This window comes from Rhizobacter fulvus, from assembly GCF_964020785.1.
This window is the reverse complement of the sequence record NZ_OZ224516.1, coordinates 4,897,294-5,011,745: the sequence shown is the minus strand read 5'-3', so window position 1 is coordinate 5,011,745 and position 114,452 is coordinate 4,897,294. Positions and strand designations below refer to the sequence as shown.

Below are 114,452 nucleotides of genomic sequence, written 5' to 3'. Positions count from 1 at the left end.
CGCACCGCGATGGCGATCGGCGCCGACCGCGCGATCCTGGTCGAGACCAGCGACGAACTGCAGCCGCTCACCGTCGCCAAGCTGCTCAAGGCGCTCGTGGACAAGGAACAGCCGGGCCTCGTGATCCTCGGCAAGCAGGCGATCGACGACGACTGCAACCAGACCGGACAGATGCTCGCGGCGCTCGCCGACCTGCCGCAGGCCACGTTCGCCTCCAAGGTCGAGCTGACGACGGACTCCGTCAGCGTCACCCGCGAGGTGGACGGTGGTGCCGAAACCCTCAAGCTGAACCTGCCGGCGATCATCACGACCGACCTGCGCCTGAACGAGCCGCGCTACGTCACGCTGCCCAACATCATGAAGGCGAAGAAGAAGACGCTCGAGGTGCTCAAGCCGTCCGACCTGGGCGTCGAGATGAAGGCGCACCTGAAGACCCTCAAGGTCAGCGAGCCGCCCAAGCGCAGCGCCGGCATCAAGGTGCCCGACGTGGCCACGCTGGTCTCCAAACTGAAGAACGACGCGAAGGTGATCTGAAATGGCTGCCCTGGTTATTGCTGAACACGACAACGCCACCGTCAAGGGGGCGACCCTCAATACCGTGACCGCTGCCATGCAGTGCGGCGGTGATGTCCACGTGCTGATCGCCGGCGCCAACGCCGCCGCCGCGGCGCAGGCCGCGAGCCAGATCGCCGGCGTGGCCAAGGTGCTGCACGCCGACGCCGCGTATTTCGAGCATGGTCTGGCCGAGAACATCGCCGCGCAAGTGCTTTCGCTCGCGAAGGACTACAGCCACATCCTGTTCCCGGCGACCGCCGCCGGCAAGAACGTGGCGCCGCGTGTGGCGGCCAAGCTCGATGTCGGTCAGATCTCCGACATCACCAAGGTCGATGCGGCCGACACTTTCGAGCGCCCGATCTATGCCGGCAACGCGATCGCGACCGTGCAGAGCCTGGACGCGATCAAGGTGATCACCGTGCGCACCACGGGCTTCGATCCGGCCGCGGCGACCGGCGGCAGCGCCGCGGTCGAAACGCTCACGGCCACGGCCGATGCAGGCAAGTCGAGTTTTGTCGGCAGCGAGATCGCGAAGAACGACCGCCCCGAACTGACCGCCGCGAAGATCATCGTCTCGGGCGGCCGGGCGATGGGCAGCAGCGAGAAGTTCAACGAGGTGCTCACGCCGCTCGCGGACAAGCTCGGTGCCGCGCTCGGCGCGAGCCGGGCGGCGGTCGACGCGGGCTATGCGCCCAACGACTGGCAGGTCGGTCAGACCGGCAAGATCGTCGCGCCACAGCTCTACATCGCCGCCGGCATCAGCGGCGCGATCCAGCACCTGGCGGGGATGAAGGACAGCAAGGTCATCGTCGCGATCAACAAGGATCCGGAAGCGCCGATCTTCTCGGTCGCCGACTACGGTCTCGAGGCCGATCTGTTCACCGCTGTGCCCGAGCTCGTGAAGGCCCTCGGCTGATCGGCGTTCAGCCGGCAACGCAGACCCCAGGCGCGCAACGCGAGTTGACGCGCCTTTTCTATTCCTGGAGACAAGACCATGACCTACCGCGCCCCCGTCAACGACATGCTGTTCTGCATGAAGGAACTGGCCAACCTCGAAGCCGTCGCGGCGCTGCCGGGTTTCGAGGAGGCCGGCCTGGAGACCGCGCAGGCCGTGCTCGAGGAGTGCGCGAAGTTCAATGAAGGCGTGGTCGCGCCGCTGAACTGGGACGGCGACAAGAACCCGTCGTCGTGGAAGGACGGCGTCGTCACGACGACACCCGGCTTCAAGCAGGCCTTCCGCCAGTTCGGCGAAGGCGGCTGGCAAGGGCTGCAGCACCCGAGCGACTTCGGCGGCCAGAACCTGCCGAAGACGATCGGTGCCGCCTGCATCGAGATGCTCAACAGCGCGAACCTGAGCTTCGCCCTGTGCCCGCTGCTGACCGACGGCGCGATCGAGGCGCTGCTGACCGCCGGCTCGCCCGAGCAGCAGGCGCTGTACCTGCCGAAGATGATCTCCGGCGAGTGGACCGGCACGATGAACCTGACCGAGCCGCAGGCCGGGTCCGACCTGGCGCTCGTGCGCACCCGCGCCGAGCCGCAACCCGACGGCACGTTCAAGCTCTTCGGCACGAAGATCTTCATCACCTACGGCGAGCACGACATGGCGTCGAACATCGTGCACCTGGTGCTCGCGCGCGTGAGCGGCGCGCCCGAGGGCGTGAAGGGCATCAGCCTGTTCATCGTGCCGAAGTTCATGGTCAACGCCGATGGCTCGCTCGGTGCGCGCAACGACGCGCACTGCGTCAGCATCGAGCACAAGCTCGGGATCAAGGCGAGCCCGACCGCGGTGCTGCAGTTCGGCGACCATGGCGGTGCGGTCGGCCAGCTGATCGGCGAGGAGAACCGTGGCCTCGAGTACATGTTCATCATGATGAACGCGGCGCGCTACGCGGTCGGCATGCAGGGCATCGCGGTGGCCGAGCGTGCGTACCAGAAGGCTGCGACATTCGCGAAGGAGCGCATCCAGTCGCGCCCGGTCGACGGCTCGCTGCCGGGCAGCGGCCCGATCATCCATCACCCGGACGTCAAGCGCATGCTGATGACGATGCGCGCCTACACCGAAGGCTGCCGTGCGATGGCGATCACCGCCGCCGCGGCGTTCGACGCCTCGCACCACCACCCGGATGGCGAGGTGCGCAAGCAGAACCAGGCCTTCTACGAATTCATGGTGCCGCTCGTGAAGGGCTACAGCACCGAGATGAGCGTCGAGGTCGCGAGCCTGGGCGTGCAGGTGCACGGCGGCATGGGCTTCATCGAGGAAACCGGCGCGGCGCAGTACTTGCGCGATTCGCGCATCCTGCCGATCTACGAAGGCACGACCGCGATCCAGGCGAACGACCTGGTCGGCCGCAAGACCGCGCGCGACGGCGGCCGCACGCCGAAGGCGATCGCGGCGCAGATTGCCGCGACCGAGGCCGAGCTCGCCAAGCACGCCAGCACCGCGGCGAGGTCGATGCTGAAGCGGCTCACGGCCGCGCGCATCGCTTTCGAGCAGGTCGTCGACTTCGTCGCCGGCAACACCAAGGCCAGCCCGAACGCGGTGTTCGCCGGGTCGGTGCCTTACCTGATGCTCGCCGGCAACGTGGTCGCGGGCTGGCAGATGGCGCGCGCGCTGCTCGTCGCCGAAGACCAACTGGCGAAGGGCGAGGGCGATGCCGCGTTCCTGAAGGCCAAGGTCGCGACCGCGCATTTCTACGCCGAACACCTGCTGAACAAGGTGCCGGGCGTGCGCGACTCGATCGTCGAGGGCGGAGACAGCGTCACTGCGCTCGCGCTCGACTCGTTCTGACCCTCGCCACCGACTTCTTCCACCGAGACCAGCCCATGCCCCTGCCCGGAGTCCTCGCCACCCTGCCGCTGCCGATCATCGGCGCGCCGCTGTTCATCATCAGCAACCCGAAGCTCGTGATCGAGCAGTGCAAGGCCGGCGTCGTCGGCTCGATGCCGGCGCTCAACGCGCGCCCGGCCGAACAGCTCGACGACTGGCTCGCCGAGATCACCGAGACGCTGGCCGCATACAACAAGGCGAATCCGGACAAGCCGGCCGCGCCGTTCGCGATCAACCAGATCGTCCACAAAAGCAACGACCGCCTCGATCACGACATGGCGGTCTGCGCCAAGTACAAGGTGCCGATCATCATCACCTCGCTGGGCGCGCGCACCGATGTCAACGACGCGGTCCACGCCTGGGGCGGCGTCGTGATGCACGACATCATCAACAACTTCTTTGCGAAGAAGGCGATCGAGAAGGGCGCCGACGGCCTGATCGCGGTCGCTGCCGGCGCTGGCGGCCATGCTGGGGTGAAGAGCCCGTTCGCCCTGATCCAGGAGATCCGCGAGTGGTTCGACGGCCCGGTGGCGCTGAGCGGCTCGATCGCCAGCGGCGGCGCGGTGCTCGCGGCCCAGGCGATGGGCGCCGACTTCGCGTACATCGGCTCGGCCTTCGTCGCGACCGAGGAAGCGCGTGCGGTCGAGGGCTACAAGCAGATGATCGTGGACAGCAGCAGCGATGACATCGTCTACAGCAACCTGTTCACCGGCGTGCACGGCAACTACCTGAAGGGCTCGATCAAGGCGGCTGGGCTGGACCCGGACAACCTGCCCGAGAGCGACCCGACCAAGATGAACTTCGGAGGCACCGGCGCGAAGGCCTGGAAGGACGTGTGGGGCTGCGGCCAGGGCATCGGTGCGATCAAGAGCGTGCAGCCGGCCGCCGAGCTGATCGGTCGCCTGCGGCGCGAGTACCAATCCGCCCGCCAGCGCGTCGCGCTGGCATGAGGGGCAGCGGCGCGGTGGTAAAGTGCTGCGCTTGAACGTTACAGATCCTTCCCGTCCCCTCGGTGCTTTCTGACCGAGGCGGGTCGCTTCTCCGCAAAGTGGTCTAGCCGCGTCGCGGAAGGTTTTTCAACCCACACTCAGCGCCGGAAACCGGTGCGAAAGGTGAGCGAAATGATGCAGGAATCCCGGTCGAACTCGTACCTGTTCGGCGGCAATGCTCCGTATGTCGAAGAGATGTACGAGGCCTACCTCGACAACCCGGGTTCCGTGCCCGAGAACTGGCGCAAGTACTTCGACGCGTTGCAGCACGTGCCGGCGGTCGACGGCACCAACGCCCGCGACGTGGCCCACGCGCCCGTCATCGAATCCTTCTCACAACGCGCCAAGGCCGGCACCTTCGGCAGCAAGGCCAGCAGCACGGACCTGGCGATTGCGCGCAAGCAGGTCCACGTCCAGTCGCTGATCGCGGCGTACCGCTTCCTCGGTTCGCGCTGGGCCGATCTGGACCCGCTGAAGCGCCAGGAGCGCCCGAAGATCCCCGAGCTCGAGCCGGCGTTCTACGACCTGAGCGAGTCCGACATGGACATCGCGTTCAGCGCCACCAACACCTTCTTCTCGACCGCCGAGAACATGACGCTGCGCGAGATCGTGCAGGCGCTGCGCGAGACCTATTGCGGCTCGATCGGCGCCGAGTACATGCACGTCACCGAGCCGACCGAGAAGCGCTGGTGGCAGGAGCGGCTCGAGTCGATCCGCAGCAAGCCGAACTACAACGCCGAGCAGAAGAAGCACATCCTCGACCGCCTGACCGCGGCCGAAGGTCTCGAGCGCTACCTGCACACCAAGTACGTCGGCCAGAAGCGCTTCTCGCTCGAAGGCGGCGAGAGCTTCATCGTCTCGATGGACGAGCTGGTGCAGCGCGCCGGCGCAAAAGGCGTGCAGGAGATCGTGATCGGCATGGCCCACCGCGGCCGCCTGAACGTACTCGTCAACACCCTCGGCAAGATGCCGAAGGACCTGTTCGCCGAGTTCGACCACACCGCGCCCGAGAACCTCCCGTCCGGCGACGTGAAGTACCACCAGGGCTTTTCGTCCGACATCACCACCGCCGGCGGCCCGGTCCACCTGAGCCTGGCGTTCAACCCGTCGCACCTCGAGATCGTCAACCCGGTCGTCGAAGGCTCGGTCAAGGCCCGCCTCGACCGCCGCGGCGACACCGAGGGCGATTCGGTGCTGCCGATCATCGTCCACGGCGACGCGGCCTTCGCCGGCCAGGGCGTCGTGATGGAGACGCTGGCGCTGGCGCAGACGCGCGGCTACTACACCGGCGGCACGGTCCACATCGTCATCAACAACCAGATCGGCTTCACGACCAGCGACCCGCGCGATTCGCGCTCGACGCTGTACTGCACCGACGTGGTCAAGATGATCGAAGCCCCGGTGCTGCACGTGAACGGCGACGATCCCGAAGCGGTCGTGCTGTGCACGCAACTCGCGCTCGACTACCGCCAGGAGTTCAACAAGGACGTCGTCGTCGACATCGTCTGCTTCCGCAAGCTCGGCCACAACGAGCAGGACACGCCGGCGCTGACCCAGCCGCTGATGTACAAGAAGATCGCCCAGCACCCCGGCACGCGCAAGCTGTACGGCGAGAAGCTGGTGGTCCAGGGTGTATTGCCGGCCGATGGGCCCGATTCGATGGTCAAGGCACTGCGTGCCGCGATGGACGCCGGCAAGAACACGTATGACCCGGTGCTCACGAACTACAAGAGCAAGTACGCGGTCGACTGGGCGCCGTTCCTCGGCAAGAAGTGGACCGACGCGGCCGACACCGCGCTGCCCCTGTCCGAGGTCAAGCGCCTGGCCGAGCGCATCACGACCGTCCCGGCCAACTTCAAGGTCCACACGCTGGTCGAGAAGGTGCTGGCCGACCGGGCCGCGATGGGCCGCGGCGAGATCAACGTCGACTGGGGCATGGGCGAGCACCTGGCGTTCGCGTCGCTGGTCGCGAGCGGCTACGCGGTGCGCCTGTCGGGTGAAGACTCGGGTCGCGGCACGTTCACGCACCGCCACGCGGTGCTGCACGACCAGAACCGCGAGAAGTGGGACGTCGGCACCTACAAGCCGCTCGAGCACGTGGCCGATGGCCAGGCGCCGTTCGTCGTGATCGACTCGCTGCTGTCCGAGGAAGCGGTGCTCGGTTTCGAATACGGCTACGCCTCGGCCGAGCCGAACACGCTGGTGATCTGGGAAGCGCAGTTCGGCGACTTCGTCAACGGCGCGCAGGTCGTGATCGACCAGTTCATTGCCTCCGGGGAGGTCAAGTGGGGCCGCGCCAACGGCATCACGCTGATGCTGCCGCACGGCTATGAAGGGCAGGGCCCGGAGCACTCGTCGGCGCGCGTCGAGCGCTTCATGCAGCTGGCCGCCGACAACAACATGCAGATCGTGCAGCCGACGTCGGCAAGCCAGATCTTCCATGTGCTGCGTCGCCAGATGGTGCGCATGTTCCGCAAGCCGCTTATCATCATGACGCCCAAGTCGCTGCTGCGCGCGAAGGACGCGACGTCGCCGCTCGCCGAGTTCACCAAGGGCGAGTTCAAGACCGTGATCGGCGAGGTCAGCGCCGAGGTCGATGCGCAGAAGGTCAAGCGCGTGATCTGCTGCTCCGGCAAGGTCTACTACGACCTCGTCAAGGCCCGCGCCGAGCGCAAGAACGGCGACGTGGCGCTGGTGCGCGTCGAGCAGCTGTACCCGTTCCCGCACAAGGCGTTCGCGGCCGAGATGAAGAAGTACCCGAACGCGACCGAGGTCGTGTGGTGCCAGGACGAGCCGCAGAACCAGGGCGCGTGGTTCTTCGTCCAGCACTACATCCACGAGAACATGGTCGACGGGCAGAAGCTCGGCTACGCGGGACGTCCCGCCTCGGCGTCCCCCGCCGTCGGCTATGCGCACCTCCACCAGGAACAGCAGAAGGCGCTGCTCGAGCAGGCCTACGGCAAGCTCAAGGGCTTCGTGCTGACCAAGTGATGCTGCGCTGAACCCCGCGCTCCCCAGAACATCGAGAAGAAATTCAAATGGCAATCGTTGAAGTCAAGTGTCCGCAGCTGTCCGAATCCGTCGCCGAGGCGACGCTGCTGCAGTGGAAGAAGCGCCCCGGTGAACGGGTCGAAATGGACGAGATCCTGGTCGAGATCGAGACCGACAAGGTCGTTCTCGAAGTGCCGGCGCCGGCTGCCGGCGTGATGGCGCAGCTCGTCAAGAACGACGGCGAGACCTGCATCGCCGACGAAGTGATCGCGAAGATCGATACCGAAGGTACGGAAGCGGTCAGCCCGCTCGACGTCAAGCCCGTCCCGGCGGCCGAGCCCGCCCCGGGCGCGACGCCCGGCGTCACGCCGCCGCCCGTGCTCGATTCCGCGACCAACGCAGCGCCAGCCATGCCAGCCGCCGCGAAGATCATGGCCGACAACCGCATCCCGGCCGGATCGGTGCCAGGTACCGGCAGGGATGGCCGCGTGACCAAGGGCGACGTGCTGGCCTCGATGGAGGGCGGCGCCAAGCCGGTCGCGGTCACGCCGCCGGTCGTGGCCGCGCCGTCGCCCGCGCCGAAGGCGGCGCTGCCCACCGTGGCCGCACCCCCGGCGCCCTCGCTGGGCGAGCGCCCCGAACAGCGCGTGCCGATGAGCCGCCTGCGCGCCCGCATCGCCGAGCGCCTGGTGCAGTCGCAATCGACCAACGCGATCCTGACCACGTTCAACGAAGTGAACATGGCGCCGCTGATGGAGATGCGCAAGCGCTTCCAGGAGAAGTTCGAGAAGGAGCACGGCGTCAAGATCGGCTTCATGAGCTTCTTCGTGAAGGCGGCGGTCGCAGCGCTCAAGAAGTACCCCATCATCAACGCCTCGGTCGACGGCAACGACATCGTCTACCACGGCTATTTCGACATCGGCATCGCCGTCGGTTCGCCGCGCGGCCTGGTCGTGCCGATCCTGCGCAATGCCGACCAGATGAGCTTCGCCGACATCGAGAAGAAGATCGCCGAGTTCGCGAAGAAGGCCGGCGAGGGCAAGCTCTCGCTCGACGACCTGACCGGCGGCACCTTCTCGATCAGCAACGGCGGCACCTTCGGTTCGATGCTGTCGACGCCCATCATCAACCCGCCGCAGTCGGCGATCCTCGGCGTGCACGCGACCAAGGACCGGGCGATGGTCGAGAACGGCCAGGTCGTGGTGCGCCCGATGAACTACCTCGCGATGTCGTACGACCACCGCATCATCGACGGCCGCGAAGCCGTGCTGGGCCTGGTGGCGATGAAGGAAGCGCTGGAAGATCCGGCCCGCTTGCTTTTCGACATCTGACCGGCACCTTCGAATCATGAGCAAAGCATTTGATGTGGTCGTCATCGGTGGCGGCCCGGGCGGCTACATCGCGGCCATCCGCGCCGCGCAACTCGGCTTCAACACCGCCTGCGTCGACGAGTGGAAGAACGACAAGGGCGGCCCGGCACCGGGCGGCACCTGCACCAACGTCGGCTGCATCCCGTCGAAGGCGTTGCTGCAGTCGAGCGAGCACTTCGAGCACGCCGGCCACGGTTTCAAGGACCACGGCATCGGCCTGAGCAACCTGAGCATCGACGTCGCGAAGATGCTGGGTCGCAAGGACACGGTCGTCAAGCAGAACAACGACGGCATCCTGTACCTGTTCAAGAAGAACAAGGTCACGTTCTTCCACGGCCGTGCCTCGTTCACCAAGGCGGGCGAGGGCGGCTACGAGATCGCGGTGGCCGGCGACAAGCCGGATGCGCTGACCGCCAAGCACGTGATCGTCGCGACCGGCTCGAACGCCCGCGCCTTGCCCGGCGCCGCGTTCGACGAGACCTCGATCCTGTCGAACGACGGCGCACTGCGCATTCCGGCGGTGCCCAAGACCCTGGGTGTGATCGGCTCGGGCGTGATCGGGCTGGAGATGGGCTCGGTCTGGCGCCGCCTCGGCGCCGACGTGACCGTGCTCGAGGCGCTGCCGACCTTCCTCGGTGCGGTCGACGAGCAGATTGCCAAGGAGGCGCACAAGGCGCTGACCAAGCAGGGGCTGAAGATCCAGCTCGGCGTCAAGATCAGCGAGGTCAAGTCCGCGAAGAACGGCGTGACGGTTGCCTACACCGACGCGGCCGGCAAAGAGCAGAAGCTGGAATGCGAGAAGCTGATCGTCTCGATCGGTCGCGTGCCGAACACGAACGGCCTGAACGCCGAAGCGGTCGGGCTGAAGCTCGACGAACGGGGCTTCATCGCGGTTGACGGCGACTGCAAGACCAACCTGCCCAACGTCTGGGCGATCGGCGACGTCGTGCGCGGCCCGATGCTCGCGCACAAGGCCGAGGAGGAGGGCGTCGCGGTGGCCGAGCGCATCGCCGGCCAGCACCCGCACGTCGATTTCAACACCGTGCCGTGGGTGATCTACACCTCGCCCGAGATCGCCTGGGTCGGCCAGACCGAGCAGCAGCTCAAGGCCGCCGGCCGCGCGTACAAGGCCGGCACGTTTCCGTTCATGGCCAATGGCCGCGCGCGCGCGCTCGGCGACACGACCGGCATGGTGAAGATGATCGCCGACGCCAAGACCGACGAGATCCTCGGCGTGCACATGGTCGGGCCGATGGTCTCGGAGCTGATCGCCGAGGCGGTCGTCGCGATGGAGTTCAAGGCGTCGAGCGAGGACATCGCGCGCATCTGCCACGCGCATCCCAGCCTGAGCGAATCGACCAAGGAAGCCGCGCTCGCGGTGGACAAGCGCACGCTGAACTTCTGACCGCGGCACCCGTGGGCGTCCGCGCGCTTTACCTCCAGACGCTCGCCGAGCGCGGCTACACCGCCGATCCGGCGCAGCTGCGCGCGGTCGACTCGCTCGAGCGCTGCGAGAACGAGTGGATCGCGTACAAGGCGAGGCGCCGCAACGCGTTGACCAAGCTGATCGCGCGCCCGCCGATCCCGCGCGGCGTCTACATGTACGGCGGCGTCGGGCGCGGCAAGAGCTTCCTGATGGACTGCTTCTTCAATGCCGTGCCGCTGCAGCGCAAGACCCGGCTGCACTTCCACGAATTCATGCGCGAGGTGCACCGCGAGCTGACCGAACTGCAGGGCACGGTCAACCCGCTGGCCGAGCTCGGCAAGCGCATGGCGCGGCGCTACCGGCTGATCTGCTTCGACGAGTTCCACGTCGCCGACGTGACCGACGCGATGATCCTGTACCGGCTGCTCGAGGCGCTGTTCGCCAACCGGGTCAGCATCGTCACCACGTCGAACTTCAAGCCCGACGACCTGTACCCGAACGGCCTGCACCGCGACCGCATCCTGCCGGCGATCGCGCTGCTGAACGCGCAGCTCGAGGTGGTCAACGTCGACAACGGCAACGACTATCGGCAAATCACGCTGGCGCAGGTCGGGCTCTACCAGACCCCGCTCGACGCCGCCGCCGAGGCGGCGATGACGCACGCGTTCGAACGCCTGGCCGAGGCGAAGGACGAGTCGCCGCTGCTGCACATCGAGCACCGCGAGATCCGGGCGCGGCGGCGTGCCGGCGGGGTGGTCTGGTTCGATTTCAAGGAGCTGTGCGGCGGCCCGCGTTCACAGAACGACTACCTCGAGATCGCGACCCAGTTCCATACCTTGCTGCTGTCGGGTGTGCCGGCGATGTCGCCGCGAATGGCTTCGGAGGCGCGGCGCTTCACGTGGCTGGTCGATGTGCTCTACGACCGTCGCGTCAAGCTGATCATGTCGGCCGAGACCGAGCCCGAGGGGCTTTACACCGAGGGGCCGATGGCCCACGAGTTTCCGCGCACGGTGTCACGCTTGCGCGAGATGCAGTCGGCCGAGTTTCTCGCACTCGCCCGGCGGGATGTGGATACTTCGCTGACATGAACATCCGTCCCGTCCTCGCCGTGTTGGCGCTTGCGCTGCCGGCCTGGGCGCTGGCCGCCGATGCGGAGCACGACCGGATTGCCGGCGAGCGTGCGGCCGCCAACGCGCGCCTGGCCGAGCAGGAGCGTGAGTGCGAAACCCGTTTCCTGGTCGCTCCGTGTCTCGAAGAGGCGCGCCGCGCGCACCGCGAGAAGACGGCGAGCCTGCGGCAGGCGCAGCTCCAGCTCGACGAGGCGCGCCGGCGCGAAACTGCCGCGGCGCGCCGCAAGGCCATCGCCGAACGCCTCGAAGCGCAGCAGGGTCGCGCCAGCGATGCGGCATCCGGGCCGCCGGGTGTGCGTCTGCGGCGCACGGCCGAACCGCCGCCTCCCACGTCGGCCGGCAAGACTTCAGAGCCGCGCGCGCCGATGCTGAGCGCATCGCAGGCGCGAGAAAACGCCAACAAGTTCGAAGCGCGGGCGCGGGCAGCGCGTGAACACCGCGACAGCGTCGAGCGTCGCAATGCGGAGCGGGCCGCACAGGGCAAGGCGGCTGCGCCGCTGCCGGTGCCATCGGGCGCCTCGGCGCCGCGCTGATCAGTCCAGCGCTTCGACCCGCACCAGCGCCAGCGACAGGTTGTCGCCACCGCCGCGGGCCCGTTGACGGGCCTTGCTGACCAGCATTTCGCCAGCCTCGCGCGCGGGCAGGGCCTGGACGATCGCACCGAGTTCGCGCGGCGTGAAGTAGTGCCACAGCCCGTCGCTGCAGGCGAGCAGGCTGTCGCCGATCTCGAGTTGCCCCAGGTGCTTGTGCGACAGCGGCGGGTCGGCGTTGGTGCCGAGGCAGCCCGTCAAGAGGTTGGACTGGGCATGGGCATTGGCCTCGTCCTCGGTGATCTGGCCCTCGTCGACGAGCCGCTGGACGTACGAATGGTCGATCGTGCGGCTGACGAGATCGGCGCCGCGGAAGTGGTAGACGCGCGAATCGCCGGCATGGATCACGTCGCAGTCGCGTGACGGGCTGACGATGAAGGCGGCGACCGTGCTGTGCGGCTCCTCCTCGGAGGTGATCGCGGTCAGCTTGATCATCAAGTGCGCTTCCAGCACCAGCTGTTTCAGCGCCTCCCCCGGATTGTCGCGACTCGGCGAATAGCGTTCGAACAGCTGGTTCGCGGTCAGCAGCACCTGGTCCGCCGCCTTGCGCCCGCCGCTCTTGCCGCCCATGCCGTCCGCGAGGACCGCGAGCAGGCAGCCGGGCGTGCGGTCGTGCGGGAGGATTTCGACCTGGTCCTGTTGGTAGGCGCGATCGCCCCGGTGCAACCCGGTGGTGCCTGTCAGGCGATACGCCAAGGTCGCTGTGCTCATGTAGAAAACTATAATCGGTTTGCTCGACCTCACCCTGCCGAAAAACGCACAGAAGACTCCGCGACGGCACCCCCATGGACCTGAACCTGCATTCCCCGCCGCGCCGGCTGATCGAGCTGCGGATGGAGCACGCCGACCTCGACAACCTGATCGACCAGGCGGCGCTCAGCCTGCCGGACGACGAACTCAGCCTGCGCCGCCTCAAGAAACGCCGCCTGCTGCTGCGCGACCAGATCGCGCGGCTCGAAGCGGAGATCGATCCGCCCGAGCCGGCGTGAGCGCGCTCGAGGAGGCCGTCGCCGCGGCGTTCGCCCGCGACGGTGCGCTCGCCCGGGCCGATGCGAACCACGTCGAGCGCGAGGTCCAGTTGCGCATGGCGCTCGGCGTCGCGCAGGCCATCGACACCCGCACGGCGCTGGTCGCCGAGGCGGGCACCGGCGTCGGCAAGACCTTCGCCTACCTGGTGCCCACGCTGCTCAGCGGCGCGCGGGCGCTCGTGAGCACCGCCACCAAGAGCTTGCAGGACCAGCTCTTCCTGCGTGACATCCCGCGCTTGCGCGAGGCGCTGCAGCTGCCCGTGGCGGTCGCGCTGCTGAAAGGGCGCAGCAGTTACTTGTGCCTGCACCGCTTGAACCAGGCGCGACAGGCCGAGACGCTGCCCGACCGCTGGGCCGTGCGCACGCTGGCCAAGGTCGAGCAGTGGTCGCACGTCACCGTCAGCGGCGATCTGGCGGAGCTCGACGGGCTCGACGAGCGCAGCAGCGTGATCCCGCTCGTGACTTCGACGCGCGAGAACTGCCTTGGCCAGGAGTGCCCGCAGTTTCGCCAGTGCCATGTCGTGAAGGCCCGGCGCGAGGCGATGCTCGCGGACATCGTGGTCGTCAACCACCACCTGTTCTTCGCCGACATGAGCCTGCGCGACAGCGGCGTGGCCGAGCTGCTGCCCAGCGTCGAGGTCGCGTTGTTCGACGAAGCCCATCAACTGACCGAGGCCGGCGTGCAGTTCCTCGGCACCACGCTTGGCACCGGCCAGGTGATCGACTTCGCGCGCGACGTGCTGGGCGCCGGCCTGCGGCAGGCGCGCGGGCTGCAGCCCTGGCAGGAGATCGCCGGCGCGTGCGACCGCGCGGCGCGCGATCTGCGCATCGCGGCAGCCGGGCGGCTGCGCGATCTGCGGGGCACCTTGAAGCTGCGCTGGAACGAACGCGGCGCGCAGGCCGATTTCGTCGAGGCGCTGGCCGGCGTGCGGCAGGCGTGCGATGCCGCCGGCGCAGCGCTGAAGGTCGTCGCCGACAGCTCGCCCGACTTCGTCAAGCTGGGCGAACGCGCTCAGCAGTTCGCAACCTTGGCCGAGCGCTTCGCTGCGCCGGCAGAGGACGGCCAGGTGCGCTGGATCGACGTCTCGCCGCACCAGGCGCGGCTGGTCGAGTCGCCGCTCGACATCCGCGATGCGCTGCGCGAGCAGATGGCGCTGGCGCCGAAGGCCTGGGTGTTCACGTCGGCCACGCTGGGCGACGACGATCGCCTGTCGTGGTTCACCGAGTCGGCCGGGCTCACCGAGGCGCGCACGCTGCGCCTGGGCAGCCCGTTCGACTACGCGACGCATGCGCGGCTGTACGTGCCGCGCGGGTTTCCCAAGCCGAACGAACCCGGGCATCCCGAAGCCGTCGCGGTCCTGGCGTCGCGCTGTGCGCGTGCGCTCGGCGGACGGACCTTCGTGCTGACGACGACGCTGCGCGCGCTCCAGACGATCGGGGAACGCCTCAAGGCCGAGTTCGACGCGAACGGCGATTCGCTGCAGGTGCTCGTGCAAGGCCAGGTGCCCAAGCGGCAGCTGATGCAGCAGTTCCTGGCCCAGCCGCGCTCGGTGCTGGTCGGCTCGCAAAGCTTCTGGGAAGGCATCGATGTGCCGGGCGACGCGCTGCAGTGCGTGCTGATCGACAAGCTGCCGTTCCCGCCGCCGAACGATCCGCTGGTCGAAGCGCGCGTCAAGCGGCTGGAGGGCGAGGGCCGCAATCCGTTCGCGGACTATTTCGTCGCCGAGGCGGCCGTGTCGCTGAAGCAGGGTGCCGGCCGGCTGATTCGCAGCGAGACCGACCGCGGCCTGCTGGTCGTGTGCGACCCGCGCATGGCCGGCATGAACTACGGCAAGCGCCTGCGCGAGGCCCTGCCGCCGATGTCGCTGGTGGCGAACGAGGCCGAGGCGATGGACTGGCTCGCCACGCTTGCGAGCGCGGTGCGGCCGTACTAGGCCGCTGCGCGGCTCACCAGAGCTGCCACCAGGGGCGCTTGGCCGGTGCGCCGAATCCCTCGGCCGGCACGGCGGCGCCGGGGAAGTTCTTCTGCATCACGCGGTTCGCGTCGTCGCGCAACTGCGTCAGGCCGAGCTTGTCGTAGCTCTCGGACATGATGTAGAGCGCCTCCTGCGTCGACGGCGACTGCTGGAACTCGACCACCACCTGTTGTGCCCGGTTGGCCGCCGCCACATAGGCGCCGCGCTTCAGGTAATAGCGCGCCACGTGCACCTCGTACGCCGCCAGCGAGTTGACGATGTAGTTCATGCGCACGCGCGAATCGTCGGCGTACAGCGACTGCGGGTAGAGGTCGACGAGCTGCTTGAACGACTGGTACGAATCACGCGCCGCCTGCTGATCGCGCTCGGACAGGTCCTGGCGCGCCAGGCTGCCGAGCAGCCCGAGGTTGTCGTTGAAGTTGACCAGGCCCTGCAGATAGAGCGCGTAGTCGATTGCCGCGCTGGTCGGGTGCAGCTTGATGAAGCGCTCCAGCGTCGACAGCGCCTGGGCCTTGTCGCCGCCCTTGTAGAGCATGTAGGCGCGTTCGATCTGTGCCTGCTGCGCCAGGGCCGTGCCGGAGGCGCGGCCTTCGAGGCGTTCGTACAGCTTGCCGGCGCGCTCGAAGTTGCCCTGCGAGGCCTCTTCCTTGGCCTCTGCATACAATCGTTCCGCGCTCCACTGCGATTCGGTCTCCTTGGGAGTCGATCCGCAGCCCGCGAGCAGGGCCATCGACATGGCCAGCGCGAGAGCCAGTGGCCGTCGCAGCACATTCTTTTGAATCATCGGCCTGGGGCATCCGCGACAGCGGTGCCGTCCTGTCAAAAACGAGTCGCGATTATATGGTTGAGCCCCCGGCGCCCGCGGCGAGCGACGACACCGAGTTCGAGGCGCCCTGGTCCGCGCAGCCCGAGCGCCGCGAGGCCGAGGTGCCGACCGCGTTGCATGGGCAGCGGCTGGACAAGGCCGTCGTCGCGATGGCCGGCGAGTTCTCGCGCACGCACCTGCAGGGGTTGATCGAGCAGGGCCACGTCCGCGTCGACGGCGTACCGGCACGCAGCGCCTCGCGCAAGGTGCGGGCCGGCGAGCGCGTGGTCGTCGACCTGGTGCCTACCGAGGAGAGCCGAGCGTTCCGGCCCGAGGCGCTGCCGATCGCGATCGTGTTCGAGGATGCGCACTTGCTCGTGGTCGACAAGGCGGCTGGCATGGTCGTCCATCCGGCGGCCGGCAACTGGTCCGGAACGCTGCTCAACGCCCTGTTGGCGCATCACGCTGCCGCCGCCGCGCTGCCGCGTGCCGGCATCGTTCACCGCCTCGACAAGGACACGTCGGGACTGATGGTCGTCGGCAAGACCCTGGCGGCGGTGACGGCACTCTCGCGCGCGATCGCGGCGCGCGAGGTGCGTCGCGAGTACCTCGCGATCGCGCACGGCGAGATGCGCGCCCGGCAGACCTTCACGATCGAGGCGCCGATCGGACGCGATCCGCAGTCGCGCGTGAAGATGGCCATCGTGCCGGCGGGCCGCGCGGCGCGCACCGACGTGACCGTGGTCGCGACCGGCGCGGCCTGCAGCGCGCTGCGCTGCAAGCTGCATACCGGGCGCACCCACCAGATCCGCGTCCATCTGGCGGCGCAAGGGCACCCGCTGGTGGCCGACGCGGTCTATGGCGGCCGATCGGCGCTGGGGATGACGCGCCAGGCGCTGCACGCGACGCGACTCGGCTTCGCGCATCCGATCAGCGGCGACCCGCTGGCATTCGATGCCGCGCCACCGCCCGACCTGGCGTCGGCCTGGCGCAACGTGGAAGGGGCGACTGGCTGATTCCGCTGGCGCGGTCATCCGTGGCGGTTACAATGCGTCCAGCCCTCGCCGAAGCCGACCCTCGCGGCGGCGCCTCACGGTGCCCCCGGTCCACGACGAAGCCCAGCGGCGAGAGAGTTGCGCACCGAAGGTGCCCCAAAACCGGCATGACGCGAGAAGCGTCGGCCACCTGCCAGCCGCAAGACGCGTCTGCCCGAGCCACCGGCCGGGCGTTCACCGTGAGCGCTGAGCGGCCACTGCACTGAACTGTCAGTCGATACCAGCCGGGAGCAATCCGGCCGAGGATGTGAACGAAGCCCATGAATAGCCAGGATGCCAAGCGCGTCCTCGAGACCGCCCTGATCTGCGCCAGCCAGCCGCTGCCCTTGCGCGACATGCGAGTTCTGTTTGCCGACGAGATCGGTCCCGACACGTTGCGCTCGCTGCTCGACGAGCTGACGCGCGAATGGGAGGGCCGTGGGGTCGAGCTCGTCGCGCTCGCCACCGGCTGGCGCCTGCAGAGCCGGCCGGAAATGCGCGAGTACCTGGATCGCCTGAATCCCGAGAAGCCGCCGAAGTACTCGCGTGCCGTGATGGAGACGTTGGCGATCATCGCGTACCGTCAGCCGGTGACCCGCGGCGACATCGAGGACATCCGGGGCGTCACGGTCGCCAGCCAGATCATCAAGCAGCTCGAGGACCGCGGCTGGGTCGAGGCGATCGGCTACCGCGAGTCTCCCGGCCGCCCGGCGCTGCTCGCGACGACGAAGCAGTTCCTCGACGACCTGGGCTTGGCGAGCCTCGAACAGTTGCCGGTGCTGGCGACGGGCTTGCCCGATGCCGGGTTGCTGACGCCCGCCGGACCGGAACAAGGTTCACTCCTCGAAGCCGGCGATGCCGCGCCCGAGCTCCCGCTCGATCTTCCCCTCGATCCCCCTCTCTCCGACTCTCCCGACGAGCCAGCGGCTGACGCCGCGCCCATGGAACCCCAAGCATGAACGTCCATCCTGAATCCTCGTCGCCGGTCGACGCCGACGTGCCCGCTGTCGAAGGCGGTGACGCACCGACGAAGCCGGCCCGCAAGCGTCGGGTCGCGAAGCCGGCTGCGGACGAAGCGGCGCCTGCGGTCGCGGTGACCGAGGAAGCCGCCGCCGAACCGGCGCCGAAGCCGAAGCGACGTCGCGCGGCCACGGCCCCCGTGGACGCGTCCGCCGACGCACCGGTCGCCGCGCCGGTCGGGGTTGTGCCGGCACGAGTCGACGAGCCCGCCGCAGCGCCGGTCGTCGCGGCGGCGCCTGCCGAAGCCGTTTCGACCGGCGACGCGCCGCAAGGCGCCGAGGCGACGGCCGACGGCGGCGAAGCCGCCGGCTCGGACGAGGAAGCCGGCGACGGCCCGCGCGGCCGCCGTCGTGGCCGCCGCGATCGCAAGCGCGGTGAACGGGGCGAGCCGCGCGACGGCGTCGCCGCCGAAGGCGGCACCGAAGGCGCTCCCGCCGTGCCGCCGCCCGAAGCCGGCGAACTGTTCGAGAAAGTGCTGTCCGGCGAGTTCGACGTCAGCGGCGAGCCCGATCCCGAGCCCGCCGAGGAAGAGGACCCCGCCGCGACCAAGCGCGTGCTGCTGCCGGAACCGGACGCGCCCAAGCTGCACAAGGTGCTGGCGCAGTCCGGCATCGGTTCGCGGCGCGACATGGAGGACCTGATTGCCGATGGCCACGTGATGGTCAACGGCGAGCCGGCGCATGTCGGCCAGCGCGTCTCGTTCGGCGATCGTGTGCAGGTCAACGGCAAGCCCGTGAAACTGCGCATCGTGCCGCCGCCGCCGCGGATCATCGCGTACCACAAGCCGGTCGGCGAGATCGTCACGCACGACGATCCGCAGAACCGACCGACCGTGTTCCGTCGCCTGCCGCGTCTGCAACAGGGCAAGTGGCAGTCGGTCGGCCGGCTCGACATCAACACCGAGGGCCTGCTGCTGTTCACGAACTCGGGCGAGCTCGCGAACCAGCTGATGCACCCGCGCTTCGGCGTGGAGCGCGAGTACGCGGTGCGTCTTCTGGGCACGCTGACCGAGGCGAACAAGGCGAGCCTGCTGGAAGGGGTCGACGTCGAAGGCCAGAAGGCCAGCTTCAAGTCGATCACCGAAGGCGGCGGCGACGGCGCCAACCACTGGTACCGCGTCGTCATCACCGAAGGCCGCAACCGCGAGGTGCGCAAGCTGTTCGACACGGTCGGCCTGACGGTCAGCCGGCTGATCCGCATCCGGTACGGCACCGTGGTGCTGCCGCTCGGCCTGAAGCGCGGCGTGTGGGTCGACCTCGAAGAAGGCGACGTGCGCATGATCCGGCGTCTGGCCAGCGGCGACAACGGCCAGCGCGACGCGCGCGGACCGAACCCGAACGCACGCGGCAACGAGCCGCGGCAGGGCAACAACCCGCGCGGCGAGCGCCAGGGCGGCCGCCCGAACGACCGCCAAGGTGATCGCCAAGGCGGTGACCGCCAGCGCGGCCCGCGCCGCGACAGCCCGATGCAGATGCCGGCTCAGCAATCGGCGGACAACTTCGAACGCAACCCGCGCGACGATGGCGACGAGGACCTGGACTTCGATCCGTCCTCGATCCCGAATCCGCTCGAGCAGACCTTCGACAAGCGCTTCGTCTCGAACCCGCGCAGCCCCGTGGGCGGGCGCGGCTTCCGCAACGGCGGCGGCGGTGGCTTCGGTGCCGGCGGCAGCGGCCCCGCGCCGGGGCCCAAGCGTGGCGGTGGCGGCCAGGGCGGTCCGAAGCAGCCTGATCCCTTGCAAACCTCGCTCGGCGTGTTCGGCGCCGATGCCTTCCACCGCAAGAACCGCGGTGGCGGTGGCGGCGGGGGCCAGGGCGGCGGGCGTGGCGGCAATCGCGGCGGCAGCGGTGGGGGGTTCGGCGGCGGCGGCGGTGGTGGGGGCGGCGGTGGCCGTCGCGGCGGGCGTTGAGTACCGCTGTCACGGTCCCGCCAAGGCTGCACGGTACAATCTGAGGCTTTGCCAGACTTGAATCCAGGAGAGAAAAACATGGCCATCGAACGCACTCTGTCGATCATCAAACCCGACGCCGTCGCCAAGAACGTGATCGGTCAGATCTACGCCCGCTTCGAAGGCGCCGGTCTGAAGATCGTTGCCGCCAAGATGGCGCACCTGTCGCGCGGCGAGGCCGAAGCGTTCTATGCCGTGCACAAGGCGCGGCCGTTCTTCAAGGACCTGGTCGACTTCATGATCTCCGGCCCGGTGATGATCCAGGCCCTTGAAGGCGAGGGCGCGATTCTCAAGAACCGCGACCTGATGGGCGCCACCGACCCGAAGAAGGCCGAGAAGGGCACGATCCGCGCCGATTTCGCCGACAGCATCGACGCGAACGCCGTGCACGGTTCCGACGCGGCCGAGACGGCTGCGGTCGAGATCGGGTTTTTCTTCCCGGGCATGAACGTCTACAGCCGCTGAAAAGCGCAGGCCTCGTTCGAGGCATCGCATGAACGCCGCCACCAATCTGCTCGAGTTCGATAGGGAAGGGTTGGCCGCGTTCTGCGCACAGCTCGGGGAGAAGCGCTTTCGCGCCACCCAGCTGTTCCGCTGGATCCACCAAAAGGGCGCCGCCGAGTTCGCGCAGATGTCCGATCTGGCGAAGTCGCTGCGCGACAAGCTCGCCGGTCGTGCCGTGATCGCGACGATGCCGGTGATCAGCGAGCAGGCGTCCAGCGACGGCACGGTCAAGTGGCTGTTCGACGCCGGCGCCGGCAACGCGATCGAGACGGTGTTCATTCCGGAGGACGATCGCGGCACGCTGTGCATCTCGTCACAGGCCGGCTGCGCGGTCGGTTGCCGGTTCTGCTCGACCGGCCACCAGGGCTTCAGCCGCAACCTGACGACCGGCGAGATCATCGGCCAGCTGTGGTTCGCCGAGCACCACTTGCGCAAGCGCCTGAACCTGCCCGACGGACAACGGGCGATCACCAACGTCGTGATGATGGGCATGGGCGAGCCGCTGCAGAACTACGCGGCGCTCGTGCCGGCACTGCGCATGATGCTCGACGACCACGGCTACGGCCTGTCGCGGCGCCGCGTGACGGTGTCGACGTCCGGCGTGGTGCCGATGATCGAGCGGCTGCGCGACGACCTGCCGGTGGCGCTCGCCGTCTCGCTGCACGCGCCCACCGATGCGCTGCGCGACGACCTGGTGCCGCTGAACCGCAAGTACCCGCTGGCCGAGCTGCTCGCCAGCTGCAAGCACTACCTCGACAAGGCGCCGCGCGACTTCATCACGTTCGAGTACTGCATGCTCGACGGCGTGAACGACAGCGATGCGCAGGCCCGCGAGCTGCTCGCGCTGGTCGCGCGCTCGGGCGTTGCGTGCAAGTTCAACCTGATCCCGTTCAACCCGTTCCCCGAATCGGGCCTGAAGCGCTCGCCGAACGAACGCGTCACGGCGTTCCTGCGCGTGCTGCAGGAGGGCGGCGTCGTCGCGACGGTGCGCAAGACGCGCGGCGACGACATCGACGCCGCCTGCGGTCAGCTCGCCGGCGAGGTGCAGGACCGGACGAATGCCAAAGCCCGCATGACGCGTGCGCCCATGAAGGTGCACCGCAGCGGCTCGGACGTGGCCGTGGCGATCGCCGCCGGCCGCGCCGATCCCCAGGAGACTCGCCGATGACGCTGTACTCGATCCCGGGCCGTTCGCGGCGCCGGGCGCCTACCCTCTGGCTGGCGGCGACGCTGCTCGCGCTGGCCGCCGGGTGCACGACGCAGACCACCGTGATCGGGTCGGTCGGCGACGGCAAGGACCTGGTCACCGCGTCCGACGAGACCGATGCGAGCAAGCGCGCCCGGCTGCGCATGGAACTGGCCTCCGGCTACTTCGGTCGCGGTCAGATGACGACGGCACTCGATCAGGTCAAGCTCGCGCTGCAGGCCGATCCCAACCTGTCCGAGGCCTACAGCCTGCGCGGTTTGATTTACGCGAACCTGGGCGACGACAAGCTGGCCGAAGAAAGCTTCCGCCGCGCGTTGCAGCTGAATCCGCGCGACGCCGACGCGATGCAGAACTTCGGCTACTACCTGTGCCAGAAGAAGCGCTACCCCGAGGCGAGCGCGATGTTCGACCGCGCGCTCGCCGTGCCGCAGTACCGCGACCAGTCGCGCACGCTGCTGACCAAGGGCGTGTGCGAGGCGTTCGCAGGGCAGCTGCCGGAATCGGAGGCCACGCTGACCAAGGCGTACCAGCTCGATCCGTCGAACCCGGCGACCGCGGTGAACCTGTCGGAAGTGCTGTTCCGCCGCGGCGACTACGAGCGTGCGCGCTTCTACATCCGGCGCGTCAACGCGGTGCCGGCCTTCACCGGATCGCAGACGCTGTGGCTGGCGGCGCGCATCGAGCAGCGCCTGGGGAACCGCGCCGGCGCGCAGGAGTACGGCGAGCAGCTGCGCAGTCGTTTCCCCAATTCGCGTGAAGCCAGCTCGTACGAGCGAGGCCAGTTCGATGAGTGACGCGACCGCGAATGCGACAGGCGCGGACGCCGTCCGCGCGACCACCGCCGGCGGCCTGCTGCGCCAGGCGCGCCAGGCGCAGGGCCTGCACATCGCCGCGCTCGCCGCGGCGATCAAGGTCGTGCCGCGCAAGCTCGAGCTGCTGGAGTCCGACCAGTTCGACCAACTTCCCGATGCAACCTTCACGCGCGCGCTGGCCCAAACGGTCTGCCGCACGTTGAAGATCGACCCGACGCCGATCCTGGCGCTGCTGCCACCGCCGCGCGGGCACCGGCTCGAGCAGGTGGCGGCGGGGTTGAACACGCCGTTCCACGACCGGCCCGGCCATCTGGCCCCGAAGGATTGGGCCCACGTGGCCAACCCGGTGCTCTGGATCCTCGGCGTGATCGTCGCCATGACGCTGGCGGTCTATGCGGCGCCGGCCAGCTGGCTGAGCTTCTCGAACACCGCCGCGACCCGACCGCAGCCCGCCGGCAAGGTCGAACCCGTGGGAGTGTCCACGGCGCCGGCCGTCGCGGTCGTCGCCCCACCCGTGGCCAGCGCCGCCCTGTCGGCGGAACCGGCGGCATCGGCGGCAGTGGCTGCGCCAACGGCGGCGACTGAACCGACCGTCGTGGCGCCGGCCGAGCCGGACGCCGTCGCCGTGGCGGCCGCATCCGGCGTGCTCCAGTTCCGCGCGACCGCGCAAACGTGGGTCGACGTCGTCGATGCGCGCGGTCAGTCGCTGATCTCGCGCACGCTTCAACCCGGCGAGAACGTCGGGCTCGATGGCGCGTTGCCGATGAAGGTGCGGATCGGCAACGTGGCCGGCACGCAGGTCGTGTTCCGCGGCCAGGCCTACGAACTCGCCAGCACGCGCGAAAACGTCGCGCGGTTCGAACTCAAGTGAGCGTGACCCCATGAGCGAACGGATTCCCACCCTCGACGACTTCATCGAACCCGCCGTTCCGGCCGCACACCGCTCGCGCCAGGCGCAGGTGCGCTGGGGTTCGCGGGTCGTCACGATCGGCGGCGGCGCGCCGGTGCGGGTGCAGGCGATGACCAACACCGACACGGTCGACGCGATCGGCACGGCGATCCAGGTCAAGGAACTGGCGATCGCCGGCTCGGAGATGGTGCGCATCACCGTCAACACGCCCGAGGCCGCGGCGCAGGTGCCGTACATCCGCGAGCAGCTCGACCGCATGGGGATCGATGTGCCGCTGATCGGCGATTTCCACTACAACGGCCACCGCCTGCTGACCGACTATCCGGCCTGCGCCGAGGCGTTGAGCAAGTACCGCATCAACCCCGGCAACGTCGGCAAGGGCGACAAGCACGACCGCCAGTTCGCGCAGATGATCGAGGTCGCCGCGAAATACGACAAGGCCGTGCGCATCGGCGTCAACTGGGGCAGCCTCGACCAGGAACTGCTGACCGAGTTGATGGACGCGAACGCCCAGCTTGCCGAGCCGTTCGAGCCGCAGCAGATCATGTACCGCGCGATCCTCACGTCGGCCATCCAGTCGGCACGGCGCGCCGAATCCCTGGGGCTGCGCGCCGACCAGATCATCCTGTCCTGCAAGATGAGCGGCGTTCAGGACCTAATCAGCGTCTACCGGGCGCTGGCCAAGCGCTGCGACTACGCGCTGCACCTCGGCCTGACCGAAGCCGGCATGGGCACCAAGGGGACGGTCGCGTCGACCGCGGCGCTCGGCGTGCTGCTGCAGGAGGGCATCGGCGACACGATCCGTGTGTCGCTGACGCCGCAGCCGGGCGAGGCGCGCACCCAGGAGGTCGTGGTCGCACTCGAGATCCTGCAGGCGCTCGGCCTGCGCCAGTTCAACCCGAGCGTCACCGCGTGCCCCGGCTGCGGGCGCACGACCAGCACGACGTTCCAGGAACTGGCCAAGGAAATCGACGACTACCTGCGCGCGCAGATGCCGGTCTGGAAGGCCAAGTACCCGGGCGTCGAGAAGATGAAGGTCGCGGTGATGGGCTGCATCGTCAACGGCCCCGGCGAGAGCAAGCACGCCGACATCGGCATCAGCCTGCCGGGTACCGGCGAAGCGCCGGCCGCGCCGGTCTTCATCGACGGCGAGAAGGCGCTGACCCTGCGCGGCGACAACATCGCCGCCGAGTTCCACGCGCTGGTCGAGCGCTACATCGACAAGCGCTACGGCGCGGCTGCAGCGGCGTCGCATTGACGCCCTCGGGATTCACCGCGCCGGCGCGGTGAGTCTGCCTGTCTCTTCAAGAAATCCGAACATGGCTGAATCATTGCGCGCCGTCAAAGGCATGAACGACATCCTGCCGCCCGAGTCCGCGCGCTGGGAGTGGTTCGAATCGAAAGTGCGGGCGCTGATGGCGCGCTACGGCTATGCCAACGTGCGCACGCCGATCGTCGAGCCGACCGCGCTGTTCGTGCGCGGCATCGGCGAGGTGACCGACATCGTCGAGAAGGAGATGTACTCCTTCACCGACTCGATGAACGGCGACAAGCTCACGCTGCGGCCCGAGGCCACGGCCGGGATCGTGCGGGCGATGGTCGAGCACAACGCGCTCTACAACGGGCCAATGCGGGTCTGGTCCGAGGTCTCGGTGTTCCGTCACGAGCGGCCGCAGAAGGGGCGCTACCGCCAGTTCCACCAGATCGACGTCGAGGCGCTCGGGTTCAAGGGCCCGGATGTCGACGCCGAACAGATCCTGATGTGCCGGGCGCTGCTGGTCGACCTCGGCATCCCCATGGTGAACGTCGAACTCCAGCTCAACAGCCTCGGCCAGGCCGACGAGCGTTTCGCGCACCGCGCCGCACTGGTCAAGCACTTCGAGGCGCATGCCGACATCCTCGACGAGGACGCGAAGCGCCGCCTGCACAGCAACCCGCTGCGCATCCTCGACACCAAGAACCCGGCGATGCAGGCGATGGTCGAGTCGGCTCCGCAGCTGATGGACTTCCTCGGCGAGGTCTCGCTCGCGCACCTGAACGCCGTGCGCGCCGTGCTGGATGCGGTCGGTCTCCCCTACCGGATCAACCCGCGCCTGGTGCGCGGTCTGGACTACTACAACCTGACCGTGTTCGAGTGGGTCACGGACCTGCTCGGCTCGCAGGGGACCGTCTGCGGTGGCGGTCGCTACGACGGGCTGTTCGAGCAGCTCGGGGGCAAGCCGACGCCGGCGGTCGGCTGGGGCATGGGCATCGAGCGCATGTTGCTGCTCCTCGAGGCGGTCGGCGTGGCCGTGCCGGCCGGCGCGCCCGATGTCTTCGCGGTGGTGCCTGCGGCCGAGGCGATGCCGATCGCGATGGCGCTGTGCGAGACGCTGCGCAACGCCGGGGTCAGCGTGCAGATGCATGCCGCAGGCGCCGAATCGTGGGGCAGCATGAAGAACCAGTTCAAGCGCGCCGACGCGAGCGGCGCGCGCCATGCACTGATCTTCGGTGACGACGAGCTCGCCCGCGGCGAGGTCTCGCTCAAGAACCTGCGCGACGCCCAGGCCCCGCAGCGCACGCTGGCGCTGGCTGAGGTCGCCGCGTGGGGCGCCGACCTGCGCAACGCATAATCCCGCCTTCACTGGAAAGCAACCCGTCCAATGGCTACCCATCTCGATCTCGAAGAACAAGAACAGCTCGACCAGCTGAAGGCCTTCTGGAAGCGCTACGGCACCTTGCTGACCTGGGTGCTCATCGTCGTGCTCGGCGCCTATGCGGCGTGGAACGGCTGGGGTCTCTACCAGCGCGACCAGGCCGAGAAGTCGGGCGCGATGTTCGACCAGCTCGACAAGGCCGCGCAGGCGGGCGATGTCGACCAGGCGACGCGCGTCTTCGCCGACATGCAGGCGCGCTACCCGCGCACGGCCTTCACCGAGCAGGCCGGGCTGCTGGCGGCCAAGGTGCAACTCGAGAAGGGCAAGCCCGATGCCGCGCTGGCGTCGCTGGCCTGGGTCGCCGCCAATGCCACCGAGGTCGAGTACCAGACGATCGCCAGGCTGCGCGCCGCCGGCGTGCTGCTCGACCAGAAGAAATACGACGAGGCCCTGAAGCAACTCGACAGCGCCACCTCGCCCGAGTTCGCGGCGCTGGTCAGCGACCGACGCGGCGATGTCCTGATCGCGCAGAACAAACCCGAGGAGGCCAAGGCGGCCTACGCGAAGGCCTGGCAGGCGATGGACGCGACCGTGGGCTACCGCCGCCTGATCGACGCCAAGCTGACCGCGCTCGGGGCCGCGCCAGTCGACACCGCGGCCGGCGCCGGGAGCGTCAAGTGAGCGCCGCCCGCCTGCTGATCCGTGCGTCGGCGCTCGCGCTGGTGACCTTGCTCGCGGCTTGCGCCGGCGGCGGCAAGCCCAAGCCGGAGCCCCTTGAAGCGTTGACGCCGAAGATCGCCGCGACGGTCGCCTGGACGCAGCGCGTCGATGGCGTGCAGTTCCCCTTGACCGTGGCGGCGACCAAGGGCCAGTTCACCGTCGCCGGCAACGACGGCACGGTGATGGCGCTCGACGCCGACAGCGGCCGCGAGATCTGGCGCGCCACGGCCGGCGCGAAGCTCAGCGCCGGCGTGGGCAGCGATGGGCGCTACGCCGCCGTCGTGACCCGCGACGGCGAGCTGGTCGTCTTCGACCAAGGTCAGGTCAAGTGGCGCAAGCCGATGGGCGGCCGCGTCACCACCGCGCCGCTCGTGGCCGGCGAGCGCGTTTTCGTGCTCGGTGTCGACCGCGGTGTGCAGGCCTTCGACGTGCTCGACGGCCGCAAGCTCTGGGTGCTGCAACGCCCCGGCGACCCGCTGACGCTGGCGCAGTCCGGCGTGCTGGCCACGTTCAAGGACACGCTGATCGTCGGGCAAGGCCCGCGCATGGCCGGGGTCGATCCGCTGCGCGGCACGGTGCGCTGGGACGTGGCGGTCGGCTCGCCGCGCGGCGCGAACGAGATCGAGCGCCTGGCCGACCTGGTCGGCCCACCGGTGCGCAATGGCGACATGGTCTGTGCGCGCTCGTTCCAGGCGGCGGTCGGCTGCGTGAACGCGGAGCGCGGCCTGCTCGGCTGGAGCCGCAGCGGTGGCGGCACCGATGCGATCGGCGGCGATGCGCAGTTCCTGTTCGGCGGCGACGCCTCTGACCGCCTGACCGCGTGGAAGGCGGAGAGCGGTGAAACCGCCTGGTCCAGCGACAAGCTGCTGTACCGCTCGCTGAGCGCCCCGGCGGTCTTCAACAAGTCGGTCGTGTTCGGCGACGAGGACGGCACCTTGCATTGGCTGAACCGCGAGACTGGCGAGGCGCAGCTGCGCTCGACGACCGACGGTGGCCCGATCGGCGTGCAACCCGTGGTCTCGGGCAACACGATGCTGGTCGTCACGCGCAAGGGCGGCCTATTCGCCTTCCGCCAGTAAGCGCACGACGCCGCGTCAAATGAAACCCGTCATCGCCCTGGTGGGCCGGCCCAATGTCGGCAAGTCCACCCTGTTCAACCGGATGACGAAGAGCCGCGATGCGATCGTGGCCGACTTCGCCGGCTTGACCCGTGACCGCCATTACGGCGACGGGCGCAGTGGCGAGCACGAGTTTATCGTCGTCGACACCGGCGGCTTCGAGCCCGACAGCACCACCGGCATCGTCAAGGAGATGGCCAAGCAGACGCGCCAGGCCGTCGCCGAGGCCGATGCGGTGATCTTCGTCGTCGACGTGCGCTCCGGGGTCTCGGGACAGGATCACGACATTGCGCGCTACCTGCGCACGGTCGGCAAGAAGGTGATCCTCGCGGTCAACAAGGCCGAGGGCATGCAGGAGTCGCCGCTGCTCGGCGAGTTCTACGAACTCGGCCTCGGCGAGCCGCACCCGATCTCGGCGGCGCACGGCCAGGGCATCCGCAGCCTGACCGAGGCGGCGCTGGCGCAGTTCGAGTTCGACGACGAGGACGAGGCGACGCCGGAGGACGGCGGGCCGATCCGCCTGGCGGTGGCGGGGCGGCCGAACGTCGGCAAGTCCACGCTGATCAACACCTGGCTCGGCGAGGAGCGCCTGGTCGCGTTCGACCAGCCCGGCACCACGCGCGATGCGATCACGGTGCCGTTCGAGCGCGGCGGCCAGAAATTCGAACTGATCGACACCGCCGGCCTGCGCCGTCGCGGCAAGGTGTTCGAGGCGATCGAGAAGTTCTCGGTCGTCAAGACGCTGCAGGCGATCGCGGATGCCAACGTCGTGCTGCTGTTGCTGGACGCGACGCAGGGCGTGACCGACCAGGACGCACACATTGCCGGCTACATCCTAGAGAGCGGGCGCGCGGTCGTGGTGGCCGTGAACAAGTGGGACGCGGTCGACGCCTACCAGAAGGAGACGCTGCAGCGCTCGATCGAGCAGCGCCTGGCCTTCCTGAAGTTCGCCGCGGTGCTGCACATCTCCGCGATCAAGCGGCAAGGCCTCGGTCCGGTCTGGAAGGCGATTGCCGATGCGCACGCGTCGGCGATCAAGAAGATGCCCACGCCGGTGCTCACCCGACTGCTGCAGGAGGCTGTCGAGCATCAGGCGCCGAAGCGGGCAGGGGCGTTCCGCCCGAAGCTGCGCTACGCCCACCAGGGCGGCATGAATCCGCCGCTGATCGTGATCCACGGCAACTCGCTGGACCACATCACCGAGACCTACAAGCGCTTCCTCGAAGGGCGGTTCCGCGAGCACTTCAAGCTCACCGGCACGCCGATGCGGATCGAGTTGCGGTCGTCGAAAAATCCGTTCGACAAGGACTGACGCCGGCGGCCCGGGGCAAAGCCCCCAAACTTGCTGCGCCGCGTCATCGCTGTGTTAACGTGACCGCTTCTGAAGCTTCATCACGGAGAATATCGTGAGCAACAAAGGGCAACTCCTACAAGACCCATTCCTGAACCTGCTGCGCAAGGAGCACGTTCCGGTTTCGATCTACCTCGTCAACGGGATCAAATTGCAAGGCCACATCGAGTCGTTCGATCAATACGTGGTGCTGTTGCGCAATACCGTGACGCAGATGGTCTACAAGCACGCGATCTCGACCGTCGTGCCGGGCCGCGCGGTGAACTTCCACGCCGCCGAGCCGACGGATCCGGCCGCTTGAGCGCGACAACCGCCATCCCCGCATTCCCTTGAGTTCGACCGATTCGACCGCCCCCAAGGGGTTGGACAACCCTGCACGGGCGATCCTGGTGGGCGTGGACTTCGGTCGCGGCAAGGCGTTCGACGACACCCTCGACGAACTCGCGTTGCTGGCCGAATCGGCCGGCGACATTGCGGTCGAGCGCGTGATCGCGCGCCGCAAGGCGCCGGACGCCGCGCTGTTCGTCGGCTCGGGCAAGGCCGACGAGATCAAGGCGCTGGTCCAGGCGCACCAAGCCGACGCGGTGCTGTTCGATCAGGCCTTGTCGCCCGCCCAGCAGCGCAACCTCGAGAAGCACCTCGGTGTGGCCGTGGCCGACCGCACGATGCTGATCCTCGAGATCTTCGGCGAGCGCGCGCAGAGCCACGAGGGCAAGCTGCAGGTCGAACTCGCGCGCCTGCAATATTTGTCGACGCGCCTGGTGCGCCGCTGGAGCCACCTGGAGCGCCAGAGCGGCGGCATCGGCATGCGCGGCGGCCCGGGCGAGGCGCAGATCGAGCTCGACCGGCGGATGATCGGCGAGCGCATCAAGGCGGTGAAGAAGCAGCTGGAGCGCGTCAAGAAGCAGCGGAGCACCCAGCGCCGCTCGCGCGAGCGCAACCAGACCTTCCGTGTCTCGCTGGTCGGCTACACCAATGCCGGCAAGTCGACCTTGTTCAACGTTCTCGTCAATGCCAAGGCCTATGCCGCCGACCAGTTGTTCGCGACGTTGGACACGACGACCCGGCAGCTGCACCTGGACGGCGTGTCGCGCTCGATCTCGCTCAGCGACACGGTCGGCTTCATCCGCGAGCTGCCGCACAAGTTGATCGAAGCGTTCGAGGCGACTTTGCAGGAGGCCAACGATGCCGACCTGCTGCTGCATGTGGTCGACTGCGCCAGCCCGGTGCTGGCCGAGCAGATGGCCGAGGTCGAGCGCGTGCTGGCCGAGATCGGCGCCGCCGACATCCCGCAGGTGCTGGTCTTCAACAAGCTCGACCGCCTCGAGGACACCCAGCGCCCGCGCGAATTGCGCGACGTGCTCGAGCTCGGCGCGTGCCGGCGCGTGCCCCGGGTGTTCGTCAGCTCGCGCACGGGCGAAGGCTTGCCGCTGTTGCGCCAGATCCTGACAGAAGCCATCGGCGGCACGCTCGAGGGCTTCTTGAATAGCCGCGAAGCAGCCCCAGATGACATCCGCCTGTCGCACGCGGCCGACGACGAAGGCGAACCGACCGACCCGGCGCCATCGGCCCCTCATCACACCCTTGCATGACCATGAGCGACACGACTCCCCCAGGCCGCTTCCGGCGCCTGCGCACGCACGCTGCAGGCTGGCTTCTCAACAGCGGCGGCCGCGGCGACGGTCCGCCGGATCTCGACGAGCTCTGGCGTGACTTCAACCGCAAGCTCAGCGGCCTGTTCGGCGGCAAGGGTGGCGGCAACACGCCGCGCGGCAACGGTTCGGGCGACAACAACGGCAACGGCGGCGGCCCCAACTTCCAGCCCGACATGAAGAGCGCCGGCATCGGCGTCGGCCTGGTCGCCGGCGTCGTCGCCCTGATCTGGCTCGGCAGCGGCTTCTTCATCGTGCAGGAAGGGCAGCAGGCGGTCGTCACCTCGTTCGGCAAGTACAGCCATACGGCCGACGCCGGCTTCCAGTGGCGCATGCCGTACCCCTTCCAGGCCAACGAGATCGTCAATTTCACCCAGCTGCGTTCGACGGAAGTCGGCCGCAACGCGGTGATCGCGGCCACCGGCCTGCGCGACTCGTCGATGCTGACGCAGGACGAGAACATCGTCGACATCCGCTTCACCGTGCAATACCGGTTGAAGGACGCGCGCGCTTTCCTGTTCGAGAACCGGGATCCGGAATCGGCCGTCACCCTGGCCGCCGAGTCCGCGGTGCGCGAGATCGTCGGCAAGAGCAAGATCGATTCGGTGCTGTACGAGCAACGCGACGCGATCGCGACCGAGCTTGCCAAGTCGGTGCAGGGCCAGCTCGACCGGCTGAAGGCCGGCATCGTCGTGGTCAACATCAACGTGCAGAGCGTGCAGCCGCCCGAGCAGGTGCAGGCCGCGTTCGAGGACACGCTCAAAGCCGGCCAGGACGGCGACCGCCTGAAGAAGGAAGGCCTGGCCTACGCGAGCGACGTGATTCCGAAGGCGCAGGGCACCGCCGCGCGGCTGCGCGAGGAGGCCCAGGGCTACAAGGCCAGCATGACGTCCAAGGCCGAAGGCGATGCGCAGCGCTTCGCCAGCGTGCTGACCGAGTACCAGAAGGCGCCCGCCGTGACGCGCGACCGCATGTACCTCGACACCATGCAGCAGGTCTACTCGAACGTCAGCAAGGTCATGATCGACGTGCGAAACAACTCGAACCTGCTGTACCTGCCGCTCGACAAGCTGCTGCAGCAGACGGCGGCCACGCCGACCGGTGCGGCAGCCGTGCCCGCCCCGGAAACCGCACCGCCGCCCGCCGCCGCCGATTCGCGCTCGCGTGACAACGCGCGCAGCCGCGACCGCGAGAGCCGCTGAGTCGCGAAGAAGGAGAACAAGAACATGAATCGTCTCGTCCTGATCGTCGGTGGCCTGCTGCTCGCGCTGATGCTGCTGTCGTCGACGCTGTTCGTCGTCGACCAGCGCCAGGTGGCGGTGGTCTATGCGCTCGGTGAAATCAAGGAAGTGATCCAGGAACCGGGCCTGAAGTGGAAGCTGCCGCCGCCGTTCCAGAACGTCGTCTTCCTCGACCGCCGCATCCAGACCATGGACAGCCCGGAGACCCGCCCGATCTTCACCGCCGAGAAGAAGAGTCTGGTGATCGACTGGCTGGTCAAGTGGCGCATCACCGACCCGCGCCAGTTCATCCGCAACAACGGCTCCGACATGAAGAGCCTGGAGACGCGGCTGAGCCCGATCGTGCACGCCGCCTTCAACGAGGAAGTGACCAAGCGCACCGTCGGCGAGGTGCTGTCCAGCGGGCGCGACAAGGTCATGCAGGACGTGCGCGGTCGCCTGTCCGACGAGGCCAAGTCGTTCGGCATCGAGATCCTCGATGTGCGCATCAAGCGGGTCGATTTCGTCGCCAACATCACCGATTCGATCTACAGCCGCATGGCGTCCGAGCGCAAGCAGGTCGCCAACCAGCTGCGTGCGACCGGTGGCGCCGAAGGCGAGAAGATCCGCGCCGACGCCGATCGGCAGCGCGAAGTGATCGTCGCCGAGGCCTACCGCGACGCGCAGAAGATCAAGGGCGAGGGCGATGCCAAGGCTTCCGCGATCTTCGCCGACGCATTCGGCCGCGACCCGCAATTCGCCAAGTTCTACCGCAGCCTCGAGGCCTACCGCGCGAGCTTCCGCAACAAGTCGGACGTGATGGTGGTCGACCCGAGCAGCGACTTCTTCCAGTCGATGCGCGGCAGCGCCACGGCGCCAGCGGCTGCGGCCAAGAAGTAGGCGGCCGTCATGGGGTCGCCGGGCCTGGCCGACCTGCTGTTCGGCGCGTTCGCGCTGATGCTGGTGATCGAAGGCCTGCTGCCGTTCATCAGCCCGCCACGCTGGCGTTCGGTGTTCGAGAAGGCGCTGCAGATGAGCGATGGCCAGATCCGCTTCATCGGTCTGTCGAGCATGCTCGCCGGGATCGCGATGCTCTACGTGTTCCTGACTTGAGCCGGCCCGTCCGGGCGTGGAGGGCGCCGGTACAATGCCGTTTTTAACCCCCCGGCGTTTCCACATGTCCTCTGCTTGGCTGCTGCCCGAGCACATTGCCGATGTCCTGCCCGCCCAGGCGCGGCACATCGAAGAACTCCGTCGCGGGCTGATCGACGTGGCTCGCAGCTATGGCTGCGAGCTCGTGATGCCGCCGCTGCTGGAGCACGTCGAGTCGCTGCTGTCCGGCGCGAGCCGCACGCTGGACCTGAAGACCTTCAAGCTCGTCGACCAGCTCAGTGGCCGCACGCTCGGGCTGCGCTCGGACAGCACGTTGCAGGTCGCGCGCATCGACGCGCACCTGCTGAACCGGGCCGGTGTGACGCGCCTGTGCTACTGCGGCCCGGTGCTGCATGCGTTGCCCGACGGGCTGCACGCGACCCGCGAGCCGCTCCAGTTTGGCGCCGAGATCTACGGCCATGGCGGTCTCGAGGCCGACCTCGAAGTGCAGGACCTGACGCTCGACTGCCTGCGCAGTGCCGGTTTGGCGGGTGTGATGCTCGATCTCGGCGACGCGCGCATTCTGCGCGGCTTGCTGTCCGGTGTGATGGTCGGCGCCGAGCAGCTCGGCGAGGTCTACGCGGCGCTGGCCGCGAAGGATGCCGCGGCGCTGCGCGAGTTGGCGCGCGGGTTTCCGGCCGAGGTGCGCCAGGCGCTGCAGACCCTGGTGTCGCTGTATGGCGGCACCGAGGTGCTGGACCTGGCACGCCGCATGTTGCCGACGCGCCCGCTGGTGCAGGCCGCGCTCGACGACCTGCAATGGCTCGCGCAGCGGGTCACGCAGTCGCATCCCGAAGTGACGGTGGGCTTCGACCTGGCCGACATCGGCGGCAACGGCTACTACAGCGGCGTGCGCTTCGCGGCGTACGCGGCAGGGTCGCCGGATGCGGTGGCGCGCGGCGGTCGCTACGACGAAGTCGGCGCGGCGTTCGGGCGCAACCGCGCGGCCGTCGGCTTCAGCCTCGACCTGAAGAGTCTGGCCGCGATCGCGCCTGCGCGGCCGTTGCACGCCGCGATCCGCGCGCCATGGGCCGAGGACGAGGCGCTGCGCGCCAAGGTGCGCAGCCTGCGCGAGCAGGGAGAGACCGTGTCGCGCGTGCTGCCCGGTCATGAAGACGAAGCGCAGGAGTTCGCGTGCGATCGCGAACTCGTGCTGGCCCAGGGCGAATGGGTGGTGCGCGCGCTCTGAGCGCGGCACCACACGCCCCCACAAGAATCAGTTTCCTGGACGATCCGACATGCAAGCAATGAACTCCGGTACCGGCACGAAAGCGGCTGGCCACAACGTCGTCGTCGTCGGTACCCAATGGGGCGACGAGGGCAAGGGCAAGGTCGTCGACTGGCTGACCGACCACGCGCAGGCCGTGGTGCGCTTCCAGGGCGGCCACAACGCGGGCCACACGCTCGTGATCAAGGGCATCAAGACGGCGCTGCAGCTGATTCCGTCCGGGATCATGCGCGACGGCGTGGCCTGCTACATCGGCAACGGCGTCGTCGTCGATCCGACGCACTTGCTCGGCGAGATCGAGCGGCTCGAGAAGATCGGCGTCGAGGTCCGCTCGCGGCTGTTCATCAGCGAATCGTGTCCGCTGATCCTGCCGTTCCACGTCGAGGTCGACAAGGCCCGCGAGGCACTGCGCGAGACCAGCGGTGCCGGCAAGATCGGCACCACCGGCAAGGGCATCGGCCCGGCCTACGAAGACAAGGTCGCGCGCCGCGCGCTGCGCGTGCAGGACCTGAAGCATCCCGAGCGCTTCGCGAAGAAGTTGCGCGAGCTCGTCGAACTGCACAACTACGCGCTTTCGGGCTACCTGAAGTCGAAGCCGCTCGAATTCCAGCCGATCTTCGATCACGCTATGGCGGTGGCGGAGCAGCTCAAGCCGATGATGGCCGACGTCGGCTACATCCTGCACAACGCCAACCGCAACGGCGCCAACATCCTGTTCGAGGGCGCGCAAGGCACGCTGCTCGACATCGACCACGGCACCTACCCGTACGTCACGTCGAGCAACTGCGTGGCCGGCAACGCGGCGGCCGGCGCCGGCGTCGGTCCGGACCTTCTGCACTACATCCTCGGCATCACCAAGGCCTACACCACACGGGTCGGCAGCGGCCCGTTCCCGACCGAGCTCGACATGGACGTGCCGGGCAGCGTCGGCCACCACCTGTCCACCGTCGGCCAGGAACGCGGCACCGTCACCGGCCGGCCGCGCCGCTGCGGCTGGCTCGATGCCGCGCTGCTGAAGCGCTCGGTCATCATCAACGGGATTTCGGGGCTGTGCATCACCAAGCTCGACGTACTGGACGGCCTGCCGGAGATCAAGGTCTGCGTCGGCTACGAACTGCACGGCGAGCGCATCGACATCCTGCCGCTCGACGCCGACGACATCGTCGCCTGCGTCCCGATCTACGACACCTTCGAGGGCTGGACCGAGACCACTTTCGGCATCACCGAATGGGACAAGCTGCCGGTGAACGCGCGGCGCTATCTGGAGCGCGTGCAGGGCCTGATCGGCGCGCCGATCGACATGGTCTCGACCGGCCCCGACCGCGAGCACACGATCCTGTTGCGGCATCCGTACAAGGACTGATGCACACCCCTTATGCTCCGACCGAATCAACCTCAGTCTGAAGGACCCGACGCATGCTGACCGACGACGGCAAACACCTGTACGTGAGCTGGGACGAGTACCACATGCTCATCGAGCGGCTGGCGCTGAAGATCGCCGGTTCGGGCTGGGAGTTCGACCAGATCCTGTGCCTGGCGCGCGGTGGCATGCGTCCGGGTGACGTGCTCTCGCGGGTGTTCGACAAGCCGCTGGCGATCATGTCGACCAGCTCCTACCGCGCCGAGGCCGGCACGATCCAGGGCCGCCTGGACCTGGCGAAGTACATCACGATGCCCAAGGGCGAACTCGCCGGGCGCGTGCTGCTGGTCGACGACCTGTCCGACTCCGGCGTGACGCTGCGCGCAGTGGTCGACCGGCTGCGCGGCATGCCGTCGATCAGCGAGCTGCGCTCGGCGGTGATCTGGACCAAGGGCGTGTCGAGCTACACGCCCGACTACTACGTCGAGCTGCTGCCCACCAGCCCGTGGATCCACCAGCCGTTCGAGGAGTACGACGACATGCGGCCCGACGCGCTCGCGAAGAAATTCGTCATCTGAACCACCCACTCGACGCGACAATGAAAAAGGCCACCTCGCGGCGGCCTTCATCATCTTGCGCTATCCATCTTGGTGCCCAGGAAGGGACTCGAACCCCCACGGAGTTACCCGCTAGTACCTGAAACTAGTGCGTCTACCAATTCCGCCACCTGGGCATTTCAGGAAGTCTCGGACTATATCATCAAAACAAACACATTGAAAACAACCAACCCCGTCGGCAACGAATTGATGGTCGAAGTGGAGGGCACGGTGCAAGGCCACCGTGACGGCCACGGCTTCGTCGTGCGCGACGACCGCCAGGCCGACCTCTACCTGTCGCAACAGGAAATGCGCGCGGTGCTGCACCGCGACCGCGTCAAGGCGCGCATCGTGCGCTACGACCGCAAAGGCCGCCCCGAAGGCCGCGTGCTGGAAATCCTCGAGCGCAAGAAGGCGCCCATCATCGGCCGGCTGCTGCACGAAAGCGGCGTCTGGCTCGTCGCCCCCGAAGACAAGCGCTACGGGCAGGACATCCTGATCCCGAAGAACGCGATCGCGAATGCGACCGCAGGGCAGGTGGTCGCCATCGAGCTGACCGAATCGCCGTCGATGTACTCGCAGCCCGTGGGCCGCGTGACCGAGGTGCTCGGCGAGATCGACGATCCCGGCATGGAGATCGAGATCGCGGTGCGCAAGTACGAGGTGCCGCACCAGTTCTCGCCGGCCACGCTGGCGCAGGCCGCGGGCCTGCCGGACAAGATCCGCGCGGTCGATCGCAAGGGCCGCATCGACCTGACCGACGTCGCGCTGGTCACGATCGACGGCGAGGACGCACGCGACTTCGACGACGCCGTGTACTGCGAGCCCGCCAAGATCGGCCGGGTCAAGAACAACAACGGCTGGCGCCTGATCGTCGCGATCGCCGACGTGAGCCACTACGTGAAGCCTGGCGAACCGATCGACGACGACGCCTACGAGCGCGCCACGTCGGTCTACTTCCCACGCCGCGTGATCCCGATGCTGCCGGAGAAGCTCAGCAACGGCCTGTGCTCGCTGAACCCGTACGAAGATCGCCTCGCGATGGTCTGCGACATGCTGATCACCGCCAGCGGCGAGATCCATGCGTACCAGTTCTATCCGTCGATCATCTGCTCGCACGCCCGCTTCACCTACAACGAGGTCGCCGCGATCCTTGCGAACACCCGGGGCCCCGAAGCCGCGAAGCGCAAGGAGCTGGTGCCCGACCTGCTGAACCTGCACGAGGTCTACCGTGCGCTCCTCAAGGAGCGCAACAAGCGCGGTGCGATCGATTTCGAGACCACCGAGACGCAGATCGTCTGCGACGAGAACGGCCGGATCGAGAAGATCGTCCCGCGCACCCGCACCGAAGCCCACAAGCTGATCGAAGAGGCGATGCTTGCCGCCAACGTCTGCTCGGCCGATTTCATCGAGCGCTCCAAGCATCCGTCGCTGTACCGCGTGCACGAAGGGCCGACGCCCGAGAAGAAGACGCTGCTGCAGAACTACCTGCGCGCGCTCGGCCTGGGGCTGTCCATCGGCGACGACCCCAAGCCCGGCGAGTTCCAGGCGATCGCGCACGCGACGAAGGACCGCCCCGACGCGATGCAGATCCACACGATGCTGCTGCGTTCGATGCAGCAGGCGATCTACACCGGCATCAACAGCGGCCACTTCGGTCTCGCGTACGAGGCCTACACCCACTTCACGAGCCCGATCCGGCGCTATCCCGACCTGCTGGTGCATCGCGTGATCAAGGCGCTGCTGGGCGGCAAGCGCTACCACCTCGTCACCGGCGCCAGCAACCCCGCGCCGAGCAACCGCAAGACGACCAAACCCGCGCGCCAGGCCACCGCCGAAGAAGAGAAGTGGGAAGTCGCCGGCGTGCATTGCAGCGTCAACGAGCGCCGTGCCGACGAGGCCTCGCGCGACGTCGAAGCCTGGCTGAAGTGCCGCTACATGCGCGAGCATCTCGGCGAGGAATACGGCGGCACCGTCAGCGCCGTGGCGAGCTTCGGCCTGTTCGTGCAGCTCGACGGGCTGTACGTCGAGGGCCTGGTGCACATCACCGAGCTCGGCGGCGAGTACTACCGTTTCGACGAGGTGCGCCAGGAACTGCGCGGCGAGCGCAGCGGCGTGCGTTACGTGGTCGGCTCGCGCGTGCGGGTGCAGGTCAGCCGCGTCGACCTCGACGGGCGCAAGATCGACTTCCGCATGGTCCGCGATGGCGATGACGACGCGACCCTGCTGCGCTCCAAGCGCGACAAGGCCAATGCGACGGCCGCCAGCGAGCTGGCCCACGTCAAGGAGACCGATCGCGCCGTCAAGGCGGTGACCAAGAAAAAGGCGCAGAAGGCGCGCGGCGGCCCGGCGACACATCCGGTGCGTGCGGCCAAGGCCGTGGCGCGCAAGTCGGGCGGGCGTGCCTCCGGCGGCAAGTCGTCGACGCGCCGTTGACCCCATCCGCGATCCATCCACAACCGAGAAAGACAGATGACGATTCGATTTGACGGCCGCGTGGCCATCGTGACCGGCGCCGGTGGCGGCCTGGGTCGGCAACATGCCCTGGCGCTCGCGGCGCGCGGCGCCAAGGTGGTCGTGAACGACCTGGGCGGCACGCTCGACGGCACCGGCGGCACGCCCAAGGCCGCGCAGGCGGTGGTCGACGAGATTCGCGCCGCCGGTGGCGAAGCCTTTGCCAACGGCGCGTCGGTGACCGACTTCGGCGCGGTCCAGGCCATGGTCGACGAGACGATGAAGGCCTGGGGCCGCGTCGACATCCTGGTCAACAACGCCGGCATCCTGCGCGACAAGAGCTTCACGAAGATGGCGCTCGACGATTTCCGCCTCGTCGTCGAGGTCCACCTGATGGGCGCGGTCAACTGCACCAAGGCGGTGTGGGACGTGATGCGCGCGCAGAACTACGGCCGCATCGTGATGACGACGTCGTCGAGCGGCCTGTACGGCAACTTCGGCCAGTCGAACTACGGCGCCGCGAAGATGGCGCTGGTGGGCCTGATGCAGACGCTGTCGATCGAGGGCGCGAAGAACGACATCCGCGTCAACTGCCTCGCGCCGACGGCGGCCACGCGCATGACCGAGAACCTGATGCCCGAGGCGGTGCTGAACCTGCTGAAGCCGGAAGCCGTCACGCCGGGGCTGCTCGCGCTCGTCGCCGAGGACGCGCCGACCCGCGCGATCCTGTGCGCTGGCGCGGGGTCGTTCGAGCGCGCGCACGTCACGTTGACGCAGGGCGTGTTCGTCGGCCTGCCGGACGATGCGGCCGAGCAGGTCGCGGTGCAGTTCGACGCGCTGTCCGACCGCGGCGACGAGTCGGTGCCGGCCAGCGGCAACGCGCAGGGCACGCTCGAGACCGGCAAGGCCATGCGCGCGCTCGGCTGAGCCGCGCCGAACCGGCAGGTCAGCGGGCGCCGAGGCGCTCGATCAAGGCGGTGGCGCGAAGCGCGCCCGCCGGGGCCGGCTCCGCGGCGGCACCGTGCTCCGCGACGGCCTGGCGCGCGACCGCGAACGCCGTGGCCGCTTCGGCCCCCGTCGATCGCTGCGCCCAGCGGCCGCCGATCCAGCCGGCGAGCACATCGCCGGTTCCGGCCGTGGCGAGCGCCGCATTGCCGGTCCCGTTGATGCGCGGCGTCTCGCCCGGCGCGGCGATCACGCTGCCCGAACCTTTCAGCACGACGACGCTCGCGAAGCGGCGCACGAGCTCGCGCGCGGCCTGCAGCCGGTCCGCCTGCACCTCGGCGGCCGTTGCGCCCAGCAGGCGGGCCGCCTCGAGCGGGTGCGGGGTCAGCACCGTGGCCAGGCCCCGGCTGCGCCGGGCCACGAGCAGCGCTTCGAGCGTCGCATCGTCGGCCAGGGCGTTCAATGCATCGGCGTCTAGCACGAGCCGGCGCGCGCCGCTCAGCAGGCGCGGCAGCGGGGCGCGCACCGCATCGCCGCCGCCGCAGCCGCACACGACGGTCGAGCGGGCGAGGACGTCGGCCCCGCCGGCGAGCCAGTCGCTGCGGAACATCAGCTCGGGGTGCGCGCCATCGACGCGCAGCGCGACCCCCGAGCGGTCGAGCAATTGCACGTAGACCCGTCCTGCGCCGGCCGCGTGCGCGGCACGCGCCGCGAGCAACGCCGCCCCATCCATGCCGGGTGCACCGCCGACCACCGCCACATCGCCGAAGCTGCCCTTGTGCTGGGCATGGCGTCGCGCGGCGACCGGCGTCACGCGGGACAACCACGCGTCGGGCAGGAGCGCGCCGGCGTCGACGCCGAGCGTCTCCAGCCAGACCGAGCCGGCGTGGTCGCGGCCGGCACCGGTGAATAGGCCGGGCTTGAGGGTCAGCAGCGCGAGGGTGACCGATGCCGTCACGCACGCGTCGCCCAGTGGCTGGCCGGTGCGCGGGTGCAGGCCGGACGGCAGATCGACCGCCAGGACCGGGCAGGCGAGCCGGTTCAACGCCCCGATGCCCTGGGCCACCAGCCCGCCCGGCGCGCGGTTCGCACCGACGCCCAGCAAGGCGTCGATCGCCAGCTGCGGCAGTGCGTCCGGCGTGGGCGAGGTCACGATCGGTACCCCCGCGGCGCGGGCGCGGGCGAATGCGTCCGCCGCATCGGCCGGCAGCGCGGCGGCGTCGCCGAACATTGAGACCGCGACCTGCTTGCCCCATTGCCGCAAATGGACCGCGGCCGCCAGGCCATCGCCGCCGTTGTTGCCGGGGCCGGCCGCGATCCAGATCCGCGAGGCGTGCGGCGCGAGCGCCAGCGCGAGCCGCGCGACGGCCTCACCCGCCCGCTGCATCAATGTGTGCGGTGGCAGCACTGCGCTCGCCTGTTGCTCGAGCACGCGGGTCTGCGGCGCGTCGAGCAGCGGGAGTTCGCCGGTCGGGGGCAGCACCGGGAGCATCGCGTTCAGCCTCGCAGGCGTTCGATGCCGAGCCCGTCGACATCGATCGCCGGAGCGCGTCCGGCGATCGAGTCCGCGAGCACGCGCGCCGAACCGCACGACAGCGCCCAGCCGCTCGAGCCGTGGCCCAGGTTGACCCACACGCCTTCGACGCCGCTGCGCCCGAGCACCGGCGGGCCGTCCGGCATCATGGGCCGCGCGCCTTTCCAGACCTGCGCCTGGTTCAGCTGCGTGCTGCCCGGAAACCAATCGTGCAGCACCTTGTAGAGCGTCTCGATCGCGCGCGGATCGTGGCGCTCGGCCGGGCCGCCGATCTCGGCGCTCCCCGCGACGCGAACCCGCGCCCCGAGCCGGCTGATCGCGACCTTGTAGCGTTCATCCATCAGCGCGGCGCGCGGGCCGATGTCCCCATGGGCATCGATGCGGCGCAGCGGAACGGTGAGCGAGTAGCCGTAGACCGCCTGCATCGGCAGCCGCAGGCCGAGAGGGCGCAGGAGCGGGGCCGAAGCGAGCGCCGCGCACACGGCCACCGCGTCGAAGCGCTCGGTCACCGGATCGAGCGCCATCGGCTGGGTATCTTGCGTGTCGACGGGTGCGCTCTCGGCACTTCCCGCGTGCGTGATCGCGGTCGCGGCGTCCTCCGGCGGCGCATACCGATGCACGACCTGCGGCGCCGCGCCGGCCAGGATCCGCTGGACCACGGTGTGGAAGCGAAAGCGCACGCCGATGCGTTGCGCCTCGGCACGCAGCAGCGTGGTGAACTGGCGGCAGTTGCCGACCTCGTCGTCCGGCAGGTACACGCCGCCGTGCAGCGCGGTCTCGTCGCACAGGCCCGGCTCGACGGCGCGGCACTGCGCGGCGTCGAGCATCTCGTGCCGGGTGTTGAGTTCGGTCAACGACGCCAGACCGGGCCGGACCATTGCCAGGTCCTTGGCGGTGCGCAGCAGGACCAGGTAGCCGCTGCCACGCTCGTAGTCGAGCTTCAGGTCCCGCGTGAGGCGGTGCAGCCGCTCGCGGCTGAAGAAGGCGAGGCGCTGCATCCGCAAGCGATTGGCTTGGTAAGTGCCCAGTTCGCAGGCGCGCCACCAGCGCCACATCCAGCCGATCTCGCCGAGACTCAAGCCGGCGTGCACACGCACCGGCGCATGGCGACTCAGCAGGTGGCCGAGCACCTTCCTGGGCATGCCGGGTGCGGCCCACGGCGTGACATAGCCCGGCGCCACGACGCCGGCGTTCGCGAAGCTGGTTTCCGCGGCGACGCTGCCGCGGCGCTCGAACACCGTCACCTCGTGGCCGTCGGCCGCCAGTTCGTAGGCCGTGGTCACCCCGATGACGCCGGCACCGATCACCGCGACCCTCATGCGCCGACCGCCGCGAGCACGGCCTCGATCGCGAGCGAAGCGTCGAGCACGGTGTCGTCCTTCAACGCACCGGCCCAGACCATCAGGCCGACAGGCATCTCGCCGGCGGCGTGGCACGGCAGCGAGAGCGCGCAGCCATCGAGCATGTTGACGACCGACGGGTTGCGCAGCAGCAGCATGTTGGTCGCGAAGAACGCGTCGTCGCTGGCCAGCAGCGGTGCAATCGCCGGGGCGACGATCGGCACGGTCGGGCTCAACATCGCATCGAATCCGCGCATGGTCGTCTCCATTGTCGCGATCCACGCTTGGCGCGCGTGCAGCAGGTCGATGTAGTCCGCCGCGCTCATGGCCTCGCCGCGACGGATGCGCGCCGCGACGCGCGGGTCGTACTCGGCCTGGCGCGCCGCAAGCAGATGTCGGTGCCAGGCCCAGGCCTCGGGCGGCGAAAAGCTCGGCGGCACACTGGCGAGCGCGGGCAGGGCGATCTCCTCGATCTGTACGCCGGCCGCTCGCAGCGTCGCGAGCGAGCGATCGAACGCGCGTTGCACCGTCGCGTCCAGTCCGTCGAGCATCGACGTGGTCGGCACCGCAAAGCGCAGCGACGCGCTGGGCCGACCCGACCGCGTGACGCGGCGGTCCGCCAGCACCTCGTGCAGCAGCACCGCATCGCGCACCGAGCGGGTGATCGCGCAGACAGTGTCGAGCGTCGTCGACAGCGGGATCGCGCCCTCGGTCGGCGTGAGCCGCGCGGTGTTCTTGAAGCCGACCAGGCCTTGCAGTGCCGCCGGAATGCGGATCGACCCGCCGGTGTCGGAGCCGAGGGCCGCCCACGCAGCCCCGGTGGCAACCGACACGCCGCCGCCGGAGGTCGAGCCGCCGGGAATGCGCGGTTCGTCGTCGAGCAGGCGCGTCGCCGGATTCGCCGGCGTCCCGAAATGCGGGTTGATGCCGACGCCCGAAAACGCGAACTCGGACATGTTGGTGCGGCCGATCAGCGCGGCACCGGCCGCGCGCAGGCGCGCGACGGCCGGGCAGTCGGCTGCGGCCGGCGCGGCGGAGGCAAGCACGGTCGAACCGGCGGCGGTCGTCTCGCCGCGCACATCGAACAGGTCCTTGATGCTGACCGCCAGGCCGCCGAGCGCGGGCATCGGCGCACCCGCGCGGCGGGCCGCGTCGGCGGCGTCCGCGGCCCGCCGGGCAGCGTCGAAGGACGTCGAGACGAAGGTGTGTCGGTTGGCGGCGGATTGAACCGCGTGAATGCAGGATTCCAGCAAGGTGGGCGCGTTGCCTTGCTCCAGCGAGCCGGTCAGGTCAGGGGTCATGGGAATGCTATAATCGATTGGCTTGGCTCATTCCGAGTCAAGTTAATCGCGAACCGGCTGATAAAAGGTGTTGCGACAGACTCGCCGCAGTGTTGCGGCGGGTTTGCAGCGATTCCAGCCGGATTCTAGAACCAACCTTTGGAGTCCTCATGACTGTCACCATGCGTGAAATGCTGGAAGCCGGTGTCCACTTCGGCCACCAGACCCGCTTCTGGAACCCGAAGATGGCCCCGTACATCTACGGCCATCGCAACAAGATCCACATCATCAACCTCGAGAAGACGCAGCCGCTCTTCAACGACGCGATGAAGTTCATTCGTCAGACGGCCGCCAAGCGCGGCACGATCCTGATGATCGGCACCAAGCGCCAGGCGCGCGAGGTCATCTCCGCCGAAGCCAAGCGCGCCGGCATGCCTTTCGTCGACCAGCGCTGGCTCGGCGGCATGCTGACCAACTTCAAGACCGTCAAGGGATCGCTGAAGAAGCTGAAAGACATGAAGGCGCAGGTCGAGGCCGGCACCGAGATCCGCATCAAGAAGGAAGCGCTGATGTTCCAGCGCGAGATGGTCAAGCTCGAGAAGGACATCGGCGGCATCCAGGACATGAACGCGCTGCCGGATGCGATGTTCGTGATCGACGTCGGCTACCACAAGATCGCGATCCTCGAGGCCAAGAAGCTGGGCATTCCCATCATCGGCATCGTCGACTCGAACCACTCGCCTGAAGGCATCGACTACGTGATCCCGGGCAACGACGACTCGTCGAAGGCCGTGGCGCTGTACGCGAAGGCCGTGGCCGACGCCGTCCTCGAAGGCAAGGCCAACGCGACGAACGACGTCGTGCAGGCCGCGGCCGCCGAGGGCGACGAATTCGTCGAAGTCAGCGAAGGCGCCTGATGCCCCGAGCCCGGCCGGCATTGCCGGCCCCGGGCACCACGACAGAAGGGGCCATTGGCCCCTTTCTTCCACCCGAATCCAGGAGTTAAAGAAGATGGCTGCAATCACTGCAAGCATGGTCGGCGAACTGCGCGCCAAGACCGACGCCCCGATGATGGAATGCAAGAAGGCGCTGACCGAAGCCGGCGGCGACATGGAGAAGGCCGAAGAGCTGCTGCGCGTCAAGCTCGGCAGCAAAGCCGGCAAGGCGGCCTCGCGCATCACCGCCGAGGGCGTGATCGTCGCCGCGGTGGCTGGCAACGCCGGCGCGCTGGTCGAGGTCAACTGCGAGACCGACTTCACCTCCAAGAACGACATGTTCCTCGCGATGGCCAACGCCTGCGCGAAGCTGGTCGCCGAGAACAACCCGGCCGACGTGGCCGCGCTGTCGGCGCTGCCGTACACGCAGGATGGCTACGGCCCGACGCTGGAAGACGTGCGCAAGGGCCTGATCGGCACGATCGGCGAGAACATGTCGATCCGCCGCTTCAAGCGCTACGAGGGCAGCAAGCTCGCGAGTTACCTGCACGGCACACGCATCGGCGTGATGGTCGAGTTCGAGGGCGACGAGGTCGCCGCGAAGGACGTGGCGATGCACGTGGCGGCGATGAAGCCGGTCGCGCTGCAGTCGAGCGACGTGCCCGCCAAGCTGATCGAGACCGAGCGTTCGGTCGCGACCGCCAAGGCTGCCGAGGACGCCGAGAAGGCCAAGGCCGAGGGCAAGACGCCGCAATCGGCCGAGATCGTCACCAAGCGCATCGAAGGCTCGGTCGCCAAGTTTCTGAAGGAAGTGAGCCTGTTCAACCAGGCCTTCGTCAAGAACGACAAGCAGACCGTCGAGCAGATGCTCAAGGAGAAGGCCACGACCGTGAAGGGCTTTACGCTGTACGTCGTCGGCGAAGGCATCGAGAAGAAGGTCGACGACTTCGCGGCCGAAGTCGCGGCCCAGGTGGCGGCTGCCAAGGGCGGCTGATTCGCGAGTGCGCCTGCGGGGCGCCCTGGCGGACTCTCCGGGGCGCTGATTTCGAGGTTTTAAGACTTAGACTTCGCGCCAAACCTGCGCCACGAGCGCAACCACAATATCCGGAGTCCGAACCATGGCCGCCTACAAGCGCATCCTGCTGAAACTGTCCGGCGAGGCCCTGATGGGTGACGATGCCTACGGCATCAACCGGGCCACCATCGTGCGCATGGTGCGCGAGGTGCAGGAAGTGACGCAGCTGGGGGTCGAGGTGGCGGTCGTCATCGGCGGCGGCAACATCTTCCGCGGCGTGGCCGGCGGCTCGGTCGGCATGGACCGCGCGACCGCCGACTACATGGGCATGCTGGCCACCGTGATGAACGCGCTCGCGCTGGCCGACACGATGCGCCAGGAGGGCATGACGGCGCGCGTGATGTCGGCGATCGGCATCGAGCAGGTCGTCGAGCCCTATGTGCGGCCGAAGGCGCTGCAGTACCTCGAAGAGGGCAAGGTCGTGGTCTTCGCGGCCGGCACCGGCAACCCGTTCTTCACGACCGACACCGCTGCCGCGCTGCGCGGCGCCGAGATCGGCGCGCAGATCGTGCTGAAGGCGACCAAGGTCGACGGCGTCTACACCGCCGACCCGAAGAAGGACCCCAGCGCCACCCGTTATTCCGAACTGACGTTCGACGAGGCCATCACGAAGAACCTGCAGGTGCTCGACGCCACCGCGTTCGCGCTGTGCCGCGACCAGAAGCTGCCGATCCGCGTGTTCAGCATCTTCAAGCCGGGCGCCTTGAAGCGGGTGGTGATGGGCGAGGACGAAGGCACGCTGGTTCGCGTCTGAGCCGGCGAGTGTTTGACTGTTGAAGAGAGCGTTGTCATGAGCATTGCCGACATCAAGAAGACCGCCGAGGCGAAGATGGCCAAGTCCATCGAAGCGCTGAAGGGCGAGTTGCACAAGATCCGCACCGGCCGCGCCCACCCCGGCATCCTCGACCAGGTGCAGGTCGACTACTACGGCTCGATGGTGCCGATCAGCCAGGTCGCCAACGTGAGCCTGCTCGACGCCCGCACGATCAGCGTGCAGCCCTGGGAAAAGGGCATGGGCGCGAAGATCGAGAAAGCGATTCGCGAGTCCGACCTGGGCCTGAACCCGGCGACGCAAGGCGACTTGCTGCGCGTGCCGATGCCCGCGCTCACCGAAGAGCGCCGCCGCGAGCTGACCAAGGTCGTGCGCAACGAAGGCGAGGACGCGAAGATTGCCGTGCGCAACCTGCGTCGCGACGCGAACGAACATGCCAAGAAGCTGCTGAAGGACAAGGAGATCGGCGAGGACGACGAGCGCCGCTCGCTCGACGAGCTCCAGAAGCTCACCGACCGCACCATCGCCGAGATCGACCGGCTGGTTTCTGGCAAGGAAGCCGAGATCATGGCGGTCTGATTTCCATGAGCGCCTTGCCTGCGGCAATCGACTCGCGCGGCGCCATACCGCGTCATGTCGCCATCGTGATGGATGGCAACGGCCGTTGGGCCAAGAAGCGGTTCATGCCGCGGTTCTTCGGCCACAAGGCCGGCGTCGATGCCCTGGTGCGCACGGTGCTGAGCTGCGCCGACCGCGGCGTGGAGTACGTGACCGTGTTCGCGTTCTCGTCCGAGAACTGGAAGCGCCCGACCGAGGAAGTGTCCGGCCTGATGGGCCTGGTGCTGGTGGCCGTGGCCAAGTACCTGGGCAAGCTTGCCGACAAGGGCGTCAAGATCAAGATCATCGGCGATCGCGGGCAGGTGTCCGACAAGCTGCGTCAGGCCTGGGAACAGGCCGAATCGAGCACCGCGCACAACACGCGAATCACGCTGTCCGTCGCGTTCAACTATGGCGGCCGGTGGGACATCGTTCAGGCTTGCCGCCAGGCGATCGCCGACGGCGTGCCGCCCGAGCAACTCGACGAAGCCGCGCTGAACAAGTACATGGCGCTCAGCCACGCCCCCGATCCCGACCTGTTCATCCGCACGGGCGGCGAGGTGCGCATCAGCAACTTCCTGCTCTGGCAGGCGGCGTACTCCGAGCTGTTCTTCAGCGACTGCCTGTGGCCCGAGTTCGGTGATGCCGAGCTCGATGCGGCACTGGCCGAATATGCCCGGCGCGACAGGCGCTTCGGTGGCGTGGACACCGCCCGCAGCGTCGCGGTCCAGACCTGACATGCTGAAGCAGCGGGTCATCACCGCGCTGGTGCTCGTCGCCATCCTGTTGCCGGCGTTGTTCGCGCCGATGGCGTGGCCGTTCGCGGTGCTGTCGCTGGTGCTGATCGCCGCGGCCGGTTGGGAATGGGGCCGGTTGAACGGCGCCGGCAGCGCCTCGATCGCGATGGGCGTGCTGCTTGCGGCCCTGTGTGCCGCGGCACTCTGGGCCCGCTGGGGCGCGGCGCCGCCGCAGACGGTGTGGTGGGTTGGCATGCTCGTCTGGGTGCTGGGCGGCACACTCGTGCTGCGTGGCGGCGTTGCCGGCTGGCCGCACGTGCCGATGCCGCTGCGCTGCGCGATAGGCCTCGCGTTGCTCTGGACCGCGTGGCTGGCACTCGCCGCTGCCAAGACGGTGGGCGTCAACTTCATCCTGTCGGTGTTCTGCCTCGTCTGGGCGGCCGACATCGCCGCGTACTTCGGCGGCAAGGCCTTCGGCAAGCGCAAGCTCGCGCCGGGCATCAGTCCCGGCAAGAGCTGGGCCGGGGTCTGGAGCGGCATGCTGGGCGCGCTGGTGCTCGCGGCGTTCTGGCTGTGGCTCGACAGCGCGTTCGCGATGGATTCCGCCAGCCTGTACACGCGCCTGTTCAGCCGTTTCGGCGTGATCGGCGTGGTGGGCGTCGTCGTGTTCCTGGCGGCGATGAGCGTGGTCGGTGACCTGTTCGAGTCGCTGGTCAAGCGCGCAGCCGGCGCCAAGGACAGCAGCAACCTGCTGCCCGGCCACGGCGGCGTGCTCGACCGCGTCGATGCGCTGCTGCCGGTGTTCCCGATAGCGATGGCGCTAGTCAGCGTATGACGGCTGCACTGCAACGCGTGTGTGTGCTCGGCGCGACCGGGTCGGTCGGCATGAACACGCTCGACGTGATCTCGCGCCACCCGGGGCGCTTCGAGGTGTTCGCGCTGACGGCGCACAGCCGGGTCGACGAACTCTTCGCGCAGTGCGTGAAGTGGCGTCCGCGCTTCGCCGTGCTGCCGGACGAAGCAACCGCGGCTGAACTGCGCACGCGCTTGAAGAAGGAGGGGGTCCGCACCGAGGTGCTCTCCGGTGCGCAGGCGCTGTGCGACATGGCGTCGCACCCCGAGGTCGATTCGGTGATGGCCGCGATCGTCGGCGCCGCCGGTCTCGCACCGTGCCTGGCGGCGGCCCGTGCCGGCAAGCGGCTGCTGCTGGCCAACAAGGAGGCGCTGGTCGTCGGCGGCTCGCTGTTCATGCGCGCGGTACACGAAGGTGGCGCCAGCCTGTTGCCGATCGACAGCGAGCATTCCGCGATCTTCCAATGCCTGCCGGAAGACCGCACGGGCTGGCCGAGCCGCATCGACCACATCCTGCTCACGTCCTCGGGTGGTCCGTTCCGCCGCCGCGATCCGGCGACGATGGCCAGCATCACGCCGGACGAGGCCTGCGCGCATCCCAACTTCGCGATGGGCCGCAAGATCTCGGTCGATTCGGCGACGATGATGAACAAGGCGCTGGAGGTGATCGAGGCGCGCTGGCTGTTCGAGCTGGTGCCCGAGCAGATCAAGGTCGTGATCCACCCCCAGCAGATCGTGCACTCTATGGTCGTGTGTCGCGACAACTCGGTGCTGGCGCAACTCGGCACGCCGGACATGCGCGTGCCGATCGCGTACGGCCTGTCGTTTCCCGAGCGGATCGAATCGGGCGCGAGCCAGCTCGACTTCACGACGCTGTCGGCGCTGACCTTCGAGGCGCCGGACTTCCAGCGCTACCCGGGCCTCGCACTCGCGTGGGAGACGCTGCGCAGCCCCGAAGGGAGCACCACGGTGCTGAACGCGGCCAACGAGACGGCGGTGGCGGCCTTCCTCGCCGGAACCATCCGCTTCGACCAGATTCACAGCGTCATCGCGCAGGCGCTCGATGCGATCGACCTGCGCGCCTCCGGCAGCGATTCGCTCGACGCGCTGCTCGAGATCGACCATCGCGCGCGCCGCCAGGCGGCGCAGTTCGTGAAAGGCCTCGCGCCATGATCTACGTCTTCGGTTTCATCCTCACGCTCGGCATCCTGATCGTGATCCACGAGTACGGGCACTACCGGGTCGCGGTGGCGTGCGGCGTCAAGGTGCTGCGTTTCTCGGTCGGGTTCGGTCGCGTGCTGTGGCGGCGCCAGGCCACGCCGCAAAGCACCGAGTTCGTGCTGTGCGCGCTGCCGCTCGGCGGCTACGTGAAGATGCTCGACGAGCGCGAGGCGCCGGTCGCGCCCGACCAGCTCGATGCTGCGTTCAATCGCAAGCCGCTCTGGCAGCGGACCGCGATCGTCGCGGCCGGCCCCATCGCGAACCTGCTGTTGGCGGTGTTGCTGTTCACCGCGTCCTACTGGATCGGCACCGACGAGCCGAAGGCCGTGATGGGTGCGCCGGTCGCCGGCAGCCTGGCCGATCGCGCGGGTCTGCGCGCGGGCGACTGGGCGCGTGCGACGTCGCGCGACGGCTTCGAATGGCACGACGTGCGCTCGATGATCGACCTGCGCTGGGCGGTGACGCAGGCCGCGCTGCGCGCCGAGCCGCTGCAGCTGATGGTGACCGACCGCGCCGGGCACGGCCGCCGCACGGTGGCGCTGCCGCTGGATTCGATCAACACCCAGGATGTCGATGCCAAGACGATGCAGCGCATCGGCCTCGGGGCAGCGTTCAGCGAGCCGGTGCTGGGCAAAGTAGTCGCCGGCGGCCCGGCCGACAAGGCGGGCTTGATGGCCGGCGACCGCGTGCTCAGCATCGACGATGCGCCGGTGATCGATGGCGGCTCGCTGCGTTCGATCATCATGGCCAGTGGCCGCGACGGGACGGCACGGCCGATGCACTGGAAGGTCGACCGCGCCGGCCGCACCGTCGAACTGGCGGTCACGCCGAGCGTCGTGGCCGACAACGGCAAGACGGTCGGCCGGATCGAGCTCGTGCCGGGCCAGCCGTTTGAGACCGTCACGGTGCGCTACGGCGTGTTCGAGGGCATCGCCCAGGGCGCGTCGCAGACCTGGCAGATGTCGGTGATGACCGTGAAGATGCTCGGCAAGATGGTGATCGGCCAGGCCTCGCTGAAGAACCTCAGCGGGCCGCTGACGATCGCCGATTACGCCGGCCAGTCGGTGCGCCTGGGCCTGCCGTACTACCTCGGCTTCCTCGCCGTCGTCAGCGTGGGGCTCGGCGTGCTGAACCTGCTGCCGCTGCCGGTCCTCGATGGAGGACACCTGATGTATTATCTTTTCGAGGGTGTGACGGGCAAGCCGGTCTCCGAGTTGTGGCTTGACCGGCTGCAGCGTGGAGGGGTGGCCATCATGCTCATGATGATGTCCCTGGCTCTCTACAACGACGTGGCCCGCCTCCTGGGCCTGCAATGACCGACCGCATGCGCTCCTCCTCCCGCTCGACCCCGTTTCGCCCGTCCCTCATCTGTCTCGCGCTGGCCGCTGCCCTGCAGGCCGGTTTGGCATGGGCGGTCGAACCGTTCCCGGTGAAGGACATCCGTGTCGAGGGCTTGCAGCGCAGCGATGCGGGCACGGTGTTCGCATCGCTGCCATTCCGCATCGGCGAGACCTACAGCGACGAGAAGGGCGCTGCCGCACTGCGCGCGCTGTTCGCGACCGGTCTTTACAAGGATGTGCGGATCGACATCGACGGCAATGTCGTCGTCGTGATCGTCGAAGAGCGTCCGGTCATCGCCAACATCGACTTCGTCGGCCTGAAGGAATTCGACAAGGACCAGCTCGTCAAGTCGCTGCGCGACTTCGGCATCAGCGACGGCCAGCCGTTCGACCGCGCGCTGGCCGACCGCGCCGAGCAGGAGCTCAAGCGCCAGTACCTCACCCGCAGCCTGTACGGCGCGGAGGTCGTCACCACCGTGACGCCGCAGGAGCGCAACCGCGTCAACCTGAGCTTCACGATCACCGAAGGCTCGGCTGCGAAGATCAGCGAGATCCGGATCAACGGCAACAAGGCCTTCTCCGAGAGCACGCTGACCGGCCTGTTCGACCTGAATGCCGGCAGCTGGCTGAATTTCTACACCAAGGCCGACCGGTACTCCCGCGCCAAGCTCGATGCCGACCTTGAAACCCTGCGGGCCTACTACCTGAACCGGGGCTACCTCGAGTTCAATGTCGAGTCGACCCAGGTCGCGATCTCGCCCGACAAGCAGGACATCACGGTCACGATCAACGTCAAGGAAGGCCAGCCCTACACCGTCAGCAGCGTCAAGCTCGAGGGCGACTACCTCGGCAAGGAAGACGACTTCAAGACGCTGGTGCAGATCAAGCCGGGCGAACCGTACCGCGCCGAGACCGTCACGCAGACCACCCGCGCGATGAGCGACCGCTTCGGCACCTTCGGCTACGCGTTCGCCAAGGTCGAGGCGCGCCCCGAGATCGACCGGGTCAACGGCACCGTGGCGCTCGCGATCACCGCCGACCCGGCGCGCCGCGTCTACGTGCGGCGCATCAACGTCGCCGGCAACACCAAGACGCGTGACGAAGTCGTGCGCCGCGAGTTCCGCCAGTTCGAGTCGAGCTGGTACGACGGCCGCAAGATCAAGCTCTCGCGCGACCGCGTCGACCGCCTCGGCTACTTCAGCGAGGTCAACATCGACACCAACGAGGTGCCCGGCTCCGCCGACCAGGTCGACCTGGTGATCACGATCAAGGAGAAGGCGACCGGCAACCTGCAGATCGGCGCTGGCTTCTCGTCGGCCGACAAGCTCTCGCTGTCGGGCTCGATCAAGCAGGAGAACGTGTTCGGCTCGGGCAACTACCTCGGCCTCGAACTGAACACCAGCAAGTACAGCCGCACGTTGGTGGTCAGCACGATCGACCCGTACTTCACGGTCGACGGCATCTCGCGCTACATCGATGTGTTCTACCGCACCCAGCGCCCGATCAACAGCCAGGGCGAGGAGTACAAGCTGGTCACGCCGGGGGCGTCGATCCGCTTCGGCGTGCCGTTCAGCGAGTACGACACCGTGTTCTTCGGGATCGGCTTCGAGCGCACCGAGATCAAGGGAACGAACCTGCCGGTCAACTACCGCAACTACGTGACCGAATTCGGTCCGACCAGCAACTCGGTTCCGCTGACCATCGGCTGGTCGCGCGACAGCCGCGACAGCGCACTGGTGCCGACCGCCGGCCGCCTGACCAGCCTGAACTTCGACTGGGGCATCACCGGCGAGGCCAAGTACCTGCGCACGAACGCGAAGTTCCAGCAGTACATCCCGCTGTCGAAGCGATTCACGTTCGGCTTCAACGCCGACCTGTCCTGGGGCAAGGGCCTGGGTGGCCACCCGTACCCGATCTTCAAGAACTTCTATGGCGGCGGCCTGGGCAGCGTGCGCGGCTTCGACCAGAACTCGCTCGGCCCGGTCGACGTGACCGGCGCGTACATCGGCGGCAACCGCCGCTTCAACATGAATGCCGAGCTGTACCTGCCGATCCCCGGCACCGGCAACGACCGCACGCTGCGCTGGTTCACCTACTTCGACGCCGGCAATGTCTGGGGCGAGAACGACAAGGTCACGGCCGACAGCATTCGCGCCTCGGCCGGCCTCGGGCTGACCTGGGTGTCGCCCGTGGGCCCGCTGAAGATCAGCTACGGCACGCCGATCCGCAAGAAGCCAGAAGATAGAATCCAGCGACTCCAATTCCAGATCGGGACAGCGTTCTAATGAAAAGCTCTTCTCTCAAGGTCGGTGCCATGAAGCTCGTTGCGGTTGCAGCGTTGTCGCTGGCGGCCATCGGCAGCGCACAAGCGCAGGAAGTGAAGATCGGCTTCGTCAACAGCGATCGCGTGTTGCGCGAGGCCACGCTGGCCAAGGCCGCGCAGAGCCGCCTCGAGAATGAATTCTCGAAGCGGCAGAAGGAAGGCGAGGACGCGGCCAATCGCCTGAAGACGGCGGCCGACAAGCTCGACAAGGACGCGCCCACGCTCAGCGAAGCCGAGCGCAATCGCCGCCAGCGCGAGCTGGTCGATCAGGACCGCGAGCTGCAGCGCAAGCGCCGCGAATTCCAGGAAGACCTGAACCAGCGCCGCAACGAAGAACTGGCCTCGGTCGTCGAGCGCGCGAACAAGGTCGTCAAGACGATCTACGAGACCGAGAAGTACGACCTGATCCTGCAGGGCGAACAGGTGATCTTCGCCGGCCCGCGCGTCGACATCACCGACAAGGTGATCAAGGCCCTCAACGCGCAGAAGTGACCCGGTGTGGTCGATGTCGGGCTGCCTGACCTCGTCGCCGCCCTCGGCGGCGAACTGACCGGCGACGCAGGGGCGGTCCGCATCACGCGGATCGGCCCGTTCGACGGCGCGACGCCGGACACCATCACCTTCCTGTCGAATCCGCGGCTCGCGCCGCAACTGGCCAACAGCCGCGCCGGCTGCGTCATCGTCGGGCCGGCGCAGCGCGACGCTGCGGCCTTGCGTGGCGCGGCGATCGTCACGCCCGATCCTTACCTGTACTTCGCGAAGCTCACCCAATGGTGGGCGAAGTGCACGCGCGTGCCGGCGGCTGCGGGCGTGCACCCGAGCGCCATCGTCGACCCGAGCGCGAAGATCGCGCCCAGCGCCACCATCGGCGCGCTGACTGTGGTCGAGGCGGGCGCGATCGTCGGCGAGCGCACGTTGATCGGCGCGCACGGTTTCATCGGGCGCGACACGCGGATCGGGGACGACTGCCGCTTCGCCGCGCGCGTGACCTTCAACGAACGCTGCAGGATCGGCGCGCGTGGCGTGCTGCACAGCGGCGTGGTGATCGGCGCGGACGGTTTCGGCTTCGCGCCGACCGAGGGGCGGTGGGAAAAGATCGAGCAGCTCGGCGCGGTGCAGATCGGCGACGACGTCGACATCGGCGCCAACACCTGCATCGATCGCGGCGCGCTCGGCGACACGGTGATCGGCAACGGCGTCAAGCTCGACAACCTGATCCAGATCGGCCACAACGTGCGCATCGGCGACCATTCCGCGCTGGCCGGCTGCGTCGGCGTGGCGGGCAGCGCGGTGATCGGCAAGCACGTGATGATGGGCGGTGCCGCGATGATCGCGGGCCACCTCGAGATCGCCGACCACGTGTTCATCTCCGGCGGCACGCTCGTCAGTCACTCGATCAAGAAGGCGGGTCACTACACCGGCGTGTTTCCCATCGACGACAATGCGGCCTGGGAGAAGAACGCCGCGACCCTGCGCAACCTGCACCGCCTGCGCGAGCGGGTGCGGCTCCTCGAAAAAGCGGCTGCCGAGAAGAACGAGACGACGGGCACACCATGACCATGGACATCCACGAAATCCTGAAGCGGTTGCCGCACCGCTACCCCTTCCTGCTGGTCGACCGCGTGCTCGAGCTCGACAAGGGCAAGCGCATCCTCGCCGTCAAGAACGTCACGATGAACGAGCCGTTCTTCACCGGTCACTTCCCGAACCGGCCCGTGATGCCGGGCGTGATGATGCTGGAGGCGCTCGCGCAGGCGGCGGCGATCCTGGCGTTCGACGACGTCGGCGTGATGCCCGACGACAAGACCGTCTTCTATTTCGTCGGCATCGACAACGCGCGCTTCAAGCGCCCGGTCGAGCCCGGCGACCAGCTGATGCTGCATGCGTCGCTGGATCGCAGCCGTGCCGGCATCGTCAAGTTCAGCGCATTCGCGAAGGTCGGCGATACCGTGGCCGTGTCCGCCGACCTGATGTGCACGATGCGCCGGATCGACTGAACCGATGACGACGATCCATCCCACCGCGATCGTCGAGCCCGGCGCGCAGCTGGATGAGGGCGTCAGCGTGGGTGCCTTCAGCATCGTGCGCGCGCAGGTGCGCATCGGCGCCGGTACGACGATCGGCCCGCACTGCGTGATCGAGGGCCGCACGACGATCGGGCGCGACAACCGCATCTTCCAGTTCAACTCCATTGGCGCGGTGCCGCAGGACAAGAAGTACGCGGGCGAAGACACCGAGCTCGTGATCGGGGACCGCAACCTGATCCGCGAGTTCTGCACCTTCAACCTCGGGGTGCCGCAAGCCGGAGGCATCACGCGCGTCGGCAGCGACAACTGGATCATGGCCTACACGCACATCGCGCACGATTGCGAGGTCGGCAACCACACCACGCTGGCCAACAACACGACGCTCGGTGGACACGTGCAGCTCGGCGACTGGGTCACCATAGGCGGGCTGACCGGCATCCACCAGTTCGTCAAGGTCGGTGCGCATGCGATGGCCGGCTTTGCCAGCGCGGTCACGCAGGACGTGCCGCCCTACATGATGGTCGACGGCAACCCGCTGGCGGTGCGCGGCTTCAACGTCGAGGGGCTGCGTCGGCGTGGCTTCGGTCCCGAGCGCCTTGCGGCCGTCAAGCAGATGCACCGCCTGTTGTACCGCGACGGCCTGAACTTCGAGGTGGCGCGCCAGGCGATCACTGCCCTGGGCGCCGAGCGGCCCGAGGCCGCCGCCGACATCGCGGTGATGAGCGAGTTTCTCGCCCAGGTCACCCGCGGCATCGCGCGCTAGGCATGTCGTCGATGGAACCTCAAGCCCCTCGCTTCGCGATGGTGGCGGGCGAAGCGTCGGGCGATCTGCTCGGCGGCCTGTTGCTGGCCGGTCTGAGGGCGCGCTGGCCGGCGCTTCAGGCGGGCGGTATCGGCGGCCCTAAGATGGTGGCGCAGGGCTTCGAGGCCTGGTGGCCGCACGACAAGCTCTCCGTCAGCGGCTATGTCGAGGTGCTGAGCCACTACCGCGAGATCTCGGGCATCCGCAACCAGCTGACCGAGCGGCTGCTGAAGGCCGGGCCAGCCGAACGCGCCGACGTTTTCGTCGGCATCGACGCGCCCGACTTCAACCTCGATCTCGAGGCCAGGCTGAAGGCCGGCGGCATGAAGGCGATCCACTTCGTCAGCCCGTCGATCTGGGCCTGGCGCGGCAAGCGCATCGACAAGATCCGCAAGGCGACCGACCTGGTGCTGTGCCTGTTCCCGTTCGAGCCAGCCATCTATGCCAAGCAGGGCGTCCCGGCGGCGTATGTCGGACATCCGCTGGCCGACGTGATCCCGTTCGAGGTGCCGCGCGCGTCGGCGCGTGCCGCGCTCGGCATCGGCGCGGACGAGGTGGTCGTCGCGCTGCTGCCCGGCAGCCGCCGTGCCGAGGTCCAGTACATCGCGCCACGCCTGTTGCAGGCCGCCGCCGAGATGCACCGGCAACGTCCGGGCCTGCGCTTCGTGCTGCCTGTCGTTCCGGGCCTGCGCCATGTGGTGGAGCCGTTGCGCCGCCAGTTCGCCGCAGACGTGCAGATCGATCTGCTGGACGGCCACTCGCACGACGCGCTCGCCGCCTGCGACGTGACGCTGATTGCCAGCGGCACCGCGACGCTCGAGGCCGCGCTGTTCAAGCGGCCGATGGTGATCACCTACGTGATGCACGCGCTGAACTGGCAGATGATGAAGCGCATGAGCTACCAGCCGTGGGTCGGCCTGCCCAACATCCTGCTTCAGGACTTCGCGGTGCCCGAGTTCCTGCAGGGCGACGCCACGCCCGAGCGCCTCGCGCACGCGACCCTGGCCTGGCTCGACGATCCCGCGCGCTGCGCGGCGCTGTACGCCCGCTTCGAGGCGATGCACCGCGAGCTGCGCTGCGACACCGGCCGGAAAGCCACCGATGCGATCGAAACGGTTCTTGCGGGCTGAGCAGCTCGGCCTCGTGTTCGACGCGCCCGGTCTGATGGCGGGCGTCGACGAGGCCGGCCGCGGCCCGCTGGCCGGGCCGGTGGTCGCGGCCGCGGTGATCCTCGACGAGCTCAAGCCGATCCGCGGCCTGAACGATTCCAAGCTGCTGAGCGCGCCGACGCGCGAGCGGCTGTACATGGAGATCCACGCCAAGGCGCTGTGCTTCTGCATCGCGCAGGCCAGCGTCGAGGAGATCGACGAACTCAACATCCTGCAGGCGACGATGCTGGCGATGCGGCGCGCGGTGGAGGGCCTGCGGCTGCGGCCGAACAAGGTGCTGGTCGACGGCAACCGGCTGCCGACACTGCGCATCGCGGCCGAGGCGATCATCGGTGGCGACGCGAAGGTGAAGGCGATCTCGGCTGCGTCCATCCTCGCGAAGGTGCACCGCGATCGCCTGTGCCAGGAACTGCATCTGCAGCACCCGCAGTACGGTTTCGGCGAGCACAAGGGATACGCGACTCCCGCACACCTGGCTGCACTGAAGGAGCATGGCGCCTGCCCGCAGCACCGCCGCAGCTTCGCACCGGTGCGTGAGGCGGTACGCGTGGTCCTCGGATGAGCGGGCCGGTCGTCCGCGCTGTCGTTCGCGCCGTGGCCTCGCGCGACAACCCGCTGCTGGTGCGGCTGCGCAAGCTCGCGGCCGACCCGGCGGCGTACCGCAAGCTCGGCGAAGTCTGGATCGAGGGCGAACACCTGTGCTCGGCCCTCGTGCAGCGTGGCGGCCGGGCGGCGCAGGCGGTCATCACCGAAGAGGGCTGGCAGACGCCGTCGCTGCGCTCGCTGGCCGGCACGGCGGCGGCCGTCGCGGTGATTCCGGCGGCGCTGATGGCCGGGCTGAGCACGCTCGAATCGCCGCCGCCGCTGGCGTTTGCGCTGCCCTGGGCGGGTCCGCGCGAGGTCGAGCCGCACGTATCCAGCGTCGTGCTCGATGGGCTGCAGGACGCCGGCAACGTGGGCAACATCCTTCGCAGCGCGTCGGCGTTCGGATTCACGCAGGTCATCGCGATCAAGGGCACCGCGGCGCTGTGGTCGCCCAAGGTGCTGCGTGCAGGAATGGGCGCGCACTTCGCGCTGCGGCTGGTCGAAGTGGCCGGCGACGAGGCACTCGCGGCGCTGCGCGTGCCGCTGCTGGCCACCAGTTCGCATGCCGAACGCACCTTGAACGAGGTGGCGTTGCCCTGGCCCTGCGCCTGGGTGATGGGCCATGAAGGGCAGGGCGTGTCCGCCCCATTGATGCAGCGCTGCAGCGACGCGCTGCGCATCCCGCAGCCGGGCGGCGAGGAGTCGCTGAATGTCGCCGCCGCGGCTGCGGTGTGCCTGTATGAATCGGCGCGCCAGCGCGCTCGCGCAGGCTAGTACATCAGGCGGTCCGGCCGCAGGTCGCGCAGGATCGTCGTCGCGATCTCCTCGATCGACTTGTGGGTCGACGACAGCCACGCGATGCCCTCGCGCCGCATCATCGTCTCGGCCTCCTTGACCTCGAAGCGGCAGTTCTCGATCGCCGCGTACTTGCTGTTCGGGCGGCGTTCGTTGCGGATGTGGCTCAGCCGTTCCGGATCGATCGTCAGGCCGAAGCACTTCTTCTTGAACGGCGCCAGATTGGACGGGATCGCCCCGCGGTCGAAGTCCTCCGGGATCAGCGGGTAGTTCGCGGCCTTGATGCCATGCTGCATCGCCAGGTACAGCGAAGTCGGCGTCTTGCCGCTGCGGCTGACGCCGACCAGGATCACGTCGGCGCTGGCGAGGTTCTTCGACGACTGACCGTCGTCGTGCGCGAGCGAGAAATTGATCGCCTCGATCCGGTCGGTGTATTCCTGGCTCTTCGAGACATCGGCGAAGCGGCCGACGCGGTGGTTGGAGGTCATGCCGAACTCGGCCTCCAGCGGTTCGATGAAGGTGTTGAACATGTCGAGCACCAGGCCCTTCTGTTCGGCGCCGACATGGCTGCCCTTCAGGATCGCTAGGATTTCGGGATTGACCAGCGTGATGAAGACGATCGGCTTGCGGCCCTCGGCATCGGCGGTGTGGTTGATCTCGCGCAGCACCTGGTGCGCCTTGTCCGGCGTGTCGATGAACGGGCGGCGCACATGGCGGGATTTGATCGCGAACTGCGACATGATCGAATTGCCGAAGGTCTCGGCAGTGATGCCGGTGCCGTCCGAGACGAAAAACACGGTGCGATGGGCCATGGTGCGCAGGCTGCGAGGCGGGGTTGCGAATGCATACGATGATAGGCAGTTCGCCGGTAAACTCGGCCGAAACCTTTCCGCCCCTGCCGCCCATGAACCGCCACGCCTGCTGCGCCCGACCCGTCGATGGGTTCGCGAGCGCGCGCCTGGCCGATCTTGCGCCGCAGGCTCGACGTGGTGACCGAATCTTTCAACCTCCCGGAGTCTTCCCATGTCAAGCAACCCCCTGGCGACCGCCCTGGTCGCCCCGTTTGAACAACTGAGAATGACCGACGTCGAGTCGGTCGGCGGCAAGAACGCCTCGCTCGGCGAAATGATCAGCCAACTGGCCGCCTCCGGCGTGCGCGTCCCCGGCGGCTTCGCGACCACGGCGCATGCCTTCCGGCAGTTCCTGCAGCACGACGGCCTCGCGAAGCGGATCGAGAACCGCCTCGCCTCGCTGAACACCGACGACGTGCGCGCGCTGGCCGAAGCCGGCGCCGAGATCCGGCACTGGATCGAGTCGACGCCGTTCCCGCCGGAGCTCGATGCCGCGATCACCGAGGCGTTCGCACGGCTCACCGCGGGCAACCCGGACGCGTCGTTCGCGGTGCGCTCGTCGGCGACCGCCGAGGACCTGCCGGACGCGTCGTTCGCGGGCCAGCAGGAGACCTTCCTGAACGTCGTGGGCATCGACGCGGTGCTCGCGAAGATGAAGGAGGTGTTCGCCAGCCTCTACAACGACCGCGCGATCAGCTACCGCGTCCACAAGGGCTTCGCGCACAGCGACGTCGCCCTGTCGGCCGGCGTGCAGCGCATGGTGCGCTCCGACCTCGGCGCAGCCGGCGTGATGTTCACGATCGACACCGAGAGCGGCTTCAGCGACGTCGTGTTCATCACCTCGAGCTACGGCCTGGGCGAGACGGTCGTGCAGGGCGCCGTGAACCCCGACGAGTTCTACGTCCACAAGCCCGCGCTGCGCGCCGGCAAGCGCGCGATCATCCGCCGCAACCTCGGCTCCAAGCTGATCAAGATGGAGTTTGCGACGCCTGAAGAGAAGGCGAAGAGCGGGCACCTGGTCAAGACCGTCGACACCCTGCACGAGCACCGCAACCGCTATTCGCTCACCGACGAAGACGTGTCTGAACTGGCTAGTTATGCGCTGACCATCGAGCAGCACTATGGCCGGGCAATGGACATCGAATGGGGCAAGGATGGCGCCGACGGCAAGCTCTACATCCTGCAGGCGCGGCCCGAGACCGTGAAGAGCCAGCAGGGCGACAAGGTCGAGCAGCGGTTCAAGCTCAAGAGCACCGGCACGGTGCTCGCCGAGGGCCGCGCGATCGGCCAAAAGATCGGCACCGGCCCGGTGCGCATCGTCCACAGCATCGCCGACATGGACCAGGTCCAGGCCGGTGACGTGCTCGTGACCGACATGACCGACCCGAACTGGGAGCCGGTGATGAAGCGCGCCAGCGCGATCGTCACGAACCGCGGCGGCCGCACCTGCCACGCGGCCATCATCGCGCGCGAACTCGGCATCCCGGCGGTCGTCGGCTGCGGTGACGCGACCGAGACGCTGAAGGAAGGCGCCCTCGTGACCGTGGCCTGTTCGGAGGGCGACACCGGCTACATCTACGATGGCCTGCTCGAGACCGAGGTGACCGACGTGCAGCGCGGCGCGCTGCCGGAGAGCCCGGTCAAGATCATGATGAACGTCGGCAACCCGCAGCTGGCGTTCGACTTCGCGCAGATGCCCAACAGCGGTGTCGGCCTGGCGCGGCTCGAGTTCATCATCAACAACAACATCGGCGTCCACCCGAAGGCGATCCTCGACTACCCGAACATCGACAGCGACCTGAAGAAGGCGGTCGAGAGCGTCGCCCGCGGCCACGCGTCGCCGCGCGCGTTCTATGTCGACAAGCTGACCGAAGGCGTCGCGACGATCGCCGCGGCCTTCTGGCCGAAGCCGGTGATCGTTCGCCTGTCCGACTTCAAGAGCAACGAGTACCGCAAGCTGATCGGCGGCTCGCGCTACGAGCCGGAGGAGGAGAACCCGATGCTCGGCTTCCGCGGCGCGTCGCGCTACGTCAGCGAGGCGTTCGGCGAGGCCTTCGCGATGGAATGCGAGGCGCTGAAGCGCGTGCGCGTCGAGATGGGGCTGACCAATGTCGAGATCATGGTGCCGTTCGTGCGCACGCTGGCGCAGGCGGAAGCCGTGGTGGGCATGCTCGCCGCGCGCGGGCTGAAGCGTGCGTCGCAAGGCGGCACCGATGGCCTCCGCGTGATCATGATGTGCGAGATCCCGAGCAACGCGATCCTGGCCGAGCGCTTCCTCGAGCACTTCGACGGCATGTCGATCGGCTCGAACGACCTGACCCAGCTGACGCTCGGGCTGGACCGCGATTCGGGCATGGAACTGCTCGCGAAGGACTTCGACGAGCGCGATCCGGCCGTCAAGGCGCTGATCTCGAAGGCGATCGCGGCCTGCCGGGCGGCCGGCAAGTACGTCGGCATCTGCGGCCAGGGGCCCAGCGATCACCCGGACTTCGCCGACTGGCTGACCGACGAAGGCATCGCATCGATCTCGCTGAACCCCGACTCGGTCGTCGAGACCTGGCGCCGGCTCGCCACGCGCTGAGGCCGGCGCGGCCCGGCACCTACAGCACCAGCACCATCTGGTCCTTGGTGTAGTAGGTGTCCCCGACGCGGATCGCGCGCGGCAGGCTGCCGCAGCGCTCGAAGCCGACGCTTTCGTACAGCGCGATCGCCGGGGCGTTGCCCGCGGTGACGGTCAGCGTCAGCATCTCCAGACCGCCGGCGCGCCGCGCCGCCGCGAGGCACTCGTTCAGCAACGCGCGGCCGACGCCACGCCCCTGGGCATCGCTGCGCACCATCATGCCGATCAGGTGCCCCACGTGGCGGACCTTGATGCGGTTCTCGCGCTCGCAGCTGATCGCGCCGACCAGCGTGTCGCCGTCCCAGGCGCCGAGGGTGAAGTGACCGCCGCGAGGTCGATCGAGCCCGAGGCGGTCGCGGTAGCTGTCGGCCGCGCGCCCGACCGACTCGGCCGCGTCCGAGGTGAACGCGCTCGGATGCTCGGCCAGTATCGTGTCGCGCAGGGCCTTGTAGGCGCCCAGTTCGTCGACCAGCAGCGGGCGGATCGTGATCGGCTCGCCGGTCATCGCCGCACCGGTCAGCCGCCGATGTAGTGCATCTCGACGCGGCGCTCGCCGCCGTCGCCGGTCGGCGCGCCGCCCGCGCTGCGCAGTTCGGAGTAGCGGTCGTCGCGCTGCTGCCAGATCAACCCGATCGCGGCAGCGATCTGCGCGTCGGTGTAATCGCCACGCAGCAGCGCGCGCAGGTCGTGGCCCTGGCTGGCGAACAGGCACAGGAACAGCTTGCCTTCGGTCGACAGCCTGGCCCGGTTGCAATCGGCACAGAACGCCTGCGTGACGCTCGAGATCACGCCGATCTCGCCGCCACCGTCCGCGTAGCGCCAGCGCTCGGCCGTCTCGCCGAGCACGGTGGCCTGCGCCGCCTCCAGCGGCAGCTCCGCATGGATGCGTTCGACGACCTGGGCCGATGGCAGCACCTCGTCCATGCGCCAGCCGTTGGTCGCGCCGACATCCATGTACTCGATGAACCTGAGCACGACGCCAGTGCCTTTGAAATGGCGCGCCATCGGCAGGATCTGGTCGTCGTTGGTGCCGCGCTTGACGACCATGTTGACCTTGATCGGGCCGAGCCCGACCCGCTGCGCGGCTTCCAGGCCCTCGAGCACCTCGTGGACCGGGAAGTCGGCGTCGTTCATGCGGCGGAAGATCGCATCGTCGAGCGCATCGAGGCTGACGGTGACGCGCTGCAACCCGGCGTCCTTCAGTGCCTGCGCCTTGCGCGCCAGCACCGAGCCGTTGGTCGTCAGCGTCAGGTCGAGCGGCGCACCGTCGGGCGTGCGCAGCGCGGCCAGCATGCCGACCAGCACCTCGAGGTTCTTGCGCAACAGCGGTTCGCCGCCGGTCAGTCTGATCTTGCGCACGCCGTGCGCGACGAACAACCGTGCCGTGCGGGTGATCTCCTCGAAGCTCAGCAGCGACGAGTGCGGCAGGAAGGCGTACTGCTTGTCGAACACCTCCTTCGGCATGCAGTAGCTGCAGCGGAAGTTGCAGCGGTCGGTCACCGAGATGCGCAGGTCGCGTAACGGGCGCCCGAGCGTGTCGCCGAGCAGGCCGTTCGGCTCCGGCGCACCGAGCGGCACGCGGGGAACGCGCGCGGCGTAGCGGTGGTCGGCGAGCGGGATGACGTTTCTCTCGGTCATGCCGCGATTGTGCCTGCGCCGCCCGGGCCGTGTGGCCGGTGGGGCGGCTCAGCGCTGGCGCGGTTCCGTGGCCGCCGGCTCGGAGAGGGGCTCGGCGCGGCGGGCGCCGGTGAAACGCTTGGCCCAGTAGGCGAAGTTCATGCTCTCGACCCGAACCTCGCCGCCCGGCTTGGGTGAATGGATGAACTTGCCGTCGCCGACATAAATTCCGACGTGCGAGAAGGTGCGGCGCAGCGTGTTGAAGAACACCAGATCGCCCGGCTGAAGTTCGTCCTTCTTGACGGTCACGAGGCCAGCGGCCTTGGCCTGCTCGTCGGCGCGGCGAGGCAGCACCAGGCCGAGGCTGGATTCGAATACCTGGCGGGTGAAGCCGCTGCAGTCGAAGCCGACGTCGGCATCGTTGCCGCCGCGCTTGTAGCGCACGCCGAGAAAGTTCATCGCCGTGAGCACCATGTCCGCGGCCTTGTCGCGCACCTGGCTGACCAGGCCGGGCCCGCTGACGCCGATCGCCGAGGCGTTGATCAACCCCTTGTCTGCGAGGAAGCGGCTGACCGCATCGGCGGCGGCGGTGGCTGATGCCGCAGCGGCTGGCGGTTGCGGCGCCGTGTCCGCCGGGGCCGCCCACGCGGCGTTCACCGAGCCGGCCACGACCAAGCAGAGAAGGGAGCGTCGCGCAAGACGCGCGAATCGGGGCCGGGTTTTCAGCATTGCGCGCAGGATACGGACGCAAATCCGAGTAGTCAACCGAAGAAACGTCTTGTAAGACAAGCACTTGCGCGAGTTTTGTGATGTGAAACGGAGATGGCGTCGCGCGCTGGACCGGCTGTCGGCAAGTGTCGGCTGCATGCGCTATCGTGCCGTCTTCTGTGGGGGAGTCACCATGTTCAAGGCTGTGCTGCTCGAAAAGTCGGATGCGGGGTTCCAGGCGTCGCTCCGGTCGGTCGACGAGGCGGGACTGCCGCCTGGCGACGTGCTGATCCAGGTCGAGCATTCGACGCTCAACTACAAGGACGCGCTGGCCATCACCAACAAGAGTCCGGTCGTCAGGCAGTGGCCGATGGTCGCGGGGATCGACGGGGCGGGCGTCGTGCTCGAGAGCAGTCACCCGGCGTGGAAGCCCGGCGACCGGGTCGTCCACAACGGCTGGGGCGTCGGCGAGACGCGCTGGGGTTGCCTGGGCGAGCGGGCGCGGCTGATGGGCGACGGGCTGGTCGCACTACCCACCGCGTTCTCGACCGAGCAGGCGATGGCGATCGGCACGGCGGGCTACACCGCGATGCTGTGCGTGCTCGCCCTCGAACGGCGCGGGCTGGCGCCCGGTGACGGCGACGTGCTGGTGACGGGCGCCACCGGCGGCGTCGGCAGCGTCGCGGTTGCCTTGCTCAGCCGGCTCGGCCACCGCGTGACCGCCGCCACCGGCAAGGCGAGCGAGGCCGACTACCTGCGCGGGCTCGGTGCCGCGGAGGTGATCGATCGCGCCGAACTGGCTGCGCCTGGCAAGCCCCTTCAGAAGGAGCGCTGGCGTGCCGTGGTCGACGCGGTCGGCAGCCACACGCTGGTCAACGCGCTGGCGCAGACGCGCTACGGCGGCGTGGTCGCGGCCTGCGGGCTCGCGCAGGGCTTCGACCTGCCCGGCACGGTGATGCCGTTCATCCTGCGCGGCGTCACGCTGGCAGGCGTCGACAGCGTGATGGCCCCGATCGGGGCGCGCCGCGAGGCGTGGGCGCGGCTCGCGACGGACCTCGACCCGGCCCGCCTCGCCGCGATCACCGAGGTCGTGCCGCTCGACCAGGCGATCGCCAAGGCGCACGGCTTGATGCAAGGCAAGGTGCGCGGGCGGATCGTCGTCAAGATCTGAGTCCCGCACCAGCAAGGCACTCGAACGATGACCCGCTACGCCGACTTCCATCGCCGCTCTCTGGATGACCGCGACGGCTTCTGGACTGACCAGGCGCAACTGATCGACTGGCATCGCCCGTTCGATCAGGTGTGCGACTACAGCCGGCCGCCGTTCGCCAGGTGGTTCGTCGGTGGGCAGACCAACCTGTGTCACAACGCCATCGACCGGCACCTCGCCGAGCGCGCCGAACAGAACGCGCTGATCGCGGTCTCGACCGAGATCGACGAGGAACGCGTCTACAGCTATCGCGAACTGCATGCCGAGGTGCAGCGCATGGCTGCCTGCCTGCTCGCGCTGGGCGTGAAGCAGGGCGACCGCGTGCTGATCTACATGCCGATGGTCGCGCCCGCCGCGTTCGCGATGCTCGCCTGCGCGCGCATCGGCGCGATCCACTCGGTGGTGTTCGGCGGCTTCGCCAGCGGCAGCCTGGCGAGCCGGATCGACGATGCGCAGCCGACCGTCATCGTCAGCGCCGATGCCGGCAGCCGCTCCGGCAAGGTCATCCCGTACAAGCCGCTGCTGGACGAGGCGATCCGCCTGGCGACTTACCAGCCCGCGAAGGTGCTGCTGGTCGACCGCGGCCTCGCGCCGATGGCGCGCGTCGCCGGGCGGGATGTCGATTACGCCGCGTTGCGCGAACAGCACCTCGACACGGTGGTGCCATGCGTGTGGCTGGACGCGACCGCGCCGAGCTACACGCTCTACACCAGCGGCACGACCGGCAAGCCCAAGGGCGTGCAGCGCGACACCGGCGGCTACGCGGTCGCGCTGGCCGCGAGCATGAAGCACATCTTCCAGGGCGCACCGGGCGAGACCTACTTCTGCACCAGCGACATCGGTTGGGTCGTCGGCCACAGCTACATCGTCTACGGGCCGCTGATCGCCGGCATGGCGACCGTCCTGTACGAGGGGCTGCCGACCCGACCCGATGCCGGCATCTGGTGGCAGCTCGTCGAGAAGTACCGAGTCAACGTGATGTTCAGCTCGCCCACCGCGATCCGGGTGCTGAAGAAGCAGGATCCGGCGCTGATGGCGTCGCGTGACCTGAGCTCGTTGCGCGCACTGTTCCTCGCCGGCGAGCCGCTCGACGAACCGACGGCGACCTGGATCTCGCAGGCGCTGCGCAAGCCGATCATCGACAACTACTGGCAGACCGAATCCGGCTGGCCGATCCTGACGATCGCCAACGGGATAGAGCCGCTGCCCAGCAAGTTCGGCAGCCCCGGTTTTGCGATGTACGGCTACGACGTCAAGGTGATCGACGAATCGACCGGCGCCGAGATCACCGAGCCCGGCCGCAAGGGCGTGCTCGCGATCGCCGGCCCGTTGCCGCCGGGCTGCATGCAGACGGTGTGGCGCGACGACGAGCGCTTCGTCAAGACCTACTGGAGCGACATCCCGGGCCGCCAGCTGTACAGCACCTTCGACTGGGGCATCCGTGACGCCGACGGCTACTTCTTCATTCTTGGCCGCACCGACGACGTGATCAACGTCGCCGGGCACCGTCTGGGTACGCGCGAGATCGAGGAAAGCATCTCCAGCCACCCGAACGTGGCGGAAGTCGCCGTTGTCGGCGTCGCCGACGCGCTGAAGGGCCAGGTCGCGATGGCCTTCGTGATCGTCAAGGACGCGACCGGTCTCGACGACGAGGCGGCCCGCCTGAAACTCGAAGGCGACATCATGAAGACCGTCGACGGCCAACTCGGGGCCTTGGCGCGGCCGGCGCGCGTCTTCCTCGTCACGCTGCTGCCGAAGACCCGCTCGGGCAAGATGCTGCGCCGCGCGATCCAGGCGGTCTGCGAGAAGCGCGACCCGGGCGATCTGACGACAATGGATGATCCGGGCGCGTTGCAGCAGATCAAGCTGCTCGTCGACCCACCCACCTGACCGGACCGATCGATGACCGACACCACGGCGAGCACGCCCATCCTCCCGACCGAGCCGCTGACCGCGGCCGCCAGCGACCCGAACGTGCTGGGCTGGATGCAGGGTTCGCCGCCGCCGCCGGAGAAGCAGGTGCGCTTCGACGACGGCAGCATGTACACCTTTCCGAAGCTGCGCTGGGCCCAGTCGAACATCCGCCGCCTCGTGCCGACGACCAATGTCTGGCGCGGCACCGAGCCGGTCTGCTTGCTGCCGCGCGCCGACCGCGACGATCTCGACGCGGTCACGTTCACGCCGATCGGCCGCAGCGACACGATGACCTGGGCGCAGTCGCTCGACGCGAACTACACCGACGGCATCGTTGTGCTGCACCGCGGGCGCATCGTCTACGAGCGCTACTTCGGCGCGCTCGATGCGCAACGGCCGCACATCGCGTGGTCGGTGACCAAGTCGTTCTTCGGGTTGATCGCCGCGTCGCTGATCGAGGAAGGGCGGCTCGATCCGCAGGCACCCGTGACCGCTTACGTGCCCGAACTCGAAGGCAGTGGCCTGGGCAACGCCACGCTGCGCCAGGTGCTCGACATGACGACGTCGATCCACTACTCCGAGGACTACACCGACCCGGACGCCGGCATCTGGATGCACGGCCGCGCCGGCGGCATCCTGCCGCGCGTGCCGGAGCAGGTCGGCCCGGGCAGCTTCTACGAATTCCTCGGCACGCTGAAGCAGGATGGGCCGCACGGCCGCGCGTTCTCGTACAAGACCGTCAACACCGACGTGCTCGGCTGGGTCTTGCGGCGCATTACCGGCCTGCCGCTCGGCGATCTGCTGCAGCAACGGATCTGGTCGCAGCTCGGCGTCGAGCAGGACGGCTACCTGATGGTCGACAGCACCGGCACCGAATTCGCCGGCGGCGGCTTCAACTGCTGCCTGCGCGACCTGGCCCGGTTCGGGCAGATGCTGCGCAACGACGGTTTCTGGAATGGCCGCCAGGTCGTGCCGGTCGCGGCGATCGAGGACATCCGCCGCGGCGCCGATCCGCAGCATTTCGCGCAGGCGGGCTATGTGACGCTACCGGGCGCCAGCTACCGCAACATGTGGTGGGTCACGCACAATGAGCACGGTGCGTACTGCGCCCGCGGCATCCACGGGCAGGGCGTCTACATCGATCCGATCGCCGGCATGGTGATCGCGCGCTTCGCGTCGCACCACATCGCCGGCAACATGGGGATCGATCCGACCACACTGCCGGCCTATCACGCGCTGGCCAAGCACCTCATGGCGACGGATTCTTGAATGCCGCGAGCAGCGGGCCGATGCGCTGACCCATCTGCTCGCCCAAAGCCTGCAGGCCGCTGAGCGGACGGATCATCACCTCGAAGTCGACGATCTTGCCCTCGCTGTCGAACCGGATCAGGTCGATGCCCTTGAGCTGCTTGTCGCCGACGCGAGCACTGAACTCGAGCACCGCGTTCAGCCCGTCGTCGGTCGCCAGTTCGCGGTGGTACGCGAAGTCCTCGAACACGCCCAGCACGGTCGTCAGGATCAGGTTCACCGCCTTCGCGCTCTCATAGGGCTTGAACGCCATCGGCGAGCGGAAGGTGGCATCGGCGTGCAGCAGCGACGGCAGGTCGGCCAGGTCGCCCGAGGCCACCATGCGGTGCCAGGTGACCAGCGTGGCCGCCACCGCGGCCGGATGCGGCGCGCTCGCGAGCATCAGAGCACCTCGGAGGCGAAGTCGGCCAGCCGCGAACGCTCGCCACGCGCCAGCGTGACGTGTCCCGAATGCGGCCAGCCCTTGAAGCGGTCGACTGCGAAGGTCAGGCCCGAGCTGCCTTCGGTCAGGTAGGGCGTGTCGATCTGCGCCAGGTTGCCGAGGCAGACGATCTTCGTGCCGGGGCCGGCGCGGGTGATCAGCGTCTTCATCTGCTTGGGCGTCAGGTTCTGCGCCTCGTCGATGATCACGAACTTGTTCAGGAAGGTGCGGCCACGCATGAAGTTCAGCGACTTGATCTTGATCTTCGAGCGGACCAGGTCGTTGGTGGCCGCGCGGCCCCATTCGCCGGCGCCGCCGTCGGTCTTGGACAGCACCTCGAGGTTGTCGTCGAGCGCGCCCATCCACGGGCTCATCTTCTCTTCCTCGGTGCCCGGCAGGAAGCCGATGTCCTCGCCGACCGGCACGGTCACGCGCGTCACGATGATCTCGGTGTAGCGGCGGTCGTCCATCACCTGGCTGAGGCCGGCAGCCAGGGTCATCAGCGTCTTGCCGGTGCCCGCGGTGCCGGTGAGGGTGATGAAGTCGCAGTCCGGGTCCATCAGCAGGTTCAGCGCGAAGTTCTGTTCGCGGTTGCGTGCGGTCACGCCCCAGACCGCGTTCTTCTGGTGGGTGTATTCCTTCAGCGTGCGCAGCACCGCGGTCTTGCCGGTGATCTCGGTGACCTTCGCGTAGAGCGATGCGGCGCCCGGCGCCTCGAGGTAGACGAACTGGTTGATCAGCAGCACCGGCACCATCGGCCCGCTGATGCGGTAGTAGGTCAGGCCGCCCTGCTGCCAGCTCTCCATCGTCTTGCCGTGCTTGTCCCAGAAGTCGGCCGGCAGCGGCAGAACGCCGGTGTACAGCAGGTCGCCGTCCTCCAGCGTCATGTCGTTCAGGTAATCCTCGGCCGGCAGGCCCAGGGCACGCGCCTTGATGCGCATGTTGATGTCTTTGGACACCAGCACCACGTCGCGGCCCGGCTGCTGCTCGCGCAGCGCCTGCACGACGCCCAGGATCTGGTTGTCGGCCTTGCCCTGGGGCAGCCCGGCAGGCAGCGTGACGTTGATCAGATTGGTCTGGAAGAACAGCTTGCCGCCGGCCTCGCGGTGCCCGGTGCGGTTCAACGGCAGGCCTTCGGACATGCCCGACGAATCGCGCGTCGGCATGCTCGCCGCCAGCGCGTCGAGCTCGCGGCTGACCTGGCGCGCGTTGCGCGAGACCTCGGTCATGCCCCGCTTGTGGCCGTCCAGCTCCTCGAGCGTGATCATCGGCAGGTAGATGTCGTGTTCCTCGAAGCGGAACAGCGACGTCGGGTCGTGCATCAGCACGTTCGTGTCGAGCACGAACAGCGTCGCCGGGCCGTTGCCGCGCGGCTTGCGGGCCCGCGTCTCGGGCTGCGGCTTGCGCGGTGCGACCACCGGCTTGGCAGGAATGACCGGCACCGACTTGGCGATCGCTGCGCCGGTCGGTGGGGCCGCGTCGTACAGCTCGACGACGGCGGGGGCATGAGGCTCGACTGCTGCGCGGGTCTTTTGGGGGCGTTTGCCGCGTTGGGGGGCCGACTGGGAGTCGAAGTCGGCGGCACTGAGGAGGGAGGCTCGTTGGGCAGGCGGCTTGGGCAGTGGCATCGGTGGTGATGGGTGGCTGTCAGAAAACAAAAAAGCCGCACAGTCGGCTGTGCGGCTTGGTGGGGTTGCGCAGTTCGAGACTGTCGGCCATGCGGACCATTATGCACAAGTTCGCTTGCCGTACCGCGCCGCGAACGCCCATGGAAAAGCCGGCGCGCGGCCGGCTTTTCCCGGGGGCGAGACGCCTCAGCCGGCCTTCTTCAGCGCCTTGACTTCCTTCAGCACTTCCTCGACATGGCCCGCCACCTTGAGGCCGCGCCACTCGCCCTTGAGCACGCCATGGCCGTCGATCAGGAAGGTGCTGCGCTCGATGCCCTTGACCTTCTTGCCGTACATGATCTTGTTCTTGACCACGCCGAACATGTGGCACAGCTTCTCTTCGGTGTCGGCGATCAGCTCGAAGGGCAGTTCGAGGCTCTGCTTGAACTTGTCGTGCGAGGCCATGTTGTCGCGCGAGACCCCGAACACGACCGCACCGTTCTTCACGAACTCCTTGTGGTGGTCGCGGAACTGCATCGCCTCGGTGGTGCAACCAGGGGTATTGTCCTTGGGGTAAAAATACAGAACGACGATCTTGCCGGCGTACGCCTGGGGCGTGAACTTGATGCCGCCGGTTGCGAGCGCTTCAAATTCCGGGAGGGGTTTGTTGAGGGCTGGCGTCATGGAGTATTCTGATTGGTTGCGCCGGGGCAGGCGTAGCCGCAGATTATAAGCGGTGCGGACGCCGCGCCGATCCCCCCAGTCACGCCGGAGCCGCGCCGCTTGGCAGCTCGAACAGCAGCGCGGCCACGACCGAGCGGCCTTCGGCGAGCAGGACGTTGTAGGTGCGACACGCCGCGGCGGTGTCCATCGTCTCGATGCCGATGCGGCGGCCGATCAGCGGCTTCAGCAGTGCCGGCTTGGGAAATCGAATTCTCGAGCCGCTCCCGAAGATCACCAGTTCCGGCGCCAGCGCGGCCAGCGCCTCGAAATGCAGATCGGTCAGCGCGTCGAACCCGTCGACCGGCCAGCGCACCACGTCGCCCGACCACGGCACCACGACGCTGTGGCGGTGCTCGACGCCATTCACCAGCACGCCGCCCGGGCCGTGGCGGGCGATGGCGTTCTGACCTTCGATGCGATCGGCTTGGAGTTTCATGGCGCAGACGTGGAGAACCCGTGTGCCAAAATTGTAGGTTCTGCAGTGCAGCAAACGTTCCCGGAGGCCTTTTTGAAACCCATCGTCAAGTCGAGCAAGCTCGCCAACGTCGCCTACGACATCCGCGGCCCGGTGCTCGACAAGGCCCGCCAGATGGAGGAAGAGGGCCAGAAGATCATCAAGCTGAACATCGGCAACGTCGCCGCGTTCGGCCTGGAGCCGCCCGACGAGATCGTGCAGGACATGATCCGCAACATGCCGCACACCGCGGGCTACACCGACAGCAAGGGCCTGTTCGCGCCGCGCAAGGCGGTGGTGCATTACACGCAGCAGAAGAACGTGGCCGGCGTGACGATCGACGATGTCTACCTCGGCAACGGCGCCTCCGAGCTGATCGCGATGGGCATGAACGCGCTGCTCAACGACGGCGACGAGGTGCTGATCCCGTCGCCCGACTACCCGCTCTACACGGCCGTCGTCGGGCTGTCCGGCGGCACGCCGGTGCACTACCTGTGCGACGAGTCGACCGGCTGGATGCCCGACATCGAGCACATGAAGTCGAAGATCACGCCGCGCACCAAGGCGCTGGTGGTGATCAACCCCAACAACCCGACCGGCGCGCTGTACCCGGAGAGCGTGCTGCGGGAGATCGTCGAGGTCGCGCGCACCCACCAGCTGATCGTGTTCGCCGACGAGATCTACGACAAGACGCTCTACGACGGCAACACGCACACCAGCATCTCGTCGCTCGCCGACGACGTGCTCTTCGTGACCGTCAACGGCCTGTCGAAGAACTACCGTTCCTGCGGCTACCGCTCGGGCTGGATGGTCGTCTCGGGCGAGAAGCGCCACGCGAAGGACTACATCGAGGGCCTGAACATGCTGGCCTCGCTGCGGCTGTGCGCGAACACGCCGGGGCAGCTCGCCATCCAGACCGCGCTCGGCGGCTACCAGAGCATCAACGACCTGGTCGCGCCGACCGGCCGCCTGTGCCGCCAGCGCGACCTCGCGTACGAACTGCTGAGCGCGATCCCGGGCGTCAGCGTGGTCAAGCCGAAGGCGGCGCTCTACATGTTCCCCAAGCTCGACCCGAAGATCTACCCGATCCACGACGACCAGCAGTTCGCCTACGACCTGCTGTCGGAGCAGAAGGTCCTGATCGTGCAGGGCACCGGCTTCAACTGGGCCACGCCGGACCATTTCCGGATCGTGTTCCTGCCGAACTCCGACGACCTGACCGAGGCGATCGGGCGCATCGCCAGGTTCCTCGAGCACTACCGCAAGCGTCACTCGGCGTGACCTGAGACAGACATGAAAGCAATCCAAGTCGGCCTGATGGGCCTGGGCACCGTCGGCGGTGGTGTGTTCGAGGTGCTGCGGCGCAACCAGGAAGAGATCACCCGCCGCGCCGGCCGCGGCATCCAGCTGACGATGGTCTCGCGGCGCGACGTGGCCAAGGCGCAGGCGCTGGTCGGTGACCACGCGACCGTCGTCGCGGACGCCCGCGAGATCATCGCGAACCCGGCGATCGACATCGTCGTCGAATTGATCGGCGGCACCGGCATCGCCCGCGAGCTGGTGCTCGAGGCGATTGCGGCCGGCAAGCATGTCGTGACCGCCAACAAGGCACTGCTCGCGGTGCACGGCACCGAGATCTTCGCCGCGGCGCGCGAGCGCGGCGTGATGGTCGCGTTCGAAGCCGCGGTGGCCGGCGGCATCCCGATCATCAAGGCGCTGCGCGAAGGGCTGACCGCGAACCGTATCGAATGGGTCGTCGGCATCATCAACGGCACGACCAACTTCATCCTGTCGGAGATGCGGGCCAAGGGCCTGGACTTCGACGTCGTGCTGAAGGAAGCACAGCGCCTGGGCTACGCGGAGGCCGACCCGACCTTCGACATCGAGGGCGTCGACGCCGCGCACAAGGCGACGATCATGAGCGCGATCGCGTTCGGCGTGCCGGTGCAGTTCGACAAGGCTTACGTCGAGGGCATCACGAAGCTGAACGCCGCCGATATCCGCTATGCCGAGCAGCTCGGCTACCGGATCAAGCTGCTCGGCATCACCAAGCGCCGCAGCGGCGCCGTCGAGGGCATCGAGCTGCGCGTTCATCCGACGCTGGTGCCGGCCAAGCGCCTGATTGCGAACGTCGAGGGCGCGATGAACGCGGTGGTGGTGCAGGGCGATGCGGTGGGCAGCACGCTCTACTACGGCAAGGGCGCGGGCGCCGAGCCGACCGCCTCCAGCGTGATCGCCGACCTGGTCGACATCACCCGGCTGCACACCGCCGACCCCGACCACCGCGTGCCGCACCTGGCGTTCCAGCCCGGCTCGCTGCAGGACACGCGCATTCTGTCGATCGACGAGGTCGTCACCGCCTTCTACCTGCGCCTGCAGGTCAAGGACCAGGCTGGCGTGCTGGCGCGCATCACCGCGATCCTGGCCGAGAGCGACATCTCGATCGATGCGCTGCTGCAACGCGAATCCGCCGAAGGCGAGGCCCAGACCGACGTGATCATCCTGACCCACGACACGGTCGAAGGCCGCATGAACAAGGCGATTGCGCAGATGCAGGCGCTGCCGACCGTGCTCGCGCCGATCGTGCGCATCCGCAAGGAAGAATTGTCGTGAAGTACATCAGCACCCGGGGCGACCAAACCGAGCGCCACTTCTGCGAGATCCTGCTCGAAGGCCTGGCGCCGGACGGCGGGCTGTACCTGCCCGTCGCGTACCCGAAGATCGACGCGGCCGCGCTCGCGACGTGGCGCGGCCTCGCCTACCACGAGCTCGCGTTCGAGATCCTGTCGCTCTACATCGACGACATCCCGCCGGCCGACCTGCGCGCGCTGGTCGCGAAGACCTACACCGCCGAGGTGTTCGGCACCCGCGAGATCGTGCCGTTGCGCGCGCTCGAGCCCGGCGTCTATCTCGAAGCCCTGTCGAACGGCCCGACGCTGGCGTTCAAGGACATGGCGATGCAGCTGCTCGGCCACCTGTTCGAGTACGAACTCGCGCGCCGCGACCAGCAGCTCAACATCCTCGGCGCGACCTCGGGCGACACCGGCAGCGCCGCCGAATACGCGATGCGCGGCAAGAAGGGCGTCAACGTCTTCATGCTGTCGCCGAAGGGCCGCATGAGCCCGTTCCAGCAGGCGCAGATGTTCAGTCTGCAGGACGCGAACATCCACAACATCGCGGTCGAAGGCGTGTTCGACGATTGCCAGGACATCGTCAAGGCCGTCTCGAACGACCTCGCGTTCAAGCGCGAGCACCGCATCGGCACCGTCAACTCGATCAACTGGGCGCGGCTGCTGGCGCAGGTCGTCTACTACTTCGCCGGCTACTTCCAGGCGACGAAGACGAACGCCGAACAGGTCACGTTCGCCGTGCCGTCGGGCAACTTCGGCAACATCTGCGCCGGCCACGTCGCACGGATGATGGGCCTGCCGATCCGCCAGCTCGTGCTCGCGACCAACGAGAACAATGTGCTCGACGAGTTCTTCCGCACCGGCACCTACCGGGTGCGCAGCAGCGCCGAGACGCACGAGACCTCGAGCCCGTCGATGGACATTTCCAAGGCCTCGAACTTCGAACGCTTCGTGTTCGACCTGCTCGGCCGCGATGCGCAGCGCACCCGCGAACTGTTCAAGACCGAGCTCGATCGCAGTGGCGCGTTCACGATCACGCCGGACGAGTTCTCGCGCATCGAAGGCTACGGCTTCGTCTCCGGCACGAGCACCCATGCCGACCGGCTGGCCACGATCCGCGACACCGACCGGCGCTTCGGCGTGGTGATCGACACCCACACCGCGGACGGCCTGAAGGTCGCGCGCGAACACCTGAGGCCGGGCGTGCCGACGCTCGTGCTCGAAACCGCGCTGCCGGCCAAGTTCGCCGAGACGATCGTCGAGGCGATCGGCCGCGAACCGGACCGCCCCGCGGCGATGCGCGGCATCGAGCAGCTGCCCAAGCGCTTCGAAGTGATGCCGGCCGACGCCGCCCGGGTCAAGGCCTTCATCGCCGCGAACACCTGATCCATGAAGCCCGGCATGGCTCCGCTGCTGACCCTCGACGAGGCGCTGGAGCGCCTTCTGGGCGCCGTCGCGCCACTGCCTGCTGCGACGCACGAGACGGTCTCCACCTTCGACGCGCTCGGCCGCGTGCTGCAGCAGGACGTGCGCTCCGCGCTCGACGTGCCGCCGCAGGACAACACGTCGATGGACGGCTACGCGATGCGCGCCGCCGACGTGCCGGCCGCCGGCACGCTGCTGCCGGTGAGCCAGCGCATCCCGGCCGGCGTCGTCGGTGAGCCGCTGCAGCCCGGCACAGCCGCCCGCATCTTCACCGGCGCCCAGGTGCCGCCCGGCGCGGACGCGGTGGTGATGCAGGAGCAGTGCGAGGCGGTCGAGCAGTCGGTCCGCATCAACACCGTGCCGGTCAGCGGCCAGTGGATCCGCCGCCGCGGTGAAGACGTTCAGGCCGGCGCCACCGTGCTGCCCTCCGGCGCGCGCCTCACGCCGCAGGCCCTGGGTCTGGCGGCCACGGTTGGCGCCGCCACGCTGCAGGTCGCGCGCCGTCCGCGCGTCGCACTGTTCTCGACCGGCGACGAACTCGCGATGCCCGGCGAGCCGCTCAAGCCCGGCGCGATCTACAACTCCAACCGCTTCACGCTGCGCGCCGCGATCCAGGCGCTGGGTTGCGACTGCACCGACCTCGGCATCGTGCCTGACCGGCTCGACGCCACCCGCGATGCGCTGCGCCGTGCCGCACAAGGTCACGACTTGATCGTGACCTCCGGCGGCGTGTCGGTCGGCGAGGAGGACCACCTGCGCCCCGCCGTGCAGGCCGAAGGCCGGATCGAGCTGTGGCAGATCGCGATCAAGCCCGGCAAGCCACTGGCCTTCGGCGCGGTGAACCGGCCGGATGGCAGCGCGGCCCACATCATCGGCCTGCCCGGCAATCCGGTGTCCAGTTTCATCACCTTCCTGCTGATGGTGCGGCCGGTGCTGCTGCGGCTGCAGGGCGCGACGGCGCTGTCGCCGGTGCGCGTCAAGCAGCGCGCCGACTTCGACTGGCCGAAGCCCGACAAGCGCCGCGAGTTCCTGCGCGTGCGTCGCAACGCGACCGGCGGGCTCGACCTGTTTCCGAACCAGAGCTCCGGCGTGCTGACCTCGGCGGTCTGGGGCGACGGCGTGGTCGACACGCCGAGCGGCCAGCCGATCGCACGCGGCGACCTGGTGGATTTCCTGTCCTTCGCGGAGTGGTCGGCATGAAGCTCACGGTGCGCTACTTCGCGTCGATCCGCGAGGCATTGGGGCCGGTCGAGACGATCGAGGCGCCGGTCGCCAGCACCGTGGGTTCGGTGCGCGATGCGCTGATCGGCCGCGGCGGTGCGCACGCGAGCGCACTCGCGCGCGGCAAGGCGCTGCGCACGGCCTTGAACCAGGTGCTGTGCGACGAGGCGGCGGTGGTGGAAGAGGGCGCCGAACTGGCGTTCTTCCCGCCGGTGACCGGGGGCTGAGCTGGTGAGCGCCGCGCGCGTCGTCGTCCAGACCGCCGATTTCGACCTCGGTGCCGAGGTCGCCGCGCTGCGCGCCGGCGATCCGGCCGTCGGTGCCGTCGCGTCGTTCATCGGCACCGTGCGCGACCGCAACGATGGGCAGGGCGTCAGCGCGATGGAACTCGAGCACTACCCCGGCATGACCGAGCGCGCGATCGAGGCGATGATCGACGAGGCCTTGCGCCGCTTCGAGATCCGCGGCGCGCGGGTCATCCACCGTGTCGGCCTGCTGCAGCCGCAAGACCAGATCATGATGGTCGCGGTCACGTCCGCGCACCGCGGCCAGGCGTTCCAGGCCTGCGAGTTCCTGATGGACTACCTGAAGACCCAGGCCCCGTTCTGGAAGAAGGAACAGACGCCCGACGGCGCGCGCTGGGTCGATGCGCGCAGCAGCGACGACGCGGCCATCGCTCGCTGGGGGATCCAGGCCAACAACGCGGCGCCGGACGCGCCGTGACCACGGCGCTGCCCTGGCTGCAGATCGTCGCGGTGGCCGTCGGGGCCGCGATCGGCGCCCTGGCACGCTGGCTCGCCGGCCTGTGGCTCAATGCACAGTGGTCCGGCTTCCCGCTGGGCACGCTGCTGGTCAACTGCGTCGGCGGTCTGTTGATCGGCATGGCGCTCGCCTGGTTCGAACGCACGCCGAACGAATTGCTGCGGCTGCTGCTGGTCACCGGGTTTCTGGGCGGGTTGACGACCTTCTCGTCGTTCTCGGGTGAGTCGCTGGTGCTGCTGCACCGCGGCCAGTTCGTGCTGGCGTTCGGCCACAGCGCCGCCCATCTGCTCGGATCGCTGGCTTTCGCGGCCCTGGGCTACTGGATCGTCGCCCGCTGATTGACCGGGCGCAAGGCGCGGGCCGGGCCGCGCTTGAAAATCGATTCGATTGCCTCATGTCCGACGCAATCGGAGGACTTTCCCCATGCGAATCGACAAACTCACCAGCAAGTTCCAGGAAGCGCTGGCCGACGCCCAGAGCCTGGCCGTCACGAACGACAACCCGTACATCGAACCGGCCCACGTGCTCGCCGCGATGCTCGCGCAGGCCGACGGCCCGAAGGCGCTGCTCGATCGTGCCGGCGCGAACAGCGCCGCGCTGAAGACCGCGCTCGACGTCGCGATCAAGGGCCTGCCGCAGGTGCAGGGCTCCGGCCAGGTCGTGCAGCCGAGCCGCGACCTCGCGTCGCTGCTGCAGTCGGCGGAGAAGGAAGCCGGCAAGCGCGGCGACCAGTTCATCGCCAGCGAGATGTTCCTGCTCGCGCTCGCCGACGCGAAGACCGACCTGGCCGGCATCGCGCGCGGCCACGGCCTGACCCGCAAGGCGCTCGAGACCGCGATCGAGGCGGTGCGCGGCGGCCAGACCGTCGACAACGCCGAGGCCGAGGGGCAGCGCGAGGCGCTCAAGAAGTACACGCTCGACCTGACCGAGCGCGCCCGCAAGGGCAAGCTCGATCCGGTGATCGGCCGCGACGATGAGATTCGCCGCGCGATCCAGGTGCTGCAACGCCGCACCAAGAACAACCCGGTGCTGATCGGCGAACCCGGCGTCGGCAAGACGGCGATCGTCGAAGGCCTGGCGCAGCGCATCGTCGCCGGCGAGGTGCCCGATTCGCTGAAGAACAAGCGCGTGCTGGTGCTCGACATGGCGCTGCTGCTGGCGGGTGCCAAGTTCCGCGGTGAATTCGAGGAGCGGCTCAAGGGCGTGCTGAAAGAGGTGGCGGCCGACGAAGGCCAGACCATCGTCTTCATCGACGAGATCCACACGATGGTCGGGGCGGGCAAGGCCGAGGGCGCGATCGACGCCGGCAACATGCTCAAGCCCGCGCTGGCGCGCGGTGAACTGCACTGCATCGGCGCGACCACGCTCGACGAGTACCGCAAGTACATCGAGAAGGACGCGGCGCTGGAACGTCGCTTCCAGAAGATCCTGGTCGGCGAGCCGACCGTGGAGGCGACGATCGCGATCCTGCGCGGGCTGCAGCAGAAGTACGAGGTCCACCACGGCGTCGAGATCACCGACCCGGCGATCGTCGCCGCGGCCGAACTGAGCCACCGCTACATCACGGACCGCTTCCTGCCCGACAAGGCGATCGACCTGATCGATGAGGCCGCCTCGAAGGTGCGGATCGAGATCGACTCCAAGCCCGAGGCGATGGACAAGCTCGACCGCCGGCTGATCCAGCTGCAGATCGAGCGCGCCGCGGTCACGCGCGAGAAGGACGAAGCGTCGCAGCGCCGCCTCGGTCTGATCGAGGAGGAGATCGCGCGCGTCCAGCGCGAGGCCGCCGACCTTGAGGAAATCTGGAAGGCCGAGAAGGCCGCTGCGCAGGGCTCTGCCCACCTGATGGAAGAGATCGACCGGATCAAGTTCCAGATCGAGGACTGGAAGCGTAAGGGCGACTTCAACAAGGTCGCCGAGCTGCAGTACGGCAAGCTGCCGGACCTGGAGAAGACGCTGAAGGAAGCGCAGGCCAAGGAGGCGAGGAAGGGCGCCGAAGGGAAAGGAAAGAGCGGTGGCGCGAAGCCGCAGCTGCTGCGCACCACCGTCGGCGCCGAGGAGATCGCCGAAGTCGTCGCGCGTGCCACCGGCATCCCGGTCAGCAAGCTGATGCAGGGCGACCGCGAAAAGCTGTTGCAGATGGAAGGCAAGCTGCACGAGCGCGTGATCGGGCAGGACGAAGCGATCACCGCGGTCGCCAACGCGATCCGCCGTTCACGCTCGGGCTTGAGCGACCCGAACCGGCCGACCGGCTCGTTCCTGTTCCTCGGGCCGACCGGCGTCGGCAAGACCGAGCTGTGCAAGGCGCTCGCCGGCTTCCTGTTCGACAGCGAGGACCACCTGATCCGTCTCGACATGAGCGAGTTCATGGAGAAGCATTCGGTCAGCCGCCTGATCGGCGCGCCGCCGGGCTATGTGGGCTACGACGAGGGCGGCTACCTGACCGAGGCGGTGCGCCGCAAGCCGTACAGCGTGCTGCTGCTCGACGAGGTCGAGAAGGCGCACCCCGATGTCTTCAACGTGCTGCTGCAGGTGCTCGACGACGGGCGCCTGACCGACGGCCAGGGCCGCACCGTCGACTTCAAGAACACCGTGATCGTGATGACCAGCAACCTCGGCTCGCACCAGATCATGCAGATGGCCGGGCAGCCGAGCGAGGAGATCCGCGACGCGGTCTGGGTCGAGGTCAAGCAGCATTTCCGCCCGGAGTTCCTGAACCGGATCGACGAGGCGGTGGTGTTCCACGCGCTCGACATCAAGAACATCGAGGCGATCGCGAAAATCCAGCTCAAGGTGCTGGAGACGCGTCTCGAGAAGATGGACATGAAGCTCGACGTCTCGCCGCGCGCGCTGGCCGAGCTCGCCAAGGCCGGTTTCGACCCGGTGTTCGGCGCGCGGCCGCTGAAGCGCGAGATCCAGCGCCGGATCGAGAACCCGGTCGCCAAGCTGATCCTCGAAGGGCGCTTCGGCCCGAAGGACGTGATCCCGGTCGACTTCGAGGACGGCGCGTTCGGGTTCGAGCGCGTCGTCCACTGACGAGGCCGCTCAGGCGCCCGGCGGCGGCACCAGCAGCGCGTCCAGGCGCTGCACCTGCAGGCGGACCAGCGTCAGGTTCGCCTGCATCTTGTCGAGCGCCGCGTGCAGCGCCAGCCCCGGGTGGCCGGGCAGGCCGCGCAGCAGCAGGTGGTGCGAGCCGAGCGTGATGGCAGCCTCGGGGAGCACGTGGCCGAGGCCCATGCTGCGGCTGCTGGCGCTCATGCCGGCGAGCAGGGTCTTGCCGTGCAGGGCCAAGTCCGCTGCGCCGGGGCTGGCGCCGGCGTGGGCGATGTCGGCACCGGTGGCCACGTCGAACACGCAGCAACTCGCCATGCCGGGCAGTTCGCTGACCTGTCGAACGTAGCGTTCGATCGGGTTCTGCGGCGTGATGGCGCGCGTGGCGGCGGTGGGCACCGGCGGCATCGGGCGCATCTGCAGCCGGTCCGGCCCGCGGCGCTCGACGACGGGGACCGGGGTTGCCGGCATCTTGGCGGGCGCTTCGGCGCTCATGCTCGGCATCGCGACCGCCAGGGCCGGCATCGGGCGTTCGCCGGCCCGCGGCGGCGTCTCCATCATGCGGCTCCAGGCGGCGCTGATGAATCCCCATGCGTCGGCCGGACGGCCGACCTGCGGGGTCGCGCGCACGCCGACGCCGGTGTCGCGCGCCAGTTCCATCCCCTGCGAGATCAACGTGCACCCGGATGCGAGGGGCAGCAGCAGCAACTGCCGGTTCGGCCACGGGCCGCTCAGCATGTGCTCGTGGAACGGCTTCAGCGCCGTCGTGACCGCGTGGCCCGGCAGGCTGCCGACCATCAGCACGCCGAGCCGGCTGTACGCCAGCAGCATGCGCGCGAGGGCGTGGCGCGAGGCCATGTCGGCATCGACTTCGGTCGAGTACATGCGCAGCACGCGGCCGTCCCCCGTCGGCAGCTCGATGAAGACCAGGTTGGCCAGGGTCGTGCCGTTGCCCTGGCGGCGGATCATCAGGTGCTGCAGCGCGCGTCCGCTGGCGGCCGCCATGCCCGCCAGCAGCTTCTGCGACGACGAGGTCGCGATGTCGTGGACGGCAATGAACTCCGGCTTCAGGTGTTCGAATTGCTGCTGCATCGCCTGTTCGGGCGGGCACGAGACGAACAGCTCGCGCTGGTCGTTGCCGGTCGGTCGGCCGACGTCCTGCTGCTCGGCGACATCGTCTTCGCCCATGATCTGGGTCGCGAGCGAGGTCTGGGCGCGCGTCGACTGCCAGGCATCGGGCGATGACGTTGTCCTTGGCGGATAGGTGCGGTTCATGGCTTCACTGACGTGACGCGGTCGAAGGCGCTGCGGTCGGTCAGTGTAGGCCTGGGTCCGCTCTGCGCGCGACCCCTAATGGCAATCCCCGAGCGCGATGGCGGGCCCGCGCCGCGCACCGCGTGACGAAGATTGCACAATCGCCCCCATGCTTCCGCCCGCGCCATCGCCCTCGTTTTCCGGCGCGCGCTGGCGACGGCGCCAGCGGATCACGGCGGCACTGCTGGCGGTCTGGTTCGTGGTCACGTTCGGCGTGGCGTACTTCGCGCGCGAGCTCGATGCCCGCGTGCTGGGCTGGCCGTTCAGCTTCTGGGTGGCGGCGCAGGGCGCGTCGATCGTGTACCTGGTGCTGGTGGTCGTCTATGCGCGCGTGATGCGCCGCATCGACGCGGTCGACGGCCTCGCGGAAGAAGACTGAGTGGCGACCGCGTCGAGCATCGAATCGCACGCGTTCCGCCGCCGGCTGGACCGCATCTACCTGCGCTATACCGTCGGCTTCGTCGCGTTCGTCGCGTTGCTGGCGATCCTGGAGCAGACGGGCCTGCCGCGGCGCTGGATCGGCGTGGTCTTCCTGCTCGCCACGGTGGGCCTGTACGCCGCGATCGGCATCGTCGCGCGCACGACCGACGCGGCCGAGTACTACGTGGCCGGGCGGCGCGTGCCGGCGATGTACAACGGCATGGCGACCGCGGCGGACTGGATGTCCGCCGCCTCGTTCATCGGGCTGGCCGGCACGCTGTACCTGCAGGGCTACGGCGGCCTGGCCTACGTGATGGGCTGGACAGGCGGCTTCGTGCTGGTCGCCGTGCTGCTGGCGCCGTACCTGCGATGCTTCGGCGAATACACGATTCCCGATTTCCTCGCGGCGCGCTACGGTGGCCGCGCGCCGCGGCTGATCGGCCTGAGCGCCGCGATCCTGTGCTCGTTCGTCTACCTGGTCGCGCAGATCTACGGCGTCGGCCTGATCACCACGCAGCTGACCGGGGTCGACTTCGTGCTCGGGATCTTCCTCGGCCTGGGCGGCGTGCTGGTGTGTTCGTTCCTCGGCGGCATGCGCGCGGTCACCTGGACGCAGGTGGCGCAGTACATCATCCTGGTGATCGCGTACCTGATCCCGGTCGTCTGGCTGTCGGTCAAGCAGACCGGCGTGCCGGTGCCGCAGCTGGCCGTCGGGCAACAGCTCGCCAAGGTCGGCGAGCGCGAGGAGCAGCTGCTGCGCGACCCGAAGGAACTGGAGGTGCGCGCGCTGTTCAAGGCGCGCGCCGAGACGTATGCCGCGAAGCTGAAGGACGTGCCGGCCGCGCTCGTCGCCGACCGCGCGCAGGCACAGCAGCTCAGCCGTGACCTGAAGGCACGCAACGCGCCGCTGCGCGAGATCCAGTCGGCCGACAAGGCGCTGGCGACGCAACCCAAGTCCGAGGCGCAGGCACGCGAGGTCTGGACGCGCGCGCAGGCCGTCAACGAGACGCGGGCGCAACCGCTGGCCGGCATGTCGCGGCATGCTCAGGCCTTCAACGGCGACCCGCAGGGCGATTCGACGCAGCGCCGGGTCTTCGACGACTCGCGGCGCAACTTCATCGCGCTGGTGTTCTGCCTGATGGTCGGCACCGCGGCGCTGCCGCACATCCTGATGCGCAGCTACACCACGCCGTCGGTGCGCGCGGCGCGCGAATCGGTGGCGTGGTCGCTGTTCTTCATCCTGCTGCTGTACCTCACGGCGCCGGCGCTGGCGGTGCTGGTGAAGTACGAGGTCTTCAACGGGCTGGTCGGCCTGCCGTTCGACCGGCTGCCGACCTGGATCGCCAGCTGGGCCCGGGTCGATCCGTCGCTGATCTCCGTCGTCGACATCAACCGCGACGGCATCCTGCAGCTCGGCGAGATCCGCATCGGCGGCGACCTGATCGTGCTGGCGACGCCCGAGATCGCCGGGCTGCCGTACGTCGTGTCCGGCATGGTCGCCGCCGGCGGGCTGGCGGCGGCGCTGTCGACCGCCGACGGGCTGCTGCTGACGATCGGCAACGCGCTGTCGCACGATCTCTATTTCAAGCTGCTCGGGCCGCAGGCTTCGGCGGCGCGCCGGGTGACGGTGTCCAAGGTGCTGCTGCTGGCGGCCGCGCTGGCCGCGGCGGCGGTGGCGGCGCAGCGGCCGGCGGACATCCTGTTCCTGGTCACGGCGGCGTTTTCGATCGCCGCCTCCGCCTTCTTTCCTGCGCTGGTGCTGGGCATCTTCTGGAGCCGCGCCAATCAGTGGGGCGCGCTGTGCGGCATGGCCAGCGGCCTCGGTCTGACGCTGTATTACCTGATCCGCAACGAGGCCTGGCTGCGCGGCCTGTTCGGCGTGACGGCGCCGATCGAGCTGTGGGGCGGCATCCTGCCGGTGTCGGCCGGGGTGTTCGGGGTGCCGGTCGGCTTCGCGACCTGCGTGCTGGTCAGCCTGATGACGCCGGCCCCGACGGCCGAAGCGCGCTCCTTCGTGCGCGAATTGCGCGACCCGTCGCCGCCCGGGCTATAATCATCGGCTCACCTTGCCACACCCGGGTCTTGACGCTTCGGGGTGGCTTCACCGCCTCGGCCGGCGAACTTCGCACCGCAGGCCGCGGAATCCACAAGGAGTCTCAATGCGTCATTATGAAATCGTTCTGCTGATCCACCCGGATCAAAGCGAACAGGTTCCGGCCATGCTGGAACGTTACAAGGGTGTCGTCACCGCCGGCGGGGGCAAGGTCCACCGCGTGGAAGACTGGGGTCGTCGCCAGATGGCCTACATGATCCAGAAGCTCGCGAAGGCGCACTACCTGTGCATCAACATCGAGTGCAGCAAGGACGTGCTGGTCGAACTCGAAACTGGCTTCCGCTTCAACGACGCCGTGCTGCGCCACCTGACGGTGCTGCAGGACGAAGCCGTGACTGCGCCGTCGGTGATGATGAAGATGGTCGAGCGCGAAGATTCGCGCAAGTCGTCTCCGCCGCCCGAGCGTGGTGACCGCGGCGACCGCCCGGAGCGCCAGCAACAGGAGGCTTCGGCCTGAAGACACGCCAGTCGTTGCCCGGTGAGGCCCGATGAACCGGCTGGTTCTGACGGCGCAGCTGGTGGAGCGAGGCGCGTTGCGATACACCCCCGCCGGTCTGCCGGCCCTCGATTTGAGCTTGAAGCACGAATCGGAGGTCACCCAGGACGGCAAGCCCCGCAAGGTCTGGTTCGACATCCGGGCCCGGGCGATCGGTGAGATCACGACGCGTGTCGAGAAGCTGGAGCTGGGAAGCGAGCACGGTTTTGCTGGCTTCCTGGGATCGCAGCGCAACGGCCGAGGTGTCGTGTTCCATGTAACGGAGCTCGATTGAGGATTTGAACTCGATCGGCTCACTGCTCGAATCAACGAGCGCATCAATGAGGTGTCAATATGCCCCCGCCACGTGGTAAAGGTCGGTTCTCCAAGGACCGCAAGCCCAAGCGCAATACCCAGTCGCTGCTGTTCCGTCGCAAGCGCTTCTGCCGCTTCACGGTCACCGGCGTCAAGCAGATCGATTACAAAGACATCGACACGCTGCGCGATTTCATCGGTGAGAACGGCAAGATCACGCCCGCCCGCCTGACCGGCACGCGCGCGTTCTTCCAGCGCCAGCTGACGACGTGCATCAAGCGCGCCCGTTTCCTGGCGATGCTGCCGTACAGCGACCAGCACAAGGTCTGAGGAGCACCCACATGCAAATCATCCTGCTGGAAAAAGTCGCCAACCTCGGCAACCTCGGCGATGTCGTCAAGGTCAAGGACGGTTACGCCCGCAACTTCCTGATCCCGACCCGTGCGGCCCGCCGCGCGACCGAATCGGCGATCAAGGAATTCGAAGCCAAGCGCGCCGAGCTCGAGAAGGCCGCTGCCGAGAAGCTCGCTGCAGCCACCGCGCTGGGCGAGAAGATGAGCGGCCGCACCGTTCACATCACGCAGAAGGCCGGCGTCGACGGTCGCCTGTTCGGCTCGGTCACCAACGCCGACATCGCCGATGCGCTGACCCGCATCGACTTCAAGGTCGCGAAGGCGCAGGTGCGCATGCCCAACGGTCCGCTGAAGACCGTCGGCGAGCACACCGTGACCGTGGCACCGCACACCGATGTGGTCGTGGAAGTCAAGGTTGTCGTGCTCGGCGAAACCGATTAAGGTTTCACCCTGCTCGATACGAAGGGCCGGCATTGCCGGCCTTTCTCTTTGGGGCACGCTTTTCACCAAGTTTCACCCGCTCACCCACCGGATGTGCACAGGCTTGTCAACAGGCCCGCGCCGCTGCCGGTTTGCAGGACCACCCCACGATGTCGGCCGTCTTTCCACCGCGCGATTCCAGTTCGACCCGCCCTGACGACGAAGTCTCCAAGCTGCGCATTCCGCCGCACTCGGTCGAGGCCGAGCAGAGCGTGCTCGGCGGCCTCTTGCTCGACAACAGCGCCTGGGACCGCGCCGGCGACCTGCTGACCGACAGCGACTTCTACCGCTTCGAGCACCGTCACATCTACGCCGCGATCGGTGCGCTGATCGGCGCGACCAAGCCGGCCGACGTGATCACGGTGTTCGAGCAACTCCAGGGCCTGGGCAAGGCCGAGGAATGCGGCGGGCTGGTCTACCTCAACGCGCTCGCGCAGAGCGTGCCCAGCGCGGCCAACATGCGCCGCTACGCCGAGATCGTGCGCGAGCGCGCGGTGCTGCGCAAGCTGGTCGCGGCGAGCGACGAGATCGCGACGAGCGCGTTCAACCCGCAGGGCCGCAATGTCTCCGAGATCCTCGACGAGGCCGAGGGCAAGATCTTCCGCATCGGCGAGGAGGGCTCGAAGTCGCAGCAGGGCTTCCAGAGCATGGACACGCTGGTCGTGCAGCTGCTCGACCGCGTCACCGAGCTGCACGAGAACGGCGCCGAGGACGTGACCGGCGTGCGCACCGGCTACTTCGACCTCGACCGCATGACCTCGGGCTTCCAGCCCGGCGACCTGATCGTGCTGGCGGCGCGGCCGTCGATGGGCAAGACCGCGTTCGCGCTGAACATCGCCGAGCACGTCGCCGTCAGCGAAGGCCTGCCGGTCGTCGTGTTCTCGATGGAAATGGGCGCGGCGCAGCTGGCGCTGCGTCTGGTCGGGTCGCTCGGCCGCATCGACCAGAGCAACCTGCGCACCGGGCGGCTGAAGGACGACGAGTGGAGCCGCCTGTCCGAGGCGGTGGAGAAGCTCGGCACCGTCAGCATGTTCATCGACGAGAGCTCGGCGCTGACGCCGACCGAGGTCCGCGCCCGCGCGCGGCGCCAGGCGCGCCAGTGCGGACAGCTCGGCATGATCGTGGTCGACTACCTGCAGCTGATGAGCGGCAGCGGCGGCACCAGCGACGAGAACCGCGCGACCGTGATCGGCGAGATCTCGCGCGGCCTGAAATCCCTGGCCAAGGAACTGAAGTGCCCGGTGATCGCGCTGTCGCAGCTGAACCGCAGCGTCGAGACCCGCACCGACAAGCGCCCGATGATGAGCGACCTGCGCGAGTCCGGCGCGATCGAGCAGGACGCCGACGTCATCATGTTCATCTACCGCGACGACTACTACAACAAGGAAGCCAGCAAGGAGCCCGGCATCGCCGAGATCATCATCGGCAAGCAGCGCAACGGGCCGACCGGCACGGTCAAGCTGTTCTTCAACAAGCCGCTGACCAAGTTCGACAACCTGGCACCGGGCAGCGCGGGCAGCTCGGACTACTGATGACGCATGGAAGGGCCGTGGCGACGATGATCGTCGTCACGCTGATGTGGAGCATCGCCGGCGTCGTCACGCGCCACCTCGAGGCGGCACGCAGCTTCGAAGTCACGTTCTGGCGCAGCGCGTTCACCGTGCTCGCGCTGTTGATCCTGCTGCCGGCGATCCGCGGCCGCGCGACGCTGGTGCGCTCGCTGCGCGACGGCGGCCGCACGCTGTGGCTGTCGGGCGCGTGCTGGTGCGTGATGTTCACCGCGTTCATGGTCGCGATCACGCTGACCAGCGTGGCGAACGTGCTGATCACGATGGCCAGCGCGCCGCTGATGACGGCGCTGATCTCACGCGTGGCGCTCGGTCACCGGCTCGCGGCGCGGACCTGGGCCGCGATCGTCGTCGCCGGGATCGGCATCGCCTGGATGTACGCGCGCGAGTTCAGCGCGGCGGATCCGCAGCACCTGATCGGCACCGTGGTCGCACTGGGTGTGCCCATCGCCGCGGCGGTCAACTGGGTCGTGATCCAGCACACCCGGGGCAACTCGGATGTCGACCTCCTGCCCGCGGTGTTGATCGGTGCGGTGCTCTCCGCTCTGCTGACGCTGCCGCTGTCGCTGCCGTTCGCGGCCTCGGCGCACGACCTGGGCCTGCTCGCGCTGCTCGGCGTGGTGCAGCTGTCGATCCCGTGCCTGATGGCGGTGTCGGTGGCCCGCCACCTGAGCGCGCCCGAGGCCTCGCTGCTCGCGCTGCTTGAAGTCATCTTCGGCGTCGCCTGGGCCTGGCTCGGTGCCGGTGAGGCGCCGGCCTTCCACGTGCTCGGCGGCGGCGCCATGGTGCTGACCGCGCTGGCCGCCAACGAGCTGGCGACATTGCGGCGCACGGCCCGCTGAGGCCGCGGTCGAGGGCTTCCCCTCAACGCCGCCGACCTGGCGCGGCACTAGCATCGGCGCCATTCCCCCGCACGAAAGGCGTCGCCCATGAAACAGCTCCCCGGCCTCGACGCCAGCTTCCTCCACCTCGAAACGCCGCAGATGCCGATGCACGTCGGCGCGCTGCACAACTTCGAGCTGCCGGCCGACTACCGGGGCGACTTCCTCGCCGACATGCGGGCGCACATGGCCGAGCGGCTGGTGCTGGCGCCGGCATTGCGCCAGAAGCTCGTCAAGATGCCGCTGAACCTGAGCAACCCGGTCTGGGTCGACGACGAGCCCGATCTCGAACAGCACATCGTCGGCATCAAGCTGAAGAAGGGCAGCGGGCAGGCCGAGCTCGAGGCGCAGGTCGGCAAGTTGCATCCCGTGCTGCTGGACCGCAGCCGTCCGTTGTGGAAGTTCCACGTCTTCACCGGCCTGAAGGACGGCCCGGGCGGCACCAAGCGCTTTGCGATGTACACGCAGCTGCACCACGCCGCGGTCGACGGCCAGGCCGCGGTTGCGCTCGGCCAGGCGATCCTCGATCTGAGCCCCGCCGGCCGCGAGGTCGACCAGCAGCGCCACGGCCGCGTCCGCCGCGAACGCAGCGCGCTCGACATGCTGCGCGGCGCGCTCGGCAACCAGCTTGGCCTCGTGATGGATGCCGTGAAGGCCATCCCCGGTACCGTCGGCGTGCTGTCGCAGATGGCGGGTCAGAAGGTCGGCGACACGGCCGGCGGCACCGTCGCCGCGGTCGCGTCGCGGCTGAAGGGGCAGGGCGCCGCCGCCAAGGGAAGGAGCGTCAGCAACCTTGCGCTGGCGCCTCGCACGCGGCTCAACACCACGGTCTCGGACACGCGTGCGTTCGCGTCGATCAGCCTGCCGCTGGCCGCGATCAACGCAACCCGCCGCAAACACAAGGCCAGCCTGAACGACGCGGTCCTGATGATCTGCAGCGGCGCGCTGCGTCGCAACTTCCTGGCACGGACCGCTGCCGCGCAAGTCGATGGTCGCGGGCGTGCCGATTTCCACCCGCGCCAAGGGCGACACCTCGTCCAACAACCAGGCGACGATGACGATCGTCAGCCTCGGCACCCACATCGCCGACCCGGCCAAGCGCCTGGCCCACGTGCTGGCCGCCACGGCGGCGATGAAGGCCAACATGGGCGCAATGAAGAGCCTGATGCCGACCGACTTCCCGTCGGTGGGCGTGCCCTGGCTGATGGCCGGGCTGAGCTCGCTGTACGAGAAGGCGCGCGTGGCCGATCGCATCCCGGCGGTCGCGAACGTCACGATCTCGAACGTGCCCGGCCCGACCGTGCCGCTCTACATGGCCGGCGCGCGCATGTTGACCAACTACCCGACCTCGATCGTCGTGCACGGCGTGGCCCTGAACATCACGGTGCAGACCTACGACCAGTCGCTCGAGTTCGGGTTGATCGCCTGCGGCGAGGCGATGCCCGAGGTCGCCGAACTCGCGGGCCATGTGCAGGCCGCGTTCGACGAGTTCCAGGCGCTGTCGCCCAGCATGGCGGCAGAGCCGGTTGCCCCCGTGGCACCGGTCGCGCGGGCGGCCGTGAAAAAGGTCGCGGCCGGGAAGGTCGTGCCGAAGGCCACCCCCCGATCCGGGGCCCGTTCCGCTGCCGGTGCCCCCAAGGCGGCGCGCAGCGCCCGGTAACATGCGCCGGTCCCCACTGCCTCCCAGCGGCATGCCCCGACTTCCACGAACCCGCGCGCCGACGCCGCCACCGTTTCCCGACGACGACCTGCGCCCGCCGAATGCGTTCCTGCTGATGCTCGAAGCCCGGGCCTTCTGGGAGTTCGGTGCGATGGTTGCCGCCACGCCCTGGCTGCGGCGGCTGCCGCGCGGCGATGGGCACCCGGTGCTCGTGTTTCCCGGCATGGGCGCCAACGACTTCACCACCGTGCCGCTGCGCAACTTTCTCGACGGGCTCGGGTACGTCACGCAGGCCTGGGGGCAGGGCTTCAATTTCGGCCCGCGCGACGGCGTGCTGAAGCAGTGCGCCGCCGACGTGCGCGCGCTCGCCGAGAAGCACGGCCAGCCGGTCAGCCTGATCGGCTGGAGCCTGGGCGGCCTGTACGCCCGCGAGATGGCCAAGGAACTGCCCGACCACACGCGCTGCGTGATCACGCTGGGCACGCCATTCAGCGGTCACCCGCGCGCGACCAACGCCTGGCGCATCTTCGAGATGCTGAGCGGCCAGAAGGCCCACGACCCGGCGATGATCGCGCGCCTGCGAACGCCCCCGCCGGTGCCGACCACCTCGATCTACTCGCGCACTGACGGCATCGTCTCGTGGCAGTGCAGCCTGAACGAGCCAGGGCCGATCGTCGAGAACATCGAGGTCCAGGCCAGCCACACCGGCATGGGCATGAACCCGCTGGCGCTGTATGCGATCGCCGACCGGCTGGTGCAGCCCAGCGGCCAGTGGCAGCCCTTCGATGCGAGCGGCGCGCGGCGCTGGTTCTTCGGCGGCGCAGCGCCATCCACCACCACGACCTGATTCCCGGCGACCCCGACCATGCAGATTTCCGCCAACGGCATTTCCCTCGAAGTCGAGGACCATGGTTCGCCCGCGGGCGAGCCGCTGGTCCTCATCATGGGGCTGGGCATGCAACTCGTCGCCTGGCACCCCGACTTCGTCGCGATGCTGGTGGCGCGCGGTTTCCGCGTGATCCGCTTCGACAACCGCGACATCGGCCTGAGCCAGCGCTTCGACCACGTCGGCGTGCCCAACCTCGCGCTCGACTCGCTGCGCTTCGCCGTCGGCATGAAGGTCAAGGCGCCGTACACCGTGGCCGACATGGCCGACGACACCGCCGGGCTGCTGGCCGCGATGGGCATCCCGTCGGCCCACATCTGCGGCGCCTCGATGGGCGGCATGATCGCGCAGCAGCTGGCGGTACGGCACCCGCAGCGCGTCAAGAGCCTGACGCTGATCATGACCAGCAGCGGCGCGCGCTCGCTGCCCGGACCGTCGCTCAAGGTGCGCAGCGCGCTGATCTCGCGTCCGGCCGATCCGAAGAACGTGCAGAGCGTGATCGAGCACTACGTCAAGCTGTACCGCCTGATCGGCAGCCCCGACTACCCCGCGCCCGAGGCCTATCTGCAGGAGCGACTGGGCGAGTCGGTGCGCCGTTCGTACCGGCCCGCCGGCACCGCGCGCCAGATGGTCGCGATCGCCGCCGACGGCAACCGCTCGCCGTTGCTCGGGCAGATCAGGCAGCCGACGCAGATCATCCACGGCAAGGCCGATCCGCTGGTGCCGGTCGAGGCGGGCATCGATCTGGGCGCGAAGATCGCCGGTGCCGAGATCGACCTGATCCCCGGCATGGGCCACGACCTGCCGACGCCGCTGTGGCCGCGCTTCGTCGCAGGGATCGCCGGGGCCGCCGGGCGCGCCTGAGCAGTTTCATGCGGTGGTGTGCGCTGCCGCACAGACGCCCATGGCGCAGGCCCCATAGTGGGGCCATGGCTCCCGACCTGTACGCCTACCTGCTCGACCTGGCATTCCAGGACTGGTCGCGGTGGCGCGCAGCGTACTTGTTCGAGAAGTCCAGGTGGGAACGGCCCGACCCCGCCGATCTGCAGCGGCTGGATGGGCTGCTGGTCAACATGGACCGTGCGATGCGCGACTTCATGCTCGTGGTGGCGCAGCGTGAGACGGACTCGCCGCCGATCTCGACGGCGCTGGCGGAACTTCGCTGAAGGGCACCCCTGGACAGGCCCGAGCCAGCCCGCTTCGCGTTGGGCGTGTGCGTCGGCGCCGCCGCGATCTGCGCGACACCTCCGGCGAACGCATGGGCCGCCAGCCTAGCCTTCAGCAGGTTCGCCTTGTTCCTGGTCTTCCACTGGGCCCGCCTCGTTCGGGATCCGTGGATCGACGAGGATCGGCGAACCGCTAGACGCATCCGGATTCCCCAGGCCGTCCCTCGCAAATAGCGGCCCGGTAGCTGGGAGAATGTGGGCATCGAGTTCGAGCCGGGTGCACCCCATCGCGTGCCCGGCAGGTGCGCTCGATGACCCGCTTGCTTGCACCGCGTGTGCACCAATCCTGGCGCCCAGTGCCCTTTTTTGTCAGTGACTACTTTCGACACAGCCTCCGTCCGTTCTAGAAGTTTGCCGTGGAAATTGTCGGTCGCCCCGATGATGGACTGGACCGACCGGCATTGCCGCTACTTCCATCGCCTGCTGACGAAGCGCACCCACCTGTACACCGAGATGGTGACGACCGGCGCGCTGCTGCACGGTGACGTGCCGCGCCACCTCGATTTCGATGCGGCGGAGCACCCGCTGGCGCTGCAGCTGGGTGGCAGCGAACCGGCCGACCTGGCGCACTGCGCGAAGCTCGCCGGGCAGTGGGGCTACGACGAGGTCAACCTGAACTGCGGCTGCCCGAGCGAGCGTGTGCAGCGCGGCGCGTTCGGCGCCTGCCTGATGGCCGAGCCGCAGCTGGTGGCCGACTGCGTGAAGGCCATGCGCGACGCGGTCTCGCTGCCGGTGACGGTCAAGCACCGGATCGGCATCGATCGGACCGAGAGTTACTCCTTCGTGCGCGACTTTGTCGGCATGGTCGCCGAGGCAGGGTGCGAAGTGTTCATCGTGCATGCCCGCAACGCGTGGCTGAAGGGTCTCAGCCCGAAGGAGAACCGAGAGCTTCCGCCGCTGCGCTACGAGTTGGTCCACCAGCTGAAGCGCGAATTCCCGGCGCTGACCATCGTGCTGAACGGCGGGATCAAGACCAACGCACAGATCGCCGAGCAACTCGAACCGCTCGATGGCGTGATGCTCGGCCGCGAGCCTTATCACCACCCGTGGCTGATGGCCGACTGGGATGCGCGCTTCTTCGGTGATCCGCAGGTCGAGCACGACCGCGACGCGATCGAGGACCGGATGGTCGCCTACATGCAGCGCGTGGTGGCCGGTGGGGAGCCGTGGTCGCACGTGTCGCGCCACATGCTCGGCCTGCGCAACGGCCTGCCAGGAGCACGGCGTTGGCGCCAGGTGTGGTCCGACCATCGGCTGAAGCAGGCCGACCCGGCCGAAGTCAGCCGCCTCGCGCGCGAGAGCGCCGACGCCGTCGCCTGATCACGGCACGGCGCGCGACGGCCAGGTCGCCAGCACGACGCCGGCCAGCGCGAGTGCGAACGCCGCCGCCTGGGCGGCGCTGAAGCGCTCGCCGAGGAACAGCACGCCGACTGCGGCGGCGCTCACCGGCAGCAGCACCGTGAAGATCCCGGCCTTCGACGCCGGCACGTGCTTCAGCCCGGTCATCCACAGCCACACCGTGATCATGCTGGCCGCGATCGAATAGAAGGCCAGCAGCCACCACGACGCCGCCCCGACCGCGCCGAAGTCGAAGCGCAGCGCCTGCCAGACGCCGAACGGCGCGACCAGTGCCAATCCCCACAGGTTGATCAGCGCGCTGATGCGCTTCGGGCTGACCTTGCCGGTGAGCTTCTTGCCGATCACGACATAGCTGGCCTCGCACAGCACCGCAGCCACCAGCAGCAGGTTGCCGAGCAGCGAGCTGTGCACCGCCGGGTCGGTGTTCTTGGTCACCGACACCAGCGCGATGCCGCCGACCGCGCAGGCGATGCCCAGCATCGTGCGCAGCGCGATCCGCTCGCGCAGGAACACCCGCGACAGCAGCGCCACGGCCGCCGGGATGCCCGCCATGATCACGCCCGCCGCCAGCGCCGAGGTCATCGAGACGCCGAACAGCATGCAGATCGAGAACAGGAAGTTGCCGAAGAACGATTCCAGGAACAGCAGCCGCCGGTCGTGCGCGTTCAGCGCCGGCTCCGCCGCGCCGCACCGCACCCAGCCGGCCATCGCGATCGCGGCGATGCCGAAGCGCAGGAAGGCGAGCAGGAAGACCGGGAACACCAGCACCAGCACCTTCGACAGCCCGACATAGCTGCCGACCAGCGCCATGCTGCCGGCCAGGCACAGGAACGACAGCCACGGCGCGTGCGGCCGGTGAAGCACCGCACTCATCACGCGCGCGCGGCGGCTGCGATCTCGGCCGCGCGCAGGCGCTCGCGGCGGGCGATCAGCAGGCTCGCGCAGACCACGCCGACGGAGACCAGCAGCACCGTCAGCGTCGCGACCGCGTTGACGCTCGGGTTCAGGCCGAGACGCGCGCGCGAGAAGATCACCAGCGGCATCGTCGTGGCGCCCGGCCCGGACAGGAAGGCCGACAACACCACGTCATCCAGCGACAGCGTGAAGGTCAGCAGCCAGGCCGACAGCAGCGCCTGCGAGATCATCGGCAGCGTGACCAGCCAGAACACCTGTCCCGGCCGAGCGCCGAGGTCCATCGCGGCCTCTTCCAGCTGCGGGTTCAGGTCCTTGAGCCGCGCCTGCACGACGACCGCGGCATAGGCCATGCCGAGCAGCAGGTGGCCGAGCCAGATCGTCATCAGCCCGCGCTCGGGGAAGCCGAGCGCCTTCTGCAGCGCCACCAGCATGAGCAGCAGCGACAGGCCGATGATGACCTCGGGCATCACCAGCGGCGCGCTCAGCATGCCCGAGAACAGGGTGCGGCCGATGAAACGCCGGTGCTTGACCAATGCCAACGCAGCGAGCGTGCCCAGCACGACCGACGCGCAGGCCGTGAAGAACGCGATCCGCAGCGACAGCCACAGCCCGCTGAGGATCTCGGTGTCGGCGCCGAGCGCGGCATACCACTTCAGCGTGAAGCGACCCCAGACGTTGGGCACCGGCGAGTCGTTGAACGAGAAGATCACCAGCGCCAGGATCGGCAGGTACAGGAACGCGTAGGCGAGCGACAGCCAGCCGCGCCCGAACCATTTGTTGAACACCGCCGCGCTCATGCCCGGCGCTCCGTGGCCTCGGCCTGGAACTTGTTGAACAGCGCCAGCGGCACGATCACGAGCAGCACCATCGCGGCGGCGACGGCCGAGGCCATCGGCCAGTCGTTGTTGCTGAAGAATTCGTCCCACAGCGTGCGGCCGATCATCTGCGTCTGCGGGCCGCCGAGCAGTTCAGGGATCACGTATTCGCCGACGCAGGGAATGAACACCAGCATCGCGCCGGCGACGATGCCAGCCTTCGACAGCGGCACCGTGATCTTCCAGAATGCGACCCAGGCGGTGGCGCCGAGATCGCTCGCCGCCTCGAGCAGGCGCAGGTCCATCTTCGCGAGGTTGGAGTACAGCGGCAGGATCATGAAGGGCAGGTAGGTGTAGGTCATGCCCAGCACGAGAGAGAAGGGCGTGTTCATCAGCTGGCCTTCGCCGGGGATCAGGCCGGTGCGCAGCAGCACCTGGTCCAGACCGGTCGAGGTAATGACCGCGTGCGCCCAGCCGTGCTCGGTCAGCAGCCCCTTCCACGCGTACACGCGCAGCAGGAACGAGGTCCAGAACGGCAGCATCACGAGCATCAGCAGCGCGGGCTGGACCGTGGCGCGGGCGCGGGCCATGAAGTAGGCGAACGGGTAGCCGATCAGCAGGCACAGCACGGTTGTCACGGCCGCGTACTTCAGGCTCGACAGGTAGGTCGAGAAGTACAGGTCGTCGGTGACCAGCGTCAGGTAGTTGCCGAAGCGCAGGTTCAGGTCGAGCCGGCCGTCCTGCATCGTCAGCACGTCCTTGACGCTGGCGATGTCCATCTCCGAGACGCTGATCTTCAGCACGATCAGGAACGGCAGCAGGAAGAACAGCAGCAGCCACAGGTAGGGCGGCGCGATCACGCGCCAGCCGCGGCGGTCGGCGGCGCCGCTCATGAGGTCAACACCACCTGTGCGGTCGGCGACCAATGCGCCCACGCGGTATCGCCGACCGCGATCGCATGGTCGCGGTGCCGCTCGGTGTTGCTGGTGCTGATCTTCAGCACCGCGCCGCTCGCCAGAGCCAGGTGGTAGACGGTGAAGCTGCCGAAGTAGGCCATGTCCCTGACGGTGCCGCGGGCGCGGTTGTATTCGCCCTGCGGATCGTCGGGCGTGCGCGAGGGCGCCTCGCGCGCGATGCGAATCTTCTCCGGCCGCAGCGCCACCGACACCGGCATGCCCTCGGTGCCGGTGATGCCGTGGCCGACGTAGTGCGTGCAGTCGGCACAGCGGACCAGCACATGGTCGGTCTCGTCCTTGACCAGCACGCCGTCCATCAGGTTGACGTTGCCGATGAAGTCGGCGACGAAGCGGTTGGCCGGGGTCTCGTAGATCTCGGCCGGCGCGCCGACCTGCAGGAAGCGGCCTTCGCTCATCACCGCGATCCGCGAGGCCATCGTCATCGCCTCCTCCTGGTCGTGGGTGACCATCACGCAGGTCACGCCGACCTCGTGGATGATGTTGACGAGCTCGATCTGCGTCTCTTCGCGCAGCTTCTTGTCGAGTGCGCCCAGCGGCTCGTCGAGCAGCAGCAGCTGCGGCTTCTTCGCGAGGCTGCGCGCGAGCGCGACGCGCTGCTGCTGCCCGCCGGAGAGCTGGTGCGGCTTGCGCTGGCCGAACTTCTCGAGCTGCACGAGCTTGAGCATCGCCTGGACCCGCGCGCCCACCTCGGCGGCGGGCAGGCCGTCGCGCCTCAGGCCGAACGCGATGTTGTCGGCCACCGTCAGGTGCGGGAACAGCGCGTAGCTCTGGAACATCATGTTCAGCGGCCGCTCGTACGGCGGCAGCCCGGCGAGATCGCGCCCGTCGAGCACGATGCTGCCGGAGGTCGGCGTCTCGAAGCCGGCGAGCATGCGCAGCAGCGTCGTCTTGCCGCAGCCGCTGGAGCCCAGCAGCGCGAAGATCTCGCCTTTGGCGATGTCGATGCTGACGTGGTTGACGGCCTTGTGGCCGCCGAAATCCTTGACGATGTCGCGAATCTGCAGGAATGCGGGTTCAGTGCTCATCCCACTATTTTTTCATGCCCAGCCGTGGGTTCTGACGTCGGCCAGCGTCAGGTCGAGGCAGCGCCGGATCAACGCCATCATCTCGTCGATCTGTGCGCGGGTGATGACCAGCGGCGGCGCGACGATCATCCGGTCGCCCACCGCGCGCATGATCAGCCCGTTGCCGAAGCAGTGGCCGCGGCAGACCATGCCGATGCTGAGCGCCGGATCGAAGGTCGCCAGCGTGGCCTTGTCCTTCACGAGCTGCACCGCGCCCATCAGGCCGCAGGTCTGCACCTCGCCGACCAGCGGGTGGTCCATCAAGGTCGCGAACTGCTCGGCCAGGTAGGGCCCCGTGTCGTCGTGCACGCGCTCGACGATGCGCTCGCGTTGCAGCACGCGGATGTTCGCGAGCGCCACCGCGCAGGCCACCGGGTGACCGCTGTAGGTGTAGCCGTGGTTGAACTCGCCGCCTTGATCGATCAGCACGTTCGCGATGCGGTCGCCGACCATCACGCCGCCGAGCGGCACGTAGCCCGACGTCACGCCTTTCGCGAAGGTCATCAGGTCAGGCTTGAAGCCGAAGGTCTCGCAGCCGAACCAGTGCCCGGTGCGGCCGAAGCCGCAGATCACCTCGTCGGAGACGAGCAGCACACCGTACTTGTCGCAGATGCGCTGGATCTCGGGCCAGTAGCTGTCGGGCGGCACGATCACGCCACCGGCCCCTTGCACCGGCTCGCCGATGAACGCGGCGACCTTGTCGGCACCGATTTCGAGGATCTTCTCCTCCAGCCAGCCCGCGGCCTTCAGCCCGAACGCGTCGCGGCTCATGCCTTGCCCGAGCTCGAACCAGAACGGCTGCTCGATGTGGACGATGCCGGGAATCGGCAGCCCGCCCTGTTCGTGCATCCCGCTCATGCCGCCGAGCGAGGCGCCGGCCATCGTCGACCCGTGGTACGCGTTGTGGCGGCTGATGATCACGCTGCGCTCGGGCTGGCCGACCACGTCCCAGTAGCGGCGCACCATGCGCACGATCGTGTCGTTGCCCTCCGAGCCCGAGCCCGAGAAGAACACGTGCTTGAACTGCGGCGGGGTCACCTGCGCGAGCAATTCGGCCAGCTCGATCGCAGGGGGCGTCGCGGTCTGGAAGAAGCTGTTGTAGAACGGCAGCGTGGTCATCTGCCGCGTCGCCGCCTCGATCAGCTCGGTGCGGCCGTAGCCGACGTTGACGCACCACAGGCCGGACATCGCGTCGAGGATCTTCGCGCCGTCGCTGTCGCGCAGGTAGATGTCGTCGGCCGAGACGATCACGCGCGAGCCCTTGGCGGCGAGCGACTTGAAATCGGTGAACGGGTGCAGGTAGTGGGCGGCATCGGCGGCCTGCCACTCCTGGGTGCTGCGCTGGGCGGTGGTTGTTTCGGTCATCGTCGTTCCCCGGTCAGACGTGCAGCAAGAGGTGTTCCCGCTCCCACGGCGAGATCACCTTCATGAACTCGTCGTGCTCGATCTCCTTGACCTCGGAGTAGACGGTGATGAACTCCTTGCCCAGCACGTCGTGCAGGTCCTTCTCGTCGGCCAGCCAGCCCAGCGCTTCGCTGAGCGACCGCGGCAGCTGGTACTCGGACAGGTACGCATCGCCCTTGCATTCCGGCGCGGGCTCGATCCTGTTCTTCATGCCGAGGTAGCCGCACGCCAGCGTCGCGGCGAGCGCGACGTACGGGTTGGCGTCGGCGCCGATCACGCGGTTCTCGATGCGCCGCGCCGCGGCCGTCGCGACCGGCGAACGGATGCCGACGGTGCGGTTGTCGCTGCCCCACTGGATGTTGATCGGCGCCGCGGTCGAGCGGGCCAGGCGCCGGTACGAATTGACGTACGGCGCGAACAGCGCCATCGCCGCCGGCGTGTATTTCTGCAGCCCGCCGATGTACCAGTAGAACTCCTTCGAGGGCGAGCCGTCATCGTTGCTGAAGATGTTCTTGCCGGTGACCGCGTTCAGGATGCTCTGGTGCACGTGCATCGCGCTGCCCGGCTCGCCGGCCATCGGCTTGGCCATGAAGGTGGCGTACATCTCGTGGCGCAGCGCGGCCTCGCGGATCGTGCGCTTGAAGAAGAACACCTCGTCGGCCAGGCCCAGCGGGTGGTCGTGGAAGAAGTTGATCTCCATCTGGCCCGCGCCGACCTCGTGGATCAGCGTGTCGACGTTCAGCTCCATCTTGCCGCAGTAGTCGTAGATGTCCTCGAACAGCGGGTCGAATTCGTTGACGGCGTCGATCGAGTACGCCTGGCGCGAGGTCTCGGCGCGGCCGCTGCGGCCCTTGGGCGGGCGCAGCGGCGTGTTCGGGTCGGAGTTGCGCTCGATCAGGTAGAACTCGAGTTCGGGCGCGACCACCGGGTTCCAGCCCTCGGCGGCGTACAGGTCGCAGATGCGCCGCAGCACCGACCGCGGCGCGTACGGGATCATGTTGCCGTCGCGGTCGAAGCAGTCGTGGATCACCTGCGCGGTCGGATCGACGGCCCAGGGCACGATGCGCACGGTGCTCGGATCGGGCCGCAAATGCATGTCGCGATCGGTCGGGTGGATCACGTCGTAGTAGGGGCCGTCGGTCGGGAAGTTGCCGGTCACGCCGATGCCGACGATCGCCTCTGGCAGCCGCATGCCGCGGTCCTCGGTGAATTTTTCGCGCGGCAGGATCTTGCCGCGCGCCACGCCGGTCAGGTCGGGCACGAGGCACTCGATCTCGGTGACGCGGCGTTCGTTGAACCAGTTCTCGAGATCGGCGAAGGAGAAGTTTCGTTTGTCCACCATGGGGCACCTGTTGCAAGGGCGCGGCCGTCTCGTTGACGTGGCGCCGGGGATCGGAGAGGACATCGGGCGTGGCGCCATCCGGGCCACGCAAGACGCGCACCTATCGATCGGGTGCGGGGGGGCGGTGCCGGTCGCGGTAGGCCGCGCACGCGGCGCCGAACGCCTTGAACAGGCGGACCGACACCGGGTTGCTCGCCGCCTGCCATTCGGGGTGCCACTGCACGCTCAGGTTGAAGCCGGGCGCTGCGGCGACCGAGAAGGCCTCGACCAGGCCATCCGGGGCGAGCGCCTCGACACGCAGGCCGTTCGCCAGACGATTCACCCCCTGGCCGTGGACGGAGTTGACGCGGATGCGCGGCTCCTCGAGCACGCGCGCGAGCACGCCACCGGGCTGCACCAGCACGTCGTGCGCGAGACCGTATTGCACCTCGGCCGGGGCGTCCTTGGGCGCGCGGTGATCGTGCCGGTCGGGCACGTCCTGCACGGCCTGGTGCAGCGAGCCGCCGAGCGCGACGTTGGCCTCCTGGAAGCCGCGGCAGATCGCGAACAGCGGGATGCCGCGTTCCAGCGTGCGCGGGACCAGCGGCAGGGTCCAGGCGTCGCGGTCGGCGTCCAGCGGGAGCGACGGGTCGCGCACGTCCTCGGCGAAATGGCTCGGGTGGACGTTCGACTGGGATCCGGTCAGCAGCACGCCGTCGGCGAGGTCGAGCAGCGCATCGAGTTCATCGGGCGCCGCGCTCGGCACGATCAGCGGCTGGCAGCCCGCGAGGCGCACCGCATCGACGTATTTCTTGCCGGCGACATGGAACGGGTGGTCGCCCAGCATGCGGTTGCATGCCGGCACGAGCACCACGGGTTTCGATCGGGAGGAGGGCGCTGCGGGCATGCTTCACAGCATACCGCGGGCCCGTGAGCGGTCAGGCCTGCTGCTTCAGCACGTCGGCGATGGTGCTGACCATCTGGTCGATGTGCGAGTTCTCGACGATCAGCGGCGGCGACAGCGCGATCGTGTCGCCGGTCGTGCGGATCAGCACTCCACGCTCCCAGCATTCGAGGAAGGCGTCGAACGCGCGCTTGCCGGGCTGCCCGGCGATCGGCTGCAGTTCGATGCCGCCGACCAGACCGATGTTGCGCACATCGATCACGTGCGGCACGCCGCGCAAAGAGTGCAGCGCGTTCTCGAACACCGGCGCCATCGTGGCGGCGCGGGTCAGCAGGCCGTCTTCCGCGTAGGTGTCGAGCGTGCCGAGCGCGGCGGCGCACGCCAGCGGATGCGACGAGTAGGTGTAGCCGTGCGGGAACTCGATCAGGTGCTCCGGCCCGGTCATGAACGCGTCGTGGATCGCCTGCTTGGCGAACACCGCACCCATCGGCACGCAGCCGTTGGTGATGCCCTTGGCGACCGTCATCAGGTCCGGCGTCACGTCGAAGTGATGGGCCGCGAACGGCGAACCGAGGCGACCGAACCCGGTGATGACCTCGTCGAAGATCAGCAGGATGCCGTGCTTGTCGCAGATTTCGCGCAGGCGCTGCAGGTAGCCCTTGGGCGGCAGCAGCACGCCTGTGGAGCCGGCGACCGGCTCGACGATCACCGCGGCGATCGTCGAGGCGTCGTGCAGGGCGACCAGGCGCTCCAGGTCGTCCGCCAGCTCGGCGCCGTGCTCGGGCACGCCCCGCGAGTACGCGTTCTTGCTCAGGTCGTGGGTGTGGCGCAGGTGATCGGCACCGGGCAGCAACGGCCCGAAGCTCTTGCGGTTGCCGACGATCCCGCCGACCGTGATGCCGCCGAAATTGACGCCGTGGTAGCCGCGCTCGCGGCCGATCAGCCGGGTGCGCGCGCCGTCGCCGCGGGCGCGGTGGTAGCCGATCGCCATCTTCAGCGCGGTCTCGACGGCCTCGGAACCCGAGTTGGCGAAGAACACCTTGTTCAGCCCGGCCGGTGTCAGCTGCACGAGTCGCTCGGCCAGTTCGAAAGCCTTCGGGTGCGCCATGTTGAATGGCGGCGCGAAGTCCATCTCGGCCGCCTGCGCGGCGATCGCCTCGACGATCTTCGGGCGCGCATGGCCTGCGTTCACGCACCACAGGCCTGCGATGCCGTCGAGGATCTGGCGGCCCTCCGGCGTCCAGTAATGCATGCCCTTGGCCTTGGCCAGCAGGCGCGGCGCCGCCTTGAACTGACGGTTGGCGGTGAAGGGCATCCAGAACGCGTCCATCGATTGGGGCGCGGCGGCAGTCGGCGCGGCAGGCGTCGCGGCAAGGGTCGCGGGATCGTCTTTGTGCATGTTCGTTCTCCGAAGAATGGCGGCAACCGGCCTCAGGCGGCACAGTCTACCGCTCGGCCCGTTCGGGCGCTGCGCGACACGGACAACCCGGCCGGGCACGAGGCCGGCGGCGATCCCGCCGGTGCCGCAGAATCGCGGCGCACTGCATTCTGGGGGCCTGGCCCCATTTCCAAGGGGGTGCCATGACCGGCCCGATCCTGATCCTTCAAAACCTTTCCGGAGATGGCCCGGGATACCTCGGAACGTGGCTCGCAGAGCGACGGATTCGAGCGATCGTCTTGAACGCCGAGCGGGGGGACCACTACCCGGAATCGATCGATGGCTATGTCGGCCTCGCGCTGCTCGGCGGCGAAATGAGCGCGAATGACGACCTGCCGCACCTGCGCCAGACCGAACGCCTGATCCTGCAAGCGATGGCTGTGGACATCCCGGTGATCGGCCACTGTCTGGGCGGGCAGCTGATGGCGCGAGCGCTGGGCGCGCGGGTGCGCACCTCGCCACAGCCGGAGATCGGCTGGCAGTCGATCACTGTCGCGGAATCGGACGTGGCGCACGCCTGGCTCGGCGGTCCGGGCGTCCGCACGGTGTACCACTGGCACAGCGAGAGTTTCGGACTGCCGCCTGGCGCCGAACGCCTGGCCGGCAACGACGCATGCCCGAACCAGGCCTTCGCCATCGGGCGTCACCTGGCATTGCAGTTCCACGTGGAGCTCGACGAGTTCAAGCTGGCCGCGTGGTCGGCGTCCGTCGATCCGGCGTACGTGCGTCAGACGCATGAGCATCCGGGCACAGTGCAGACCGGTGCCGCGATGCGCGCCGGGGCCCGCGCCGCGCTGCCCGCGCAGCAATGCATGGCGGATCGGCTCTATCGCCGTTGGCTCGACATACGCGACTGAACGCGCGTTTCACGATCGCGCGAACTGATTTCACATTGCAAAAGCCAGCAATGGTGCACTGCCGCATCGACTTTCACGACTGAGAAATTGACACCGCATTATGAAATATAAACGGTAAGTCATTGATTTTGCTCAGCCAAGAAAATAGTCTTATATAAGATACAAGTCTGGTCGATCGGTGCGATGCCCGATATCCTTGACTCCAGCGAATCACTTTTTTCTTTCCTCATCGACTGGAGCTCCCCATGACGAACCTCACCCGCGAACAACAGATTGCCGCCCTCGAAAGGGATTGGGCCGAGAACCCGCGCTGGAAGGGCATCAAGCGCGGCTATTCCGCGGCCGACGTCGTGCGCCTGCGCGGCTCGATCCAGCCCGAGCACACGCTGGCCCGCCGCGGCGCCGAGAAGCTCTGGAACCTCGTCAACACCGAGCCGTTCGTCAACACGCTCGGCGCGCTGACCGGCAACCAGGCGATGCAGCAGGTCAAGGCCGGCCTGAAGGCGATCTACCTGTCCGGCTGGCAGGTCGCGGGTGACGCCAACCTCGCCGGCGAGATGTACCCCGACCAGTCGCTGTACCCGGCCAATTCGGTGCCGATGGTGGTCAAGCGCATCAACAACACCTTCACGCGCGCCGACCAGATCCAGTGGTCGGAAGGCAAGAACGACATCGACTTCTTCGCCCCGATCGTGGCCGACGCGGAAGCCGGCTTCGGCGGCGTGCTGAACGCCTTCGAGCTGATGAAGTCGATGATCGACGCGGGCGCTTCCGGCGTCCACTTCGAAGACCAGCTGGCCTCGGTCAAGAAGTGCGGTCACATGGGCGGCAAGGTGCTCGTCCCGACGCGTGAAGCCGTCGCCAAGCTGCAGGCCGCGCGCCTGGCGGCGGACGTGATGGGTGTGCCGACGCTCGTGATCGCCCGCACCGACGCCGAAGCTGCCGACCTCGTCACCAGCGATGTCGACGACAACGACAAGCCGTTCATGACCGGCGAGCGCACCGTCGAAGGCTTCTACCGCAGCAAGCCGGGCCTGGAGCAGGCGATCTCGCGCGGCCTGGCCTACGCCGAAGTCGCCGACATGGTCTGGTGCGAGACCGGCAAGCCCGACCTGGCCTACGCGAAGAAGTTCGCCGACGCGATCCACGCCAAGTTTCCGGGCAAGCTGCTGGCGTACAACTGCTCGCCGTCGTTCAACTGGAAGAAGAACCTCGACGACGCGACGATCGCCAAGTTCCAGCGCGAACTCGGCGCGATGGGCTACAAGTTCCAGTTCATCACGCTGGCGGGCTTCCACAGCCTGAACTACTCGATGTTCAACCTGGCCCACGGCTACGCGCGCAACAACATGAGCGCGTTCGTCGAGTTGCAGGAAGCCGAGTTCGCGGCCGCGGAGAAGGGCTTCACCGCCGTCAAGCACCAGCGCGAGGTCGGCACCGGCTACTTCGACGCGGTGACCACGACGATCGAGGCGCTGTCGTCCACGGCGGCGCTGAAGGGCTCGACCGAAGACGAGCAATTCTTCGACGCCAAGCACGGTTGAACGAACGCATGCCCCGTGCGGGGGGACGCTGCGTCGGATGACGCCGCGTCCCGGTGTAAGCAAAGCCATCCGGCCCGATTGCGCCGGTAAATACCCTTAGAGTTCGTGCCTTGCACGCGCGATCGATGCAGGCCGGGAGTCGCCCCGGTCTGCACCACGCGTCTTTCACGCGTTACTCCGAGGGCCTCACTCTGAACCTCCCTGTCGACCACCCGACCGCCTGGCTTGCGCGGCTGATGCTGTGCATCACGCTCGCCGTTCCCGTCGTCGCCCAGGCCTTCGGCATCAAGGACGTCGAGGCGCGCGCGCGCACGCTCGCCGCCGACAGCTATCGCGCGCCGGCCACCAAGCTGCCGGCCGAACTCGCCGCGATCGATTACGACGCGCTGCGCGACATCCGTTTCAAGCCCGAGCGCGCCACCTGGCGCGCCGAGAAGCTGCCGTTCGAGCTGATGTATTTCCATCCGGGCAAGAATTTTCCGGACGCGGTGCGCATCAACGTCGTCGAGCCGCGCGGCCCGCGCCGCGTGGAGTTCGACACCGAGCTGTTCGACTACGGCCGCAACAAGATCGACCCGAAGAAACTGCGCAACGTCGGCTTCTCCGGGTTTCGCGTCCATTACCCAATCAACACCCGCAACTACAAGGACGAGGTGCTGGTGTTCCTCGGCGCCAGCTACTTCCGTTCGGTCGGCAAGGGGCAGGTCTACGGGTTGTCGGCCCGCGGGCTCGCGATCAACACCGCGGTGCCTTCGGGTGAGGACTTCGCGCGCTTCACGGAGTTCTGGATCGACCGCCCCGGCCGAGCCGACACCGCGCTGACGATCTACGCGCTGCTCGATTCCAAGCACCTGACCGGCGCGTACAAGTTCGTCGTCACCCCGGGCACCGAGACCGTCATCCAGGTCAGCGCCAAGCTCTACTTCCGCGAGGCCGTGGCCAAGCTCGGGATCGCGCCGCTGAACAGCATGTATTTCTTCGGCGACAACCAGCCCGGTCATCGGGACGACTACCGGCCCGAGGTGCACGACTCCGATGGGTTGTCCGTCTCGGTCGGCAATGGCGAGTGGGTGTGGCGGCCGCTGGTCAACCCGAAGCGCCTGCTGGTGACCTCGTTCGCGTCGACGCAGCTGCAAGGCTTCGGCCTGATGCAGCGCGACCGTTCGACCGCGAGCTATGAAGACCCCGAGGCGCTGTACGAGCGTCGGCCGAGCGCCTGGGTCGAGCCCGGCGGCAAGTGGGGGCCGGGCCGGGTGGAACTGGTGCAGATCCCGACGCCCGACGAGACCAACGACAACATCGTCGCGTACTGGGTGCCCGACAAGGCGCCCGATCCGAAGAAGCCCTTCGACCTGGCCTACACGATACGCTGGCAGCTCGACGGTCGGCTGCCGACCGGGCGCGCCTGGGTCGTGCAGACGCGGCGCGGCCGCGGCTACGTCAAGCAGCCCGATGGCGACCTGAACTTCGTCGTCGACTTCGACGGTCCGCCACTGCGCGAGCTGAAGCCGGAGGCCAAGCCCGAGCCGTTCGTGGAACTGGGCGGCAACGCGCAGCTGCGCGAGAAGAACCTGTTCCTGAACCCGGTGACCGGCATGTGGCGCCTGACGGTGCGGGTCAAGCGCGAGGACGCGGCCAAGCCGATCGAGATGCGCGCGCAGATTCGTGAGTCCGGCAAGGTGTTGACCGAGACCTGGAGCTACATCGTGCCGCCGGAATCGGAGAAGCCGTGAGCGACCACCTGCACCCGTCGGCGAACGGTCTGCCGGTGCCGCTGCCGCCCATCCATCGGCGCTCGATGGCGGCCCAGTCCTGGGCCGGCCATCCGCTGTGGCGGCCGGTGCGCCGGCTGTTGAAGGGGCGCGCGCCGCGGAGCTGGGAAGGCGCACCGAACGACCGCCACTTCATGCTGCGGCGCGTCGGGCTGATGCTGCTGGTGATCCTGGGCGCCGTGATCGGCACGGACTACATGGTCGACATCATGCCGGAGCATGGTCGCGACTGGGCCGAGCGGGGGCTGCTGGTGCTGTTCGCGATCCTGTTCGGCTGGGTCTCGGCCGGCTTCTGGACCGCCGTGCTCGGCGCGTGGGTGATGCTGCGCGGGCACGACCGCCATTCGGTCACCAACGTGCTGCACGGTGCGGGAGCCGCGGTGCCGATCGCACCCGACGCGCGCACCGCCGTGATCATGCCGATCTGCAACGAGGACGTGGCCACCGTCTTCGCCGGCCTGCGCGCCACGTACGAGTCGCTGGCCGCGACCGACGCGGCAGAGCGCTTCGATTTCTACGTGCTCAGCGACACCAACGATCCGGACGCGCGCGTCGCCGAGCAGGTCGCCTGGACGCACCTGACCGAGGCGCTCGCCGCCGCCGGTGACGCCGCCCGGGTCCACTACCGCTGGCGTCAGCACCGCACCCATCGCAAGGCCGGCAACGTGGCGGACTTCTGCCGGCGCTTCGGCGCCGACTACAAGTACATGATCGTGCTCGACGCCGACAGCGTGATGAGCGGCGAGTGCCTGGTCTCGATGGTGCGCATGATGGAGGCGCACCCCGACACCGGCATCATCCAGACGGCGCCGCGCGCTGCCGGCCACGAGACCACGCACGCACGCATCCTGCAGTTCTGCTCGCGAGTCTACGGCCCGCTGTTCACGACCGGCCTGCACTACTGGCAGCTCGGCGAATCGCACTACTGGGGCCACAACGCGATCCTGCGCATCGAGCCGTTCATGGCGCAGTGCGCGCTGCCGCCGCTGCCGGGCAAGACCTCGCTGTCCGGGGGCGTGATGTCGCACGATTTCGTCGAGGCGGCGTTGATGCGCCGTGCCGGCTGGAAGGTCTGGATCGCGCACGACCTCGAAGGCAGCTACGAGCAGGTGCCGCCGAACCTGCTGGCCGAACTCGGCCGCGACCGGCGCTGGGCCCAGGGCAACCTGCAGAACTCGCGCCTGACGTTCGAGCCCGGCCTGCACCCGGTGCATCGCACGGTGTTCGTGACCGGCGTGCTGGCCTACCTGTCGTCGCCGTTCTGGCTCGCGTTCCTGTTGCTCTCGACGGTGCTGTTCGCGACCCACTCGCACGTCGTGCCGACCTATTTCACCGAGCCCTATCAGCTCTTCCCGAGCTGGCCGACCGCGAATTTCAAGCTCATGCTGACGCTGTTCGGGCTGACGGCGGTGCTGCTGCTGGCGCCGAAGGTGATCTCGCTGATCGCGATCCTGTCGCGCGGCGAGGGGCGGCGCTACGGCGGCGCCGGCAAGCTGCTGCTGAGCGCGTTGCTGGAGTTCCTGCACTCGGTGCTGCTCGCGCCGGTGCGCATGCTGTTCCACACCCAGTTCGTGCTGGCGGCGCTCGCCGGCATCAAGCTGGCGTGGAAGTCTCCGCCGCGCCACGATGCCGCGACCGGGTGGGGCGAGGCGTTCCGCCGCCATATCGTGCACACGCTGCTCGCGGTGGGCTGGATCGTCGTGATCGTCATCACCAGCACCGTGTTCCAGTGGTGGTTGTCGCCGGTGCTGGCGGGGCTGCTGCTGGCGATCCCGCTGTCGGCCTGGACCAGCCGTGCCGCGCCGGGGCGCTGGCTGCGCCGGCGCGGCATCTTCCTGATCCCCGAAGAGCTGTCGCAACCGGCGGTGCTGGCCGAGGCCGAGCGCCATGCCGCGGCGTTCGACGTGCTGCCGGTCTTCACCGAGGCGGTGACCGATGCCGCTGTCCACGCCGCCGTGCTGCGCTCGATTCCGGCGCGGCCCGCGGCGCAGGGCGCCAAGGCCGTGGCGCAGGCCCGCCTGATCGAGCGTGCCGCCGCGGACGGCCCCGGAGCGCTGAGCAACGCCGACCGCCTGCGTCTGCTGGGCGATGCGCAGGCGCTGGCGGCGCTGCGCGCGCAGGTGCTGCGCACAGGCGCGCATCCCGACTGGGCCGTCGCGGCCGCCGCGGCGCAGGGTGCCGTGTCGCCAGCGGCCGAAGACGCGGCGCAGGCCGAGAATTCGATCGCCTCCGCGCACTGAAGGACGAACCGCGCATGTCCGACGACATCTCCACCTTGCGCCGCATCCTGCGGGAGTGCCGCACGATCGCCGTCGTCGGGCTGTCCGCCGAATGGCATCGTCCCAGCTACTTCGCGGCCAAGTACATGCAGCAGCACGGGTACCGGATCATCCCGGTCAATCCGCGCTATACCGAGGTGCTCGGCGTGCGCTGCTACTCCAGCCTCGACGCGATCGGCGAGCGCGTCGACATGGTCGACGTGTTCCGCCGCACCGAGGACGTGCTGCCGATCGCCCAGCAGGCCGTCGCGATCGGCGCACGCTGCCTGTGGCAGCAGATCGGCGTCGTCAACCGCGAGGCCGCCGAACTCGCCCGCGCCGCGGGCCTGGACACCGTGATGGACCGCTGCGTCAAGATCGAGCACGCGCGCCTGTTCGGCGGGCTCCACTGGGCCGGCGTCAACACCCGCGTCATCTCCGCAAAGCGGCCGGTTTGACGGCTGGCCCGGGCGGGGAGTCGCCCATCAACCAGCTTGGGCCCGGTCCGCGAGCGACCGGCGCAGCGTGCTGCGCGCGTAATGCCTGTGGTTGCCGTCGCGGCGCAGACCCTGGATGAGCCCCTCTTGACTTCACGTGCGGATGAGATTTTAGGATCCGCATCGTGTTGATCCGGAACTCTTCATGAACGCACTCCACACGCTGCTCGACCGTGCCGCCGATCTGCCCGCCGAATACGGGGACGGGCTGACGAGCCACCTGCCGATGGCCCTGCATGCGCTGCAGCGGCTCGGCGCCACCGACGCACGCCTCGCGTCGTTCTTCGAGCGCTATGTCGCACGCCTCGGCGCGCGGCGCGACCCCGTGCCCACGGCGCGGCGCCTGGCCGACTGGACTGCGTCGCGCGGGGACTGGGAAGCCTTCGGCGTGCTGCGCGCGCATTTCGCCGCGGCGCTGGCGGAGCAGGGCGCCGCCGCGGTCCTGGCGGAAGCGCTGCCGCCGCTGTGGACCGGCATCGCCGCGGCGGCTTTCCACGGACCGATCCGCGCCGCCCACGCGGTCGAGGCCGGGCACGGCGGGGAACTGGCCACCGCGCTGGCCTATTGGGCGGCGCGCTGGCAGGCGGTCGAGGCCGCACCGCCGACGCAGCCGCCGCTCGACTTCGACGCCTGGTTCGACCGGTTCGTCGACGCCGACGTGGCCGCCGCGATCAACGCGCCGCTGATCTCGGGGCGCATCGCGAAGGCGAGCGCGACACCCACCTTCCGCGCCGATGCTGCGCGACTCGTTCCGCCCGCCGACGCGGTCGGCACGCTCGCGCGCCATGCCGCCCGGCTCTACGCGCAGTCGCGCAACTTCACCGTGCTGCACATCGTCACCGCGGCGCGCGCGCTGCGCGTGCTGAGCGCATTCGCGGCGCCGGCCGGGCCGGCGCTCTGGCCAGCGGTGGCGGCCGCGCTGATGGCGGCACAGGTGCAACGCCGCGGCGCCGACGCCGCTGGCGCGTGGGGATGGGCGGAGGTGAACGCCGCGGCGATCGACTCCGACGACGACCACGTGATCAAGCTCGTGCACGCCTGCATGGAGCACGCGAAGCATGACCCCGACCCCGCGTTCCTCGCCGCCGCCCGCTGCGCCGTCAGTTGAGACCAAGCCGCTGCTGGTAGATTGGGCGGATGGCCGATCACTCCTTCCAGCCCGAGACGCTCGCGATCCACGCCGGGCAGATCCCGGACGCCGCCACCGGCGCGCGCGCGTTGCCGATCTACCAGACCACCAGCTTCGTGTTCGACAGCGCCGACCACGCGGCCAGCCTGTTCAACCTGCAGACCTTCGGCAACGTCTACTCGCGGCTGTCGAACCCGACGGTCGCAGCGCTCGAGGAGCGGGTCGCGGCGCTCGAAGGCGGCCGCGCGGCGCTGGCGTCGGCCAGCGGCATGGCGTCTGAAGCGATGGCGCTGATGACGCTGCTGCAGCAGGGCGACCACGTCGTCGCGGCCGGCGCGCTGTACGGCGGCTCGGTCAGCATGCTGGCGGTGAACCTGCGCAAGCTCGGGATCGACACCACCTTCGTCGATGTCGGCTCGGTCGATGCGTTCGCCGCCGCGATGCGGCCCAACACCCGGGCCGTGTTTGCCGAGAGCCTGGGCAACCCGAGCCTGACGGTGCTCGACATCGCCGCGGTCGCCGAGGTCGCGCACGCGCACGGCGTGCCGCTGATCGTCGACAACACGGTGCCGTCGCCATTCCTGTGCAACCCGATCCGCTTCGGCGCCGACATCGTCGTGCACTCCGCCACCAAGTACCTGGCCGGCCACGGCACGACGCTGGGGGGCGTGATCGTCGAGAGTGGCAAATTCCCATGGGACAACGGCAAGTTTCCGGGCATGACCGAGCCGTCGCCCGGCTACCACGGCGTCAAGTTCTACGAGACCTTTGGCGACTTCGGCTTCACGATGCGCGCGCGCATGGAGACGCTGCGGGTGTATGGCGCCGCGCTGTCGCCGATGAGCGCGTGGCAGATCCTGCAAGGCGTCGAGACGCTGCACGTGCGGATGGAGCGGCACTGCGCGAACGCGCGTCGCGTCGCCGACTTCCTGCGCGCGCATCCGCGCGTCAGCTGGGTCAACTATCCGGGTCTGGCCGACCACCCGCAGCATGCGCTGGTCACGAAGCAGATGCGGATGGTCGACGGCGCGCCGGGCGCGTCGGGGCTGCTGGCTTTCGGCGTCAAGGGGGGCTTGCCCGCCGGCGTGAAGTTCATCGAGGCGGCGCAGTTCATGAGCCACCTGGCGAACATCGGCGACACCCGCACGCTGATCATCCACCCGGCCTCGACCACGCATCGCCAGCTCGACGATGCGCAGCAACTCGCCGCGGGCGTGCTGCCGGACATGGTGCGGATGTCGGTCGGGATCGAACACATCGACGACATCCTGTGGGACATTGATCAGGCCCTGGCGGCCAGCGGAGACGAACGATGAGCGAACACATGTACGAGCTGGGCCTGCCCAAGAACGCCGCGAACTTCGTCGCGCTGTCGCCGATCAGCTTCGTCGAGCGCAGTGCCGAGGTCTTCGGCGACCTGCCGGCGGTGATCCACGGCGCTCGGCGATACAACTGGCGCGAGTTGCGCGACCGCTCGGCGCGCCTCGCGGCCGCGCTGCGCGCCCTGGGCGTCGGTCGGCTCGACACGGTCAGCGTCATGTTGCCGAACACCCCCGAGATGGTGGAGGTGCACTACGCGGTGCCGGCTCTCAACGCCGTGCTCAACACGCTGAACACGCGGCTCGATGCACGCCTGCTCGCGTGGCAGATGAACCACTGCGAAGCCAAGGTGCTCATCACCGATCGCGAGTTCGCCCCGCTGATCGGCGCCGCGCTGCACGTGCTGCGGGAAGAGCACGGCCGCTCGCCGATCGTGATCGACGTGAGCGACAGCGAGTTCGCCGGCGCCGGCGAGCGCCTCGGTGCGCACGACTACGAAGCGCTGCTCGACGCGCATCCGCCGCTGGAACGCCTCGACGGCCCGCGCGACGAATGGGACGCGATCGCGGTCTCGTACACCTCGGGCACGACCGGCGATCCGAAGGGTGTCGTCACCCACCACCGCGGCGCGTACCTGAATTCGGTCTGCAATGCCGCGACCTGGACGATGCCGCACTTCCCGACGTATCTGTGGACGCTGCCGATGTTCCATTGCAACGGCTGGTGCTTCCCGTGGACGATCGCGCTGCTCGGCGGCACACACGTGTGCCTGCGCAAGGTCGACGCGGCGAACATCCTCGCGGCGATGCGCGACCACGGCGTCGACCACTACTGCGCCGCGCCGATCGTGCACAACCTGTTGATCTCGGCGCCGGCCGAACTGCGCGCCGGCATCGGCCAGAAGGTGCGCGGCATGGTGGCCGGTGCATCGCCGTCCGCCGCGATGATCGAGGGCATGGCCAAGCTCGGCATCGACATCACCCACACCTACGGGCTGACCGAGGTCTACGGGCCGGCCTCGGTGGCCGTCAAGCGCGCGGGCTGGGGCGGCGAAAGCCTGTCGGAGCAGGCCCGCCTGAACGGTCGGCAAGGCGTGCGTTACGGCCTGCAGGAGGGCATGACGGTGATGGACGCCGAGACCCTGGTCGAGACGCCGTCCGACGCGACCACGATGGGCGAGATCATGTTCCGCGGCAACATCGTGATGAAGGGCTACCTGAAGAACCCGGTGGCGACGCAGAAGGCGTTCGAGGGCGGCTGGTTCCACACCGGCGACCTGGCGGTGATGGAGCCGGACCGCTACGTCAAGATCAAGGACCGCAGCAAGGACATCATCATCTCCGGCGGCGAGAACATCTCGTCGCTCGAGGTCGAGGACGCGCTCTATCGGCACCCAGCGGTGCTCGCCTGTGCCGTGGTCGCGAAGGCCGACGACAAGTGGGGCGAGACGCCGGTCGCGTTCGTCGAGCTGCGGCCCGATGCGCCTGCCGTGACGGCCGGCGACCTGATCGCCCATTGCAAGGGCCTGCTGGCCGGCTACAAGCTGCCGCGCGAGGTGCGCTTCGAGGAAATTCCGAAGACCTCCACCGGCAAGATCCAGAAGTTCGCGCTGCGCGAACGCACGAAAGGCACGTCATGACTCCCACCGATCCGCTGGTGCTGCGCACGCGCGACGCGCGCGGCGTCGTCACGCTGACGCTGAACCGGCCGCAGGCCTTCAACGCGCT

The 114,452-nt window shown here is 68.4% G+C and carries 105 protein-coding genes, 1 tRNA gene and 1 pseudogene (2 of these 107 only partly in view); 84 read left to right on the top strand and 23 right to left on the bottom strand.

Annotated elements, in window-relative coordinates; all coding sequences use genetic code 11:
- From ACWH49_RS23770 to ACWH49_RS23730, 9 genes are all read left to right on the top strand, one after another.
- A protein-coding gene (locus ACWH49_RS23770) for an electron transfer flavoprotein subunit beta/FixA family protein (protein WP_448173686.1) crosses the window boundary here: on the top strand, positions 1-534 show its 3' portion. The gene continues 216 nt to the left of window position 1, outside the view; the window shows 534 of its 750 coding nt (coding positions 217-750); its start codon lies beyond the left edge, outside the window; the stop codon is at positions 532-534.
- A 1-nt stretch (position 535) separates the two neighbouring features.
- Positions 536-1,471, top strand: coding sequence for an electron transfer flavoprotein subunit alpha/FixB family protein (locus ACWH49_RS23765; RefSeq protein ID WP_448173685.1), 936 nt, complete (start codon positions 536-538; stop codon positions 1,469-1,471).
- 78 nt (positions 1,472-1,549) lie between these two features.
- Positions 1,550-3,343, top strand: coding sequence for an acyl-CoA dehydrogenase (locus ACWH49_RS23760; protein ID WP_448173684.1), 1,794 nt, complete (start codon positions 1,550-1,552; stop codon positions 3,341-3,343).
- Positions 3,344-3,378: 35 nt separating this feature from the next.
- A complete protein-coding gene (locus ACWH49_RS23755) occupies positions 3,379-4,332 on the top strand; it encodes an NAD(P)H-dependent flavin oxidoreductase (RefSeq protein WP_448173683.1) in 954 nt (317 codons plus the stop codon).
- A 171-nt stretch (positions 4,333-4,503) separates the two neighbouring features.
- Positions 4,504-7,362, top strand: coding sequence for a 2-oxoglutarate dehydrogenase E1 component (locus ACWH49_RS23750; RefSeq protein ID WP_448173682.1), 2,859 nt, complete (start codon positions 4,504-4,506; stop codon positions 7,360-7,362).
- A gap of 47 nt (positions 7,363-7,409) precedes the next feature.
- Positions 7,410-8,693, top strand: a complete 1,284-nt coding sequence (odhB, locus tag ACWH49_RS23745; RefSeq protein ID WP_448173681.1) for a 2-oxoglutarate dehydrogenase complex dihydrolipoyllysine-residue succinyltransferase — start codon at positions 7,410-7,412, stop codon at positions 8,691-8,693.
- 16 nt (positions 8,694-8,709) lie between these two features.
- Positions 8,710-10,137 carry a dihydrolipoyl dehydrogenase gene (gene lpdA, locus ACWH49_RS23740; protein WP_448173680.1) on the top strand — a complete coding sequence of 476 codons (1,428 nt, stop codon included), beginning with the start codon at positions 8,710-8,712 and terminating at the stop codon, positions 10,135-10,137.
- 11 nt (positions 10,138-10,148) lie between these two features.
- A complete protein-coding gene (gene zapE, locus ACWH49_RS23735; protein WP_448173679.1) occupies positions 10,149-11,246 on the top strand; it encodes a cell division protein ZapE in 1,098 nt (365 codons plus the stop codon).
- Positions 11,243-11,821 carry a hypothetical protein gene (locus tag ACWH49_RS23730; protein WP_448173678.1) on the top strand — a complete coding sequence of 193 codons (579 nt, stop codon included), beginning with the start codon at positions 11,243-11,245 and terminating at the stop codon, positions 11,819-11,821. Before zapE ends, ACWH49_RS23730 begins: the two co-directional genes overlap by 4 nt.
- On the opposite strand, the gene ACWH49_RS23725 is transcribed toward ACWH49_RS23730, so the two are convergent.
- Positions 11,822-12,589, bottom strand: coding sequence for a PP2C family protein-serine/threonine phosphatase (locus ACWH49_RS23725; protein ID WP_056469977.1), 768 nt, complete (start codon positions 12,587-12,589; stop codon positions 11,822-11,824). It lies immediately after the preceding gene.
- A gap of 74 nt (positions 12,590-12,663) precedes the next feature.
- Between ACWH49_RS23725 and ACWH49_RS23720 the strand changes: the two genes are divergently transcribed.
- On the top strand, positions 12,664-12,867 hold the full coding sequence (locus ACWH49_RS23720; RefSeq protein ID WP_056469975.1) for a DUF465 domain-containing protein: 204 nt from the start codon (positions 12,664-12,666) through the stop codon (positions 12,865-12,867).
- Positions 12,868-12,962: 95 nt separating this feature from the next.
- Positions 12,963-14,840, top strand: a complete 1,878-nt coding sequence (locus ACWH49_RS23715) for an ATP-dependent DNA helicase (protein WP_448174388.1) — start codon at positions 12,963-12,965, stop codon at positions 14,838-14,840.
- Positions 14,841-14,853: 13 nt separating this feature from the next.
- Here ACWH49_RS23715 and ACWH49_RS23710 read toward each other — a convergent pair whose 3' ends face one another.
- Positions 14,854-15,666, bottom strand: a complete 813-nt coding sequence (locus tag ACWH49_RS23710) for an outer membrane protein assembly factor BamD (protein WP_448173677.1) — start codon at positions 15,664-15,666, stop codon at positions 14,854-14,856.
- 56 nt (positions 15,667-15,722) lie between these two features.
- On the opposite strand from ACWH49_RS23710, the gene ACWH49_RS23705 reads away from it, so the two are divergent.
- The 20 genes from ACWH49_RS23705 to ACWH49_RS23610 all read left to right on the top strand — a co-directional run bounded on the left by ACWH49_RS23705 (position 15,723) and on the right by ACWH49_RS23610 (position 36,137).
- Complete coding sequence (locus tag ACWH49_RS23705) at positions 15,723-16,703, top strand: RluA family pseudouridine synthase (protein ID WP_448173676.1); 981 nt, start codon at positions 15,723-15,725, stop codon at positions 16,701-16,703.
- 299 nt (positions 16,704-17,002) lie between these two features.
- Positions 17,003-17,680, top strand: coding sequence for an SMC-Scp complex subunit ScpB (gene scpB / locus ACWH49_RS23700; RefSeq protein WP_448173675.1), 678 nt, complete (start codon positions 17,003-17,005; stop codon positions 17,678-17,680).
- Positions 17,677-19,650, top strand: coding sequence for a pseudouridine synthase (locus tag ACWH49_RS23695; protein WP_448173674.1), 1,974 nt, complete (start codon positions 17,677-17,679; stop codon positions 19,648-19,650). Before scpB ends, ACWH49_RS23695 begins: the two co-directional genes overlap by 4 nt.
- Positions 19,651-19,728: 78 nt before the next feature.
- Entirely contained in the window at positions 19,729-20,154 is a 426-nt protein-coding gene (gene ndk, locus ACWH49_RS23690) for a nucleoside-diphosphate kinase (protein WP_056469964.1), read from the top strand.
- 28 nt (positions 20,155-20,182) lie between these two features.
- A complete protein-coding gene (rlmN, locus tag ACWH49_RS23685; RefSeq protein ID WP_448173673.1) occupies positions 20,183-21,361 on the top strand; it encodes a 23S rRNA (adenine(2503)-C(2))-methyltransferase RlmN in 1,179 nt (392 codons plus the stop codon).
- Positions 21,358-22,194, top strand: a complete 837-nt coding sequence (gene pilW / locus ACWH49_RS23680) for a type IV pilus biogenesis/stability protein PilW (protein ID WP_448173672.1) — start codon at positions 21,358-21,360, stop codon at positions 22,192-22,194. Before rlmN ends, pilW begins: the two co-directional genes overlap by 4 nt.
- Entirely contained in the window at positions 22,187-23,083 is an 897-nt protein-coding gene (locus ACWH49_RS23675; RefSeq protein ID WP_448173671.1) for a helix-turn-helix domain-containing protein, read from the top strand. Before pilW ends, ACWH49_RS23675 begins: the two co-directional genes overlap by 8 nt.
- Before the next feature lie 10 nt (positions 23,084-23,093).
- A complete protein-coding gene (gene ispG / locus ACWH49_RS23670) occupies positions 23,094-24,380 on the top strand; it encodes a flavodoxin-dependent (E)-4-hydroxy-3-methylbut-2-enyl-diphosphate synthase (protein WP_448173670.1) in 1,287 nt (428 codons plus the stop codon).
- A 61-nt stretch (positions 24,381-24,441) separates the two neighbouring features.
- A complete protein-coding gene (gene hisS, locus ACWH49_RS23665; RefSeq protein ID WP_448173669.1) occupies positions 24,442-25,734 on the top strand; it encodes a histidine--tRNA ligase in 1,293 nt (430 codons plus the stop codon).
- 30 nt (positions 25,735-25,764) lie between these two features.
- Entirely contained in the window at positions 25,765-26,439 is a 675-nt protein-coding gene (locus ACWH49_RS23660) for a YfgM family protein (protein WP_448173668.1), read from the top strand.
- Positions 26,436-27,557, top strand: coding sequence for an outer membrane protein assembly factor BamB (gene bamB / locus ACWH49_RS23655; RefSeq protein WP_448173667.1), 1,122 nt, complete (start codon positions 26,436-26,438; stop codon positions 27,555-27,557). The genes ACWH49_RS23660 and bamB overlap by 4 nt, the downstream gene beginning before the upstream one ends.
- A gap of 19 nt (positions 27,558-27,576) precedes the next feature.
- A complete protein-coding gene (der, locus tag ACWH49_RS23650) occupies positions 27,577-28,908 on the top strand; it encodes a ribosome biogenesis GTPase Der (protein WP_448173666.1) in 1,332 nt (443 codons plus the stop codon).
- Between the two features lie 94 nt (positions 28,909-29,002).
- Positions 29,003-29,248 carry an RNA chaperone Hfq gene (gene hfq / locus ACWH49_RS23645; RefSeq protein WP_056469939.1) on the top strand — a complete coding sequence of 82 codons (246 nt, stop codon included), beginning with the start codon at positions 29,003-29,005 and terminating at the stop codon, positions 29,246-29,248.
- A gap of 28 nt (positions 29,249-29,276) precedes the next feature.
- Positions 29,277-30,539, top strand: coding sequence for a GTPase HflX (gene hflX, locus ACWH49_RS23640; RefSeq protein WP_448173665.1), 1,263 nt, complete (start codon positions 29,277-29,279; stop codon positions 30,537-30,539).
- Between the two features lie 2 nt (positions 30,540-30,541).
- On the top strand, positions 30,542-31,801 hold the full coding sequence (hflK, locus tag ACWH49_RS23635; protein WP_448173664.1) for an FtsH protease activity modulator HflK: 1,260 nt from the start codon (positions 30,542-30,544) through the stop codon (positions 31,799-31,801).
- Positions 31,802-31,825: 24 nt separating this feature from the next.
- Positions 31,826-32,719, top strand: a complete 894-nt coding sequence (gene hflC, locus ACWH49_RS23630) for a protease modulator HflC (protein WP_448173663.1) — start codon at positions 31,826-31,828, stop codon at positions 32,717-32,719.
- Positions 32,720-32,728: 9 nt separating this feature from the next.
- A complete protein-coding gene (locus ACWH49_RS23625; protein WP_056469926.1) occupies positions 32,729-32,932 on the top strand; it encodes a DUF2065 domain-containing protein in 204 nt (67 codons plus the stop codon).
- 64 nt (positions 32,933-32,996) lie between these two features.
- Positions 32,997-34,160 carry an ATP phosphoribosyltransferase regulatory subunit gene (locus ACWH49_RS23620; RefSeq protein ID WP_448173662.1) on the top strand — a complete coding sequence of 388 codons (1,164 nt, stop codon included), beginning with the start codon at positions 32,997-32,999 and terminating at the stop codon, positions 34,158-34,160.
- 49 nt (positions 34,161-34,209) lie between these two features.
- Entirely contained in the window at positions 34,210-35,562 is a 1,353-nt protein-coding gene (locus tag ACWH49_RS23615) for an adenylosuccinate synthase (protein WP_235580514.1), read from the top strand.
- A 53-nt stretch (positions 35,563-35,615) separates the two neighbouring features.
- On the top strand, positions 35,616-36,137 hold the full coding sequence (locus ACWH49_RS23610) for a phosphoribosyltransferase (RefSeq protein ID WP_448173661.1): 522 nt from the start codon (positions 35,616-35,618) through the stop codon (positions 36,135-36,137).
- Positions 36,138-36,207: 70 nt separating this feature from the next.
- Here the strand turns inward: ACWH49_RS23610 and ACWH49_RS23605 are convergent.
- Positions 36,208-36,292 (bottom strand) — tRNA-Leu (locus ACWH49_RS23605).
- A 73-nt stretch (positions 36,293-36,365) separates the two neighbouring features.
- On the opposite strand from ACWH49_RS23605, the gene rnr reads away from it, so the two are divergent.
- The gene (gene rnr, locus ACWH49_RS23600; protein ID WP_056469916.1) at positions 36,366-38,591 is read left to right on the top strand and encodes a ribonuclease R; all 2,226 of its coding nucleotides are present in this window, start codon (positions 36,366-36,368) and stop codon (positions 38,589-38,591) included.
- 36 nt (positions 38,592-38,627) lie between these two features.
- Positions 38,628-39,536, top strand: coding sequence for an SDR family NAD(P)-dependent oxidoreductase (locus ACWH49_RS23595; RefSeq protein WP_448173660.1), 909 nt, complete (start codon positions 38,628-38,630; stop codon positions 39,534-39,536).
- Between the two features lie 19 nt (positions 39,537-39,555).
- Here ACWH49_RS23595 and ACWH49_RS23590 read toward each other — a convergent pair whose 3' ends face one another.
- The 3 genes from ACWH49_RS23590 to ACWH49_RS23580 are packed head-to-tail and all read right to left on the bottom strand — an operon-like array spanning position 39,556 to position 43,729.
- Positions 39,556-41,046: an NAD(P)H-hydrate dehydratase gene (locus ACWH49_RS23590; RefSeq protein ID WP_448173659.1), complete on the bottom strand. Its 1,491-nt coding sequence runs from the start codon at positions 41,044-41,046 to the stop codon at positions 39,556-39,558.
- Positions 41,047-41,051: 5 nt separating this feature from the next.
- Positions 41,052-42,407, bottom strand: coding sequence for an FAD-dependent oxidoreductase (locus tag ACWH49_RS23585; protein ID WP_448173658.1), 1,356 nt, complete (start codon positions 42,405-42,407; stop codon positions 41,052-41,054).
- A complete protein-coding gene (locus ACWH49_RS23580) occupies positions 42,404-43,729 on the bottom strand; it encodes an amidase (protein ID WP_448173657.1) in 1,326 nt (441 codons plus the stop codon). Before ACWH49_RS23580 ends, ACWH49_RS23585 begins: the two co-directional genes overlap by 4 nt.
- 149 nt (positions 43,730-43,878) lie before the next feature.
- On the opposite strand from ACWH49_RS23580, the gene rpsB reads away from it, so the two are divergent.
- The 16 genes from rpsB to ACWH49_RS23500 all read left to right on the top strand — a co-directional run bounded on the left by rpsB (position 43,879) and on the right by ACWH49_RS23500 (position 58,917).
- Positions 43,879-44,625, top strand: coding sequence for a 30S ribosomal protein S2 (gene rpsB, locus ACWH49_RS23575; protein WP_056469903.1), 747 nt, complete (start codon positions 43,879-43,881; stop codon positions 44,623-44,625).
- A 94-nt stretch (positions 44,626-44,719) separates the two neighbouring features.
- Entirely contained in the window at positions 44,720-45,637 is a 918-nt protein-coding gene (gene tsf, locus ACWH49_RS23570; protein ID WP_448173656.1) for a translation elongation factor Ts, read from the top strand.
- 124 nt (positions 45,638-45,761) lie between these two features.
- On the top strand, positions 45,762-46,472 hold the full coding sequence (gene pyrH / locus ACWH49_RS23565; protein WP_448173655.1) for a UMP kinase: 711 nt from the start codon (positions 45,762-45,764) through the stop codon (positions 46,470-46,472).
- A gap of 36 nt (positions 46,473-46,508) precedes the next feature.
- The gene (gene frr, locus ACWH49_RS23560) at positions 46,509-47,069 is read left to right on the top strand and encodes a ribosome recycling factor (RefSeq protein ID WP_448173654.1); all 561 of its coding nucleotides are present in this window, start codon (positions 46,509-46,511) and stop codon (positions 47,067-47,069) included.
- A 5-nt stretch (positions 47,070-47,074) separates the two neighbouring features.
- Positions 47,075-47,824 carry a polyprenyl diphosphate synthase gene (uppS, locus tag ACWH49_RS23555; RefSeq protein WP_448173653.1) on the top strand — a complete coding sequence of 250 codons (750 nt, stop codon included), beginning with the start codon at positions 47,075-47,077 and terminating at the stop codon, positions 47,822-47,824.
- A 1-nt stretch (position 47,825) separates the two neighbouring features.
- A complete protein-coding gene (locus ACWH49_RS23550) occupies positions 47,826-48,659 on the top strand; it encodes a phosphatidate cytidylyltransferase (RefSeq protein WP_448173652.1) in 834 nt (277 codons plus the stop codon).
- On the top strand, positions 48,656-49,849 hold the full coding sequence (gene ispC / locus ACWH49_RS23545; protein ID WP_448173651.1) for a 1-deoxy-D-xylulose-5-phosphate reductoisomerase: 1,194 nt from the start codon (positions 48,656-48,658) through the stop codon (positions 49,847-49,849). Before ACWH49_RS23550 ends, ispC begins: the two co-directional genes overlap by 4 nt.
- Entirely contained in the window at positions 49,846-51,213 is a 1,368-nt protein-coding gene (rseP, locus tag ACWH49_RS23540) for an RIP metalloprotease RseP (protein ID WP_448173650.1), read from the top strand. The genes ispC and rseP overlap by 4 nt, the downstream gene beginning before the upstream one ends.
- Before the next feature lie 8 nt (positions 51,214-51,221).
- Positions 51,222-53,522 carry an outer membrane protein assembly factor BamA gene (gene bamA, locus ACWH49_RS23535; RefSeq protein ID WP_448173649.1) on the top strand — a complete coding sequence of 767 codons (2,301 nt, stop codon included), beginning with the start codon at positions 51,222-51,224 and terminating at the stop codon, positions 53,520-53,522.
- Between the two features lie 29 nt (positions 53,523-53,551).
- Complete coding sequence (locus ACWH49_RS23530) at positions 53,552-54,052, top strand: OmpH family outer membrane protein (protein ID WP_448173648.1); 501 nt, start codon at positions 53,552-53,554, stop codon at positions 54,050-54,052.
- 6 nt (positions 54,053-54,058) lie between these two features.
- Positions 54,059-55,117: a UDP-3-O-(3-hydroxymyristoyl)glucosamine N-acyltransferase gene (gene lpxD, locus ACWH49_RS23525; protein ID WP_448173647.1), complete on the top strand. Its 1,059-nt coding sequence runs from the start codon at positions 54,059-54,061 to the stop codon at positions 55,115-55,117.
- Between the two features lie 2 nt (positions 55,118-55,119).
- On the top strand, positions 55,120-55,557 hold the full coding sequence (gene fabZ, locus ACWH49_RS23520) for a 3-hydroxyacyl-ACP dehydratase FabZ (protein ID WP_448173646.1): 438 nt from the start codon (positions 55,120-55,122) through the stop codon (positions 55,555-55,557).
- A gap of 4 nt (positions 55,558-55,561) precedes the next feature.
- On the top strand, positions 55,562-56,350 hold the full coding sequence (gene lpxA, locus ACWH49_RS23515) for an acyl-ACP--UDP-N-acetylglucosamine O-acyltransferase (protein WP_448173645.1): 789 nt from the start codon (positions 55,562-55,564) through the stop codon (positions 56,348-56,350).
- An 11-nt stretch (positions 56,351-56,361) separates the two neighbouring features.
- Entirely contained in the window at positions 56,362-57,519 is a 1,158-nt protein-coding gene (lpxB, locus tag ACWH49_RS23510) for a lipid-A-disaccharide synthase (protein ID WP_448173644.1), read from the top strand.
- The gene (gene rnhB, locus ACWH49_RS23505; RefSeq protein WP_448173643.1) at positions 57,491-58,120 is read left to right on the top strand and encodes a ribonuclease HII; all 630 of its coding nucleotides are present in this window, start codon (positions 57,491-57,493) and stop codon (positions 58,118-58,120) included. The genes lpxB and rnhB overlap by 29 nt, the downstream gene beginning before the upstream one ends.
- A complete protein-coding gene (locus ACWH49_RS23500) occupies positions 58,117-58,917 on the top strand; it encodes a TrmH family RNA methyltransferase (RefSeq protein ID WP_448173642.1) in 801 nt (266 codons plus the stop codon). Before rnhB ends, ACWH49_RS23500 begins: the two co-directional genes overlap by 4 nt.
- Here the strand turns inward: ACWH49_RS23500 and ppsR are convergent.
- The gene (gene ppsR, locus ACWH49_RS23495) at positions 58,914-59,750 is read right to left on the bottom strand and encodes a posphoenolpyruvate synthetase regulatory kinase/phosphorylase PpsR (protein WP_056469856.1); all 837 of its coding nucleotides are present in this window, start codon (positions 59,748-59,750) and stop codon (positions 58,914-58,916) included. The two genes, ACWH49_RS23500 and ppsR, sit on opposite strands and share 4 nt — an antisense overlap.
- A gap of 211 nt (positions 59,751-59,961) precedes the next feature.
- On the opposite strand from ppsR, the gene ppsA reads away from it, so the two are divergent.
- Positions 59,962-62,370 (top strand): phosphoenolpyruvate synthase, encoded by a 2,409-nt coding sequence (gene ppsA, locus ACWH49_RS23490; protein ID WP_448173641.1) that lies wholly within the window; start codon positions 59,962-59,964, stop codon positions 62,368-62,370.
- A gap of 19 nt (positions 62,371-62,389) precedes the next feature.
- Here the strand turns inward: ppsA and ACWH49_RS23485 are convergent, their stop codons facing one another.
- From ACWH49_RS23485 to ACWH49_RS23475, 3 genes are read right to left on the bottom strand one after another with little or no spacing between them, the layout of a single operon-like run.
- Positions 62,390-62,914, bottom strand: a complete 525-nt coding sequence (locus ACWH49_RS23485) for an N-acetyltransferase family protein (RefSeq protein WP_448173640.1) — start codon at positions 62,912-62,914, stop codon at positions 62,390-62,392.
- Positions 62,915-62,925: 11 nt separating this feature from the next.
- Positions 62,926-64,047 (bottom strand): GTP 3',8-cyclase MoaA, encoded by a 1,122-nt coding sequence (gene moaA, locus ACWH49_RS23480; protein ID WP_448173639.1) that lies wholly within the window; start codon positions 64,045-64,047, stop codon positions 62,926-62,928.
- Between the two features lie 48 nt (positions 64,048-64,095).
- Positions 64,096-64,893, bottom strand: coding sequence for a C40 family peptidase (locus ACWH49_RS23475; protein WP_448173638.1), 798 nt, complete (start codon positions 64,891-64,893; stop codon positions 64,096-64,098).
- 34 nt (positions 64,894-64,927) lie between these two features.
- On the opposite strand from ACWH49_RS23475, the gene acuI reads away from it, so the two are divergent.
- The 3 genes from acuI to ACWH49_RS23460 are packed head-to-tail and all read left to right on the top strand — an operon-like array spanning position 64,928 to position 69,127.
- Positions 64,928-65,905, top strand: coding sequence for an acrylyl-CoA reductase (NADPH) (gene acuI / locus ACWH49_RS23470; protein WP_448173637.1), 978 nt, complete (start codon positions 64,928-64,930; stop codon positions 65,903-65,905).
- 27 nt (positions 65,906-65,932) lie between these two features.
- Entirely contained in the window at positions 65,933-67,834 is a 1,902-nt protein-coding gene (locus ACWH49_RS23465) for a propionate--CoA ligase (protein WP_448173636.1), read from the top strand.
- Positions 67,835-67,846: 12 nt separating this feature from the next.
- Positions 67,847-69,127 (top strand): serine hydrolase domain-containing protein, encoded by a 1,281-nt coding sequence (locus ACWH49_RS23460; RefSeq protein ID WP_448173635.1) that lies wholly within the window; start codon positions 67,847-67,849, stop codon positions 69,125-69,127.
- Here ACWH49_RS23460 and ACWH49_RS23455 read toward each other — a convergent pair.
- The 4 genes from ACWH49_RS23455 to ACWH49_RS23440 all read right to left on the bottom strand — a co-directional run bounded on the left by ACWH49_RS23455 (position 69,108) and on the right by ACWH49_RS23440 (position 72,353).
- Positions 69,108-69,548 carry a nuclear transport factor 2 family protein gene (locus tag ACWH49_RS23455; protein ID WP_448173634.1) on the bottom strand — a complete coding sequence of 147 codons (441 nt, stop codon included), beginning with the start codon at positions 69,546-69,548 and terminating at the stop codon, positions 69,108-69,110. The two genes, ACWH49_RS23460 and ACWH49_RS23455, sit on opposite strands and share 20 nt — an antisense overlap.
- Positions 69,548-71,215, bottom strand: a complete 1,668-nt coding sequence (locus ACWH49_RS23450) for a PhoH family protein (RefSeq protein WP_448173633.1) — start codon at positions 71,213-71,215, stop codon at positions 69,548-69,550. Before ACWH49_RS23450 ends, ACWH49_RS23455 begins: the two co-directional genes overlap by 1 nt.
- Positions 71,216-71,401: 186 nt before the next feature.
- Entirely contained in the window at positions 71,402-71,878 is a 477-nt protein-coding gene (locus ACWH49_RS23445) for a peroxiredoxin (RefSeq protein ID WP_056469829.1), read from the bottom strand.
- A 79-nt stretch (positions 71,879-71,957) separates the two neighbouring features.
- Complete coding sequence (locus ACWH49_RS23440; RefSeq protein ID WP_056469825.1) at positions 71,958-72,353, bottom strand: Mth938-like domain-containing protein; 396 nt, start codon at positions 72,351-72,353, stop codon at positions 71,958-71,960.
- A gap of 72 nt (positions 72,354-72,425) precedes the next feature.
- On the opposite strand from ACWH49_RS23440, the gene ACWH49_RS23435 reads away from it, so the two are divergent.
- The 8 genes from ACWH49_RS23435 to clpB all read left to right on the top strand — a co-directional run bounded on the left by ACWH49_RS23435 (position 72,426) and on the right by clpB (position 81,445).
- A complete protein-coding gene (locus ACWH49_RS23435) occupies positions 72,426-73,652 on the top strand; it encodes a pyridoxal phosphate-dependent aminotransferase (protein ID WP_448173632.1) in 1,227 nt (408 codons plus the stop codon).
- A 12-nt stretch (positions 73,653-73,664) separates the two neighbouring features.
- The gene (locus ACWH49_RS23430) at positions 73,665-74,984 is read left to right on the top strand and encodes a homoserine dehydrogenase (RefSeq protein ID WP_448173631.1); all 1,320 of its coding nucleotides are present in this window, start codon (positions 73,665-73,667) and stop codon (positions 74,982-74,984) included.
- Positions 74,981-76,387, top strand: a complete 1,407-nt coding sequence (gene thrC, locus ACWH49_RS23425; protein ID WP_448173630.1) for a threonine synthase — start codon at positions 74,981-74,983, stop codon at positions 76,385-76,387. The genes ACWH49_RS23430 and thrC overlap by 4 nt, the downstream gene beginning before the upstream one ends.
- A gap of 15 nt (positions 76,388-76,402) precedes the next feature.
- Positions 76,403-77,626, top strand: coding sequence for a molybdopterin molybdotransferase MoeA (locus ACWH49_RS23420; RefSeq protein ID WP_448173629.1), 1,224 nt, complete (start codon positions 76,403-76,405; stop codon positions 77,624-77,626).
- Positions 77,623-77,874 (top strand): MoaD/ThiS family protein, encoded by a 252-nt coding sequence (locus tag ACWH49_RS23415; RefSeq protein WP_056471114.1) that lies wholly within the window; start codon positions 77,623-77,625, stop codon positions 77,872-77,874. The genes ACWH49_RS23420 and ACWH49_RS23415 overlap by 4 nt, the downstream gene beginning before the upstream one ends.
- Before the next feature lie 4 nt (positions 77,875-77,878).
- Positions 77,879-78,370 carry a molybdopterin synthase catalytic subunit MoaE gene (gene moaE, locus ACWH49_RS23410; RefSeq protein ID WP_448173628.1) on the top strand — a complete coding sequence of 164 codons (492 nt, stop codon included), beginning with the start codon at positions 77,879-77,881 and terminating at the stop codon, positions 78,368-78,370.
- Entirely contained in the window at positions 78,367-78,747 is a 381-nt protein-coding gene (gene crcB, locus ACWH49_RS23405) for a fluoride efflux transporter CrcB (protein ID WP_448173627.1), read from the top strand. The genes moaE and crcB overlap by 4 nt, the downstream gene beginning before the upstream one ends.
- A gap of 85 nt (positions 78,748-78,832) precedes the next feature.
- The gene (gene clpB / locus ACWH49_RS23400) at positions 78,833-81,445 is read left to right on the top strand and encodes an ATP-dependent chaperone ClpB (protein ID WP_448173626.1); all 2,613 of its coding nucleotides are present in this window, start codon (positions 78,833-78,835) and stop codon (positions 81,443-81,445) included.
- A 9-nt stretch (positions 81,446-81,454) separates the two neighbouring features.
- Here the strand turns inward: clpB and ACWH49_RS23395 are convergent, their stop codons facing one another.
- Positions 81,455-82,735: a hypothetical protein gene (locus tag ACWH49_RS23395; protein WP_448173625.1), complete on the bottom strand. Its 1,281-nt coding sequence runs from the start codon at positions 82,733-82,735 to the stop codon at positions 81,455-81,457.
- A 148-nt stretch (positions 82,736-82,883) separates the two neighbouring features.
- Between ACWH49_RS23395 and ACWH49_RS23390 the strand changes: the two genes are divergently transcribed.
- The 14 genes and pseudogenes from ACWH49_RS23390 to dusA all read left to right on the top strand — a co-directional run bounded on the left by ACWH49_RS23390 (position 82,884) and on the right by dusA (position 94,471).
- Positions 82,884-83,153 carry a DUF4212 domain-containing protein gene (locus ACWH49_RS23390; protein WP_448173624.1) on the top strand — a complete coding sequence of 90 codons (270 nt, stop codon included), beginning with the start codon at positions 82,884-82,886 and terminating at the stop codon, positions 83,151-83,153.
- Positions 83,154-85,247 carry a sodium:solute symporter family protein gene (locus tag ACWH49_RS23385; protein ID WP_448173623.1) on the top strand — a complete coding sequence of 698 codons (2,094 nt, stop codon included), beginning with the start codon at positions 83,154-83,156 and terminating at the stop codon, positions 85,245-85,247.
- Positions 85,248-85,353: 106 nt separating this feature from the next.
- Positions 85,354-85,764: a 30S ribosomal protein S6 gene (gene rpsF, locus ACWH49_RS23380; RefSeq protein ID WP_056469791.1), complete on the top strand. Its 411-nt coding sequence runs from the start codon at positions 85,354-85,356 to the stop codon at positions 85,762-85,764.
- Between the two features lie 31 nt (positions 85,765-85,795).
- Positions 85,796-86,077, top strand: coding sequence for a primosomal replication protein N (gene priB / locus ACWH49_RS23375; protein WP_056469787.1), 282 nt, complete (start codon positions 85,796-85,798; stop codon positions 86,075-86,077).
- Between the two features lie 59 nt (positions 86,078-86,136).
- Positions 86,137-86,427: a 30S ribosomal protein S18 gene (gene rpsR, locus ACWH49_RS23370; RefSeq protein WP_056469785.1), complete on the top strand. Its 291-nt coding sequence runs from the start codon at positions 86,137-86,139 to the stop codon at positions 86,425-86,427.
- A gap of 11 nt (positions 86,428-86,438) precedes the next feature.
- On the top strand, positions 86,439-86,891 hold the full coding sequence (rplI, locus tag ACWH49_RS23365) for a 50S ribosomal protein L9 (protein WP_056469782.1): 453 nt from the start codon (positions 86,439-86,441) through the stop codon (positions 86,889-86,891).
- Positions 86,892-87,040: 149 nt separating this feature from the next.
- The gene (gene dnaB, locus ACWH49_RS23360; protein WP_448173622.1) at positions 87,041-88,462 is read left to right on the top strand and encodes a replicative DNA helicase; all 1,422 of its coding nucleotides are present in this window, start codon (positions 87,041-87,043) and stop codon (positions 88,460-88,462) included.
- Positions 88,462-89,340 carry a DMT family transporter gene (locus ACWH49_RS23355; RefSeq protein WP_448173621.1) on the top strand — a complete coding sequence of 293 codons (879 nt, stop codon included), beginning with the start codon at positions 88,462-88,464 and terminating at the stop codon, positions 89,338-89,340. Before dnaB ends, ACWH49_RS23355 begins: the two co-directional genes overlap by 1 nt.
- A gap of 87 nt (positions 89,341-89,427) precedes the next feature.
- Positions 89,428-90,243 (top strand): annotated as a pseudogene (locus ACWH49_RS23350) (wax ester/triacylglycerol synthase domain-containing protein); the annotation flags it as partial.
- Between the two features lie 136 nt (positions 90,244-90,379).
- Entirely contained in the window at positions 90,380-91,039 is a 660-nt protein-coding gene (locus ACWH49_RS23345) for a WS/DGAT domain-containing protein (RefSeq protein WP_448173620.1), read from the top strand.
- Between the two features lie 31 nt (positions 91,040-91,070).
- Positions 91,071-91,886 (top strand): esterase/lipase family protein, encoded by an 816-nt coding sequence (locus tag ACWH49_RS23340; protein WP_448173619.1) that lies wholly within the window; start codon positions 91,071-91,073, stop codon positions 91,884-91,886.
- An 18-nt stretch (positions 91,887-91,904) separates the two neighbouring features.
- On the top strand, positions 91,905-92,789 hold the full coding sequence (locus ACWH49_RS23335) for an alpha/beta hydrolase (protein WP_448173618.1): 885 nt from the start codon (positions 91,905-91,907) through the stop codon (positions 92,787-92,789).
- A gap of 65 nt (positions 92,790-92,854) precedes the next feature.
- Entirely contained in the window at positions 92,855-93,091 is a 237-nt protein-coding gene (locus ACWH49_RS23330) for a hypothetical protein (RefSeq protein ID WP_448173617.1), read from the top strand.
- Positions 93,092-93,502: 411 nt separating this feature from the next.
- Positions 93,503-94,471 carry a tRNA dihydrouridine(20/20a) synthase DusA gene (dusA, locus tag ACWH49_RS23325; protein ID WP_448173616.1) on the top strand — a complete coding sequence of 323 codons (969 nt, stop codon included), beginning with the start codon at positions 93,503-93,505 and terminating at the stop codon, positions 94,469-94,471.
- Here the strand turns inward: dusA and ACWH49_RS23320 are convergent, their stop codons facing one another.
- From ACWH49_RS23320 to ACWH49_RS23285, 8 genes are all read right to left on the bottom strand, one after another.
- On the bottom strand, positions 94,472-95,383 hold the full coding sequence (locus ACWH49_RS23320; RefSeq protein ID WP_448173615.1) for a DMT family transporter: 912 nt from the start codon (positions 95,381-95,383) through the stop codon (positions 94,472-94,474).
- Positions 95,383-96,222 carry an ABC transporter permease gene (locus ACWH49_RS23315; RefSeq protein WP_448173614.1) on the bottom strand — a complete coding sequence of 280 codons (840 nt, stop codon included), beginning with the start codon at positions 96,220-96,222 and terminating at the stop codon, positions 95,383-95,385. The genes ACWH49_RS23320 and ACWH49_RS23315 overlap by 1 nt, the downstream gene beginning before the upstream one ends.
- Positions 96,219-97,133: an ABC transporter permease gene (locus tag ACWH49_RS23310; protein ID WP_448173613.1), complete on the bottom strand. Its 915-nt coding sequence runs from the start codon at positions 97,131-97,133 to the stop codon at positions 96,219-96,221. Before ACWH49_RS23310 ends, ACWH49_RS23315 begins: the two co-directional genes overlap by 4 nt.
- Positions 97,130-98,242: an ABC transporter ATP-binding protein gene (locus ACWH49_RS23305; protein WP_448173612.1), complete on the bottom strand. Its 1,113-nt coding sequence runs from the start codon at positions 98,240-98,242 to the stop codon at positions 97,130-97,132. Before ACWH49_RS23305 ends, ACWH49_RS23310 begins: the two co-directional genes overlap by 4 nt.
- Positions 98,243-98,254: 12 nt before the next feature.
- Positions 98,255-99,646, bottom strand: a complete 1,392-nt coding sequence (locus ACWH49_RS23300; RefSeq protein WP_448173611.1) for an aspartate aminotransferase family protein — start codon at positions 99,644-99,646, stop codon at positions 98,255-98,257.
- 13 nt (positions 99,647-99,659) lie between these two features.
- Complete coding sequence (locus ACWH49_RS23295) at positions 99,660-101,027, bottom strand: glutamine synthetase family protein (protein ID WP_448173610.1); 1,368 nt, start codon at positions 101,025-101,027, stop codon at positions 99,660-99,662.
- A gap of 100 nt (positions 101,028-101,127) precedes the next feature.
- Positions 101,128-101,913 (bottom strand): gamma-glutamyl-gamma-aminobutyrate hydrolase family protein, encoded by a 786-nt coding sequence (locus tag ACWH49_RS23290; protein WP_448173609.1) that lies wholly within the window; start codon positions 101,911-101,913, stop codon positions 101,128-101,130.
- A gap of 31 nt (positions 101,914-101,944) precedes the next feature.
- Positions 101,945-103,240 (bottom strand): aminotransferase class III-fold pyridoxal phosphate-dependent enzyme, encoded by a 1,296-nt coding sequence (locus ACWH49_RS23285; protein WP_448174387.1) that lies wholly within the window; start codon positions 103,238-103,240, stop codon positions 101,945-101,947.
- Between the two features lie 251 nt (positions 103,241-103,491).
- On the opposite strand from ACWH49_RS23285, the gene ACWH49_RS23280 reads away from it, so the two are divergent.
- The 9 genes from ACWH49_RS23280 to ACWH49_RS23240 all read left to right on the top strand — a co-directional run.
- The gene (locus tag ACWH49_RS23280; protein ID WP_448173608.1) at positions 103,492-104,205 is read left to right on the top strand and encodes a type 1 glutamine amidotransferase; all 714 of its coding nucleotides are present in this window, start codon (positions 103,492-103,494) and stop codon (positions 104,203-104,205) included.
- A gap of 245 nt (positions 104,206-104,450) precedes the next feature.
- Positions 104,451-105,749, top strand: a complete 1,299-nt coding sequence (gene aceA / locus ACWH49_RS23275) for an isocitrate lyase (RefSeq protein ID WP_448173607.1) — start codon at positions 104,451-104,453, stop codon at positions 105,747-105,749.
- 236 nt (positions 105,750-105,985) lie between these two features.
- The gene (locus ACWH49_RS23270) at positions 105,986-107,482 is read left to right on the top strand and encodes a glucan biosynthesis protein G (RefSeq protein WP_448174386.1); all 1,497 of its coding nucleotides are present in this window, start codon (positions 105,986-105,988) and stop codon (positions 107,480-107,482) included.
- Positions 107,479-109,761, top strand: coding sequence for a glucans biosynthesis glucosyltransferase MdoH (mdoH, locus tag ACWH49_RS23265; RefSeq protein ID WP_448173606.1), 2,283 nt, complete (start codon positions 107,479-107,481; stop codon positions 109,759-109,761). The genes ACWH49_RS23270 and mdoH overlap by 4 nt, the downstream gene beginning before the upstream one ends.
- A 14-nt stretch (positions 109,762-109,775) precedes the next feature.
- Positions 109,776-110,237: a CoA-binding protein gene (locus ACWH49_RS23260; protein ID WP_448173605.1), complete on the top strand. Its 462-nt coding sequence runs from the start codon at positions 109,776-109,778 to the stop codon at positions 110,235-110,237.
- 184 nt (positions 110,238-110,421) lie between these two features.
- Positions 110,422-111,384 (top strand): questin oxidase family protein, encoded by a 963-nt coding sequence (locus ACWH49_RS23255; protein WP_448173604.1) that lies wholly within the window; start codon positions 110,422-110,424, stop codon positions 111,382-111,384.
- A 29-nt stretch (positions 111,385-111,413) separates the two neighbouring features.
- Complete coding sequence (locus tag ACWH49_RS23250) at positions 111,414-112,721, top strand: O-acetylhomoserine aminocarboxypropyltransferase/cysteine synthase family protein (protein WP_448173603.1); 1,308 nt, start codon at positions 111,414-111,416, stop codon at positions 112,719-112,721.
- The gene (locus tag ACWH49_RS23245; RefSeq protein ID WP_448173602.1) at positions 112,718-114,364 is read left to right on the top strand and encodes an acyl-CoA synthetase; all 1,647 of its coding nucleotides are present in this window, start codon (positions 112,718-112,720) and stop codon (positions 114,362-114,364) included. Before ACWH49_RS23250 ends, ACWH49_RS23245 begins: the two co-directional genes overlap by 4 nt.
- Positions 114,361-114,452 carry the beginning of an enoyl-CoA hydratase gene (locus ACWH49_RS23240; protein ID WP_448173601.1) on the top strand. 691 nt of this gene lie beyond the right edge of the window, so only the first 92 of its 783 coding nucleotides appear in the window; its start codon is at positions 114,361-114,363; its stop codon lies off the right edge, out of view. The genes ACWH49_RS23245 and ACWH49_RS23240 overlap by 4 nt, the downstream gene beginning before the upstream one ends.

Bases quoted from the DNA above. Each gene is read 5' to 3' on its own strand.
- rpsF (WP_056469791.1), top strand. From the start codon at position 85,354: ATGCGTCATTATGAAATCGTTCTGCTGATCCACCCGGATCAAAGCGAA.
- ispC (WP_448173651.1), top strand. From the start codon at position 48,656: ATGACGGCTGCACTGCAACGCGTGTGTGTGCTCGGCGCGACCGGGTCG.
- ACWH49_RS23445 (WP_056469829.1), bottom strand. From the start codon at position 71,878: ATGACGCCAGCCCTCAACAAACCCCTCCCGGAATTTGAAGCGCTCGCA.
- der (WP_448173666.1), top strand. From the start codon at position 27,577: ATGAAACCCGTCATCGCCCTGGTGGGCCGGCCCAATGTCGGCAAGTCC.
- ACWH49_RS23450 (WP_448173633.1), bottom strand. From the start codon at position 71,215: ATGCCACTGCCCAAGCCGCCTGCCCAACGAGCCTCCCTCCTCAGTGCC.
- ACWH49_RS23615 (WP_235580514.1), top strand. From the start codon at position 34,210: ATGCAAGCAATGAACTCCGGTACCGGCACGAAAGCGGCTGGCCACAAC.
- tsf (WP_448173656.1), top strand. From the start codon at position 44,720: ATGGCTGCAATCACTGCAAGCATGGTCGGCGAACTGCGCGCCAAGACC.
- ppsR (WP_056469856.1), bottom strand. From the start codon at position 59,750: ATGGCCCATCGCACCGTGTTTTTCGTCTCGGACGGCACCGGCATCACT.
- ACWH49_RS23285 (WP_448174387.1), bottom strand. From the start codon at position 103,240: ATGGACGCGTTCTGGATGCCCTTCACCGCCAACCGTCAGTTCAAGGCG.
- ACWH49_RS23300 (WP_448173611.1), bottom strand. From the start codon at position 99,646: ATGACCGAAACAACCACCGCCCAGCGCAGCACCCAGGAGTGGCAGGCC.
- ACWH49_RS23355 (WP_448173621.1), top strand. From the start codon at position 88,462: ATGACGCATGGAAGGGCCGTGGCGACGATGATCGTCGTCACGCTGATG.
- ACWH49_RS23760 (WP_448173684.1), top strand. From the start codon at position 1,550: ATGACCTACCGCGCCCCCGTCAACGACATGCTGTTCTGCATGAAGGAA.
- ACWH49_RS23465 (WP_448173636.1), top strand. From the start codon at position 65,933: ATGACCCGCTACGCCGACTTCCATCGCCGCTCTCTGGATGACCGCGAC.
- ACWH49_RS23755 (WP_448173683.1), top strand. From the start codon at position 3,379: ATGCCCCTGCCCGGAGTCCTCGCCACCCTGCCGCTGCCGATCATCGGC.
- pilW (WP_448173672.1), top strand. From the start codon at position 21,358: ATGACGCTGTACTCGATCCCGGGCCGTTCGCGGCGCCGGGCGCCTACC.
- ACWH49_RS23420 (WP_448173629.1), top strand. From the start codon at position 76,403: ATGGCTCCGCTGCTGACCCTCGACGAGGCGCTGGAGCGCCTTCTGGGC.
- lpxB (WP_448173644.1), top strand. From the start codon at position 56,362: ATGGAACCTCAAGCCCCTCGCTTCGCGATGGTGGCGGGCGAAGCGTCG.
- ACWH49_RS23295 (WP_448173610.1), bottom strand. From the start codon at position 101,027: ATGGTGGACAAACGAAACTTCTCCTTCGCCGATCTCGAGAACTGGTTC.
- clpB (WP_448173626.1), top strand. From the start codon at position 78,833: ATGCGAATCGACAAACTCACCAGCAAGTTCCAGGAAGCGCTGGCCGAC.
- ACWH49_RS23660 (WP_448173668.1), top strand. From the start codon at position 25,765: ATGGCTACCCATCTCGATCTCGAAGAACAAGAACAGCTCGACCAGCTG.
- ACWH49_RS23330 (WP_448173617.1), top strand. From the start codon at position 92,855: ATGGCTCCCGACCTGTACGCCTACCTGCTCGACCTGGCATTCCAGGAC.
- ACWH49_RS23725 (WP_056469977.1), bottom strand. From the start codon at position 12,589: ATGAGCACAGCGACCTTGGCGTATCGCCTGACAGGCACCACCGGGTTG.
- ACWH49_RS23440 (WP_056469825.1), bottom strand. From the start codon at position 72,353: ATGAAACTCCAAGCCGATCGCATCGAAGGTCAGAACGCCATCGCCCGC.
- ACWH49_RS23340 (WP_448173619.1), top strand. From the start codon at position 91,071: ATGCCCCGACTTCCACGAACCCGCGCGCCGACGCCGCCACCGTTTCCC.
- scpB (WP_448173675.1), top strand. From the start codon at position 17,003: ATGAATAGCCAGGATGCCAAGCGCGTCCTCGAGACCGCCCTGATCTGC.
- hisS (WP_448173669.1), top strand. From the start codon at position 24,442: ATGGCTGAATCATTGCGCGCCGTCAAAGGCATGAACGACATCCTGCCG.
- frr (WP_448173654.1), top strand. From the start codon at position 46,509: ATGAGCATTGCCGACATCAAGAAGACCGCCGAGGCGAAGATGGCCAAG.
- ACWH49_RS23530 (WP_448173648.1), top strand. From the start codon at position 53,552: ATGAAGCTCGTTGCGGTTGCAGCGTTGTCGCTGGCGGCCATCGGCAGC.
- ACWH49_RS23715 (WP_448174388.1), top strand. From the start codon at position 12,963: ATGGCGCTCGGCGTCGCGCAGGCCATCGACACCCGCACGGCGCTGGTC.
- rplI (WP_056469782.1), top strand. From the start codon at position 86,439: ATGCAAATCATCCTGCTGGAAAAAGTCGCCAACCTCGGCAACCTCGGC.
- odhB (WP_448173681.1), top strand. From the start codon at position 7,410: ATGGCAATCGTTGAAGTCAAGTGTCCGCAGCTGTCCGAATCCGTCGCC.
- lpdA (WP_448173680.1), top strand. From the start codon at position 8,710: ATGAGCAAAGCATTTGATGTGGTCGTCATCGGTGGCGGCCCGGGCGGC.
- ACWH49_RS23705 (WP_448173676.1), top strand. From the start codon at position 15,723: ATGGTTGAGCCCCCGGCGCCCGCGGCGAGCGACGACACCGAGTTCGAG.
- moaA (WP_448173639.1), bottom strand. From the start codon at position 64,047: ATGACCGAGAGAAACGTCATCCCGCTCGCCGACCACCGCTACGCCGCG.
- ACWH49_RS23595 (WP_448173660.1), top strand. From the start codon at position 38,628: ATGACGATTCGATTTGACGGCCGCGTGGCCATCGTGACCGGCGCCGGT.
- ispG (WP_448173670.1), top strand. From the start codon at position 23,094: ATGAGCGAACGGATTCCCACCCTCGACGACTTCATCGAACCCGCCGTT.
- ACWH49_RS23460 (WP_448173635.1), top strand. From the start codon at position 67,847: ATGACCGACACCACGGCGAGCACGCCCATCCTCCCGACCGAGCCGCTG.
- ACWH49_RS23585 (WP_448173658.1), bottom strand. From the start codon at position 42,407: ATGAGGGTCGCGGTGATCGGTGCCGGCGTCATCGGGGTGACCACGGCC.
- ndk (WP_056469964.1), top strand. From the start codon at position 19,729: ATGGCCATCGAACGCACTCTGTCGATCATCAAACCCGACGCCGTCGCC.
- ACWH49_RS23335 (WP_448173618.1), top strand. From the start codon at position 91,905: ATGCAGATTTCCGCCAACGGCATTTCCCTCGAAGTCGAGGACCATGGT.
- ACWH49_RS23395 (WP_448173625.1), bottom strand. From the start codon at position 82,735: ATGAACCGCACCTATCCGCCAAGGACAACGTCATCGCCCGATGCCTGG.
- ACWH49_RS23305 (WP_448173612.1), bottom strand. From the start codon at position 98,242: ATGAGCACTGAACCCGCATTCCTGCAGATTCGCGACATCGTCAAGGAT.
- ACWH49_RS23730 (WP_448173678.1), top strand. From the start codon at position 11,243: ATGAACATCCGTCCCGTCCTCGCCGTGTTGGCGCTTGCGCTGCCGGCC.
- ppsA (WP_448173641.1), top strand. From the start codon at position 59,962: ATGTCAAGCAACCCCCTGGCGACCGCCCTGGTCGCCCCGTTTGAACAA.
- rnhB (WP_448173643.1), top strand. From the start codon at position 57,491: ATGCGATCGAAACGGTTCTTGCGGGCTGAGCAGCTCGGCCTCGTGTTC.
- ACWH49_RS23590 (WP_448173659.1), bottom strand. From the start codon at position 41,046: ATGCTCCCGGTGCTGCCCCCGACCGGCGAACTCCCGCTGCTCGACGCG.
- ACWH49_RS23255 (WP_448173604.1), top strand. From the start codon at position 110,422: ATGAACGCACTCCACACGCTGCTCGACCGTGCCGCCGATCTGCCCGCC.
- ACWH49_RS23280 (WP_448173608.1), top strand. From the start codon at position 103,492: ATGACCGGCCCGATCCTGATCCTTCAAAACCTTTCCGGAGATGGCCCG.
- ACWH49_RS23610 (WP_448173661.1), top strand. From the start codon at position 35,616: ATGCTGACCGACGACGGCAAACACCTGTACGTGAGCTGGGACGAGTAC.
- lpxA (WP_448173645.1), top strand. From the start codon at position 55,562: ATGACGACGATCCATCCCACCGCGATCGTCGAGCCCGGCGCGCAGCTG.
- ACWH49_RS23580 (WP_448173657.1), bottom strand. From the start codon at position 43,729: ATGACCCCTGACCTGACCGGCTCGCTGGAGCAAGGCAACGCGCCCACC.
- hflC (WP_448173663.1), top strand. From the start codon at position 31,826: ATGAATCGTCTCGTCCTGATCGTCGGTGGCCTGCTGCTCGCGCTGATG.
- ACWH49_RS23290 (WP_448173609.1), bottom strand. From the start codon at position 101,913: ATGCCCGCAGCGCCCTCCTCCCGATCGAAACCCGTGGTGCTCGTGCCG.
- rnr (WP_056469916.1), top strand. From the start codon at position 36,366: ATGGTCGAAGTGGAGGGCACGGTGCAAGGCCACCGTGACGGCCACGGC.
- aceA (WP_448173607.1), top strand. From the start codon at position 104,451: ATGACGAACCTCACCCGCGAACAACAGATTGCCGCCCTCGAAAGGGAT.
- ACWH49_RS23390 (WP_448173624.1), top strand. From the start codon at position 82,884: ATGCTTCCGCCCGCGCCATCGCCCTCGTTTTCCGGCGCGCGCTGGCGA.
- rseP (WP_448173650.1), top strand. From the start codon at position 49,846: ATGATCTACGTCTTCGGTTTCATCCTCACGCTCGGCATCCTGATCGTG.
- ACWH49_RS23710 (WP_448173677.1), bottom strand. From the start codon at position 15,666: ATGATTCAAAAGAATGTGCTGCGACGGCCACTGGCTCTCGCGCTGGCC.
- ACWH49_RS23625 (WP_056469926.1), top strand. From the start codon at position 32,729: ATGGGGTCGCCGGGCCTGGCCGACCTGCTGTTCGGCGCGTTCGCGCTG.
- ACWH49_RS23315 (WP_448173614.1), bottom strand. From the start codon at position 96,222: ATGAGCGCGGCGGTGTTCAACAAATGGTTCGGGCGCGGCTGGCTGTCG.
- ACWH49_RS23455 (WP_448173634.1), bottom strand. From the start codon at position 69,548: ATGCTCGCGAGCGCGCCGCATCCGGCCGCGGTGGCGGCCACGCTGGTC.
- ACWH49_RS23550 (WP_448173652.1), top strand. From the start codon at position 47,826: ATGCTGAAGCAGCGGGTCATCACCGCGCTGGTGCTCGTCGCCATCCTG.
- bamA (WP_448173649.1), top strand. From the start codon at position 51,222: ATGCGCTCCTCCTCCCGCTCGACCCCGTTTCGCCCGTCCCTCATCTGT.
- ACWH49_RS23250 (WP_448173603.1), top strand. From the start codon at position 111,414: ATGGCCGATCACTCCTTCCAGCCCGAGACGCTCGCGATCCACGCCGGG.
- ACWH49_RS23310 (WP_448173613.1), bottom strand. From the start codon at position 97,133: ATGAGCGGCGCCGCCGACCGCCGCGGCTGGCGCGTGATCGCGCCGCCC.
- ACWH49_RS23675 (WP_448173671.1), top strand. From the start codon at position 22,187: ATGAGTGACGCGACCGCGAATGCGACAGGCGCGGACGCCGTCCGCGCG.
- acuI (WP_448173637.1), top strand. From the start codon at position 64,928: ATGTTCAAGGCTGTGCTGCTCGAAAAGTCGGATGCGGGGTTCCAGGCG.
- ACWH49_RS23475 (WP_448173638.1), bottom strand. From the start codon at position 64,893: ATGCAGCCGACACTTGCCGACAGCCGGTCCAGCGCGCGACGCCATCTC.
- ACWH49_RS23620 (WP_448173662.1), top strand. From the start codon at position 32,997: ATGTCCTCTGCTTGGCTGCTGCCCGAGCACATTGCCGATGTCCTGCCC.
- ACWH49_RS23500 (WP_448173642.1), top strand. From the start codon at position 58,117: ATGAGCGGGCCGGTCGTCCGCGCTGTCGTTCGCGCCGTGGCCTCGCGC.
- ACWH49_RS23260 (WP_448173605.1), top strand. From the start codon at position 109,776: ATGTCCGACGACATCTCCACCTTGCGCCGCATCCTGCGGGAGTGCCGC.
- ACWH49_RS23720 (WP_056469975.1), top strand. From the start codon at position 12,664: ATGGACCTGAACCTGCATTCCCCGCCGCGCCGGCTGATCGAGCTGCGG.
- ACWH49_RS23430 (WP_448173631.1), top strand. From the start codon at position 73,665: ATGAAAGCAATCCAAGTCGGCCTGATGGGCCTGGGCACCGTCGGCGGT.
- ACWH49_RS23415 (WP_056471114.1), top strand. From the start codon at position 77,623: ATGAAGCTCACGGTGCGCTACTTCGCGTCGATCCGCGAGGCATTGGGG.
- rpsR (WP_056469785.1), top strand. From the start codon at position 86,137: ATGCCCCCGCCACGTGGTAAAGGTCGGTTCTCCAAGGACCGCAAGCCC.
- priB (WP_056469787.1), top strand. From the start codon at position 85,796: ATGAACCGGCTGGTTCTGACGGCGCAGCTGGTGGAGCGAGGCGCGTTG.
- ACWH49_RS23765 (WP_448173685.1), top strand. From the start codon at position 536: ATGGCTGCCCTGGTTATTGCTGAACACGACAACGCCACCGTCAAGGGG.
- ACWH49_RS23750 (WP_448173682.1), top strand. From the start codon at position 4,504: ATGATGCAGGAATCCCGGTCGAACTCGTACCTGTTCGGCGGCAATGCT.
- ACWH49_RS23320 (WP_448173615.1), bottom strand. From the start codon at position 95,383: ATGAGTGCGGTGCTTCACCGGCCGCACGCGCCGTGGCTGTCGTTCCTG.
- ACWH49_RS23270 (WP_448174386.1), top strand. From the start codon at position 105,986: ATGCTGTGCATCACGCTCGCCGTTCCCGTCGTCGCCCAGGCCTTCGGC.
- ACWH49_RS23695 (WP_448173674.1), top strand. From the start codon at position 17,677: ATGAACGTCCATCCTGAATCCTCGTCGCCGGTCGACGCCGACGTGCCC.
- hflK (WP_448173664.1), top strand. From the start codon at position 30,542: ATGAGCGACACGACTCCCCCAGGCCGCTTCCGGCGCCTGCGCACGCAC.
- ACWH49_RS23485 (WP_448173640.1), bottom strand. From the start codon at position 62,914: ATGACCGGCGAGCCGATCACGATCCGCCCGCTGCTGGTCGACGAACTG.
- rpsB (WP_056469903.1), top strand. From the start codon at position 43,879: ATGACTGTCACCATGCGTGAAATGCTGGAAGCCGGTGTCCACTTCGGC.
- uppS (WP_448173653.1), top strand. From the start codon at position 47,075: ATGAGCGCCTTGCCTGCGGCAATCGACTCGCGCGGCGCCATACCGCGT.
- ACWH49_RS23245 (WP_448173602.1), top strand. From the start codon at position 112,718: ATGAGCGAACACATGTACGAGCTGGGCCTGCCCAAGAACGCCGCGAAC.
- dnaB (WP_448173622.1), top strand. From the start codon at position 87,041: ATGTCGGCCGTCTTTCCACCGCGCGATTCCAGTTCGACCCGCCCTGAC.
- rlmN (WP_448173673.1), top strand. From the start codon at position 20,183: ATGAACGCCGCCACCAATCTGCTCGAGTTCGATAGGGAAGGGTTGGCC.
- fabZ (WP_448173646.1), top strand. From the start codon at position 55,120: ATGGACATCCACGAAATCCTGAAGCGGTTGCCGCACCGCTACCCCTTC.
- pyrH (WP_448173655.1), top strand. From the start codon at position 45,762: ATGGCCGCCTACAAGCGCATCCTGCTGAAACTGTCCGGCGAGGCCCTG.